Origin of the sequence: Afipia clevelandensis ATCC 49720, assembly GCF_000336555.1 — a bacterium.
GTDB lineage: Bacteria > Pseudomonadota > Alphaproteobacteria > Rhizobiales > Xanthobacteraceae > Afipia > Afipia clevelandensis.
Map to the genome: position 1 here is coordinate 3,261,848 of NZ_KB375281.1, position 111,741 is coordinate 3,373,588.

The window sequence follows — 111,741 nt, forward strand, 5'->3', positions numbered from 1 at the left end:
CGGCTCTCGGCGGCGCAGGTGCAGCTTTGGGAGGCGCGGGCGGGGCGGCTTTCGGCGGAGCCTTCGGCGCATTCGGATCGGCGGGCGCAGCTTGCGCGACCACGAATGACGGCAGCGTTTCGGCATGAGCCGGCGCTTGCGCAAGCTGAACGGCTGCGATCGCAGTCGTCGTCAGCAGAAGGAGTCGAATGTTCTTCATGAGGCCTCTGGGTGTGAAGAAAAGTAAAACAGCAGGACTGCTGTCGCCCGTCGCAACGAAGTGAATGACGATCAGTGAATAGCGGTTAGGCGGTAATGTGGCGAAGGCAAAACAGAAGGAACTATTTCGTGCTCCAGCACGAATCGGAGCTTGCAGAATGAATGCACGTTAAGACAACGCGCGCAAAGCTGTCATCATATCGACATGCCAGCATGCGCCGTTGCGCTGCACCAACGGAGCGGCAAGCGCTCTAGTCCACCGGCGGCGTGCGTGGACCGGGATCGGGAAATTCGTCCGGCTGATTGGGCGGACGTTCGCGCGGCGTGTCGGGCTCAACAGGATCGTTGAGCGGCGGCGGCACGTCCGGCCGTGGATTGCCCGGCGGGCTTTCCTGCGGCGGCTCCGCCGGATTGCCAGGTGTCGGCGGCGGAATCTCGGGCGGGTCGCGCTGCGGATCGCCCGGAAGCTGCGCGCGCATCATCGCATCGCGACCTTTTTGTTGTCGCCGATGTCGGGACGGGAGCCTGTCGCTGCCGCGACAGCCATCTTCACCGAACTGATGATCTTGCCCGGCGTGTCCCAGTATTCGGCTTGCGTCGGAACGACCTTCAGCAGGCAGATGTTCGGATCGTCCGCCGAGGACCACCACGCCTTCGCCCAAGTGGTCCAGAGCTCTTGGATCTTGGCGCGATCGGTCGAGACCGAGGCTTCGCCGGTGATCGAAACGTACTTCTGGTCGCTCACATCCGCAAAGGCGAGGCACACCGTCGGGAATTTCCGGATATCGTCGTCCTTGTGATTCCGGCGGTCGGCGAGAAAATAGAATGCGTTCTCATTGCGCGCCAGATGCGCATGCATCGGCCGCGAATGCGGGTTCTGCCCATCCCAGCTTGCCAGCATGGCGATGGAAATCTTTTCTGCGAGATCCCACACCCGCGTAACGTTGTCTGCTTCTGCCATCTTCTGCTCCTGAAATTCGGGGGACACGATTCAGCCGGAGCAACGAACGGCAGGGCGCTATGTTCCGATGTGGCGCGCAAACGCCGCGGGTTCCTTTGAGTTGACAGCAAGGCGGCTGGTCACCGAGATAGCGGAACTGAGGGAGGATTGTCCGATGCCGCTTGCCTACTGGTGCGTTCTGATCGCAGCGCTGCTGCCCTATGTGCTGGCCAAATATGCCAAGGCGGGGTCGGGGGATGACAATCATCATCCGCGTGAAGTTTTGGCGACGCTTGCCCCGCACAAGCGCCGCGCCTATGCCGCTCACCAGAATGCGCTGGAGACGTTTCCGTTCTTTGCGGTGGCCGTGATCGTCGCGCTGACCATGGGCGCACCGTTCTATGTCGTTAACCTGCTTGCGGCGCTTTACATCGCGCTGCGCATTGCGCATGCGCTGCTGTATGTTCTCGACCGGCCGGCGGCGCGGTCGCTGGCATTCGCCGCCGCGATGGCTGTCAATGTCGCGATCTTTGTGCTGCCTGTGTTCAGGTAAAAAGAAATCAGAAAGATGAATGAACTATCCCTCATTGCGAGGAGCCATCAGCGCGTTTACGCGCGTCTTTGACGCACTATCGCGACGAAATAATCCATCTCTCTTTGCTGAAGATGGATTGCTTCGCTTCGCTCGCAATGACGAAAGCTATTTCCGCACCAGCAGCGTATTGCTGCGCGTTTTGCCTGCGATGGCATAGCCGAGGCCGGTCATGTCCTTGATGCAGTCGTGCAGCCAGGCGGCGTGTTCGAGATGCTCGATGGCGACGGCGCGGGGCCAGAGCGATTCCGGCGCCTCGCGGAAGAACGGCGTCAGCACGCGGTCCTCATAGCCCTCAACGTCGATCTTCAGCGCGTCGATGTGCGTGACGCCGGCATCGCGCAGGATCGTGAGCAGACGATGCGCCGGCACCTTGAGGCCGCCGGTTTCGGAGATGTGGCTCGCACCGAGATTATGCCCGTCGGTTTCGATCATCAGTTCGCCTTCGGTGTCACCCGCGGCGGCCCGAACGAGTGTGAGGTTGGTCAGCCTCGATGCTGACGCATTGAATGCGAGCCGTGCGTTGCTCACCGGATGCGGTTCGATGGCGACGACGCGGCCGCGCTCGCCGACATGCTTCGCCAGCGACACCGCATAGGTGCCGACATTGGCGCCGACATCGACGAAGGTGCCGCCCTTTGGCGCATGCTCGCGCAGGAAATCCAGCTCCGGCAGGTTGTAATCCGGATTGAACAGCGCGCCGCGTTCGGTGCCGCTGGCCAGATGATGCAGCCGGAACGAGGCACCCTGATAGCTGGCGTCGATCGGCCCGGCGCCGCACAGATGCACAAGGCGTGACAGCCACGGCCGGAACGCGCCGCGCTTGAGACCGGAGCCGTGCGCGGCGGCGATCACCACGCGCTGCAGGGCATTGGGGGCATAGGTGCCGAAGGGCTTCTGGTCGTCGCCGGATGCATTGGTCATGGGCCTGTCATCGCGCACCTGCGCCGGCGTTTCAAGGCCGGTACGGCGGGCCAGGTGGCGTTCCGGCACCTGTGAAAGCTATTTGAGGCTTTTCAGGAACGACAGCAGATCGTTGATCTGATCGGGCTCGAGGGTGAACATCGGCATGGTGGGATGGCCGGTGTCGATGCCCTCGGCAAGCGCCTCGGCCAAGGTGTCGAGCGGATACTTCGTGTGCAGTGTCCGGAACGGCGGTGCGATCGCCAGCGGACTGGGGCCTTGCCGGTCGATGGAATGACAGCGCGCGCAATTGGCCTGTGCGAAGGAACGGCCGCGCAGCTCGGCGGGCGAGGCGGCCATCGCCGGGCTTATGGCCTGACTCGCTGTCGTCAGGATGAAAAGGGCAAGGCCTGGAATCAGGGAGATGCGCATGACCGCATCCTGCCGTTCCGCCGGCAAAAGGCGTTGACCTGCATCAACTCCAGCGCGAATCGTGCAGATGCGATTTGTCAGCGGTCCCGCAGATACTGCTCGAACGGAGAGGCCGCGTGTCCCTCCGCGCGGATCGCAGGATCGAGCGTGAACAGATCCTGCGCCCGCCCGATGCCGCGCAGCGCATAGCGCCCGGTCGACACGAAATGCCGCTTTCCCGATGCGCCGAGGCCATCGAGGAACGCCGAGGACACCAGAAACTCGCGTTCGACCGACCGGCACATGGATGCAATGCGGCTGACTTCGTTGACCGCGGGGCCGACCACGGTGAAGTCGAGCCGCTGTTCGCTGCCGATATTGCCGTAGAACACCTCGCCGACATGCAGAGCCACATAGGCGGTGGTCGTGGGGCGGTTCTCCGCCGCGCGCTGCGCGTTAAGCGCTTCGATATTTTTCCTGAAAAGGTTTTCGGCGCGCAATGCCGCGCGGCGCGCCGCACCCATATCGTCGTCGTTGAAGATGGCGAGCACGCCGTCGCCGATCAGCTTGAGCACGTCGCCGCCTTCGTCATGAATGGCGTCGATGGCCGCCCCGGCATAGGCGTTGAGAAAGGGAATGAATTCTGCGGGATCAATCGTCTCGCCGATGGCGGTCGAGCCGCGCAGGTCGGAAAACCACAGCACGGCGTTGATGCGGTCGGCCACGCCGCGCGAAATGCGTCCGCTCAACACGCGGTCGGCGGCGTCGCGGCCGAGATAGACATGGCCCAGCGTGCGGGCGATGCGGGCATGGGCGGCGGATTTCACCGCAAGCCCGAGCAGCGGCACGAGATCGCGCAACGACGCCATCGCGGCGTCGTCGAAGCCGTTATGGCGGCGCATGCACCAGATCGAATAGACGCAGTCCATCTCGCCGATGATGCCGGTGTCGCCGAAGCGATGGATGAAGGTCGCGAAATGCTTGTGGCCGTCCCCCACGAGCTTGAGTGTCATCTTGAAGCGGTCATCGTCGTGGCCGATGCGCATCTCGTTCTCGCCGGTCTGCAGCATGGCGTAGAACGGTGAGCGCTGCCAGTTTTCCGCGGCTTCCCCCTCGCTGGTCGAGCCGTATTCAAAGGCGTCGCTCTCGTTCGATTCGATGTCGCTCCAGCGGAAGCCCTGTCCCTCGAAAACCGGATGCAGCGTGTCGATGAACACGAGGCCGCGCGACAGCTCGAGCCCGGCGACCCGGCTGCGCTCGCAGAACTCGCGCACAAGTTCGGTTTCCGCGATGCCGGACAGGCCTGCGCCGGCCAGCCAGTTCATGATCTCGAGGCGTGAATTCAGGTCCATGCGGATTCATCGCGCGGGATCGGCCCCGGCGCAATATCCCGAGACACGCTATTTCGATTTCCCCGTGGCCTTCGTCCCCTCGATGAGGTTGTTGCGCAGTTTGACCACGCTTTTCTGCAGCAGCGCGAATTCCTCGGGGGTGAGCTGCGTTTCCCGCACCAGATTGAGCGGCAAGGCCTTATCACGCACGCGTCGCCCCGCCTCGGTCAGGCTGATCACCACCTTGCGCTCGTCTTTCGGATCGCGCTGCCGGCGGACGTAGCCCATGGTCTCGAGGTTTTTCAGGATCGGCGTCAGTGTGTTGGATTCCAGAAACAGTTTCTCGCCGAGACCGCTAACGGTCTGGTTGTCCTCCTCCGAGAGCGCCACGAGGGCGATGTACTGGGTATAGGTCAGCCCGAGTTCGTCCAGGATTGCCTTGTAAGCCCGCCCGTAGGCCAGATTGGCCGAATAGATCGCGAAACAGAGAAAATTTTCGAGCCGGGGAGCCCCCTTGGAGGATGATGTCGGTTTTGCCTTGGTCATGGCGGCTCCTGTCACACGGGATCGTGATTGTTCGGATCAATATATATCGCATCCGATTAAATCGGAAGGGTTGACTTCGCGGCTGAGCGGCGTAGGTAAGGCGCATTCGATCAGATCGGATACGATCTATCTAGCTGCCAAAAGGACCCGAACCATGATCACGCAGATCGAAAAGGTGCTCTACACCGCCAAGACCCATACCACCGGCGGCCGCGAAGGCGCGGCGCGCTCCTCCGACGGCCAGCTCGACATCAAGCTGTCGCCTCCGGGCTCGAACCGGCCCGGCACCAACCCCGAACAGCTCTTCGCAGCCGGCTGGTCGGCCTGCTTCGAGGGCGCGATGGGCCATGCGGCCCGCGCCATGAAGATCAAGCTGCCCGCCGACCTCGCGGTCGATGCCGAAGTCGATCTCGGCACTGCCGGCAACGAGTTCCTTCTTCAGGCCCGCCTGAACGTCAGCCTGCCCGGACTTGAGCGCGAGGTGGCCCGCGCCGTGGTGGAGGCAGCCCATCAGACTTGTCCGTACTCCAAGCTCTCGCGCGGAAATATCAACGTCGAGCTGAATCTGGTCTGAGCCGGATTGTCACATCGCGGACGTGACCTGCACGCACTGCCGGCAGGCCACGCCGCGAAGCGACGAAGACATCATCACTTGATCACTTGTTGCATGCATCGGAATACGACTCAAGGAGACCTTCCATGTCCGTTCTCATCAACGCCAACCGCCGCAACTTTCTTCAGGCCGCGGGCAGCGGCATGGCCGCGCTGGCGGCATCGCAGATTGGATTGATCCAGCCTGCATTTGCGCAGGTCGCTTCGGCATCGGCGCCGATGGGGCCGATCCGGCAAATCAATGCCGGGACATTGAGCGTCGGCTATGTTGAAGCCGGTCCCGCCAATGGCCCGGTGGTCATCCTGCTGCACGGCTGGCCCTACGACATTCACAGCTACGCCGAGGTTGCGCCGCTGCTCGTTGCAAAGGGTTATCGGGTCATCGTTCCGCATCTGCGCGGTTATGGCACCACGACATTCCTGTCCGCCGACACGCCGCGCAATGGCCAGCAGGCGGTGCTTGCGGTGGACGTTATCAATCTCATGGACGCGCTGAAAATCCAGAAGGCGCTGATCGCCGGTTATGACTGGGGCGCGCGCACCGCCAACATCGTCGCCGCGCTCTGGCCGGAGCGGGTCAAGGCGATGGTGTCCGTCAGCGGTTACCTGATCGGCAGCCGCGAGGTGAACAAGAAGCCGCTGCCGCCGAAGGCCGAACTGCTCTGGTGGTATCAATTCTACTTCACCACGGAGCGCGGCCGCCTCGGCTATCAGCAGAACACGCACGAGTTCGCGAAGCTGATCTGGCGTCAGGCGTCGCCGAAATGGAATTTCAGCGACGACACGTTCGCGCGCAGCGCGAAGTCGCTCGATAATCCCGATCATGTCGCGATCTCGATCCATAACTATCGCTGGCGGCTCGGCCTTGCGGAAGGCGAAGCGAAATACGACGATCTCGAAAAGCGGCTGGAGCAGGGGCCGGTCATCACCGTGCCGACCATCACCATCGAGGGCGATGCCAACGGGGCGCCGCATCCGGAGCCTGCATCCTATGCGAAGAAGTTTTCAGGTAAATATCAGCATCGCCTGCTCACCGGCGGCGTCGGTCATAATCCGCCGCAGGAAGTGCCGAAGGAGTTTGCGCAGGCGGTGATCGACGCGGATACGTTCTGATCGGCGGGACGTGTGAAAGCAAAAGAGCCTGCCGATGTCTCGGCAGGCTCTTTTTGTTTGAACGCCGATGCGGCGGGATCACACCTGCCGTTCGACCAGCTTCAGCTTGAGGTCGGCGATGGCTTCCGATGGGTTGAGGCCCTTCGGGCAGGCCTTGGCGCAGTTCATGATGGTGTGGCAGCGATAGAGCCGGAACGGATCCTCGAGATTGTCGAGGCGCTCGCCGGTGGCCTCGTCGCGCGAATCCTTCACCCAGCGATCGGCGGCAAGCAGCGCGGCCGGGCCGAGGAAGCGATCGGAATTCCACCAGTAGCTCGGGCATGAGGTCGAGCAGCAGGCGCAGAGAATGCACTCGTAAAGACCGTCGAGCTTGGCGCGGTCTTCCGGCGACTGCCGCCATTCTTTCTGCGGGGTCGCGGTGGTGGTGTGCAGCCACGGCTCGATGGAAGCGTACTGCGCGTAGAAGTTGGTGAGGTCGGGCACGAGGTCCTTCACCACCGGCTGATGCGGCAGCGGATTGACCTTGATCGGGCCGGCCTGGACTTCGTCCATGGCGCGGGTGCAGGCCAGCGTGTTCTGGCCGTCGATGTTCATGGCGCAGGAGCCGCAGACGCCTTCGCGGCAGGAGCGGCGGAAGGTCAGGGTCGGGTCGATGTGGTTCTTGATCCAGATCAGGCCGTCGAGAATCATCGGGCCGCAATCGGCGGTATCGACATAATAGGTGTCGATGCTCGGATTCTTCCCGTCGTCCGGATTCCAGCGATAGATTTTATACTCGCGCAGATTGTCCGCCGCGGCGCCCGCCGGCTTCGGCCATTCCTTGCCGCCGCCGATGGTGGAATTTTTTGGCAGTGTGAACTGAACCATGATCTCGAACCTTCGCTCGTTCGCTTAAGTCTGGGCGGCGATCAGTACACGCGCGCCTTGGGCGGGATGTACTCGACGTCGTTGGTCATCGTGTAGTTGTGCACCGGGCGGAAATCGATGGTGGTGTTGCCCTTGCTGTCGATCCACGCCAGCGTGTGCTTCATCCAGTTTTTGTCGTCGCGGTCCGGGAAGTCCTCGCGGGCATGGGCGCCGCGGCTTTCGGTGCGGTTCGCCGCCGAGTCCATCGTCACCACGGCCTGTGTGATCAGGTTGTCGTATTCGAGAGTCTCGATCAGGTCCGAATTCCACACCAGCGAGCGGTCGGACACGCCGATGTCGCCGATGCCGTCGTGAACCTTGTGGATCAGCTCCTGGCCTTCCTTCAGCACGTCGCCGGTGCGGAACACCGCGCAGTTGTTCTGCATCACATGCTGCATGTTCTCGCGCAGCTTCGCGGTCGGCGTGCCGCCCGAAGCGTTGCGGAAATGATCGAGGCGGCCGAGCGCGAGGTCCGCCGAGTTCGCCGGCAGGTCGGGCTGCGCGGCATTGGCGGTCAGCTTCTCGGCGCAGCGCAGCGCCGCGGCGCGGCCGAACACGACAAGGTCGATCAGCGAGTTGGAGCCAAGGCGGTTGGCGCCATGCACCGACACGCAGGCGGCTTCGCCCACCGCCATCAGGCCGGGCACCACCGCATTGTCGTCGCCGTTCTTCTTGGTGACGACTTCGCCGTGGTAGTTGGTCGGGATGCCGCCCATGTTGTAATGCACGGTCGGAATCATCGGGATCGGCTCGCGGGTCACATCGACGCCGGCGAAAATGCGCGCCGACTCCGAAATGCCCGGCAGGCGTTCGTGCAGGATCTTCGGATCGAGGTGGTCGAGATGAAGATAGATGTGATCTTTCTTCTTGCCGACGCCGCGGCCTTCGCGGATTTCGATGGTCATCGCGCGCGAGACCACGTCGCGCGAGGCGAGGTCCTTGGCAGAGGGCGCATAGCGCTCCATGAAGCGCTCGCCTTCGGAGTTGACCAGATAGCCGCCTTCGCCGCGCGCGCCTTCGGTGACAAGGCAGCCCGAACCGTAGATGCCGGTCGGATGGAACTGGACGAACTCCATGTCCTGCAGCGGCAGGCCCGCGCGCAGCACCATGCCGCCGCCGTCGCCGGTGCAGGTATGCGCTGACGTGCACGAGGCGTAGGCGCGGCCGTAGCCGCCGGTGGCGAGGATGGTCATCTGGCCGCGGAAGCGGTGGATGGTGCCATCGTCCATCTTCAGCGCGATCACGCCGCGGCAGACGCCCTGATCGTCCATGATCAGGTCGATGGCGAAGTATTCGATGAAGAATTCAGCCGAGTGGCGCAGCGCCTGGCCGTACATCGTGTGCAGCATGGCGTGACCGGTGCGGTCGGCGGCGGCGCAGGTGCGCTGGGCCTGGCCCTTGCCGTAGTCCATAGTCATGCCGCCGAACGGGCGCTGATAGATCTTGCCGTCTTCGGTGCGCGAGAACGGCACGCCCCAGTGCTCGAGTTCGTAGACGGCTTCCGGTGCGTGGCGCACCATGTACTCGATCGAGTCCTGATCGCCCAGCCAGTCCGACCCCTTCACGGTGTCGTACATGTGCCATCGCCAGTCGTCCTTGTGCATGTTGCCGAGCGAGGCGGAGATGCCGCCCTGCGCCGCCACGGTGTGGGAGCGGGTCGGGAAAACCTTGGTGATGCAGGCGGTGCGCAGGCCCGCTTCCGAGCAGCCGACCGCCGCGCGCAGGCCCGCGCCGCCGGCGCCGACCACGATCACGTCGAAGGTGTGGTCTTCAATCGGATAGGCCGCCTTCAGGTCAGCATTGCCGTTCGCGCCGGGCGCGCTCTTGCCGTTCGACGCCATCGCTTAAACTCCCGACGACAGTTTGAAAATTGCGTAGATCGAGGCGATGCCGACAGCAGCGCAGAAGAAGGTGTTGGCGATCACCGCGACCAGCTTCAGCTTCTCGTCGCTGACGTAATCTTCCAGCACCACCTGCATGCCGATCTTCATGTGCCAGACGCTGGCGATGATGAAGAGGATCATGATGATCGCGATCAGCGGCGAGCCGAGGATCGCCGCTGCGCCGGCCTGGTTGCGGCCGAGCAGCGACATGATGACGACGATCACCGGCACGATCAGCAGCACCAGCGCAATCGCAGTGACGCGCTGGCGGATAAAATCGGAGGTGCCGTGATGGGCCGCGCCGAGGCCGCGGACGCGCTTGAGCGCGGTGCGGATGGTCTTCTGGGACTCCTGCGCGCTCATCGGCCGCCTCCCACAGCAAAGGCGATGATCCAGATCAGCACCGTCGCGGCGATGCCGGCGAGCAGCGCGCCCCATGTCACCGACTCGCGTTCGGTCGGGGTGAAAGCGTAGCCCATATCCCACAGCAAATGGCGGATGCCGCTGAACAGGTGATGCATCAGCGCCCAGGTGTAACCGAACACGATGACGCGCCCGATCCAGCTCGACGTGAATCCCTGGATGTTGGCGTAGGCGCCCGGTCCGGAGGCCGTGGCGATCAGCCACCACGCCATCAGCAGCGTGCCGACATAAAGGGCGATGCCGGTGATGCGGTGGACGATGGACATCGCCATCGTCAGCGTCCAGCGATAGGTCAGAAAGGGCGAAAGCGGGCGGTCGATCCTGGGTGCCATGCGCGACTTTAATGGTTTGCGGCGTAAGAACGTGCCGACTTTTTATGCGGGATCGGGTTTATTAGAGCGCTTCTATTTACGGAGAAGGGGATACGAGCGCAACGCAGAATTCACTAAGTACTGAATCAAAACCCATTTCTTTGTCCGTCGCTTAGCCCTTCTGGCATACATGTTTTTCGTATACCAATCTCCTCGAAACCGATATCTGAAGCCGGATTCACTGCACCATCCGGACAGGAATTTGAAATGACAGCGCAACCCGCCCGCCGAGGCCCGGCATGATTGCCGGTCTCACCGTCCCGCAACTGCTTGAACTTGTTGCGCTGCTGTTGTTCACGGGCGCGCTGGCGGGGTTTCTGGCCGGGATTTTCGGGATCGGCGGCGGCGCCGTGCTGGTGCCAGTGCTGTACGAATGCTTCCGGATCGCGGGCGTGCCGCTGGAGGTGCGGATGCCGCTGTGCATCGGCACCTCCCTGGCGATCATCATCCCGACCTCGATCCGCTCATGGCAGGCCCACAACAAGCGTGGGAGTGTCGACATGGCGATCCTCAAAAAGTGGGCGCTCCCGGTGCTGATCGGGGTGATCGCCGGCAGCGTGATCGCGCGCTACGCGCCGGAGAAGCTGTTCAAATATGTGTTCGTCGGCGTTGCGTGGTCGGCGGCGGCGCGGCTTCTGTTCGGCAAGGAGCACTGGCGGCTTGGCGATGAGATGCCGCAGGGCTTCTTCATGCGCGCCTACGGTTTTTTCATCGGCCTGCTGTCGACGCTGATGGGAATCGGCGGCGGGCTGTTCTCGAATCTGCTGATGACCTTTTACGGTCGTCCGATCCATCAGGCGATCGGCACCTCCGCGGGCCTTGCGGTGCTGATCTCGATTCCCGGCGCGCTGGGTTACATCTATGCGGGCTGGCCGGCGGCGTCGCGCTTTCCGGAGGTCGCCGCGCTGCAATTGCCGTTCGCGATCGGATTCATCTCGATCATCGGCGCGCTGCTGGTGATGCCGACGAGTTTGCTGGTCGCGCCGCTCGGCGTGAAGGTCGCGCACTTCCTCACCAAGCGGAAACTCGAAATCGCGTTCGGCTGTTATCTGCTGATCGTGAGTTCGCGGTTCGTGGTGAGTCTTTTGACCGGGTATTGAGGAGGTGAAAGCCGTGGCGATGAACAGATGGATTGTGTCGGCGTACTTGTTGGCGCTCGCGGCAACGCCTGTTGCCGCCTCCGACGTGCGTCTGGAGAGCTATCGCAATCCCAAAAACGAGTCGCTGCGCAACTTCAATCAATTGTATCTGGATGGCGTGAAGGGCGGGTTGATGGCTTACAATGCGTTTGCAAAAAGCCATGGCGGTCAGTCAGCGTTCTGCATACCCGCCAATCTCGCTTTGACCGTTGAGCAGGCCGAGGAAATCATGCTGCGCCGGGCCGACAAGACGGCGGCGAAGGGAGATATGCTGGTTTCCATCCTGCTACTGGCAAGTCTGCGGGAAACGTATCCGTGTGACAAGTCAGAGCCCCGGTAAGTCCGTGCGTTTTGCGAATTTTCAGAACAAGCTGCCAGCGGGCAGCAGCGGTTATTTCCCGTAAATATCCTTGTAGCTGTCCCGCAGCACGTTCTTCTGCACCTTGCCCATGGTGTTGCGCGGCAGGTCATCCACGAACAGCACGCGCTTGGGCATCTTGAATTTCGCCAGCCGGCCGTCGAGCGCGCGCAGCACGGCGGCTTCGTCAAGCGGCGTCTTTTTGTCGCCGACCACGACCGCGGTGACGCCTTCGCCGAAATCCGCATGCGGCACGCCGATTACCGCGCTCTCGACCACTCCGGGGATGGCGTCGATCTCGTTCTCGACTTCCTTTGGATAGACATTGAAACCGCCGGAGATCACGAGGTCCTTGCCGCGGCCGATGATGTGGACATAGCCGCGCGCGTCGATCTTGCCGAGATCGCCGGTGATGAAGAAGCCGTCCTTGCGGAATTCGGACGCGGTCTTCTCCGGCATCCGCCAGTAGCCCTTGAACACATTCGGGCCCTTGACCTCGATCATGCCGATCTCGTCGCGCTTCAGTTCGTCGCCCGTTTCGGGATCGGTCACGCGCACCTCAACGCCCGGCAGCGGGAAGCCCACCGCGCCCGGAACGCGATCGCCGTCGTAAGGGTTCGAGGTGTTCATGTTGGTCTCGGTCATGCCGTAGCGCTCGAGCACGGCGTGGCCGGTGCGCGCGCTCCAGTCGCGATGCGTTTCAGCCAGCAGCGGCGCGGAGCCGGACACGAACAGGCGCATGTGGTTCGTCGAGTCTTTCGACAGGTTCGGCGACTGCAACAGCCGTGTGTAGAAGGTCGGCACCCCCATCATCACGGTGGCGCGGCTCATGAGCTTGATCATCAACTCGGGATCGAGCTTCGGCAGGAAGATCATCGCCGCGCGCGAGAACAGCGTGACATTGCTCGCCACGAACAGCCCGTGGGTGTGATAGATCGGCAGCGCGTGGATCAGCACGTCGTCCTTTGTGAACCGCCAGTAGTCGACGAGGCTTTGCGAGTTCGACGCCAGATTGTCGTGGGTCAGCATCGCGCCCTTGGAGCGGCCCGTGGTGCCCGACGTGTAGAGAATGGCGGCAAGATCGTCGCCCGCGCGCGGCACTGTGGTAAAGTCCGCGCTCGCTTTTGCTGCGGCGTCGGTGAGCGATCCCCTGCCCTCGGTGTCGAGCGTCTCCACCTTCGCGCCGGATTTGGCGGCGAGCTTGCCGATGCCGTCCGCCTTGGAGGGATCGCAGACAATCAGCGCCGGCTCGGCGTCGCCGATGAAGTAATCCAGTTCGTTGAGCGTGTAGGCGGTGTTCAGAGGCAGATAGACCGCGCCCGCGCGCACGGCGGCCAGGTACAGCACCAGCGCTTCGACGGATTTTTCGGTTTGCGCTGCAACACGGTCGCCCGGCTTGACCCCGCGCGCCACAAGCACGTTCGCAACACGCCCCGATTGCGCGATCAGATCGCCATAGCTGATCCGCGTGCCGTCGGCCTTCTCGATGGCAAGGCGGCTTGTTTCGGTCAGCCCGTCGAACAGGCGAGAAAACAGGTTGGCGTTCGCGGCGGTGTTCATGCAACATTCCATCGAAAGTCGGATTTTCTGATTTTTGAGTACACCAAAAGCAACACTCGCAGCAACGGAGACAACCGGCATGAGCAATAACAAGAAACGTGTGGCCTGGATCACAGGCGGTGGCAGCGGCATCGGCCTCGCTGGCGCCGAGGCGCTGGCAAAGGAAGGATGGACCGTGGTGATCTCGGGCCGCCGCAAGGATGTGCTCGACGAGGCGGTTGCGAGCATCACAAAGGCTGGCGGCAAGATCGAGGCCATGATGCTGGATGTCTCGAACGCGGCGGATGCCGAGAAGGTCGCCAAGGAGATTGTCGCGAAGCACGGACGCATTGATCTTCTGGTCAACAGCGCCGGCGTCAATGTGCCGAAGCGGAGCTGGGACGACATCACCACCGAAGGCTGGGACAAGCTGGTCGATATCAATCTGTCCGGCGTGATGTACTGCATGCGTGCGGTGCTGCCGGCGATGCGCGCGCAGAAGGATGGCTGCATCATCAACGTCGCTTCATGGGCAGGACGTCATGTCTCGAAGATGACCGGACCGGCCTACACCACCACCAAGCATGCGGTGCTGGCGCTGACCCATTCGTTCAACATGGATGAATTCAAGAACGGGTTGCGCGCCTGCTGTCTCTCGCCGGGTGAAGTCGCAACGCCGATCCTGAAGCTGCGTCCGGTGCCGCCATCGGCGGAAGACATGGCGAAGATGCTGCAGCCGGAAGACCTCGGGCGCACCATCGCTTTCGTCGCCAGCATGCCTGCGCATGCGTGCATCAATGAAATTCTGATTTCGCCGACGCACAACCGCAGCTTTGTGACACCGACGATGTTGTGATCTTTTACCTCTCCCCGCAAACGGGGAGAGGTAACGCGTTATGCCCGCGTCATCCGCACGTACAACATCTGTAAAAGTTTCACCCCCCGGAAAATATTTTCCCTGAAACGCCTCGTCCCGGCATCCGTAGCTCGGATAACGGCGGCGCGGTGGATCCTCCATAAGCCTGCGCTGCCGCCATGCCCGGCGGATGTCTGCCGGGAATTCCAATTCACCGGGAGTCCAAACATGTCCAAGCGTATTGCTCTGTTGTCCGCCGCCGCCATCGGCGCGCTGACCTTGACCGCCGTCGTGACCGCGCCTGTCCACGCGCAGGACAAGATGGGAAAAAGCGAAATGTCCGGCGAGAAGACCGTGATGGTTGGCGGCGCGCCAATGTATCCGTCCAAGAACATTGTTCAGAACGCGGTCAACTCGAAGGATCACACCACGCTGGTGGCAGCGGTGAAGGCCGCGGGTCTTGTCGACACGCTGTCGAGCAAGGGACCGTTCACCGTGTTCGCTCCGACCAACGCCGCGTTCGGCAAGTTGCCTGCAGGCACCGTCGACAACCTGGTGAAGCCGGAAAACAAGGCCACGCTGACCAAGATCCTCACCTATCACGTCGTGCCGGGCAAGCTGAATGCAGCCGATCTCAAGGACGGCCAGAAGCTGAAGACCGTGGAAGGCGAAGAACTGACCGTGAAGGCTTCCGGCGGCAAGGTCATGATCGTCGATGCAAAGGGCGGCTCCTCGACCGTCACCATCCCAGACGTCAATCAGTCGAATGGCGTGATTCACGTCATCGACACCGTGCTGATGCCGAAGTCGTAATCCTCCTCGTATTCTGATTTTTCAGAATGCGGCTGGCGAGCCGGGGCAACCCGGCTCGCTTTTTTTTATCGCGCATCGGCATCACGTTTGCGCGAAGCGCCGCGCTTCTGAAACCAAACTTTCGACGGGCCGTAAATGGAGCACGATTGCGCTTCGGCCTTCACAGCGAGGCAGGTCATTGCGCGTCGAAGTTTCACACCCGGCGACAACGTCGCGGGCTCACCTGTAACGGAGACGATTCATGTCCAGGAAAATTTCATCTCGGATTGCACTTCTGTCGGCGGCTGCGTTTGGTGCGCTGATGATCACGGCCACTTCTGTTGCGCCGGTTCAGGCAAAAGAGAAGACCGTGATGGTCGGCGGCGCCGCGATGTTTCCCTCCAAGAACATCGTCCAAAACGCCGTGAACTCCAAGGACCACACCACGCTGGTTGCCGCAGTGAAGGCAGCGGGCCTCGTCGATACTCTGTCGAGCCCCGGACCGTTCACCGTGTTTGCGCCGACCAATGCCGCGTTCGGCAAGCTGCCGAAGGGCACGGTTGCAACCCTCGTGAAGCCCGAGAACAAGGCGACGCTCACGAAGATCCTCACCTATCACGTCGTACCGGGCAAATTCTCCGCGGCCGACCTGACCGACGGCAAGAAGCTGACCACGGTTGAAGGCGAGCAACTGACCGTGCGGAATGTCGGTGGCAAGGTGTCGATCGTCGACGCCAAGGGCGGAACATCGCGGGTGACCATTCCCAACGTGAACCAGTCCAACGGCGTGATCCATGTCGTGAATTCGGTCCTGATGCCGGCTTCGTGATCGGCCCGCAGATCGAACGTCCCACGGGATGCGGGGCGAGTGCGAGCCGGGGCGACCCGGCTCGCATTTTTGTGATAGGGTGCGGCCGGTCACCGCCGGTCTTCGATTGCGAATTTTGGAACGAAGGGCCGTAACACGGAGGAAACTGCCTCCGTATGGTGTTGGTGACATCGTGAAACCGGAAACGCTCATGTCCAGCATCGCCGCCGATCATTCGCAGCCCGCTGCGCCTGCCGAATCCGGCAAAACAATCCAGCCGGGCTGGGTCCGCATCGTGCACTGGATCAACGCCGTGGCGATGATCCTGATGATCATGTCGGGCTGGCAGATCTACAACGCCTCACCGCTGTTCGATTTTCTGACCTTCTCGCATTCGATCACCCTCGGCGGCTGGCTCGGCGGCGCGCTGCAATGGCATTTCGCGGCCATGTGGCTGCTGATGGTCAACGGTCTTGTCTATCTCACGCTCGGACTTGTCACCGGACGGTTTCGCAGAAAGCTGCTGCCGATCTCCGCAACCGGCGTGATCGGCGACGCCAGAGCGGCGCTCACCGGGAAGCTCTCCCACGCCGATCTCTCCGTCTACAATCAGGTGCAGAAGCTGCTCTATGCCGGGATCATCGTGGTCGGGATTCTGATCGTGCTGTCGGGCCTCGCAATCTGGAAGCCGGTGCAGCTGCAATGGCTCACCGCGCTGTTCGGCGGCTACGATGTGGCGCGCTATGTTCACTTCTTCTGCATGGCCGCGATCGTTGGCTTCCTTGTGATCCATGTCGTGCTCGCGCTGCTGGTTCCGAAAAGCCTGCGCGCGATGATTATTGGAAAGTAGCCATGACCCCGAAACGTGGACATCGGTTTTCGGATCAGGTCATGCCCAAAGGAGACGCATCATGGGACGCATGCGCAAACTTCTGATTCCTGGCGTCGACAAGAACCTGCTGGTCAAGGACGCGCTGAAAGTGATGCCGGATCTGTCGCGCCGGCGCTTTATCTCGGGCGGCGCCAGCCTCGGCGCGCTGACGCTGCTGACCGGCTGCGATGTCACCGACAGTTTCTCGGCGGAATCGATGCTGACGCAGATTTCCAAGTTCAACGACGCGGTGCAGGCGAAGTTGTTCAATCCGGATACGCTGGCGCCGACGTTCCCGGAAAGCGCGATCACGCGGCCGTTTCCGTTCAATGCCTATTACGCGCTCGACGATGCGCCGACCATCGACGGCAAGGACTGGAAGCTGGAGGTCCGCGGTCTTGTCGAGAACAAGAAGTCGTGGACGCTCGATGAGCTTTACCAGTTGCCGCAGGAGAAGCAGATCACGCGGCACATTTGCGTCGAAGGCTGGAGCGCGATCGGAAGCTGGACCGGCACGCCGCTGCGCCACTTCCTGCGCCTGATCGGCGCGGACATGCGCGCGAAATATGTCTGGTTCAACTGCGCCGACATGGATGGCTACAATTCACCGCTGGACATGCCGACCGCGCTGCATCCGCAGACCCAGATGACCTTCAAATTCGGCGACGAAATCCTGCCGCGCGCTTACGGCTACCCGATGAAAATCCGGGTGCCGACCAAGCTCGGGTTCAAGAACCCGAAATACGTGGTCTCGCTGGAGGTTACCAACGACTACAAGGGCGGCTACTGGGAAGACCAGGGCTACAACTCGTTCAGCGGCAGCTAGCTTTCACCTCTCCCCGTTTTGCGGGGAAAGAATAAGCGGTCCCTCTCTTGCGTTGTCCCGGCAAGCGAAGCGCCAGCCGTGACGACTCGGACTGCCGGTTCCCGATCCATGCTTTTGACGCAGTCCTGAATCACCTCTGCCACGAAAGCAGGCAGTTGCCGTACCTGCATACTTTTGCCTCAACAATAGTCGATGCCTCACAATTGGCTGACGCAATTGTGAGCAATCTTAATCGGCGTTAACCTTCGCAAAATCAATTACTTACATGTTCCGCGACATCCGGTCGCCCTGTGCTGTTGTTGCAATGCACACCGGCACGATTCATGCTGTGTTCATCAAAGCAAAGATCTGAATCGGCCGCGTGCAGGGGGGCAATCCCGCTCGTTTTGGCTTTCGGTCATGCGAAAACGAGAAGGATGAGACATGCAAGCGCGCGCCAACGCGATTACGTCCGGGGTCACCTCGATTGCGCTCCTGTTCGGGGGAGCGGTCCTCTTGTCCGGATGTAACGACCAGAGCGTCGCTTCGGCCCAGCCGCCGGAGCCGCCCGAAGTCAGCACCGTCACCATCAAGGCCGCGCCGCAGGCCATCGTCCGCGAACTGCCCGGCCGCATCGCGCCGCTGCGCGTGGCGGACGTCCGCCCGCGCGTGTCCGGCATCATTCTGTCGCGCACCTTCGAGCAGGGCCGCGAGGTCAAGGCCGGCGAGCCGCTGTATCAGATCGACCCGAAGCCGTTTGAAGTCGAATTGCAGGCGGCGGAAGCCGCCATGGCCAAGGCCGAGGCCGCGCTGCTGCAGGCCTCGCAGCATGCTACCCGCATCGAGACGCTGACCAAGAGCAACGCCGCCTCGCAGGCTTCCAACGAAGTCGCGATCGCCAACCTGGCGCAGGCCAAGGCGGACCTTGCGGCGCGCAACGCCGACCTGTCGCGGGCGCGGCTGAATCTCGACTACGCCACCATCAAGGCGCCGATCAACGGCATCATCGGCGCCGCGCTGATGAGCGAGGGCGTGCTCGTGGTGCAGAACGAGGCGCAGGCGCTGGCCACCATCCAGCAGATCGATTCCGTTTACGCCGACTTCACCCAGTCGGTGAACGAACTTAACAAGCTGCGCCGCGATTTCGACCGCGGCGATCTCGACGCCGTGTCGCCGGATGCCGCGAAGGTGCGCCTCGTGCTCGACGACGGCTCGATCTATCCGCTCGACGGCAAGCTGTTGTTCTCCGACGCCAAGGTCGATGCCGGCACGGGTCAGGTCACCCTGCGCGGCGAATTCAAGAATCCGAAGCGCGAACTGTTGCCCGGCATGTTCGTCCGCGTCCAGATCGAGCAGGGCCGCGACCCCGACGCGATTGTCGTTCCGCCGCAGGCGATCCAGCGCAACTCGTCCGGCGCCAGCGAAGTGTTCGTGGTCAAGGACGACAACCGCATTGTCGCGCAGCCGGTCCGCACCGGCGGCCTGATCGATGGCCAGTGGCTGATCACCGACGGCCTGAAGCCCGGCCAGCGCGTGGTGGTCGAAGGGTTCCAGAAGTTCGCCGTCGGCGATGCCGTCAGGGTGAGCGAATGGCGCGTGTCCGGCGAGACCGGACGGCATCTCGACAAATCGGCGGCGGCCAGCGTCTCCGGACAATCCGAGGTGCGTTAGCGCTTCGGAGGTCATTGCGAGCGAAGCGATCCATTTCTCAAAAATGGCATGGACCGCTTCGTCGCTGCGATCCTCGCAATGACGAATCTTGTCCCTCTCCCGGTTGGATGAGGTGAAATCAACAAACGTTGAACATTTGCGGTGGCTTCGACGCCGCCTGAAAACCAGACCGAGAGAACCGATCCATGCCCGCCTTTTTTATCGACCGCCCGATTTTCGCGTGGGTGGTGGCGCTGTTTATTTGTCTGCTCGGCCTGATCGCGATTCCGTTTCTGGCGATTGCGCAATATCCGATCATCGCGCCGCCCTCGATCTCGATCTCGACCAGCTATCCCGGCTCGTCGCCGGAGGAACTTTATAATTCGACCACGCGCCTGATCGAGGAAGAGCTGAACGGCGCATCCGGCATTCTCAACTTCGAATCCACCTCCGACTCGCTCGGCCAGGTCGAAATCATCGCCAACTTCGTGCCCGGCACCGATTCCAATCTCGCGTCGGTGGAAGTGCAGAACCGCATCAAGCGCGTTGAGGCCCGCCTGCCGCGTCCGGTGATCCAGCAGGGCATTCTGGTGGAAGAAGCCTCCAGCGCGGTGCTGCAGATCATCACGCTGAAATCCACCGACGGCAGTCTCGACGAAGTCGGCCTCGGCGACTTCATGATCCGCAACGTGCTCGGCGAAATCCGCCGCATTCCCGGCGTCGGCCGCGCCACGCTGTATTCCACCGAGCGCTCGCTGCGCATCTGGATCGATCCGATCAAGTTGGTCGGCTACAATCTCACCGCCGACGACGTGACCAAGGCGATCAGCGCGCAGAACGCGCAGGTCGCCTCCGGCAGCGTCGGCGCGGAGCCGAGCCGCAAGGACCAGTCGATCTCCGCGCTGATTTTGGTGAAGGGCCAGCTCACCTCCGCCGACGAGTTCGGCGCCATCGTGCTGAAGGCCAATCCGGACGGCTCGACCGTCCGCCTGCGCGATGTGGCGCGGATCGAGATCGGCGGCATGGGCTATCAGTTCACCACCCGTCAGGACGGCAAGGCCATCGCCGGCCTCTCGGTGCTGCTGGCGCCGACCGGCAATGCGCTGGCAACGGCGAGCGCCGTGCAGGCGAAAATGGACGAACTGTCGAAGTTCTTCCCGGCCAACATCGCCTACGACATTCCCTACAACATCACGCCGGTCGTGAAGGCCTCCATCACCAAGGTGGTGCATACGCTGATCGAAGCAGTGGTGCTCGTCTTCATCGTGATGTTCCTGTTTTTGCAGAACTTCCGCTACACCCTGATCCCCACCATCGTGGTGCCGATCGCGCTGCTCGGCACCTGCGTCGCGCTCTACATGTTCGGCTACTCGATCAACATGCTGACGATGTTCGGCATGGTGCTGGCGATCGGCATTCTGGTGGACGACGCCATCGTCGTGGTCGAGAACGTCGAACGCATCATGTCGGAGGAAGGGCTGTCGCCGAAGGAGGCGACACGCAAGGCGATGTCGCAGATCACCAGCGCCATCATCGGCATCACGCTGGTGCTGATCGCGGTGTTCGTGCCGATGGCGTTCTTCCCCGGCTCCGTCGGCATCATCTATCGCCAGTTCTCGGTGACCATCGTGGCGGCGATCTCGTTCTCGGCGCTGATGGCGCTGTCGCTGACGCCGGCGCTGTGCGCCACTCTGCTCAAGCCGGTGGAGGCCGGACATGCCCACGCCAAGACCGGCGTGTTCGGCTGGTTCAACAAGCGGCTTGACCGCACGCGCGACGGCTACAGCCGCGTGGTCGGCTGGTCGATCCAGCGCACCGGTCGCCTGCTGATCCTGTACGCGGTGCTGCTCGGTGGCCTTGTGTTCGGCTTCTCGCATCTGCCCGGCGGCTTCCTGCCGGTGGACGATCAGGGCTTCATCACCGTGGACGTGCAGACTCCGCCGGAATCCTCGTTCAACCGCACCGAGGCCGCGGTGCAGAAGGTCGAGCAATATCTGGCGAAACGTTCCGGCATCGAGGACGTGACCTTCCTCACCGGCTTCAGCTTCTTAGGCCAGGGCCAGAACACCGCGCAGGCCTTCGTCACGCTGAAGGACTGGTCGGAGCGCGGCCCGAACGATTCCGCCGCCGCCATTGTCGCCGACGTCAACAATTCGCTGAAGTCGATCAAGGACGCCAAGGTGTCGGCGCTGCAGCCGCCGCCGATCGACAATCTCGGCAATTCGTCCGGCTTCTCCTTCCGCCTGCAGGATCGCGGGCAGAAGGGTTACACCGCGCTGATGCAGGCCAAGGATCAGTTGCTGGCGGAGGCCAAGCAAAGCCCGGTGCTGCAGAACGTCTACGCCGAAGGCCTGCCCGAAGCGCCGCAGGTGCAGCTCGTGATCGACCGCGAACAGGCGGCCGCGCAGGGCGTCACCTTCGCCGACATCAACAGCACCATCTCCACCAATCTCGGCTCGGCCTATGTCAACGACTTCCCCAACCGCGGGCGCATGCAGCGCGTGATCGTGCAGGCCGACAGCGTCGGCCGCATGAATGCGCAGGATATCCTGTCGTATAATGTGAAGAACGCGCGCGGAAATCTGGTGCCGCTGTCCTCGTTCGCGACCCTGAAATGGATGGTCGGCCCGACCCAGATCGTCGGCTTCAACTATTATCCGTCGGTGCGCATCTCCGGCGAGGCCAAGCCCGGCTACACGTCGGGCGACGCGATCGCGGAAATGGAGCGGCTTGCCGCGAAGCTGCCGCGCGGCTTCGGCTATGACTGGACCGGCCAGTCGCTGCAGGAAAAGCTGTCGGGCTCGCAGGCGCCGTTCCTGCTCGCGCTTTCGGCGCTGATCGTGTTCCTGTGTCTCGCCGCGCTGTACGAGAGCTGGACCATTCCGATCGCGGTGCTGATGACGGTGCCGCTCGGCATTCTCGGTGCGATGGTTGCTGCGATGTCGCGCGGCCTGTCCAACGACGTCTATTTCACGGTGGCGCTGATCACGATCATCGGCCTCGCCGCGAAGGACGCGATCCTGATCATCGAGTTCGCCAAGGATCTGCGCGCGAAAGGCACGCCGCTGATGCAGGCGACGATGGAAGCATGCCAGCTCCGCTTCCGCCCCATCCTGATGACCGGCCTTGCTTTCGTCTGCGGCGTGCTGCCGATGGTGATTGCAAACGGCGCGGGCGCCAAGAGCCAGCAGGCGCTCGGCACCACGGTGATGGGCGGCATGATCGCGGTGGTGGTTCTGGCGCTTCTGATGGTGCCGGTGTTCTTCGTCGCGGTGACGAAATTCTTCTCGAAGGCCGATCGCGATGGCGAGGCGACGCAGGACAAGCCGCTGCTCCGCGACCGGCTGCTCGGTCTGTTCCAGCGGAAAGCGCCTGCGCAGACATCGGCGTCGTAACGCGATTCCTCAGCACGTCGTCCCGGCAAGCGTAGCGCTAGCCGGGACTCATAACTCTCCGCGCGTTTTGGTTTTCTCCGGCATGCCCGGCATAAAGCCGGGCATGACGAACCCGAGTATCATCAGTGTGGCGATTTCTATGGCTTCACCGGCCGCTGGCACGCGCACAGCACCATGCCGAGGCCGAGAGTCGCGGCAGACAACACGAGTCCATATGACAGGCCGAACAGGTCGGTGACCGCGCCGGTGGCGAACGGGCCGAGCGTCTGGCCGAGGCCGAAGGTGACCGCCATGATGCCGATGCCCTTGGGCCAGGCGGCGGGCGGATAGTTCAGCCGCACGAAGGCCGTGGTCGAGGCGACCACCGACAGGAACGAGACGCCGAAGATCGCCGCCGATGCGCCGAGGGTCAGCGGCGACGTTCCCAGCAGCGCGATCAACGTGCCGAGCATGGTCGTGCCGAGCAGGGTCGCGGTGGCGATGCCGCTGGCGCCCCGCGCGAGCAGCCCGCGCCACAGCCACGGCGCGGCAAACGAGCCGAGACCGATCAAACACCAGAACAGGCTTTGCGCGATGGCGCTGCCGCCGCCGTCACGCACATAGGCGATCATGAAGGTCATGTAGGCGATGTAGCCCGCGCCGAACATGAAGTAGCCGATGAGATAGAGCGCGATGGGCCGCAGCGGAACGCTGATCGCGGCGGCTGTTGGATGGCTTGCCTGCGCCTCGACGCGGTTGAGCATCAGCACCGCGGTCATGATGGCGGACAGCAGCGCCAGCGCGCCCCAGACAATCCACCATGAGCCGGGGCCGAAGTATTGCAGCAGGAACGGCGCAGCGAGCCCAGAGACGATCAGGCCTGTTCCGGGTCCGGTATAGAACAGGCCGAGCAGCAGCGCCGATTGCGCGGGCCGCGATTGCGCCACCCATGCCGCGAGCGCGCCGCCGGCGATGAAGGTTGCGGCCGAGGCGATGCCTGCGCACAGGCGCGCCAGACTGAGCACGGCGAAGTTGCCCGACATCACGCAGACAGCCAGCGAGAGTGTGCAGGCGATCGCGCCGATCCATGTTGCTCGGAACGCCCCGACGCGGCGGATGAAGCCAGCCATCACCAGCGCGCCGGCAAGATAGCCGATGGCGTTGACCGTGTTCAGGAAGCCTGCGGCCGAATAGGACCAGCCGAGGGATTCGCGCATGTCGGGCAGCACGAGCGCATAGGCAAAGCGCGCCATGCCAAGCCCGATGGCCGGCGCCAGCGAGAGTGTCAGAACGGCCCGGACGGGATGCGCGTCACGCGCGGACGGGGCAGGGGTCACGAAAGGCTCCGGCGGAAGGCCTTCACCATGGCAGTTTCCGCTGCATTTGACCAATCGGACGCGGGCAATGGTGTCTTGCCAATTCTGCAAGGGCGTTTTAGCAAGTCCGCGCAAATTCCCACGTTTCGTCATGGCCGGGTCTGCCCCGGCCATCCACGTCTGCTACGACATTTAAGAAAGACGTGGTTGTCCGAGACACGCGCGGGCACGACGAATAACACTGATCGAGGCAATTATCATGGCATCGCACAAGCTCCTCCTTCTTCCCGGCGACGGCATCGGCACCGAAGTGATGGCGGAGGTGACGCGCGTCATCGACTGGTTCGGCAAGCGCGGGATCGCGAAATTCGAGACCGAGACCGGTCTGGTCGGTGGCTCGAGCTATGACGCGGACAAGGTTGCGATCACCGACGCCACCATGGCGCTGGCGCAGGCCGCGGATGCCGTGATCTTCGGCGCGGTCGGCGGGCCGAAATGGGCGGATGTGCCTTACGACGCGCGTCCCGAAGCGGGCCTGCTGCGCCTGCGCAAGGACATGGCGCTGTTCGCCAATCTGCGCCCGGCGATCTGCTATCCGGCGCTGGCCGATTCATCGAGCCTCAAGAAGGATGTTGTCGAAGGCCTCGACATCATGATCGTGCGCGAACTGACTGGCGGCGTGTATTTCGGCGAGCCGAAGACCATCACCGATCTCGGCAACGGCCAGAAGCGCGCGGTCGATACGCAGGTCTACGACACTTACGAGATCGAGCGCATCACGCGCGTCGCCTTCGAGCTGGCACGCAAGCGGCGCAACAAGATGACGTCGATGGAAAAGCACAACGTCATGAAGAGCGGCGTGCTCTGGAAGGAAGTCGTGACGCAGGTTCACGCGCGCGAATACAAGGATGTCGAGCTTGAGCATCAGCTCGCGGATTCCGGCGCGATGCAGCTCGTGCGCTGGCCCAAGCAGTTCGACGTCATCGTCACCGACAACCTGTTTGGCGACATTCTCTCCGACATCGCCGCGATGCTGACCGGCTCGCTCGGCATGCTGCCGTCGGCGTCACTCGGCGAGGTCGATCCCAAGACCCAGAAGCGCAAGGCGCTGTACGAGCCGGTGCATGGTTCGGCGCCGGACATTGCAGGCAAGGGTCTGGCCAATCCGGTGGCGATGCTCACATCGTTCGGCATGGCGCTGCGTTATTCCTTCGACATGTCGAAGGAAGCGGACCTCATCGACCAGGCCATCGCCGCGACCCTGGCCAAGGGCCTGCGCACCGGCGACATCAAGTCGGAAGGCTCGACCGTCGTCAGCACATCTCAGATGGGTGAGGCGATTGTGAAGGAACTGGACGCGCTGACGCAGTAAGCGCTCGCTGTCGGGGCGGAATGCGCGTGCCGCGATTCCGCCTTTTTCGGCGAAGTTTGTCACCGTTTCGTCTTATGCAAATCGGCATAAAAATGCCCGGCTCAGGCCGGGCATTTTTCGTGTCAGAGATCTGCTGAAAATCAGTACAGCGGGAACGGGAACGGCGTGCCGGTGTCCCACTGGTCGCCGAGCGGACGGCGGCTGGTGTAAAGCCGGTCGATCTGCTGGCCATAGGAGTAGCCCGGCGGATAGGCGTAGTCGGTGAACTTGCGTTCACCCGGCAAAACTTCGGTCCCCGCATCGAGCCAGGAACGGCGGGTCACATAAACGCGGGTACGGCCGCGCTGATAGACGCGGTTTTCGGCCTTGCGCGGAGGGCCGTCATAGGTCGGGTCATTGGCGACGACACGCCTCCGGGTCTGGGCATCGGCGGCAGTGGTGCCGAGCGCGACCACGGCGACCGCCGCGCCCGCCAGCAGGAGCGCCAGAACCTTTGCGCCAGAAGACTTCAAAGCCATTATATCCTCACGGGAATTCCAATTGCGTCGCACCATACCTGCTCCGAACCGGGGGCCACAAGGACTAAAGGGCCACACTCGTCCGGCAACTTCCCCGGCCGATCCGGTCCCGGCCCGCGAGCCAGCCGTTTCCGGCGATTCAGAGCCGGCGGGGCGGGCGCGCTGGCCGTGTATCGGTGGTTTGTGACACCGGCTCGGCACTGCAACGCGCCGACCGCTTCATCCGTTCCTCGAAGAATCCCTGCGCCGCGGCGGTGGGCAGCACACCCTTCAGTGTGATCTTGTCGATCATGCAGGCCAAGGTGTGGAAGTTCGGCCGGGCGCCGCTGGATTCGCAGTACCAGCCCTTGAGATAGACGGCGGTGGTCTCGAAGCGGCTGAGATAGGAGACGCACAGCTTGATCTGGCCATCGGCATTGATCCGGAAACTTGCGGCGCGGACCGGTCCGAACCGGGTCTGCAGATCGTAATAGGTGGCTGTGCCGATATAGGCCGTGCGCAGCAGCGGCCGCAGGCTGGACATCTCGTATGAGTAATCACGCACCACCGGCGTGTCCGGATTGGACGGCATGTTGACCACGAGCGTGAAGTCGGTGTCGCGGTCGTGAACCTGGCCGTATTGCAGGATCTCCTGCCAGCCTGCGTTGAAGCGCGCGGAATTCGCGCGTGGTGTCAGCCGCGCCAGTTCAGGCGCGTTGATCTGGAAAGAGGCCTTGCTGCTCACACTGGAGGGCTGGTCGAAAAAGCTCGTGACCCGCACTACCACGATGCCGATCAGCGCGAGGACGATCGTTCCCACGAAATAGAAGGAATAACGTACCGTCTTCCCGGCATAGTTGCCGACAATCGAGAGATGGTTCTGATCGAACGCCATTGCAGTATTCCTGTTACGGTCTCAATCGGAGATGAGAGCGCCGCGCAGCGGCGGCGCATCGTTGGATGCAATCCAGTTGTTCGGTGCGATCGGCACGTTGCAGGTGTCGCGTTTGAGTTCGGCGCGCGCGAACAGTTCGGCCATTTTCGGATCGTTGCCCGCCGAAAGCAGGATCAGCCGGTTCAGGGTGCAGCCGATGAAGCTGCGCTGGGCGCCGGGCGTATCGGCCTGGCAGGACCACCCGCTGATCCTGACGGCAGGCGATGTGTAGGTTCTGGCGAAGCCGAGGCAGGTCTGCCTGTCCGGCAGGGCAGCCCCGCTCAAGCGCATCAGGGCGACCGGGCCAAACTTGGTATCGACAAAGCCGGCGGGCTCGATGTCACTGAAGGGCAGTCCCATCCGGGCTGCGAGATCCGCGCCGGGCGCGGTGAACGCATCCAGCTCGCCCCCGGGGCGATAGACCTCGATTTCCGCTGTGGGGGCTTCACCGGCGGTGGCGGCCCAGCGCAGGATGTCCTTGCGGCCACCTTCGGGATGCCGGAGGATTTCATAAGCGTCTGTTCTGTCGGACAAATCCAGCTTGCTGATGGCGAAGGCCGGATGCGGGCGGCTGGCCGGAACCCAGCCCGGCTGGGTGGGGAGACCGTGATCGCCGGTAGTCGCGGCCACCGGCACCGCCGAGACCAGATCCACCGCGATTACAGCCAGCCCGGCGAGGCCGCAGAGATAGGCCAGAATACGCACCGCCACGGCGCTGCATTCGTCGGCAAAGCTGCGCAGGGCCGGATGAATCCCGGAGGTATTCGGCAAGGGCTGGTCGAGCAGGATCGGGTTCATATCTGACTCGTCGGACGTTCTGTTCCGCCTTGGAAAACGGGAACGAGCGTCCGCCGTGGTCATGACCTGCCACCACTTGACGTCACCTGCCCCCGCAGTTGCTTCTGCGTTGTATTTGGGCCGTTTTTCGCATAGAAGCGCTCCCGCTTCCCTTTCCGCAGGCTGCGGCGGCGAAGCATTTTTCTTCGGAGAGTCAACGATGGGTTACAAGGTTGCGCTAGTTGGAGCGACCGGCAATGTGGGCCGGGAAATGCTCAACATTCTGGACGAACGCAGTTTTCCGGCTGACGAGGTGGTGGCCTTGGCCTCCCGCCGCAGCCTCGGCGTCGAAGTGTCCTATGGCGACCGCACCCTGAAATGCAAAGCGCTCGAACATTACGATTTCAGCGATATCGACATCTGCCTGATGTCGGCTGGCGGAGCCGTGTCCAAGGAATGGTCGCCGAAGATCGCGGCCGCCGGCGCTGTTGTCATCGACAACTCGTCAACTTGGCGCATGGATCCGGACGTGCCGCTGATCGTACCGGAAGTGAACGCGGATGCCGTCACCGGTTTCCGCAAGAAGGGCATCATCGCCAACCCGAACTGCTCGACCGCGCAACTCGTCGTTGCGCTGAAGCCGCTGCACGATGCGGCGAAGATCAAGCGCGTCGTCGTCTCGACCTATCAGTCGGTGTCGGGCGCCGGCAAGGATGCGATGGACGAACTGTTCTCGCAGACCAAGGCCGTCTACACCAACGACGAGCTCGTCAATAACAAATTCCCGAAGCGGATCGCCTTCAACGTCATCCCGCAGATCGACGTGTTCATGGAGGACGGGTTCACCAAGGAAGAGTGGAAGATGATGGCGGAGACCAAGAAGATTCTTGATCCCAAAATCAAGCTGACCGCGACCTGCGTGCGCGTGCCGGTGTTCGTCGGCCACTCGGAAGCGGTGAACATCGAGTTCGAGAATCCGATTTCGGCTGACGAGGCACGCAACATCCTGCGCACTGCGCCGGGCTGTCTCGTGATCGACAAGCGCGAGCCGGGCGGCTACGTCACGCCGTACGAATCCGCCGGCGAGGACGCCACCTACATCAGCCGCATCCGCGAGGACGCGACGGTGGAGAACGGCCTGGTGCTGTGGTGCGTGTCGGACAACCTGCGCAAGGGCGCCGCGCTGAACGCGGTGCAGATCGCCGAATGCCTCGTTAACCGCAAGCTGCTTCAGCCGAAGCAGAAGGCGGCCTGATACGGCGGGCCGGTTCGTGATGACCCAAGAGCCAGATCACCAGCCGGCCCCCGCTTCCTACAAGCCGAATCCCGCGCTCAAACGCGCCGAACTCACCTTTGAAACATTGCTGTTCAACAGCCGCTGGCTGATGGCGCCGTTCTATCTCGGCCTCGTCATCAGCCTTGTGGTGCTGCTCTACAAGTTTGTTTTGCTGTTGGTGGAGTTCGTGCTCCATGCGCCATCCGCGAAGGAATCCGACACCATTCTTGGCGTGTTGTCGCTGATCGACGTGTCGCTGACCGGCAATCTCGTTCTGATCGTCGTGTTCTCGGGTTACGAGAATTTCGTCTCGCGGATTGATCCGCGCGGCCATCCGGACTGGCCGGAATGGATGACCAAGGTCGATTTTGCAGGCCTCAAGCAGAAGCTGCTGGCGTCGATCGTCGCGATTTCGGCGATCCAGGTGCTGAAAGCCTTCATGAACATCGACGCGACGTTCGATGCGCAGAAGCTGGCCTGGCTGGCCGGCATTCACCTCGTGTTCGTGGTCTCGACACTGCTGATCGTATGGTCAGACAAGCTCGGCGGTCATGGCAACGACGCCAAGGGCGATCACTAGCATCGCCGCCAGCCGCGACAGTCAGGACGCCAGCGAGCTTTGATAGACGCGGCTGAATTCATTGGTGGTCTGATCCACGATGGAGAGTGAGCCCTCGGCCACGCCGAAATAGGCGCCATGCAGGTGCAGCTCGCCGCTCTCGACGCGGTTCTTGACGAACGGGAACGTCATCAGGTTTTCGATGCTGCGGAGAATCGCAGCCTTCTCGATCCGGGTCACGAATTGCTGCATGGTTTCGTGGTCGCGCCGCGCGACGGTTTCGCCCGGCTTGACGAACATCGACATCCATTTACCGATAAAGTCGCCGGGGGACAGCGGCGCGGAGTCGTCGACAAAGGCGCGGATGCCGCCGCATTGTGCATGCCCCAGCACAACGATGTGTTTGATCTTCAGGACCTGGTTTGCATATTCCAGCGCGGCTGACACACCGTGGGCGTTGCCGTCGGGCTGAAACACCGGGACCAGATTGGCGACGTTGCGCACCACGAACAGTTCGCCCGGGCCGGCGTCGAAAATCACTTCCGGCGAGACGCGGGAATCGCAGCACCCAATCACCATGACTTCGGGGGACTGGCCCTTCTGCGACAGTTCCCGGTAGCGGGATTGTTCGGTCGGCAGGCGCTGGCTGACAAAGGTCTGATAGCCGGAAAGGAGTTGTTCGGGGAAAGGTGACATGGATAACCTCGCAAGGTGATGGCCGTTGGCTATCGCAGGAAAGGCTTCCGAACAAGCCTTTCGGGCGCAGAGGCAAAATGCTACTCAATCTGCTTTCCCCAACGGAAAGCCAAGCCATGATCCGTCCGCGCCGCAGTGTCCTGTTCATGCCGGGGTCGAACGCACGGGCGCTGGACAAGGCGCGGAACCTGCCCTGCGACGGCGTCATCCTCGACCTCGAAGACTCCGTTGCCCCCGATGCCAAGCCGATGGCGCGGGACCAGATAGCGCAGGCTGTCGCGGCGGGTGGCTTCGGCAAGCGCGAGATCATCATCCGCGTCAACAATCTGGAGTCGCCCTGGTGGCAGGACGATCTGGCCATGGCGGCGGCGGCCAGGCCGGGCGGCATCCTTGTGCCGAAGATTGCACGCCCCGGCGATATCAAGACGCTGGAAGAGCGTCTGCGTGCATTGAAGGCCGATCCCGGCATCGTGCTGTGGGCGATGATCGAATCCCCGCTTGGCGTGCTCTCGGCGCAGGAAATCGCCGCGACCGCGCGCGAAGGCGACCGCCGGCTCGGCGGATTCGTGATGGGGCCGAATGACATCGCGCGCGAAACGCGGATGCGCATGCTGCCGGGGCGCACGGCGATGCTGCCGCTGTTCACACATTGCATCGTCGCCGCGCGGGCGGCGGGGATCGAAATTCTCGATGGTCCCTATAACGACATCGCCGACGTCGCCGGGTTTGCCAAGGAATGCGCGCAGGGCCGCGACATGGGCTTCGACGGCAAGACGCTGATTCATCCGGGACAGATTGATGCGGCGAACGCGGCCTATACGCCGCCGGCGGACGAGATCGCCCGTGCCCGCAAGATCATGGGCGTGTTCGATCTTCCGGAAAACGCCAGCAAGGGCGTGGTGCAGCTCGACGGGCAGATGGTCGAGCGGCTGCATGTCGAAATGGCCAAGCGCACCATTGCGATTGCCGATGCGATTGCGGCGCTGAAGGCGGGATGAAGTTAGAAATTTACGCTGGATTTTTCACTCGGTCGTCCCCGCGAAGGCGGGGACCCATAGCCACCGGCCTTGCCATTTGGTGCGGGGGTCGGCACATCATTCCATAAACTGAATCCAGGGAGTGTGGATCCCCGCCTTCGCGGGGACGACACAGTCTGGTTGGCAGCGACAGTTTCAAATAGCGAGTAGCGAACGAGCCGTTACAGCCACGGACGCTCGGCTTGTTCCTTCGCCTCGAACACGTCGATCGACTTGCCCTTCTGCATGGTGAGGCCGATGTCGTCGAGGCCGTTCAGCATGCAGTGCTTGCGGAAGGGGTCGATCTCGAACTTGATCGTGCCGCCGTCGGGGCCGCGGATTTCCTGGCTCTCCAGATCAATGGTCAGCGTGGCGTTGGAGCCGCGGTCGGCGTCGTCGAACAGCTTGTCGAGTTCTTCGTGGCTGACACGGATCGGCAGAATGCCGTTCTTGAAACAGTTGTTGTAGAAAATGTCGCCGAACGAGGTCGAGATGATGCAGCGGATGCCGAAGTCGCCGAGCGCCCACGGTGCATGCTCGCGGCTCGAGCCGCAGCCGAAATTGTCACCGGCGACCAGAATCTTGGCCTTGCGATAGGACGGCTTGTTGAGGACGAAATCCGGATTCTCGCTGCCGTCGTCCTTGTAGCGCTGTTCGGAAAACAGTCCCTTGCCGAGGCCGGTGCGCTTGATGGTCTTGAGATACTGCTTCGGGATGATCATGTCGGTGTCGACATTGATGATCTTCAGCGGCGCGGCGACGCCCTCGAGGGTCGTAAACTTGTCCATGATGTTCCCGTGAACCGGCTACAGTTTGAGGTGTTCTAAATATATCATCAGTGCCGTCAAGGCTATGCGCTGAGGGAGGACACATCATGAACGCCATGCGCCGATTGCTGTCCGCGGGGCTGGCTTTGGCGGCCGGTGGCGCGGTTTTGGCGGCGCCCGGCGAGGCCCGCGCCGGGATGTGGTGCATCCGCGACGTCGGCAGTGACAGGCCGGTCTGCGTGTTTCCCACCGCGCGGGATTGCACGTCGGCGGCGGTGATCCGTGGCGGCATCTGCGAACGCGAGCCGCTGGCGCCCCGCAAGCCCGAACCCCGTGTCAGGTAACGCTGGCCTCGATGGCCTCCATGTCGTCGTCGGACAGGCCGAAATGGTGCCCGATCTCATGCACGAGGACATGGGTGATGATGTGGCCCAGCGTCTCGTCGTGCTCGGCCCAGTAGTCGAGGATCGGGCGCCGGTAGAGCCAGACCATGTTCGGCATCGGCGCGATGTCGCCGCTCGACTGGAACGGCAGGCCGACGCCCTGAAACAGCCCGAGCAGATCGAACTCGCTTTCCGCCTTCAGTTCCTCAAGCACCTCGTCGGTGGGGAAATCGTCGATCTGGATGATGACGCCTGCGCACAGGTCGCGGAAATGCTTTGGCAGCCGCGCGAAGGCCTCATGCGCGATGACTTCGATCTCGGCGAGGGTGGGGGATTTCGCGGTGGGCCACATCCGGCCTGTTTAGAGGGCCGGATCGCCTCCGTCGAGGCGGTTGACGCGCGGGCCTCAATCGGAGACGTTGCCGGTCATCGAGCGACACGACAAACGGACAGCGCATGACGATGCGGGCAGGAGCTTTTACGATTCTCACGGGCCTTGTTGCGAGCCTGGCCGTTCTGGCTGCGCCGCATGCCGCGCAGGCCGAGTCCGCAAGTCATCAGTCCTCGGGCCAACCGACCACCCGACACGGGCTGACCGCCGAGGAATTCTCCGCGCAAAGCCGCGAGGTGCTTCGCCGCTCCCCGCGCCGGATCCGCATCTATCGCGGCTCGACCTATCCGGGCCCGAATTCCAAGCGCGTCTGCAACGCGCATTACGAACAGGAATACCGCCCCAGCGGGACGGTGATCGTGCCGCGCATGAACTGCTACTGGAGCGGCTAGCGGGCGCACGCCGTGTCATGGTGCGCTTGCGGTCTCCGATTGAGGATCGCGTTCATCAACATGAATATCGGAGGCGCGGGCGGTATTGATTGCCGCAGCCGCGATGCCGCGGTTGTGACCGGAATCGGTCCAATCCGCACGTCATGATCTTGCTGCAAATCCTCGGTCATCTTTATTCTGCGCAACGGCTGTGAAGGCCTTGCTCGTATCGTCTTCGTTAAGGCTAACGACGAACGGGTGAACGGAAGCCCGGGATGCGCGTTATCTTCAACGTGTCGAGCCACGATCGGAGGAGAACTGCAATGAGAAAGTTTGTGGGAGCCGCGGCGGTCGCTGCCGCTCTTTCATTGGCCGGCTGGATATCGCTTGCGCCCGCGAGCGCAGCGTCGCCCGATGCAACAGTTTCGCGTGAGGCACGTCCGGCGCACGCCCAGCCGACCGATGTCAGCGCGCGCCGCCGTCACTACCGGCGTTATGGCTATTACCATGGCCCGCGCCATTACAGGCGCTACGGCTACTACTATGGGCCTCGCTACTATCGGCCGTATTACCGGCCCTACTATCGTCCTTACCGTCCGTATTACGGCTATGGATACGGCTATCCCTATTACCGCTCGTACTACCGGCCCGCGTACTACCGGCCCTATCCGTACTATGGATACGGCTATGGCGGTCCGCGCTTCTACGGCCCGGGCTTCAGCTTTGGTTTCGGCTGGTAACGGTCACACGATTGCAAAAACAAAACAGGCGTTCTTTCGAGCGCCTGTTTTTTGTTTGATCGCTATCGAGCGTGTGTCGGTCAGTTCGAGCGCCACTCGCGAATGTCGACAAAGTGTCCGGCAATTGCTGCCGCTGCGGCCATCGCCGGCGACACCAGATGGGTGCGGCCCTTGAAGCCCTGACGGCCTTCAAAGTTGCGGTTCGAGGTCGAGGCGCAGCGCTCTTCCGGCGACAGCTTGTCGGGGTTCATCGCAAGGCACATCGAGCAGCCCGGCTCGCGCCACTCAAATCCGGCCTTGATGAAAATCTTGTCGAGGCCCTCTGCCTCGGCCTGCTCCTTCACAAGACCCGAACCCGGCACGATCATCGCGTTGACGTTGGCATTGACGTGATGACCTGCGACGACCTTCGCAGCGGCGCGCAGGTCCTCGATGCGGCCGTTGGTGCAGGAGCCGATGAAGATGCGGTCGAGCTTGATGTCGGTGATTTTGGTGCCGGCCTTGAGTCCCATGTAAGCCAGTGCGCGCTCCTTCGACAGGCGCTTGGCTTCGTCCGCGATCTTCTCCGGGTCCGGCACGACGCCGGTGATGGAGATCACGTCCTCAGGCGAAGTGCCCCAGGTGACGATCGGCGGCAGCTTGGCGGCGTCGAGACGTATCTCGTGATCGAAGTGCGCGCCCTCATCGGTGCGCAGCGTGTCCCAGTAACGCATGCCTGAGTCCCATGCCGCACCCGTCGGCGCCATCGGGCGGCCCTTGAGGAATTCATAGGCCTTCTCGTCTGGCGCGATCAGGCCGGCGCGCGCGCCGCCCTCGATCGACATGTTGCAGACCGTCATGCGGCCTTCCATCGACAGGGAGCGGATTGCATCGCCGGCGTATTCGAGCACGTAGCCGGTGCCGCCCGCAGTGCCGATCTCGCCGATGATGGCCAGAATGATATCCTTCGCCGTCACGCCGTCCGGCAATTTGCCGTCGACGGTGGCGCGCATGTTCTTCGCCTTCTTCTGGATCAGCGTTTGCGTCGCGAGCACATGCTCGACCTCGGACGTGCCGATGCCATGCGCCAGCGCGCCGAACGCGCCGTGCGTCGAGGTGTGGCTGTCGCCGCAAACGATGGTGGTGCCCGGCAGCGTGAAGCCCTGCTCGGGCCCAATCACATGCACAATGCCCTGACGCTTGTCGTATTCGTTGAAATACTCGACGCCGAACTCACGCGCGTTTTCGGCGAGCGTTGCGATCTGCTCGGCGCTCTCCGGATCAGGATTGGGCTTGGAGCGGTCGGTGGTCGGCACGTTGTGATCGACGACGGCGAGCGTCTTCTTCGGCGCGCGGACCTTGCGGCCGGAGGTGCGCAGTCCCTCGAAAGCCTGCGGCGAAGTGACTTCATGGACAAGATGGCGGTCAATATAGAGCAGGCAGGTGCCGTCGGGTTGCTCGTCCACCAGATGATCGTTCCAGATCTTGTCGTACAGAGTCGTCGCTTTGGCCATGTTCTTCGTCCGATTTACCTGCCCGGAGGGGTGTTTGGGGCCTTTGGCCACCACAGGCGGCCTTTTTACTCGCTTAACTTTCAAGGGGAAAGTATCCTGAGCACATAATAGCCCGCTCAGGATCGCACAATGACTGCACGCCCGCCGGTTGCGCCGTATCTGACCGTTTCGCCTGCCGCCGGTGCGATAGCCTTCTACACCGCCGCCTTCGACGCCAAGCAAAAGGCGCTGATGCCCGCCCTCGACGGGCTGCGTATCCTGCACTGTGAACTCGAGATCAATGGCGGCGCGCTGTTTCTCTCCGATGCGTTTCCGGAATTCGGCACGGCGCGTCCGCCGCTGCCCGGGGAGATGGTCACCATGTCCGTCAGCCTCGAATTCGCCAACGGCGAGCAGGTCGACGAGATATTCTCGCGCGCGACCAAACTCGGCGCCAAGGGCGAAGTCACACCGACCTATTCGTTCTGGGGCACGCGCACGGCGATCGTGCGCGATCCGTTCGGCCACCGCTGGATCATGAACGGGCCGGTGGCGCAGCCGAAATAGCGCCCAAGAAAAAAGCGCGGATGAACCGCGCTTTCTCCGAATTTCAGCCGTGTATCGCGCGATTACTCGCCTGAAGCGGCCTTCAGCGTTTCTTTTTCGCGGTTGTCCTGCTTCTCGACGATGCGCGCCGACTTGCCGCGCAGACCGCGCAGATAATACAGCTTGGCGCGACGCACCTTGCCGCGGCGCACGAGTTTGATCGAGTCGATCATCGGCGAGTAGATCGGGAACACGCGCTCCACGCCTTCGCCGTAGGAAATCTTGCGGACGGTGAAGCTCTCATGGATGCCGCCGCCGTTGCGGCCGATGCAGACGCCTTCATAGGCCTGCACGCGCGAACGCTCGCCTTCGACAACCTTCACGTTGACGATCACGGTGTCGCCCGGTCCGAAATCCGGAATGGTCTTACCGGCAGACAGTTTCTCGAGCTGCTCCTTGTCGAGCTCCTGAATGATGTTCATCGCAAAACTCCATCGGCGGCGCGCCCGGAAGGGGCTGCGCGGAAATTCGTATCCAGCATCTGGGCGGATTGGGCGGTCGTATACGCCAAAGCCGTCCGGTTGTCACCCTTTTGTCGTGTCTTTTCGCGGGTCCGAAACGATGTTTTGGCCAATTTTCGCGGCCCAGAGATCCGGCCGCCGCGCCCGGGTCAAGGCCTCGGCCTCCGCACGCCGCCAGGCCGCGATCCTGGCATGGTCGCCGGACACCAGCACATCGGGGATGGTCCGGCCCTCAAAGTCCTGCGGACGGGTATATTGGGGGTATTCTAGTAGTCCATCCGAGAAACTCTCGTCAGCCCCGGAACTTAGCTTCCCCATGACCCCCGGCAGAAGGCGTACGCAGGCGTCCATCAGGGCCAGGGCGGCGATTTCCCCGCCCGACAGGACATAATCCCCCACGGACACTTCCTCGAGCCCGCGGGCCTCGATAACCCGCTGGTCGACGCCTTCGAACCGTCCGCAGACGATCAGGGGACCGGGACCCTCGGCGAGTTCCATGACCCGCGGCTGGGTCAGCGGAGCGCCACGGGGGCTCATCAGCAGGCGCGGGCGCTCGGGGGCGACATTGGCGGCGTCGATGGCTGCCGCGAGCACGTCGGCGCGCAGCACCATGCCGGGGCCGCCGCCCGCCGGGGTGTCGTCGACGCTGCGGTGTTTGTCGGTGGCGGCGTTGCGGATGTCGCGCGCCTCTAGCGACCACACGCCGGATGTGAGTGCACGTCCCGCAAGGCTGATGCCGAGCGGACCTGGAAACATCTCCGGAAACAGCGTGAGCACGGTGGCGCGCCACATGGTCGGGTATCCCGGTTCAGCTATCGGCGTCTTTCGGAGAATCGCCGTCGATCTCTTGCGGCCTGACGATCACGACATGGCCGCCCGAAAGATCGACCGTCGGTACGACCTCGTTCGTAAACGGCAGCAACAATGTCGCGCCCTGCAACGGTGCGATTTCGATAATGTCGCCCGCGCCGAAATTATGGATCGCGAGCACCTTGCCGATCTCGGCGCCCGCGGGGTCGAGCGCGCGCAGCCCGATCAGGTCGGCGTGGTAGTATTCGCCGTCTTCGGTCTCGGGCAACTTGTCGCGATCAATGTAGAGTTCTAGGCCGTTGATCCGCTCGGCATCTTCGCGGGTCGCAATGCCCTTGATGACCGCGACCAGATGATCCTTGGCGATCCGGGCGCGTACCACTTCAAACTGGCGCGCGCCATCCTTGGTCGAGAGCGGTCCGTAGTCGATCACCGACATCGGATCTTCGGTGAATGGCCACAGCCTCACCTCGCCGCGCACACCGTGCGCGGCGCCGACTTTCGCAACGCAGATGCGCGCCGCTTGGGTCATTCAGGCATTAAGCCTTGGCTGCCTCGGCAGCGGCGGCCTTGCGCTCCTTGCGCGGCACGGCCTTCTCCGGATTGTTGCGCGCTTCGCGCTTCTTGACGCCGGCGGCGTCGAGGAAACGCATCACGCGGTCCGACGGCTGCGCGCCCTTGGCGAGCCAGGCCTTCACCTTCTCCATGTCGAGCTTGAGGCGCAGCTCGTTGTCCTTCGGCAGCAGAGGGTTGAAGTAGCCGAGGCGCTCGATGAAGCGGCCATCGCGCGGAAAGCGCGAGTCGGCGACGACGACGTGATAGACCGGGCGCTTCTTGGTGCCTGCGCGCGCGAGGCGGATAACGACTGACATGTATTTCTCCGTTGGTGTGTTTGAATGTCGTGAAAACTGTTTCGGCTATTTCTTCTTGCCGATCCCCGGAAATCCGCCGAGTCCTGGTTTCCCAAGTCCCGGCAGGGTTGGTTTTCCAAGCCCCGGGAGGCCAGTTCCTGGAAGATTTGGAAAATCTTTCGGCAGCGATGGTGCACCCTGCGGAATTCCGCCGGGCATCTTCGCCGCGAGTTCTTTCATGGCTTCGGCCGACGGCATACCGCTGCCACCAAAGCCCATCGCCTGCGCCATGCCCGCGAGCGGGCCGCGCTGTTTGCCCTGAGCCATGGTCTTCATCATGTCGGCCATGTTCCGGTGCATCTTGAGCAGCTTGTTGAGTTCTTCGACCTTGAGGCCTGCGCCTGCGGCAATGCGCTTCTTGCGGCTGGCCTTGAGAACGTCGGGGTTCTTGCGCTCTTCGCGCGTCATGGAATCGATCAGCGCGACCTGACGCTTGACCACCTTGTCGTCGAGATTGGCTGCGGCGATCTGGTTCTTCATCTTGGCGATGCCGGGCATCATGCCGAGCAGGCCGCCAAGGCCGCCCATGTTCTGCATCTGCTGGAGCTGATCACGCAGATCGACAAGATCGAACTTGCCCTTGCGCATCTTCTCGGCGACGCGCGCGGCCTTTTCGGCGTCGATATGCGCGGCGGCCTTTTCGACCAGGGAGACGACGTCGCCCATGCCGAGAATGCGGCCCGCGATACGCGAGGGATAGAAATCTTCCAGCGCATCGGTTTTTTCGCCGGTGCCGATCAGCTTGATCGGCTTGCCGGTGACGGCGCGCATCGAGAGCGCGGCGCCGCCGCGGCCGTCGCCGTCGACACGGGTGAGGGCGATACCGGTGAGGCCGACGCGCTGATCGAAGGCGCGCGCCAGATTGACCGCGTCCTGACCGGTCAGCGAGTCGGCGACCAGCAGGATTTCGTGCGGTTTCGCAGCAGCTTTCACCTCCGCCGCTTCCGTCATCATCTCTTCGTCGAGGGTGGTGCGGCCCGCGGTGTCGAGCAGCACGATGTCATAGCCGCCGAGCTTGCCGGCCTGCAGCGCGCGCTGCGCGATCTGTACGGGCTGCTGGCCTGCGACAATGGGCAGCGTCTCGATGGAGAGATCGCGGCCGAGCACCGCGAGCTGTTCCTGCGCGGCCGGACGATAGACGTCGAGCGACGCCATCAGAACTTTCTTCTTGTCGCGCTGGGTGAAGCGGCGCGCCAGCTTCGCGGTGGTGGTGGTCTTGCCGGAGCCCTGCAGGCCGACCATCATGATCGCGACAGGCGCGGGCGCATTGAGGTCGATGAGCTGATCTTCTGAGCCGAGTGTCGCGACCAGTTCGTCGTGAACGATCTTCACGACCATCTGGCCCGGCGTCACCGACTTGACCACGGTGGCGCCGATCGCCTGCTCGCGCACCCTGTCGGTGAACGAGCGCACCACTTCGAGCGCGACATCGGCCTCAAGCAGGGCGCGGCGGATTTCGCGCATGGCGGCATCGACATCGGCTTCGGACAGCGCGCCGCGCCCCGTCAGGCGGTCGAGGATGCCTCCAAGTCGTTCCGACAGATTGTCGAACATCGCGGCCTTACCTGTTGCTCCCGAAGGAGATGAAATTCCAAACACGACTGCGCCCGAGGGCGCATAGCGCTGTCGGGCGTTGACCTCCGGCATCGGGTGCCGGGCGGCGGGTCGAAAAGAAACTCTTTCCGAGAAGTGCCGGGGTTAAACCCTTCCAGGCCCGAAAAGTCAAGAAAGGACGGAAAAACGCTGATTCCGGGGCGGGTTGCGCCGGAGGCCGGAGGAACCTAACTGATGCCCACAGGCCGTTTTGGCCGATTGAGGCCCATGAAAGTCACCCGACGCCGCCTTTTTGGTCTGATTGCCGGCGCTGCCGCCACCGTGGGCCTGCCATCTGTCTGGATTTCCCGCATGAAAACCTATGCCGGCCCGCCGTCCGATCATTTCGACGGAACCTATTTTTTTGACCCGGACGGGTCACCGCCCAAGAAGCTCTGGGAGGTGCTGCGCTGGCAGATGACCAAGCAGGCCGCTAAATGGCCGGAATGGGTGCCATCGCCCTATGCCGATACGCCGCCGCCGCAGGTCAACGGCAACAAGGTGCGGTTTTGCTATGTCGGCCACGCAAGCTGGCTGATCCAGACGGCGGGCCTCAACATCCTGGTCGATCCGGTGTGGTCGGAGCGCGCCTCGCCTGTGGCGTTCGCGGGCCCGAAGCGCGTCAACGATCCCGGCATTGCCTTCGACAAACTGCCGGCGATCGACGTGGTGCTGGTTTCGCACGGGCATTACGACCATCTCGACGCGCGGACGCTGTCCCGGCTCGCTGCAAAATTCTCGCCCCGCGTGATTACGCCGCTCGGCAACGATGTGACGATGATGTCGAACGACGCGGCCATTCGCGCCGAAGGTTTCGACTGGCATCATCGTGTCGAGATCGGCAATGGCGTTGCTGTCACACTCGTGCCGACGCGGCACTGGACCGCGCGCGGCCTGTTCGACCGCAACAAGGCGCTGTGGGCCAGCTTTGTGTTGGAGACGCCAGCCGGAAAGCTCTATCTCGTCGGCGATTCCGGCTATGGCACCGGCGTCCACTTTCGCCGGGTCCGCGAAGCGCATGGGCCGATTCGCGCGGCGATCCTGCCCATCGGCGCCTACGAGCCCCGCTGGTTCATGCGCGACCAGCACATGAACCCGGAAGACGCGGTGAAGGCGCTGGCCGATTGCGGAGCGGAAATGGCACTGGCGCATCATCACGGCACGTTTCAACTCACCGACGAAGCCATCGACGCGCCGGTCAACGATCTGGCAACGGCTCTGGACGCGGCGGGCGTTGCGCGCGAAAAATTCCTCGCGCTCAAGCCCGGTCAGGTGGTCGAGATTTAGAAAGTTACTTCTGCTTCAACTCGTACGACACGCTGACGGAGACACGCAGCGTTTCTTCGCCCTGTGCCACCGGCGCGGATGCAGCCATGGCCCCCGCCATCTTGCGATAGGGCACCGGCCCGGGCGCCGTTTCTTCCGAAATGCTGACCGGTGCGCCGAGCGTGATGTTGGCGGCCTTCGCATAGATTTCCGCCTTGCGCCGCGCATCGGCCATGGCTTCGGCGCGCGCGTCGTCGAGCAGCTTCGAGGCCTTCGACACGGCGAAGCTGATGCCGCTGATCTCGTTAGCGCCTGCGCCCACCAGCACGTCGATGGTATCCGCGACCTTGGTGATGTCGCGAATGGTGACGGTGACGCGGTTGCTGGCGCGGTAACCGGTGATCTGGAACGGCGCGTTGGGATTTCGTCCCGGCACACTCTGCGGCGACAGCGACAGGCGCGAGGTCTGGATATCCTTCTCGGCGAGGCCGGAATTCTTCAGCGCCTGCAGGACACCCGCCATCGCCTTGTTGTTGGCTTCGGAAGCCTCCCGCGCGGTCTTGGCCTCGGTGGTCACGCCGCTGTCGATCTGCGCCACATCGGGCGGAACGGAGATCGATGCTTCGCCGGTCACGGACACGGTCGGCTGCAAGGTTTGTGCGGACGCGGTTGAAGCCATGGCGGCAATCATGATCGCTGCAAGAGCGGTGCGGGCGCGCATTGATGAAACTCCAAATTCTGTCGTGTGGGCTTGAGCAGTTATTCTACTTGAGAGGCACGAACACGTTGATGACGAGCTTGTCCTCCGTCGTGGTCAGCGGATCGGTGACATACTCTTCGATGAACGTATCCTTGGCTTCCTGCTTCTTCTCGTCGAGGTGGTTTGTGATCGCTTCATAGGTGTTGTCCATGTTGTCATATGAGCCGCGATGGACGAACTTCAGGGTCGGACCTTCGGGCGATGTGCCGATGGTCATTCCGCGCGCGAGGTTTTTCGGCTCCTGATCGACGGGAATTTCGGCCTGATAGGTGAAGCCGGCGTCGTCGGTCGAGGTGTAGACGATCAGGGACGATCCCGCAGGCTTGATGCCCTGCTTGTCGAGGAAGCCGGACAGGGCTTTCAGCGATCCCACCAGTGTCTCGAAGGCATTGTCCCAGGTCGCGCTGCCCTTGAGGATCAAGACCTTCTTCGCGGTCAGGGTCTGCTCCTCGCCGAACGGATCGGCGGTCTGCACATTCGGGGACGCTGGCGGCGCGGCGGGTGCGGGCGCAGCGGGGGTCTCAGCCGCAGAAGCAGGCGGTGGCACGGGAGCCTGTGCCGCCGGTGGCGTCGCCGGAGTTTCCGGAGTGACTGGCGCCGCGGTTGAGGCCGGAGGTGCGGGTGTTGCCGGTGTTGCAGGAGGCGGAGACGCGGCAGGCGGGGTCTGAACCGGCGTTGTGCCGGGGCCGGTATTCGACCCCATGGGCATTTTGAACCAGACCGCGGCCGCGATGACCAGCGCCATGGCGACAAGGACGGCAACGCGGCTATTACTCATTCGGTGGGTCTCCGGAGGCGGGCGCGGGGGATATTTCAGCAAACGCAAGCTACCACGAACGCCGCGAACTTGGACCACCGGCATGCGGTCCAAACGCGGCAATCGCGAGGCAGCGGCGCTCTGGTCAAGTGGCTTTGCATTCGCCATATAGCAGGGATCATGAGCACGCTCGCCAACCATAGCTTCGCCAAGATGAACGGAATCGGAAACGAGATCGTCGTTCTCGACCTGCGCGATTCGGCCGCAACCGTCACGCCTGGCGAGGCGCGCGCGATTGCCGCGCCGGCGGGCGTCCCGTACGACCAGTTGATGGTGCTGCATCCGCCGCGGGTGCAGGGCACCAGCGCCTTCATCCAGATTTACAACAATGACGGCTCCGAAGCTGCGGCCTGCGGCAACGGGATGCGCTGCGTGGCGCGGCAGGTGTTCGAGGAAACCGGCAAGAGCGCGCTGACCTTTGAGACGCGGGCCGGTCTTTTGAACTGCTGGCAGGGGCCCTCGCCCGGGCTTTATACCGTCGACATGGGCGCGCCGAAGTTCGGCTGGAAGGACATCCCGCTGGCGGAGGAATTCCGCGACACCCGCTACATCGAATTGCAGATCGGGCCAATCGACGCGCCGATCCTGCATTCGCCGTCGGTCGTCAGCATGGGCAACCCGCACGCGATTTTCTGGGTCGACGATATCCACGCCTACGATCTCGAGAAGTTCGGGCCGCTGCTGGAGAATCACCCGATCTTCCCCGAGCGCGCCAACATCACGCTCGCCCATGTGGTGGATCGCGAGCACATCGTCATGCGTACCTGGGAGCGCGGCGCGGGCCTCACCAGGGCCTGCGGTTCGGCGGCCTGCGCCACCGCTGTGGCAGCGGCGCGGCTGAAGCGGACCGAGCGCACCGTGCACATGACGCTGCCCGGCGGCGATCTCACCATCGAATGGCGCGCCGAGGACGATCATGTCCTGATGACCGGCCCGGCCGCGTTCGAGTTTGAAGGCCGTTTCGATCCGGCGCTGTTCAATCACGTGGCCTGACATGGCCGTCGATGTCATCACCTTCGGTTGCCGGCTGAACAGCTTCGAGTCGGACGTGATCCGGCGCGAGGCGGAGGGCGCCGGACTTCAGGACACCATCGTCGTCAACACCTGTGCCGTCACCAACGAAGCCGTGGCGCAGGCGCGTCAGACCATCCGCAAGCTGCGCCGGGAGCGGCCCGGCGCACGCATTGTGGTCACCGGCTGCGCGGCGCAGACCCAGACCGACATGTTTGCGCAGATGAGCGAAGTCGATCGCGTGCTCGGCAACGACGACAAGATGCGCAGCGATGCATGGCGCAGCACCCGCCTCGCTTTTGATGATGCCGGCGAGAAAATTTCCGTCTCGGATATCATGGCTGTCACCGAGATGGCGCCGCATCTCGCCGCGGGTTTCCAGAGCGGGCTGCCGCGTGTGTTCGTGCAGGTGCAGAACGGCTGCGATCATCGCTGCACCTTCTGCATCATCCCCTATGGCCGGGGCAATTCGCGCTCGGTGGCGATGGGTGCCGTGGTCGATCAGGTGCGTGCGCTGACCGAAGCCGGCCATGCCGAGATCGTGCTGACCGGCGTCGATCTCACAAGCTACGGCGGCGATTTGCCTGGCGCGCCGACGCTGGGAATGCTGACAAAGCAAATTCTCAAGCATGTGCCCGAGCTGAGACGCTTGCGGATTTCTTCGATTGATTCGATCGAGGCGGATCGCGATTTACTCGATGTCATCGCGACCGATGAGCGGCTGATGCCGCATCTGCATCTGTCGCTGCAGGCGGGCGACGACATGATTCTCAAGCGTATGAAGCGGCGGCATTCGCGCGCCGATGCCATTGCGTTCTGCAACCAGGTGCGGCGGCTGCGGCCGGATATCGCATTCGGCGCCGATATCATCGCGGGATTCCCGACCGAAACCGAGGACATGTTCGCGCGCTCGCAGGCTCTCGTCGACGACTGCGATCTGACATTCCTGCATGTGTTCCCGTATTCCGCGCGCCCCGGCACGCCCGCTGCACGGATGCCGCAGGTCGATGGCCGCGTCATCAAGGATCGCGCGCGGCGGTTGCGTGCAAACGGTCAGGCCGCGCTGCAAAGGCGGCTGTCGTCGGATGCGGGAACGACGCGGAGCGTGCTGATCGAAAGCGCGACGCAGGGACGCACCGAACATTTTGTTCCGGTTGCTGTCGCGGGCGGCATTCCTGGTGCCGTGCATGCTTTGCAAATGACCGGCCATGATGGTGAGCGCTTGCTCACATAAGAATGCCTGTCAGCGGACGTTTTTCTGTTGTCTTCAATTTGCATCGCAGTTGATGTAATGAGGTAAGCATGTCTCAAGGCTGCATTCGCAAAAGCGCGGGATAACTTTCCTGCCAGCCGCCTTCGTGGTTTCTGCAAGACCAAATTCGGCCCGAGGAGAAAATTTCATGTCGCTCGATTCCGATGTGATCGTTGATCGCCGCCGCATTCGCCGCAAGTTGACCTTCTGGCGTGTGGTTGCCGCGCTGGGTGTGATCGCCGCCGTTGTTGCGGTCGGCGTGCTAGCATCGCCGTCAGCGCGCACCGCCATTACGGGATCGAACGCGATTGCGCGGGTGAAGATCGACGGCCTGATCCGGAGCGATCAGGCCCGGGTCGAGGCGCTGGAGCGGCTTGAAAAGTCCTCGGCTGCCGCCGTGATCGTTCACATCAATTCACCGGGCGGCACGACGGCGGGCTCCGAGCAGCTCTTCGACGCGCTCACGCGCCTCAAGGCCAAGAAGCCGATGGTGGTTGTGGTCGAAGGTCTCGCCGCATCGGGCGGATATATCGCGGCGCTGGCGTCGGACCAGATCATCGCGCAGCAGACATCGCTGGTGGGTTCGATCGGTGTGCTGTTCCAGATTCCGAACGTGTCCGACCTGCTCAAGACTGTCGGCGTCAAGGTCGAGGAAGTCAAATCATCGCCGCTTAAGGCCGCGCCGAACGGCTATGAGCCCACCAGTCCCGAGGCACGCGCCGCGCTCGACTCGCTGGTGAAGGATTCCTATGCCTGGTTTCGCGGGCTGGTGAAGGATCGCCGCGGCATGGACGACGCGACATTGCAGACCGTGGCGGATGGCCGGGTCTTCACAGGCCGTCAGGCGGTGGGCCTCAAGCTGATCGACCAGTTGGGTGACGAGAAAACCGCCGTGGCGTGGCTTGTCGCGCAAAAGAAGGTCGGTGCCGACACGCCGGTGCGGGATTTCAAGCTCGCTCCGCGCTTCGGGGACATGACCTTCCTGCGGGCAAGCGCGTCTGTCGCGCTCGATGCGATCGGTCTGGGAGCGCTTGCAAGGCAGATCGAAAGGTCCGGCGTCACGCAGGCGGTCGACCGGCTGGGATTGGATGGCATGCTCGCGCTCTGGCAACCGTCGCCTGCAAATTGAGCACGATGAATCCGGTTTCAGCGGTGCTTCACCGCATTGCGGTGAAGCGACCAACAATGGATTCCGGCGTTTGTCACGCGAATTAGCCTTGTCTCACGAGGAATTAGCGACTTGACAGTTCAAGGCTTTTTCAAGGAAATGTTAGTCGCACGTCACGGGCCCAGCACTCAATGATCAAATCCGAACTCGTTCAGCGCATCGCCGAGCATAACCCGCATCTCTATCAGCGGGACGTCGAGAACATCGTGAACGCCATTCTCGACGAAATCGTTGCAGCGCTCGCACGCGGGGATCGCGTGGAACTCCGCGGTTTTGGCGCGTTTTCGGTGAAGCACCGGCCAGCGCGCGCGGGCCGCAATCCGCGCACCGGCGAGCACGTTCCCGTCGAGCAGAAGAGCGTGCCGTTCTTCAAGACGGGTAAGGAAATGCGCGAGCGGCTGAATCGCGAAGATGGCGCGGATACCGCAGCCGCGACCTGATCCGGCCGCTGTCGCCATTCCAGCCGTGCTGTGGATTTGCCGCGCGCTTTGTGAAGCAGACAGCAACCGGGCCATCGCCTTCGCAATGAAAACAGGTCGCGAGGACGCACCATGCTCCGCAAGATTTTCAACGCCCTGGTGATCCTGCCGCTGGCGATCCTGTTCGTGGTCTTCGCGGTTGCGAACCGCCATATCGTGACCCTGTCGTTCGACCCGTTCAATTCCAGCGATCCGGCGCTCGGGGTCTCGCTGCCGCTGTTTGTGGTCATCATCGCGGTCGCCATGTTCGGCGTGGTCGCCGGCGGCGTGGCCACCTGGTTCGGCCAGCGCCACTGGCGCCGCGCGGCCCGCCAGCAGGAGGCGGATGCGCGTCATGCCCGCGCCGAGCTGGCCGAATTGCGTGAGCAGACCCGGCTCGCCGCACGGCCCGAGGGGCAGGTTCCGGCGCTGATGCCCGGCCTGACCCCGCAATATCCGGCCATCGGGCGAGACAAGCACGGCGCGGCGTTGTAGAACCCGCCCCGTCACCCCAAACCCACGGCCTGAGACGCAAGCGCCGGCCCGTGGCGGAGCACGCCAGAGACGATGTCGTTCGCAGTCAAAATTTGCGGCCTGTCCACGCGCGAGACCCTCGAGGTCGCGCTGGATGCGGGTGCCGACATGGTGGGCTTCGTGTTCTTCGAGGCCTCGCCCCGCCATGTGTCGCTGGGCGCTGCCCGCGACCTCGGACGGCAGGTGAAGGGCCGCGCGCTGAAAGTGGCGCTGACGGTCAATGCCGATGACGCCACGCTGGAAAATTGCATCGAGGCACTGCAGCCGGGATTGCTGCAGCTTCATGGCGACGAGAGCGTGGCGCGGATACGCGACATCAGGCAGAAGTTCGGCTTGCCGGTGATGAAGGCGCTGCCGGTCGCGACCGCGGACGATCTGACGGGTCTTCCGGGATATGCCGCCGTCGCCGACCGCATCCTGTTCGATGCACGCGCGCCGAAGGATGCGACCCGCCCCGGCGGCCTCGGTGTGCCGTTCGACTGGCATCTGCTTGAGAACATCAGGCTGACGATCCCCTTTATGGTGGGCGGCGGACTGAATCCCGGCAATGTCGCCGAGGCGATCCGCGTCACCCGCACCGGCGGCGTCGATGTCTCGTCCGGAGTCGAGAGCGCGCCGGGCGTGAAAGATCCCGACATGATCCGCGCTTTCATTCGCGCCGCGCGCGAGGCCGACGATGCGATGACCCCTTCCAAGATTGCGAGCAGCGTATGAACTTGCCCCTCCCCAATTCCTTCCGGTCCGGCCCCGACGAGCGCGGGCATTTCGGCATCTTCGGCGGACGTTATGTCGCCGAAACCCTGATGCCGCTGATCCTCGATCTGGAAAAGGCGTATGCCGACGCCAAGGCCGATCCGGCGTTTCAGAAGGAGATGAACGGCTACCTGAAGGATTATGTCGGCCGGCCGTCGCCACTGTATTTCGCCGAACGCCTTACGGAGCATCTCGGCGGCGCGAAGATTTATTTCAAGCGCGAAGAGCTGAATCACACCGGCTCGCACAAGGTGAACAATGTGCTCGGCCAGATCATGGTCGCGCGGCGCATGGGCAAAAAGCGCATCATCGCGGAAACCGGCGCAGGCCAGCATGGCGTCGCCACCGCGACGCTGTGCGCGCGCTTCGGCCTTGAATGCATCGTCTATATGGGCGCGGTCGACGTCGAGCGGCAGCAGCCGAACGTGATCCGCATGGAAATGTTAGGTGCGAAGGTTGTGCCGGTGCAGTCCGGTTCGCGCACGCTGAAGGACGCGATGAACGATGCCTTGAGAGATTGGGTCACCAATGTCGCCGACACGTTCTATTGCATTGGCACCGTCGCAGGGCCGCATCCTTATCCGATGATGGTGCGCGATTTCCAGTCGATCATCGGCACCGAGACGCGCGTGCAGATGATGGAGGCCGAAGGCCGCCTGCCGGATTCGCTGGTTGCCTGTATTGGCGGCGGCTCCAACGCGATGGGACTGTTCCATCCGTTCCTCGATGATCCGAGCGTTGAGATTTTCGGCGTCGAAGCCGCAGGCCACGGCCTCACCAATCTGCATGCGGCATCGATTGCCGGCGGACGGCCCGGCGTGCTGCATGGCAATCGCACGTATCTGCTGATGGACGACGACGGCCAGATCCAGGACGCGCATTCGATTTCGGCGGGTCTCGATTATCCCGGCATCGGCCCCGAACATTCCTGGCTGCACGAAACCGGCCGCGTGACCTATCTCTCGGCGACCGACGAGGAGGCGCTGGCCGCATTCCAGTTGCTGTCGCGGCTTGAAGGCATCATTCCCGCGCTGGAGCCGGCGCATGCCATCGCCAAGGTGCTGGAGCTCGCGCCAAAGCGGCCGAAGGATCATCTGATGGTGGTCAATCTCTCGGGCCGCGGCGACAAGGACGTGCCTCAGGTCGGCGATATTCTGAAGGACAAAAAGAAGTGACCACGCGCATCGACACACGTTTCGCTGAACTCAAGCAGGAAGGCCGCGCGGCGTTCGTCACCTTCGTGATGTGCGGCGACCCGGATCTCGCCACCTCGCTCGAGATCATCAAGGCGCTGCCGCAGGCGGGCGCGGACATCATTGAGCTGGGCATGCCGTTCACCGATCCGATGGCGGACGGCCCCGCGGTTCAGGCCGCGGGCTTGCGTGCGCTGAAGGCCGGCACCACGCTGAAGAAGACATTGCAGGTGGTGCGCGATTTTCGCGCGGGCGATAACGCCACGCCGATCGTGCTGATGGGTTATTACAATCCGATCTACATCTACGGCGTCGACAAGTTCCTCGCCGATGCGAAGGCTGCTGGCGTCGACGGCCTGATCATCGTCGATCTGCCGCCGGAAGAAGATACCGAGCTTTGCATTCCGGCGATGAGGGCCGGATTGAACTTCATCCGCCTCGCGACACCGACCACCGATGACAAGCGCCTGCCTGCCGTGCTCGCGAACACATCGGGCTTTGTCTATTACGTCTCGATCACCGGCATCACCGGCTCTGCAAGCGCCGATACCGCGCAGGTGGCGGAGGCGGTGGCACGGATCAAGCGCCATACCGGATTGCCGGTCTGCGTCGGCTTCGGCATCCGCACCCCGGAGGCCGCGCGCGGCATCGCACAGGCGGCGAACGGCGCCGTCGTCGGCTCCGCGCTGATTGATGTGCTCCGCGCATCGCTCGACTCCGAAGGCCGTGCCACGGCAAAGACGGTTCCCGCGGTGGCCGATCTTGCATCGGCACTGGCGCAAGGCGTTCGCGGCGCGAAACAGGCGGCGGAATAGCCTCCAGTCAACAGCGATATTTGGGCGAAGCCGGGTTGCCCGGCTCGGTCCAGACGTCCATATATTCTTTCCACCGAGGCGGAGCCCGTCATGAACTGGTTGACCAACGTTGTCCGGCCGAAGATTCGCAGCATTCTCAAGCGCGAAACGCCGGAGAATCTCTGGATCAAGTGTCCGGATTCCGGGCAGCTCGTGTTCTACAAGGATGTCGAGCAGAACCAGTTCGTCATTCCCGGCTCGAACTATCACATGCGCATGGGCGCGACCGCGCGACTCAAGTCGATCTTCGACAACGAAACCTGGTACGACGTCGCGCTGCCCGAAGTGACCGCCGATCCGCTGAAATTCCGCGACGAGCGCAAATATGTCGACCGCATCAGGGATGCACGGGCCAAGACCGGCATGAACGATGCCGTGAAGGTCGGCTACGGCAAGCTCGAAGGCAACCCCGTCGTGGTCGCGGTGCAGGACTTCGATTTCATGGGCGGTTCGCTCGGCATGGCGGCAGGTGAAGCCGTGGTGAAGGGCCTTGAACTTGCGGTCGAGAAGAAGTCGCCTTTCATCATTTTTGCAGCGTCCGGTGGCGCGCGGATGCAGGAGGGCATTCTCTCGCTGATGCAGATGCCGCGCACGACCGTGGCGATCCAGATGCTGCGCGAAGTGCAGCAGCCTTACATCGTGGTGCTGACCAATCCGACCACCGGCGGCGTCACCGCATCGTATGCGATGCTGGGCGATGTGCAGATCGCCGAGCCCGGCGCGCTGATCGGTTTTGCCGGCGCGCGCGTGATCGAACAGACCATCCGTGAAAAGCTGCCGGAAGGCTTCCAGCGTGCCGAGTATCTGAAGGAACACGGCATGGTGGACATGGTCGTGCATCGCCATGATTTGCGTTCGACGCTGGCGCGGCTTTGCCGGTTGCTGACCAAGGCGCCGGCCGCGGAAGGTTTCACCGCTGCCGCGGCGCCGTTGCCGCCCGACACGCCCGCGGTCGCGTCTCCGGCGTGATGTCACCAGCGGCACAACCGTCCCAAAATCCGTCGACGTCCTACGACGACATTCTGGCGCGTCTCGCTTCGTTGCATCCCAAGCGGATCGATCTCACGCTGGATCGGATGTGGCGCATCCTCGAGCGGCTGGATCATCCGGAGCGCCGCATTCCGCCGGTCATTCACGTTGCCGGGACCAACGGCAAGGGTTCGACAGTGGCGTTCCTCCGCGCCATTCTGGAGGCGGCGGGCCTGCGCGTTCACACCTATACCTCGCCGCATCTGGTGCGTTTCAACGAACGCTTTCGTCTCGGCAAGGTCGGCGGCGGCATACTGGTAAGCGATGCGCAGTTGCGCGATGCGCTCGATCATTGCGAGCGCGTCAACGATGGCGAGCCGATCACGATTTTCGAGATCGAGACGGCTGCGGCGTTTCATCTGTTCGCCGAGCATCCGGCGGATATCGTGTTGCTGGAGGTCGGTCTTGGCGGGCGGCTGGACGCAACCAATGTGATCGAAGCGCCGGTCGCGAGCGTGATCACCTCGATCGGCATGGATCACATCGAGTTTCTCGGCGATACGCTGGCGAAGATCGCGGCGGAGAAGGCGGGCATCATCAAGAAAGGCGTGCCGGTGGTCTGCGCCGCGCAGCCGCCGGAGGCGGACGCTGCTATCGAACAGGCGGCGAAGCGCCTGCGTGCCCCGCTGCACGCCGCGACCCAGGACTGGCATGTCAATGTCGAGCGCGGGCGGCTGGTTTACTCTGACGAGCGCGGCCTGCTCGATCTCTCAGCGCCGCGCCTGTTCGGTCGTCATCAGTTCGACAATGCCGGACTTGCAATTGCAGCGCTGCGCGCCATCGGTTCCCTGAAGCTGGAGCCATCCGCTTTCGAGCAGGGCATTGCGCGGGCCGAATGGCCTGCGCGGATGCAGCGGCTGACGTCGGGTGTGCTGGTTGCCTCGGCGCCACGCGATGCCGAAATCTGGCTCGATGGCGGGCATAATCCGGACGGCGGCCGCGTGATTGCCGCCGCGCTTGGTGATCTGGAAGAGCGTGTATCGCGTCCGCTGGTGGTGATTGCGGGCATGATGGGCAATAAGGATGCCGTCGGCTTTCTCGCCAATTTCGCCGGGCTGACTCGGCATATCATCGCGGTGAAGATTCCAGATCAGGACAATGCCATGGAGCCGGACGTGCTGGCAGATGCCGCGCGCCAACTCGGCATGCGGGTGGAGATCGCGGCAAGTGTCGAGGCCGCGCTCAACTCGGTGGCCCGGCTCGCCTATGAGGTGCCGCCGCGCATTCTCGTCACCGGCTCGCTTTATCTCGCCGGGCATGTGCTGGCGGAGAACGGCACGCCGCCGCAATAACCGGAAAGCCCAGAATGCGCTTCGCTGCCATCGCGGATGTCCACGGCAACTTCCTCGCTCTTGAGGCCGTCCTCGCCGATATCCGCGCGCAAGGGGTCGACAGCATTGTCAATCTTGGCGACATGGCGAGCGGCCCGCTCGACGGGCGGCGCACCATGGACAGGCTGATGGCGCTGGATGCCATTCATGTCCTGGGAAATCACGATCGCTATCTGATCGAGAAAAAGCCGGAGGATATGGGGTCGTGGGATCGCCCCGTTCACGCACAACTCGATGCCCGGCATCTCGACTGGCTGCGCGCTGTTCCGTCGACGCGCGTCTTCGAGGATGAAGTCTATCTCTGCCACGCGACGCCATCCGATGACGAAACCTACTGGCTCGAAATCGTCCGGCCCGACGGCGCGGTTGGCATGGCGGCCATCGCTGATATCGAGAAGGCCGCGGCAGGCATTCCCCAGTCGCTGGTCCTGTGCGGGCATACGCATATCGCGCGGGCGGTGCGGCTTCGCGACGGGCGCATGATTGTCAATCCCGGCAGCGTGGGCTCGCCGGGCTATCGCGACATCGTGCCGTTCCGCCATAGCATGGAGGCGGGCTCACCCGATGCGCGCTATGCCATTCTCGAGCAGCGGAGCGGAGAGTGGCATGTGACGTTCCGCCATGTGCCTTACGATCACGAGTCGATGGCAGCGCTGGCGCGGCAGAACGGTCACCCCGATCTGGCGCATGCGCTGGCCACCGGCTGGATCCGGTAGCGCCGGCGCAAACAAAAACGGCCTGCTTGCGCAGGCCGCTTGTCAAATCTCAAACTGAAAAACGATCAGACCGCAGCCGTGATCCACTGCTGCAGCTTGGCTTTCGGCGCTGCGCCGACCTGGCGGGAAGCCATTTCGCCGCCCTTGAAGATCATCAGGGTCGGAATCGACATCACGCCATATTTCGAGGCCGTCTTCGGGCTCTCGTCGACATTCAGCTTCACGATCTTGACCTTGTCGCCCATGGCGCCGGCGATTTCGTCGAGAGCAGGCGCGATCATGCGGCACGGGCCGCACCATTCCGCCCAGAAATCCACCACGACCGGCCCGTTCGCGTTCAGCACTTCCTTGTCGAAATCGGCGTCAGAAACCTTACCCACACTCATGTTGTTTTGCCTCGTTGGATGGAAGGCGCATCGCTCTTGGGAGAATCGCGCGCCGGAAACGTAGGAAGAACCTAGGAATGCACCCCTGTCCGGTCAAGGCCGGTCACCGGGACGTGTTCCCTTGCCGGGCCATCGGATCCGAGCGGAAAAATTCGCCAATTCAAGGGATTAACCCCGCTTTGGCGGCGGCTGAAGGCCGGTCGGGGCCTCAGGACACCAGCGATTGCAGCTCTGCGTCCAGCGCGGAGGCCGGGATTTCCATCAGCGCAGCCGTTTCTGTCCACAGGAGCAGGCAGCGCACATCGTGGCCCGGATAGAGCCGCCGCAGCACATCGCGATAGAGCGCAAGCTGGCGCACATAGGCCTGCGGCGCATCGGCGACCGCGGCGGGCGGCGCATGATTGGTTTTGTAGTCGACAATCAGCACCTCGTTCGGCGTCACCACCAGCCGGTCGATCTGACCCGACACCAGCGCGGGCGGGCGTCCGGCCCGTGGCACACGTCCCGCAACCGAAACCTCCGCGCGGCTGCCTTGCCCGAACACCGGTGCGAAGGCGGGCGTCTCGATCAGCGCGATGACTTGCCGCGCCAGTGCGATGCATTCCTCTTCGGAGAACAGCGGTTCGGCGTTGCGCCGCAGGAAATCGAGCGCAGCCTTCTCGCGCCGCTCGCCTGCGACATCGGGGAGCGATTGCAGCAGCCGATGGATCAGCGTTCCGCGCTTAAGGGCGCGCTTGCGCGCGGCGCGCGTTTCGTCGGTGATAATGCGATGGCCTTCGCCTTCGCCCGGCGATGAGTCCGACGGCCGCAGCAGGATGTCGGCGGGGCCTTCCTTCGGCGCAGGTGTCCTGAGCCAGCCGGGGAATTGTTGGAGGGCCAGCATCTCCTGAACCGGCGCAGCACTTTCTCCTTGCGGTTCGACGTCCTGCGGGCGCGCGTAGCGCTTCACGGGGCCGAAGCCCGTTGCGATGATCTCGCATTGCAATCCTGATTCCGGGTCTGCGAGCCCTTTCTGGATGAGGTCGTACCAGGAGAGCTTGCGCACCGCGCGCATGTTGCCGGGAAGCACGCCGCCGACAATCAGGCGATCGGCGGCGCGTGTCATCGCGACGTATAGCAGCCGGCGATACTCATCTTCGGTATCGTTCTTCATCGCGTCGCGGGCCGTCGCGACCATGGGCAGATCGAACGCCTTCTTGCCGGCCCAGAGCACAATGGCCGGTGCATGTGGCGCGGCATTTCCCTGCGCCTGCAGGCGAATGAGATTCGTCCGCTGGGTGTCGGCCGGCGAGGTTGTCGTATCGACAACGAATACAACCGGCGCTTCAAGGCCCTTTGAGCCGTGTACCGTCATCACGCGGACTTCGTCGCGCGCGATTTCCATGTCGCGCTTGACCTCGGTATCGGCCGCGCGCAGCCATGCCATGAAGCCTTGAAGGGAGGCCGGCCCTTTGCGCTCGTAAGTCAGCGCCAGTTCGAGAAATTCGTCGAGCGCGTCATCGGCCTCCGGCCCGAGCCGCGCGAGAATACGTGCGCGTCCGCGGTCAGCGCCCAGCAGCCAGGCGTAGAAGGAGAACGGCGTTTCCTGTGCGAACCGTTGTTCGTATCGCTTCAGCCGGTCCAGCGCAGTTGCGATTTTTTCGTCGGTTGCGGCATGCGCCGCGAGCGCATCGCGGAGCGATCCCGCGCGGTCAGGCGCGAGCGAGAGCAGGTGGTCATCGTCGAGACCGAACAGCGGACTCTTCAGTGCGACCGCCAGCGCAAGATCGTCGCGCGGCAGCAGCAGCGCATCAGCGAGATTCATCAGGTCGATGACCGCAATGTGTTCGGTCAGCTTGAGGCGGTCAGCGCCTGCAACAGGAATGCCGGCATGCTTCAGCGCCTGGATGATCGCGTCGAACGCGCGGCCCCGGCGCCGCACCAGCACCAGCAAATCGCCGTAGCGTAGCGGGCGGCGTTTGTCGCGGGGGCCGGTCAAGGTGCGCGCGGCAATCAGCGATCGAATTTCCGTCTGTACTCGCCGGGCCAGGCGCACTTCGGGACTTGTCTCCGCGATGTGGTCGAATGCCGCGCTCCAGCCCTCGATATCCTCTTGTGTATCGGGAACTTCAATCTCCCACAGGTCGATCTGGGCCGGGGCCGCATCCTGCAGCGCCATGTGCGGCGGCATGCCGTCGAGATCGGTCGTGACACTCTTGTAGATTCCGGAGTCTTTGAAGGTGCTGGTGACGGCCTGCAGCACGCCTTCACCGGAGCGGAACGAATAGGTGAACGACACTGGATCGAAACGCAGCCCGGCAGCTTCGAACCGTTCCTTGATATCCCGTCGGCGATGATCGAATTCGCGTGGCATGGCGCCCTGAAACGAGAAGATCGACTGCTTCTCGTCGCCGACCGCGAATATCGTTCGCTTGACGCCGTCACGCGCGCCCGCGCCGGTGGTGAATTCCGCCGTCAAGCAGTCGATGATGTCCCATTGCCGCGGGCTGGTGTCCTGCGCCTCGTCGATCAGGACGTGATCGATGCCGCGATCGAGCTTGAAATGCACCCAGCCGGACGACACGCTGGTCAACATTTCGTAAGTCTTGTCAATCAGGTCATCGTAATCGAGCAGGCCGCGTTCCTGTTTCTCGCGACGATAGTTGTTGGCTGCGGCAGTCGCGATCACGAACAGGGCAAGCGCCCGGTCGCGCGCCCGGGTGGCGCGAAGCCGGGCGATTAGCGGCGCAACGCGGTCGCGCTCGTTCCTTGCCAGCGTCATCAGAGCGGGAAAATCGTCCCTGAGACCCTTGCTGAGAAGGTAGCGGTCTTCCTTGGCGGCGCCGTCGTCCTTCAAGAAGAACTCGGCATAGTCGTCGACTGCGTCCGGCCAGCCGCTCTGCATTGCTGCGGACAAGCGCGCGGCCTGGGCGTTGTCGATGTTGTTTCCCGTTTCCATCAGGCGTGCGATGAGCGCTCCGCAATCTTCTAGCGAGAGAGAATGGCGTGAAATCTCCGCAACAAGCGCGTCAGAGGCGTCGGCCTCACCGATCCCGAGTGCTTGCGAAAGGGCGGCATGCGCTCGCTCCCGCGTTTTGACGGTATCGGACCATTTGACGAAATGATCGCGGCTCAGGCAGGCCTCGCGCACCACGTCCTTGAAGGTCACGTCGGCGGCGGCGGACATGGCGATATTCAACGCCCAGCCCGCATCGCTCTCGGGTGATTGAGCCGCTTCGAGGAGCACCGCCAGGTTGGCGCGCTCCATCATCTCGTTCTGATCGCGGTCATCAAGCACCGAGAATCGCGCAGGCACATTTGCTTCGAATGGAAATTGCTGCAGCAGTCGGGTGCAGAGCGCGTGAATGGTCTGCACCTTTAGTCCGCCGGGTGTCTCAAGCGCACTCGCAAACAGCTTTCGTGCCCGCAGGCGCGTCTGCGCTGTCGCCGCCGGTGCGCCGACAGCGCGGATTGCCTCATCCAGCTCGCGCTCAGGCAGTGTCACCCAGCGACCCAGCGTCTCGAACACGCGCTGCGCCATGTTGGCGGCCGCCGCCTTCGTGAAGGTAATGCAGAGAATTCTCTCGGGGGGCACGCCGTTCAGCAACAGCCGTATGACACGATTGACCAGAACATGCGTCTTGCCGGATCCGGCATTGGCGGCGACGAAAGCGGAGACATCCGGATTCGATGCTCGCGCCTGAGCATCGCGCACGGCATCGGGGATGTTCTTGCGCGGAGAACTCATTCCTCGTCCTCTCCGGTTCCGCCTGCGGACCACTCCTTGATGCGGGCAAGATCGTCGTACTTGCCGTAGCGGTTCTCCCACATCGGGAGAACGACCGAGAGATAAGGTGTCTCCCCTCGGTCGAACTTGCGGATCAGGCCCTCCAGTTTTTGAAATGCTTCATCAGCGGCCTGATCGGGCAACTGCGGCGGATCGCTTCTATTGACCTTCAGTTCAAGTACCGTTGCCTTGCCGGGCGGATTGTTGCCGCTAAGCCGGACATAAACGAGTTCATCAACGGAAGAGGCCGCGGGAATGGCAGCAAAGCCGCCGCGCCGGAGGATCGCCGCTTCCAGAGTGAGTTGCGGCGAGAGGCCAAGGCGGACCTGTTTGGCGCTGGGCGGCTGGCCGGTCTTGTAGTCAAGGATCGCGTAGCCGCCGCCGAGGCGCTTCTCAATGCGGTCGGCGCGCGCCGAGAGGCTGAAGGCGCGTCCATTGCCCAGGGGGATCGAAATCTCGCCGCGAATTTCGGCGTCGACGCGCGCAACATCCACCCGCCGCCTTGCTTCCCATCCTGCGAACCAGTCGGCGATGCGCAGAAATCGCGGCCACCACAAGGCGCGCGCCTCCGGGCGCTCCATCAGCGGCGCAAAATGCGTGGCGCCGATTTCGCGCAGGGCGCTGGCGACATCGCCGGGCAGGGCATCCGCGAACCGCGTGGTGAATTCGCCGAGCGCCTCGTGAATGGCCGATCCCCGGTCCGCCGCCGTCAACGGCATGTCGACGGGATCGAGCGGCGTCAGCCGCAAAATGCGTTTTGCGTAGATCGTGTAGGGATCGCGAAGCCAGTCCTCGATTTCGGTCACTGACATGACCAGAGGACGAAGCCCGACATCCGGCTTCGGCTCCGGCCGCGCGACCGGCGCGACACTCGACGGGCGATCGAGTTCATCGGCATAACGGACATAGGTATCGCCGCGCGCTTTGATGTCCGCCCAGAGTTCCTTTCCCACGACGGCTTCCATACGGTGCAGAAAGCGCGAGGCCACCGCAGGGGCGCCGCCGACCTTCGCCGCGCGTGAGAGGATGACTTCTTTCGTGCCGAGCAACTGCGCAAAGTCGTGCGCGGACAGGCCGATGCGCCGTTCCGGCAGATCGAGGCCGAGCTGGTGGCGCATCGGGCGGCTCAACCACGGATCGACCCGGGGCGCCGGCGGCCAGACGCCTTCCACAAGCCCGCCGAGGATCACGCGGTTGCATTCGGTCAGGCGCGCTTCGAGCGGGCCATAGATGCGAAGCGAGGCCGCCGATTGCGGACGGCGCACGATGCGATCGCCGAACGCGGTCTGGAACACCTCGGGATAATCGCCGAGTGTGAGCGTCAGGCCGCTCGGTGGCGGCTTGCGGTCCTCAGCCGAGGATTCTCCGGTCTGGAACAGGTCATCGAACGCTTTCGACAGCGCGCCGCCATCGGAATCCTCAAATGCGCGAAGAACACCCTTGTCATCCGCGCTCAGATTCCGCAGCACCTCGTGATGGCACGCGGCAAACGCCATCAGGTCATGCGGTTTTCCGGGCCGCAAGTCTTCCAGCGGTTTGAGTGCGGTTGTCAGACCGGCGATGAGGGCGCCCACGCCATCTAGCACAATGTCATCGAGCTGCGCGCGCGGCTCGGAATAGTGGATCGTGGATGGCTCCCTGCGCCGGAGCTTTCCGAGTTCGTCGCGGAAGCGCGCAAAGTCACGCGCAAGGCCTTCGCTGCCGGGCGCCGGGCGCGGTCCGCGCATCAGGGCAAGTTCGAGGTCGCCAATGGCTTTGGTCAAAGCGCCTTGTGCACGGCCCAGCCGGAACAGCGGATGCTTGAGGAGCGCCAGCAGCACCGGCGGCGCCAGTTCGTCCGCAACAGCCTGTGCCGTTAGCCGCGCAAAGATGCCGGCCGGGGTGTCCATCAGGGAATCGCCGCCGGAGTCGTCGAAGGCGAGATTCCATCGGCCCAGTGAAGCCATGACGCGGCGTGCGAGCGCACGATCCGGCGTGACCAGCGCCGCCGTGAGATTCCGTTCACGCGCCTCGCGCATGGCCGTGGCGATGGCGAGCGCTTCCATCTCGGGATTGGCGGCTTCGATCAGGGTAAGGTTTTCGGTGGCGGAGGCGATGCGCTGCGTGATCGCCTTGTCGGAGAGTTGCGTATGCCATTTTTCGCTCGACGTCGCGGGGCGCATTGTCTCGGACATCAGCACCTCGCGGCCATAGGAAGCCGGTGCGGCGAGTTGTTCGACATCACGCCGCTTGATGCCCAATCTCTCCAGCAAGCCATGAAGCGCAAATTGCGGATGGCTCCAGGCGGCGGGTGTCGCGACAAGATCCCCGGCAGCGACCGTGCCGCCGATCTGGTCCCAAGCCGCTTGATCGAGATCGTTGTCGAGGCCGGGCAACACCACAGCGCCCTGAGGCAACTGCGCAATCGCATGCAGGAATTTTGCGGTGGCGGGCATCGAGCCGGTCGAGCCTGCCGCGATCACCGGGCCTTTCTGGTTGGCCTTGAGCCGGCTCGCTTCCATTGCGATCAGGAGGTCGCGCCGGGCCGCCGGTTCGATGCGGTCGATCTGCGCCAGATGCTCCGGCCAGGTTTCCTTCGCGATTTTCAGGAAGGCCAGCGTGTGCTGCCAGTAGATGTCGAGCTCGTCCGGCACGATGGTGTCCAGCGCATCCCAGCCGACCCCGCGTGTGACCATGTCGTCCATTAGCCGCGCAAGGTCGCCCGCCAGCGCAAGCGTCGATGCGGGGCTTCCGACCACAAGAGACGCGGGCTGCCGTTTGGCCCAGGCGGCAACCAGCCGCGCCAGTGTCAGTCTTCGCGCGAGGTCATCCAGTTTCGGCGGCAGCAGGGATGCCTCGGAGCCGCCGAGTTGGCCATCGTCGGAGAATTCCAGTTCATCCTCGTCGACGCTGCCGAGTGCGACAATGCGCGGAAGGACCACGGCATCGCTTTGCAACACGTCGAGGAACACCTCGCGCGCCAGCCGGCCCGCGCGCCGGGTCGGCAGATAGAGCGTGGCGTCGGCCAGCCGTTCAGGATTTGCGCGCGCGTCGAATCCTGCGACCAGCCTGCCATCGACAAGCGCCGAAATCACCGTGTGAAGGAACGGTGCAGAGGATGGGACATTGAAAACGTGCATGCAGGATCCGATTCGGGATCGGCATCATGGCACGGGCGGATTGGGGGAGGGAGTCTTTACGCCACGCTGGCGAGCAGGGCTTCTTCCGCGGCCCCGACCGCATCCGGCGTGCCGACATGCATCCAGGTGCCGTCGAGCCGCAATCCGAACAGACGTTCCTGCTCGTTGGCGGCGTCGAACATTTTCGTCAGGGAGAATTCGCCGGCCGGCGCATTGCTGAAAACCGCGGGCGAGATGATCGCCGCGCCGGCATAGACGAACGGCACCACCTGATGCTCCTTGCGCTTGCGCAAGGCGCCGTCGGTCAGCATCGCATAGTCACCCGCGCCGGAATAGCCGATGCTGTTCGCCGTCGGCGCCATCAGCAGCAGGATGTCCATTCGCGCCGGATCGAAGGCGTCGGCAAGACGCAGCAGATTGGGATGAACGCTGTCGATCCACATCGTGTCCGCGTTGAGGTGATAGAACGGCGCGTCGCCGAGCAGCGGCAGGGCTTTCACCACTCCGCCACCGGTGCCGAGCACCATGTCGCGTTCGTCGGAGATAATGACGCGCGGGGAGGTGCGGTCCTTGACGTGCTGGATGATCTGATCGGGAAGATAATGCACATTCACCACGGCGGTGGTGACGTTGGCCTCGGCGAGCCGGTCGAGGACGTGATCGAGCAGCGGCTTGCCTGCGACCGGCACCATGGGCTTCGGCATCTTGTCGGTCAGCGGCCGCATGCGCGTGCCGAGGCCGGCGGCGAGAACCATGGCGGAAGCGGGATGGACGGGCATTTATGTCTGTCTCAACGGCGGTCGGCGGCGCGCCGAGGCGCGTTCGCGGCAACTCATGAGTGCCGAGTATAGCATCCGAATCGGCGCGGCGCGCCGTGCGGATCAGGCTGTAATGACACTTTGTGACGGCGGTGCGACTTCGGGGCCGGCTGCGGTCCGATGGCGCGCCGTCAGACTTCGATCATCTGCGAGCCGCTGGGGCGGCGGGCGGATTTCTTCTTCTCAGGCTTGAGGAAGCCTGCACCGATCTGTTCGCCATTGACCCAGGAAAGTTCGCAGCGGCGATAGGCAAGACCGGTCGACGACAGCAGCAGAAAAAATTCCTTCAGATTCAGGCCCTCGACCGATCCTTCCACGGTGAGCTTCGCGCCGGTCTCGGAAATATCCTCGACCAGGCAGTTCCGGCGCCATGTTCCGTCGATCCCCATCAGGTGAGCCGCAAAACCACGCTCGAAAACCACGCGATCGCCTGCACGCCGTTCGGCCATAAACCCGTACTCCGCTCGAGGGTGCTGTGATCCGCGAGGCCGGAGCCGCGCGGCACAGTCGTCGGAACCCAAAATACGGGCGCGCTGGCTAACAACCGGTAAAAACAACCGGTCAAATGGCGGCTTCGGTTCAGGCCGCGGGGGGCGGGACGTGGGTCATGCACCACTCGCGGAAAATTTCCAGCGAGGGATGTGCGAGCGCCCGGTTCAGGTAGGTCCAGACCCGGGGCTGGTGCCGCAGATATTGCGGCTTTCCGTCGCGCCGGTTGAGGCGGGCGAAGGTGCCGAGCAGCCGCGTGTTCCGCTGCGCCGACATGATCGCGTATTGCCGGGCGAAGGCTGCGGTATCGAAGGCGGGATCTGCCGTTTTGCGCAGTTTCACATAGCGGGTGAGCATCGTGAGCTCGACGCTTTCGGGAACGTCGATCCGGGCATCCTGCAGCAGCGAGACCAGGTCGTAGGCGGCAGGCCCCATCACCGCGTCCTGAAAATCGAGCAGGCCGACGCGCTGAATGTCCTTCCGATGCGCCAGCCAGATCAGGTTCGGCGAATGAAAATCGCGCAGCGTCCAGGTCTTCGATGCATCCGCGAGTTTGGCGAACAGGTCGCTCCAGATCAGCAGGAAATCCGCCTGCATGTTGCTGGTCAGCGTCACGCCCTTGTCGGGCAGATACCATTCCGGCATCAGCCCGACCTCGATCATCATGGCGTTGTCGTCGAACGGCGGCACGGTGTAATCGCGATGCGGCGCGAACGGCAGCACGTCCGGCAATTGTTCTTGATGGAGTTCCGCCAGCATGTCCACCGCCGCCTGATAGCGCTCGGCGATCGGCTTCGGCGGATCGCCGGTGATGAAGGTGTCGCGGCCAAAATCCTCGGTAATGAGAAAACCTTCATCGAGGTCGGCATGATGTATCGCGGGCGCCGAATAGCCGCGCTCGCGCAGGCCGTTGGCAATCGCGACGAACGGTCTGACGTCTTCCGCGAGATGGACTGCCTCGCTGTAGGATTTTCCGTCATAGAGCGCCGGTCCATCGGGACGGCGCGGCGAGTTCATCAGGATGGTGGTCTGATCGTTCTTCGTCAGCCGTGCGTAGGAGCGCGTCGATGCGTCGCCCGGCATGCGTTGACGCTTCGCATCGAGGGTACCCGACAACTCGAGAAAGCGGCGCAGCGCCGCGAGCCGTTCGACCTTGGCTTTGAGTTTGCCGTAGCCGGTGATCTCGGCCGCGCGCGCGCCGGTGCCGAGCGACGGGCGATGACTGAGCGCGATGTCGATGCGGTCCGGCGGCAACATGTCAGGTGCGCGTTCCGGCCATTCGATCAGCGCCACGGTGCCGTCCGGCAGCGGTGACAGCCCAATCTCTTCCAGCTCGTCCGGATCGGCGATCCGATAGAGATCGGCATGCAGCAGCGGGAACGACGGCAGGTCGTAGGTCTGCGCCAGCGTAAAGGTCGGGCTTGGCACTTCCAGGTCGTCATCCTGCGCGAGATAGCGGATCAACGCGCGGGCGGCGGCGGTCTTGCCCGCTCCGAGATCGCCGGACAGGGTGATGACATCGCCTGCACTGAGCAGCAGTGCGAGATCGGCCATCAGATGACCGGTGGCGGCCTCGTTGGCCAGCGCCGTGTGGAATGTCGCGGGATCGCTCATTCAGCGGCGTTGCGGAAGGTCTGGTCGGCGGGGAATTCGCATGTCACCGTCGTGCCCTTGCCGACGACGGAGTCGACATAGACCTTGCCGCCGTGCAGTTCGACGAAGGAGCGCACCAGCGACAGGCCGAGACCCGCGCCGCGATGGCGCGACCCGTTGGCATGGCTCTCGAACCAGTCGAACACCTTGTCCTTGACCTCTTCCGGAATGCCGGGGCCGGTGTCGGATACGGAAAACACGACGCTGGCATTGCTGCGGCGGGCGCGGAGCACGACGGTGCTGTTCGGCGGCGAGAAGCCGACCGCATTCGCCAGAAGATTGTAGAGGACCTGTACGATGCGGCGTTCGTCGGCGACGAAATCGCCAATGGCGGGATCAATCTGGACGTCGAGCCGGATGTTCTCGCGGGCAAGACGGTCCTGAATGCCGGCGGTCGCCTCCTCGACGGTCTTGCGCAAATCGACCGGTCCGAGATTGAGCTTCATCGCGCCCGCATCAATGGTGGCGAGATCGAGGATGTTGTTGCTGATGGCGAGCAGCGCGTCGGTCGAGGTGGTGATGTAGCTGAGATACTCGCTTTGCTTCGCGGTCATCGGCCCGGTGGACGGATCGCCGAGGAAATGCGCGAAGCCGATGATCGAGGTCAGCGGCGCGCGCAACTCGTAGGACATGTGATGCACGAAGTCGATCTTCATCTGATCGGCGGTTTCGAGCGCTTCGTTGCGCTCGCGCAAGGCGCGCTCGACATTCACGGTATCGGTGACATCCTGGAAGGTCAGCATGGTCGCGCCGTCGGGCAGCGGCATGGTGGTGCAGTCCAGGACGCTGCCGTCCTTGCGTTCGAGCCGCAGCGGGACCGGGGAGCGATTGTCGATGCCGGTGATGGCGCCGCGCAGGGTCTGCCATGTGGTGTCGTCGTCGAACAGTGGACGGCACCATTGCTCGATGGCTTCGACATGCGGCTGCTGCGCCAGTTGTTCGGTTGAAAGTTTCCACATCCGCGCGAACGGCGGATTGAACAATTGGGCGCGGCCGTTGCTGCCGAACACGGCGACGGCTTCGGCGAGGTTGTCGAGCGTCTCGCGCTGGACGCGGATCAGGCCGTCATTCTGCCGTGCGAGCTTGAGGCTTTCGGTGACGTCGTCGAAGAGGTAGGTGACGCCGCCTTCCGGATTGGGCGTGGTGACGACACTAAGCGCGCGTCCGTCCGGAAGGTACCAGGTGTCTTTCGCAGGCTCGATGGCGCGGTAGGCTTCGAACAGCTTGTTCTTCCAGGCGCGGAAATCGGTCTGTTCGGGAATCTTGCGGGCGACGCGCAGCCGGTCCAGCACACTCGAATCGTCGGGATTGTCATCGAGGAAGGCGCGGTCGAGATCCCACAGACGGCGATAGGAATCGTTGTAGAAGGTCAGCCGCCGCGCCGCGTCGAACACCGCTACGCCGGAGGACAATTGATCCAGCATACGGCGATGAGCGTCCGCCATCCGCTCCAGCGCCGCGCGCAAATTGGCTGGCTCGGTCGCATCGACGGCGATTCCGGCGCTGCCGCCCGTCACATTCAGCGCGCAGATATCCAGAATGCGGCGCTGGCCGCCGGTGACGACAGGAACGCGGGCCTGAAAAGCATTGGTCTCGGCGAGCGCCTTCGCCATGCTTGCACGATCCTCGTGATCCAGCAGTTCGAGGTTGCGTTCGATGGCGTCGGCGACCGAGCGCGCGTCGGTGGCCTGCGCATAGGCGGCGTTGGCGAAGCTGAGGACGCCGTTGCTGCGGCGGGCCCACACCGGCAGCGGCACCGCCTCGGCAAATGCCCGCAGCGCGCCGGTTTCTTCCATCAAGTGATTGTGCCGGATGTTCAGTGCGGCAAGCTCCATCCGCACGCCGGACAATTCGCGAATCCGCACAATGGCTTGTCCGCCGATGGCGCGTCCCATTGCTTCGATGGTGCGGCCATTGGCGGTGGACAGGTTGAGTTGAAAGCCTTCTCCCGCCTCGCGCAAATTGTCGATGGCATGGTCCATCGTCAGCGCCTGCTCCGGAAGCAGCCAGCTTCCGAAGGCAAGTATCCGCTGCGGATTGAACGGGTCGGCGCCCTGCGGCATCAGCATCGCCACATCGCCGCTGATGTCCGGCCGCTCGTCGCCCGCGGCCCATGAAATCAGCACCTGCGGTTCCGCAAACAGCAAGGCGCGGAAGCGGTCCGCTTCCAGTTGCAGGGCCTGGTTGTCCGCCAGGAGGCGCGCTTCCGTGCGCGCGGCGCGCAGCCGCGTCCGCATCAGCAGGATGGCGGCAACCACCGAAAAGCCGAGAACAGCCGCGGCCACACTCAGCGCCGCAACCTCTTGCCGGTCGATTTGGGACAGGATGGTGAGCGCGTGGCCGACGAAATCATCGCGCGCGAAAGCGGGTGCGATGCCGGTCAAGGCCGCCGCACCAAGGCCAACCGCGCCTGCGCGCACAATCGAAGTGCACGACAGCAAGGTCCGCCGCATCCCCTCGATCACGCCTGACATGATCTATCCCAACTGCCGCACACGAATCGAACGACAATATCCTCAACAGGACTCGCCGGGTAAGAGTCCAGACCGTGAACGTGAATCGCGCCGCGAAATAATGACCGCGTGAGCGATGGTGCGGTGCGATTCGCAGCTCGATCAGCGTCCGGTGGAACCAAATCCGCCGCTGCCGCGATCGGTCGACGACAGCGATGTCACTGCCACAAGATTAGCCTGCGTCACGGCGGCGATGACAAGCTGGGCGATGCGCTCGCCGCGCCGGATCGTGAAGGGTTCGTCGCCGTGATTGATCAAAAGCACCGAAACTTCGCCGCGATAATCGGCATCCACCGTGCCCGGAGAATTCAGCACGGTGATCCCGTGCTTGAGTGCCAGTCCCGAGCGGGGCCGCACCTGCGCTTCGAAGCCCGGAGGCACCGCGATCATCAGCCCGGTCGGGATCAATGCCCGTTGTCGCGGCTGCATGATTACCGGCGTCTCTTCTGGAACTGCGGCCAGAAGATCGAGGCCAGCGGCATGGGCGGTCTGATAGGCCGGAAGGGCGAGGCCTTCGGCATGGGGCAGGCGCTGGATCTCGACAGTAATGGCGGAAGTCATTTGGATGCTTGTCCCAAGAATTGATCTTTCGGCATGATCTTTGTGCGAAAACCGGTTCCGACTTTTCGGAATCATCCCACCGTTGCAGCGATCTTCGCGACAAGCGCGTCAGCGACCTCCTCTTTCGTCATCACCGGCCAGGAATCAATAGCGACATCAGCCGCCACGTTGGCTTTATCCAGCGTCAGGACATGGACGGTATTGCGGTCGCCGCCCATCACGCCGGAGGCAGGGGAGACATCGTTGGCGACGATCCAGTCGCAGCCTTTCCGTTTGAGTTTCGAGGTCGCGTTCTCGATCAGGTGCTGGGTTTCGGCGGCAAAGCCGATCACCAGAGGCGGGCGATTCTGCTTCAGGTTCGAGACCGTGGCGAGAATGTCGGGATTTTCCACGAGTTGAAGCGGCGGCATGCCCGAGGACGTTTTCTTGATCTTCTGCTCGCCCGCATTGGCGACGCGCCAGTCGGCCACGGCCGCGGCGAAGATCGCGATATCGGCGGGCAACTGCGCCTCCACCTGCGTGAGCATATCGCGCGCCGATTCCACGCGAATGACGCGAACCCCTACGGGATCGTCGAGATCGACGGGACCTGAGACAAGCGTCACGTCTGCACCGGCATGCGCAGCAGAGGCTGCGATGGCAAAGCCCTGTTTGCCTGACGAGCGATTGGCGATGTAGCGTACCGGATCAATCGGCTCGTGGGTCGGGCCGGCGGTGATGAGAATCTTCTTTCCTGCGAGCGGGCCGGTAGCGGGCGGGCGCAGAATGGCGTCGGCGGCAGCGGCGATTTCCAAAGGCTCCGACATCCGGCCGACGCCGGCTTCATTGGCCTCGGCCATCTCGCCGGAATTCGGGCCGATGAAGGTCACGCCATCACGCGCGAGCTGCGCGACATTGCGTTTGGTCGCGGCGTTGGCCCACATCAGCGGATTCATCGCAGGCGCAACCAGTATCGGCCGATTGGTGGCGAGCAGGATCGCGGTGGCCAGATCGTCGGCATGGCCCTGCGCCATTTTCGCCATCAGATCGGCGGTCGCGGGCGCGACCACGATCAGGTCGGTGTCGCGGGCAAGGCGGATATGTCCGGCGTCGAATTCGCTCTGGGCATCGAACAGGTCGGTGTAGCAGCGCTCATCCGCCAGCGCGCCCGCCGTCAACGGGGTGACGAACTGCTGTGCTCCGCGGGTCATGACGCAGCGGACATGGATGCCGCGATCTTTCAGGCGGCGGATCAGGTCGAGCGCCTTGTAGGCCGCGATGCCGCCGCCGATGATCAGGGTGACGCGCGGCTTGTCTGTCGCAGGATGCGCGCGCTGCGGTCTGGCGGTTGATTTCACTTCGGGAACTTTTGGCGCTGTCCCGCCCACCGATCCTTCGGTCGCCTCACGCAGGATCATCCGCACCTCGTCCTCGACCGAACGCCCGGCCCGGGCCGCGCGCAGCCGGAGGCTGGCCTTGAGGTCTTCATCGAGCTTGCGGACGGTCAGACTGGCCATGGCGGGTCCCCTGAACTGATCGGGGGATGTTATCAAATGATATCATTGCAATCAAATCATGACTGCAATGCCATCACTGGCGGATAGTCCAGAGAATTCCGAGGAATGTCAGGGCGATGACCCAAAGAGCAAGGGTCTGCCAGCGGTTGCGTTTGGCCTCGGCCTTTCCGATGGCCTCGACCGTTTCGGGCGATAGCACCAGCCCGTCCCGGGTCATGGCGTCGAACTGGTTGAGGACCGCGACTGAGCGGGCGGCGATGGTCGGCAGTCCCGCCAGCACCTTTCCGAGGTCGCCTGCGCCATGGACCACGCCTTCGATCTGGCCGACCGGGCCGAGGTTGCGCGCGATCCATTCGCGCACCACGGGATCGGCGGTGGTCCAGATGTCGAGCTTGGGATCAAAGCCGCGCGCCACGCCTTCGACCACCACCATGGTTTTCTGCAGCATGATCAGTTCGGGCCGGGTGCGCATGTCGAACAGGCCGGTGACTTCCAGCAGCAGCGACAGCAGCTTCGCCATCGAGATTTCATCGGCGGCGCGGTTGTGAATCGGCTCGCCGATGGCGCGGATCGCCTGCGCGAAATTCTCGACCGAATGATGCGCGGGCACATAACCCGCCTCGAAATGCACTTCGGCGACACGGCGATAATCGCGGGTGATGAAGCCGAGCAGGATTTCGGCGAGGAAGCGGCGCTCCTTCGGGCCGAGCCGCCCCATGATGCCGAAGTCCACCGCGACGAGGCGTCCGCTATCATCGACGAACAGATTGCCCGGATGCATGTCGGCGTGGAAGAAGCCGTCGCGCAGCGCATGGCGCAGGAAATTCTGGATCACCTTGCGCCCGAGATCTGGCAGGTCGATCTGCGCGGCTTCGAGCTTGGCGCGATCGTTCAGCGCGATGCCGTCGATCCATTCCATCGTCAGCACATGATGACTGGTGCGGTCCCAGTCCACCGTCGGCACCCGGAAATCCGGATCGTCGCGGGTATTCTCCGCCATCTCGGAGAGGGCTGCCGCCTCGAGCCGCAGATCCATTTCCATCGCAACCGAACGCGCCAGCGTGTCGACAATCTCGATTGGGCGCAGCCGCCGCGCTTCGGCGGAGACGGCTTCCATCTGGCGTGCGGCGAACATGAAGTCGCCAAGATCGCGGCGGAATCGTCCGCCGACATTGGGCCGCAGCACTTTGACGGCGACAGTCTTGCGGACGCCATCCTTCTCGATTTCCGCGCGATGCACCTGTGCGATAGATGCCGCCGCAACCGGCTCGCCAAAGCTGGCAAAGACCTGTGCCACAGGCTTGCCGAAAGCATCAGCGACGACGGCTTCCGCCTGCGCCTGCGGGAATGGAGGCAGGCGGTCCTGCAGATTCTCAAGATCGCGAGCCATTGCGACGCCGACCACATCGGGCCGCGTGGCAAGGAACTGTCCGAGCTTGACATATGTCGGACCGAGCCGCGTCAGCGCGCGCGAGAGCTTTCCGCTGGACGCCGCGCCGCGCCGCTCGATCAGCCGCGCCATGCGAACCGCGAACTGTGCCTGCGGCGGCATGGCGGACGGATCGGCGAAACCGAACACGCCTTCGCGCGCGAACACATAGCCGGCGCGCGCCAGTCTCAGAATGTGAGTGATCGCAGAAATCACAAGCGCCAGCCTGAATGAAGCGCGACAATGCCGCCGGACATGATGTCGTATTTGACGCGGGAGAATCCTGCCGCGCGGATCATGTCCGCAAAAGCATTCGGTTTCGGAAACCGCCGGATCGATTCGACAAGATACCGATAGGACTCGGCGTCGCCGGTCACCGCTCGCCCGAGCTGCGGAATCACATTGAACGAGAACAGGTCGTAGATTTTATCAAGGCCGGGGACATCGACCGATGAGAATTCCAGACAGAGGAATCGCGAGCCGGGCTTGAGCACGCGATATGCTTCACTCAAGGCGAGCGGAATGCGCGGTACGTTGCGGATGCCGAACGCGATGGTGTAGGCGTCGAAGCTCCTGTCGGGGAAGGCGAGGGCTTCGGCGTTGCCTTCGACGAACGAGACCTGATGATCGAGATGCTGTGCCTCCGCGCGCTCGCGGCCGACAGCCAGCATTTCGGTATTGATGTCGCAGACGGTGGCCTGAAATCCGTGGCCCGCCGCCTTGGCCGCACGGAAGGAAATATCGCCGGTGCCGCCCGCGACATCGAGCAGGGCGAAGGGCACATCCGAGCGCGGCGGATTGAGCGCGGTGATCATCGCCTCTTTCCAGAGCCGGTGCATGCCGCCGGACATCAGGTCGTTCATCAGGTCATAGCGCTTCGCCACGCTGTGAAACACCTCGTTCACCAGCGTCTGTTTCTCGCCAAGCTCCACATCGCGGAAGCCGAAATGTGTCGTTCCGTCAGGCCGTTCCATACTCTGTCTGTCCAAGCGGCTTGTTGCGGCGGGACCATAGCCTGCCGCGCGCCAGCGCGCTACATACGTTGGCGTCATGCGCGGCCCGAGGCTTGACCGCAAGGTTAATATGCCGGGTCCTGCTATTTGATAATGGGTATCGGATGCCTGAACTCCCCGAGGTTGAAACCGTCCGCCGCGGCCTGCAGCCGGTCATGGAGGGGCAGCGGATCGCGCGCGTCGAGACGCGCCGCGACGGCCTGCGGTTTCCGTTCCAGAAGGATTTCGTATCCCGGCTGGAGGGCCACGTCGTGGCGGGGCTGGGCCGCCGCGCCAAATACCTGATGGCCGACATGGACAGCGGCGACGTGCTGTTGATGCATTTGGGCATGTCCGGTTCATTCCGTGTGATGCTTCCGGAAGGCGAAAGCACGCCGGGCGATTTTCACTATCCGCGCAGCGAAAACCGCACTCACGATCATGTGGTGTTTCACATGGTCTCGGGCGCGGTGATCTCGTTCAACGATCCGCGCCGTTTCGGCTACATGAAGATTATTCCGCGGGCGGAAATCGAAGCCGAGCCGTTGCTGCGCGGTCTCGGTCCCGAGCCGCTGGGTAACGAATTCGATGCCGCGATGCTGGCGCACGCCTGCGCGGGCAAGAAGACATCGCTGAAGGCAGCGTTGCTCGATCAGCGCGTTGTTGCGGGCCTCGGCAACATCTATGTCTGCGAAGCGCTGTTCCGCTCGCATCTGTCGCCCAAGCGGCAGGCTTCCACGCTCGCCGACCGCAAGGATGCGCCGACCGATCATGCCAAGCGTCTGGTCAACTCGATTCACACGGTGCTGAACGCCGCGATCAAGGCCGGCGGCTCGTCGCTGCGCGATCATCGACAGACCGACGGCGAGCTTGGCTATTTCCAGCATTCGTTTCTGGTCTATGACCGCGAGGGGGAGCCCTGCAAAACGCCGAAGTGCAAGGGCATGGTGAGGCGGTTCACACAAAACGGGCGTTCCACCTTCTGGTGCCCGGTCTGTCAGAAGTGAAACTCAACATCTCATGTTGTCATGCGCGGGCTTGACCCGCGCATCCATCAAAAGAGAATTTTTGAAAAGATGGATTACCGGGTCAAGCCCGGCAATGACGGATTATAAATTCGCCTGCGCCCGCGTTACTTCCGCACGCAGATCAGCCGCAGCACCGACGCCTTTGCATCGGACGGGCCTGACAAGATCGTCAGGCCTTTGGCTTTCAGGAAATCGCGCACCGCATCGGCTGGCACAAGCAGCGCCTGTGCGGGCAGCGGCGTCCCGGCGGACCCCGCCACCACAGCAGGCTTGAGCCGTGCCAGACCGGCGAACTTGCCATCGCCGTCGATAGCCGCTGCGCCGGAGAACCCGGGCGCGGGTTCAGGCGAGAGCGATGCCTCCGCGCCTGCGTGCGTTGCAGTCGCGGCAACAGACGTCACCGTGCTGCGCCCGCCCTGGCTTTGCGGATCGGCAATGCCGGTGAGCGTGACACCCGGCTTTGTTGCGCCGCTGCCAGCCATGGCCAGCGGCTTCAGTCCGCTCGCGCCGTAAATGCGCAACAGCGCGAGTTCGCGCGCCTCGTCATCGGCGACGCGGGTGGCGTTGCCATGGCCCGGGACGGCAATGGTCATGCAGCCTTCGGTCATCTGGCGGTCTGCGAGGATGGCGCCGTCGGCGCTGACGACGATGCCCGTTGCGTACTCCACCTTCTTGCGCGGCGGCGGCCCGGCCTGCGCCACGCCGCCGGGAAATGGATTGTAGGCGCTCGACATCGCCACCGTGACCGGGGTCATGGTGCCTTCGGTGGCCTGATCGTAAAGGATCGTGAGGGTGCGGACCTCATCGCCGCGTGTCTGGCCGCGGATGTAGAATTTCTTCAGGCCCTGCATGCCCGAGAGCACAAAGAAATCCGGCTTCACCACGCTGTAATCGACCTTGCGCGCGTTCAGCTTTCTCTCTTTCGCCGCCATGGTGGTTGTAGTCGCATTGGCTTCCTTGCGCCGCAGGAATTCGATCTGGATCGTGCCGGTGGCGGACGACCATTTGGTGCCGTTCACATCGCTGATCACCTGCGGCACCAGCTTCGACGGCAGGCCGACACGCGCGCCGCTGGTGGCGTCTGTCATGATCTTCCAGCCGACATTGTCCTGCAGTTTCTTTGCGTCGGCGCTCAGGGTGCTCCGTTCCTGCGCGTTCAGGACGCCGGTCTGCTTGGCGCCGTGATCTTTCTGAAAGGCCTTGATCGCCGCCACCATCCGTTCGCTGGCCTCGCCGTTGATCGCACCGTTGTAGAGGCTGATCCAGGCGAGATCGGACTGGATGGCAAGACGTTCGGCCTGCTCCATCGCTTTGGCGGTGTCGACCGGCGTTTGCACGGCCGGACGGATAGGCACTGTCGTCACCGGCTTGGGACTGACATGCGCCGGAGCCGGCCTGGGTTTCTGTTTGGCGGGCGTCTGGGCGCGCGCGGCGCCGGGCAGGGCGGCCATGGTTGCGGCGACCGAGGCTGCGGCGATCACAACGAGCGGCAATTTCATGAATGGTCTCGTAGCTGGGAACAGGCGCGATCAAGCATAGAGCATGATGCCGAAAAGGGGATACCGGTTTTCGGGCAGGATCACGCTCCGGTATGGTATGTCTGCGGCTGCGGCGCAGCGGTTCATCCCGGCCTGAGATAAAGTGGAACGAAGCCGATTCTGAATCGGCGCGCGAATGGAAACGACAACAGGCATGCTGACAACCGAAGAACTGGAGCGCTACGCGCGCCATATCGTGCTGCGCGAGGTCGGCGGTCCCGGTCAGGCTGCGCTGAAGGCGGCTCGCGTGCTGGTGATCGGCGCCGGTGGCCTCGGCGCGCCGGTGCTGATGTATCTCGCCGCCGCCGGCGTCGGAACGCTCGGCGTGGTCGATGACGACACGGTGTCGCTGTCCAACCTGCAGCGCCAGATCATCCATGCGACGCCCGATGTGGGACGTCCGAAGGTCGAGAGCGCGGCGGACAGGATTCGCGCGCTCAACCCGCATGTCATGCTGCGCACCCATGCAGTGCGCCTCAATGCGGCCAATGCTCTCGACATTCTCGGCGACTACGATGTGGTAGTCGACGGCTCCGACAATTTCTCCACGCGCTATCTGGTGTCGGACGCCTGCTATCTGGCGAAGAAGACGCTGGTTGCAGGCGCGCTCGGCGTGTTCGATGCGTCGCTGACCACGATCCGCGCGTATGACAGGGACGCGAACGGCAATCTCAACCCGACCTATCGCTGCCTGTTTCCGGAAGCGCCGCCGCCCGGCACCACGCCGACCTGCGAGGAAGCGGGCGTGCTCGGTGCGCTCGCCGGTGTGCTCGGGTCGATGATGGCGCTGGAAGCGATCCGCGAAATCGTCGGGTTCGGTGAAGGTCTTGTCGGTCGTCTGGTGATGATCGACGCACGCGCGATGCGGTTCGAGACGTTGCGCTATGCGCGCGATCCGTCAAACCCGCTCAATGGCGATTCGCCGGCGATCACGGATTTGAGCGGGCACAGGTAGGCGGTCACTTCTCCACGGCGTCATTGCGAGCGAAGCAAAGCAACCCAATGATTTGGATGGCTTCGTCGCTTCGCTCTACGCCACCCCCGGCAGCACGCGGTCCGGCGGCTTATGGCCGTCGAGGAAGGTGCGGATGTTGATCATCACCTTCTCGCCCATCTCGACACGGCCTTCGATGGTGGCGGAGCCCATATGCGGCAGCAGCACCACCTTGCCGGCCTTGGCGAGGCGCACGAGTTTCGGATTCACCGCAGGCTCTTTCTCGTAGACGTCGAGCGCTGCGCCGGCGATCTCGCCATCCTCGATCAGCTTGGTGAGCGTAGCCTCGTCGATGATTTCGCCGCGCGCGGTGTTGATGATGTAGGCATCCTTGCGGATCAGCTTCAGCCGCCGCGCCGAGAGCAGATGGAATGTCGCCGGCGTATGCGGGCAGTTCACCGAGATGAAATCCATCCGCGCCAGCATCTGATCGAGACTGTCCCAATAGGTTGCGCCCAACTCTTCCTCGATCTGCGGGGCGACCGGGCGGCGGTTGTGATAGTGAATCTGCAATCCGAAGGCATGTGCGCGGCGCGCCAGCGCCTGTCCGATACGGCCCATGCCGATAATGCCGAGGCGTTTGCCGCCGAGGCGATGGCCCAGCATCCAGGTCGGCGACCAGCCCGGCCAGTCCTTGCCCTCGGGAAGGATCGATGCGCCCTCGATCAGGCGGCGCGGCACCGCCAGCAGCAGCGCCATGGTCATGTCGGCGGTGTCTTCGGTCAGAACCTTCGGTGTGTTGGTGACCATGATGCCGCGCGCAAGTGCCGCAGCCACGTCGATGTTGTCGACGCCGTTGCCGAAGTTCGCGATCAGCTTGAGGCGGACATCGGGCTGACCCAGAATTTCGGCGGTGATCTGGTCAGAAACGGTCGGAACCAGAATGTCGGCGGAGCGGACGGCTTCGGCGAGCTGGGCCGGGGTCATGGGGGTGTCGTCGAGATTGAGCCGGGTATCGAAAAGCTCGCGCATGCGCGTTTCGGTGCTGTCAGGCAGCTTTCGCGTGACCACCACCAGAGGCTTTTTCTTACCCGCAACCATTCTCCAGAGGCCCCTCGATGTTGAGCGGATTCACCGTTCCGGACGCTTTGATCCGGCCGTTCAGTCGACATTAACCGGCCTGTCCGAAGGTAGGCATTCGTCGCCGGTCCGGTGAGCTTTTCGCAGCTTTTCAGGTGCTTGGCCCGTGGACTCTCTCTAGCAGAAGGCCGGGCCAAGACAAGAACCCAGGGCTTTTAGCCGTCGAGGTTCCTGAACGCGCGGGTATCCCGGACGGGGGAGCGGTGTGGGGCCGCGCAAGGGAATTTGTGATGGGTTTTGTTCGGAATTTCGCCTCGAAGAGTGCCTTGGGCTGCGCGATCTGGGCGGCGGCATGCGGGGCAGGCCTTGCCGCCAACGCGCCCGGCACGGCAAGCGGCCTGCCGGTGCCGCGATACGTCAGCCTCAAGTCCGACCACGTCAATGTCCGCGCTGGTCCCACCAAGGACCAGGATGTGACATGGATCTACACCCGCTCCGGGCTGCCGGTGGAAATCACAGCGGAGTTCGAGAACTGGCGGCGGGTCCGCGATTCCGAAGGCGCGGAGGGGTGGGTTTACCACTCGCTGCTGTCGGGCCGGCGCACGGCCGTCGTCACCATGAAGAAGAAGGACGATCTCGCGCCGATCTACGACCGCGCCGATGCAACCAGCGGAGTAGCGGCGAAACTGCAGGCCGGCGTTGTCGCGACGGTGAAGCGTTGCAACGAGGGCTGGTGCCGCATCGCCGGAAACGGCTTCGACGGCTGGATCGAGCAGCAGCGGCTGTGGGGCGTCTACGCCGATGAGAAGGTGAACTGAAGGTCTGGCGCCTTCACCGCGACTTCACAGACACAAATGAAAATGGCCGGGATGACCCGGCCATTTCATTGGAAAACTTGGTTTGGCGAAAAGCCGCTCAACGCTTCTTGCGCAGGCGCACGACCATGTCGACGCGGGCGATCTCGTAGCCTTCCGGAACCTGCGGCATCTTCTGCAGCATCAGGTGCTGATCGGGAATATCGACCAACTCATGGCTGCCTTCCATATAGAAGTGGTGGTGGGCGCTGGTATTGGTGTCGAAATAGGTCTTGGTGCCGTCGACGCTGACCTGACGCAGCAGGCCGGCTTCGGTGAGCTGGTTCAGCGTATTGTAAACGGTGGCGAGTGACACCGGCACCTTGGCGTGGGTCGCTTCCTCGTACAGCATTTCTGCGGTCAGATGGCGGCCGCCCTTGCCGAACAGCAGCCAGCCCAGCGCCATGCGCTGACGGGTCGGACGCAGGCCCACCGACTGCAACATTTCGTTGACGTCATGCCACGGACATCCGGTGAGCGCGGGCGCATGACCGTGGTGGCCGTGCGGGTCCTCGTGCTTGGTCTCGGCGATCACAACGTCATCCATCAGGTCACTCATACGCATGGGGCAGCGCACATCTGCCCGCCAAAAGGGTTTGTTGCCCTGAAGTATAGGAAAGGATGCAGTTACATGCAAGTTTTTCGCAACTGGAAGCCTTTGAAACCGGTTAAAAATGGCCCCGAATCGGGCGGTTAGGACCACTTTGACCCCCGGTTCGCCTATGTTAGAGGTCCGGCAATGCTGCCGCAGGACCGGCATGCCAAAACCAAGGGACCGCAATGAAAGACCGCCAGAACGGCTACACCTACGAAGAGCTTCTGGCCTGTGGCCGGGGGGAGCTGTTCGGACCGGGCAACGCCCAGTTGCCCCTGCCGCCCATGCTGATGTTCGACCGGATTACCGACATCAACGACAATGGCGGCGAGTATGGCAAGGGTCTCGTGCGCGCCGAACTGGATGTGAAATCGGACCTCTGGTTCTTCGGATGCCACTTCAAGGGGGATCCCGTGATGCCGGGCTGTCTGGGTCTCGACGCGCTGTGGCAAATGGTCGGCTTTTTTCTCGGCTGGTCCGGCGGGCCGGGGCGGGGCCGCGCACTGGGATTGAGCGAACTCAAGTTCACCGGTCAGGTTCTGCCGAACGTCACCAAGGTCGTGTACACTATCGACGTGAAGCGCGTGATGCGCTCCAAGCTCTGGCTGGGCATCGCAGACGGAACGCTGTCGGCCGATGATGAGATCATCTATCGCGCCAAGGATCTGAAAGTCGGCTTATTCCAGCAGGACGCCCCATTGCAGCCGGGAACGTGATGCAGGGTTGGTGAGCTCACGAGACTGAGCTTCGGAATTGCCGGATACAATCCCGGCGCGGGCAGGCGAAGGCGCTGATTTCAAGAGCGCAGCAACTAAGGGCGAGGAAACATGAGGCGGGTTGTGGTCACGGGGATGGGCATCGTCTCTTCCATCGGAAACAACACTCAGGAAGTGCTTGCGAGCCTCTACGATGCCAAGCCGGGCATCACCCATTCGGAAGACTATGCCAAGCTCGGTTTCCGCTCGCAGGTGTTCGGCCGGCCGACGCTGAATCCCGCCGATGTGGTCGATCGCCGCGCGATGCGTTTTCTCGGCGAGGGCGCGGCGTGGAATCACGTCGCGATGGAGCAGGCGATCCGCGACTCGGGGCTGGAAGAATCCGACATCGTCAATCCGCGCACCGGCATCATCATGGGTTCGGGCGGTCCCTCCGCGCGCGCCATCGTGGATGCCGCCGACATCACCCGCACCAAGGGACCGAAGCGGGTCGGTCCGTTCGCTGTACCCAAAGCGATGTCGTCCACCGCCTCCGCAACGCTCGCGACCTGGTTCAAGATCAAGGGCGTGAACTATTCGATTTCTTCGGCCTGCGCCACGTCCAATCACTGCATCGGCAATGCCTACGAGACCATCCAGGTCGGCAAGCAGGACATTATCTTCGCAGGCGGCTGCGAGGATCTGGACTGGACCATGTCGGTGCTGTTCGACGCCATGGGCGCGATGTCGTCGAAATACAACGACACCCCGGCCACGGCCTCGCGCGCGTACGACGTCAACCGCGACGGTTTTGTCATTGCCGGCGGCGCGGGCGTTCTGGTGCTTGAGGAGCTTGAACACGCCAAGGCCCGCGGCGCGCGGATTTACGGCGAGATCGTCGGCTATGGCGCGACCTCGGACGGTTATGACATGGTGGCGCCGTCGGGCGAGGGCGCCGAGCGCTGCATGCGCATGGCGATGTCCACCGTCAATACCAAGATCGATTACATCAATCCGCATGCGACATCGACGCCTGCGGGCGACCCGCCGGAAATCGGCGCGATTCGCGCTGTGTTCGGTGCAGGCGACAGGTGCCCGCCGATCGCGGCGACCAAGTCGCTGACCGGGCATTCGTTGGGTGCAACCGGCGTGCAGGAAGCGATCTACTCGCTGCTGATGATGAACAATGGTTTCATCTGCGAGAGCGCGAATATCCAGGAACTCGATCCGGCCTTCGCGGACATGCCGATCGTGCGCAAGCGCATCGACAACGCCAAAATCAGTACGGTGCTCTCGAACTCCTTCGGCTTCGGCGGCACCAACGCGACGCTGGTGTTCAAGCACGTCGATGCCTGATGTCATCCGTCTCCTCTCGCTGGCTCGGCGCGCCCGCGTAAGGCGCGCAGAGACATTTCAACAGTTTGAATTGGATTTTGCATGATTATCGAACCGCGTGTGCGAGGATTCATCTGCACCACGGCGCATCCTGCCGGCTGCGCTGCGAACGTCCGTGAGCAAATCGACTACGTTCTCAAGCAGGGCGCTCTCGCTGAGAGTCCCAAGCGTGTCGCCGTGCTGGGATGTTCGACAGGTTATGGCCTTGCGAGCCGCATCGTTGCGACGTTCGCCGGCGCCGCCGACACCATCGGTGTGTCGCTCGAGCGCGAGCCCACCGCGACGAGGACCGGCAGCGCGGGCTGGTACAACAACCGCGCCTTCGAGATCGAGGCGCGGAAGATCGGCCGCTCCCCGGTGACCCTCGAGGGCGATGCGTTCTCCGACGAGCTGAAGAAAGATTTCATCGCGCAGGTGCGCGAGAAGTTCGGCCAACTGGATCTGCTGGTTTACAGCATGGCTGCGCCGGTCCGCACCGATCCGGTGACCGGCAAGACCTATCGTTCGGCCATCAAGCCGCTTGGCGAGCGCGTCGAGATCAAGACGCTCAACACAGAGACGGGCGAAGTCTACGAGACCGGGCTGATGCCTGCGACCGAGGACGAGGCGGCTGCGACGGTCGCCGTGATGGGTGGCGATGACTGGAAGCGATGGATCGATCAGCTCGCGGATGCGGGTGTGCTGGCACCGGGCTTCCAGACGCTCAATTACACGTATATCGGCAGCGAACTGACCTGGCCGATTTACTGGAAGGGCACGCTGGGCCGCGCCAAGGTCGATCTCGACCAGAAGGCGGAGGCGATCCGCAAGCGCCTTGGACCGGATGCCGCGCGCGTTGTGGCCCTGAAAGCCGTGGTCACGCAGGCCAGCTCCGCAATTCCGGTGGTGCCGCTTTACGGCACGGTGCTGTTCAAGGTCATGAAACAGCTCGGGCTTCATGAAGGATGCATCGAGCAGATCGACCGCCTGTTCCGGACGCGCCTCGGCAAGAACACCGAACTCGACGATGAGCAGCGTATCCGGGTCGACGACTGGGAGCTGTCGCCGAAGGTTCAGGCCGAGGTGTCGCGCCGCTGGCCGCTGCTGTCGACGGAGACGATGGGCGAACTGGCGGACCTGGAAGAATACCGCAGCCAGTTCCTGCGGCTGTTCGGATTCGGCATCAAGGGCGTCGATTACGCCAAGGATGTCGATCCGCGCGTTGTGCCGGAATAAGCCCGATCATCCCATCGCAAGCGCTTGCGCGCGCTCAAACGCCGGGCGCGCGGCGCAGCGGTCGAGATAACGATCGAACGCCGGACGCGACGGCACCATCTTGAACGAGCGCACCGCGAAGTTCAGTCCCGATCCGATGGCGATGTCTGCGGCGGAGAATTTCTCGCCGAGAATCCACGGGCCTTCTTCCAGCGCAGCTTCCAGCACATCGAACACGCGCTGCGCATCGCCCCAACCGGCGGCGACCGGGTTCAATTCCATCTTGGTGGCGATCTGCGCGATGGCGGGCTCGATGCAGCCCGGCGCGAAGAACAGCCAGTAGAGATATTTGGCGCGATGCTCATCGCCGAGCGGCGGCGCGAGCCCGGCCTCCGGATAGCGCTCGGCCACGTAAGCGCAGATCGCGGCGGCTTCGGCCAGCGTTGAATCGCCGTCCGCAAGGGCAGGAACCTTGCCCATCGGATTGACCGCGAGGAATTCCAGCGTGCGCTGTGAGCCCTTGTGGATGTCGATCAGCACACGCTCATAGGGCACGCCGGTTTCTTCCATCAGCCATAGCGCGGTGAACGACCGCGTGCGCGGCGACCAGTAGAGCTTCATCATGGGCGTGCCTCCGGAAGGACGGTTTGCCCTTTGTGCGAAGATTCGAGGTATGGCGCAAGCAAATCCGGCCCAAGCAAATCTGGCGCAAAAGAAAACCCCGCGACAATGTCGCGGGGCTTGTTGATGCAGTGATGTCAGGCCAACTGTTCGGCGGCCTCTGGCGCGGATCAGGATTTGACGTCGAAACGGTCGGCGTTCATCACCTTGACCCAGGCCGCCGCGAAGTCCTTGACGAACTTCTCCTTCGCATCCCTCGAGCCATAGACTTCGGCAAAGGCGCGGAGCTGCGAGTGCGAGCCGAAAATCAGGTCGGCGCGCGTCGCGGTCCACTTCAGGGCCTTGGTCTTGCGGTCCTTGCCTTCGTACAGGTTGTCGCCGGCGGGCGACCACTCCGTGCCCATGTCGAGCAGATTGACGAAAAAGTCGTTGGTCAGCGTGCCGACCTTCCTGGTGAAGACGCCATGCTTGGAGCCGTTGGCATTCGCTCCGAGGACACGCAGGCCGCCGATGAGGACGGTCATTTCCGGTCCGGTCAGCCGCAGCAAGGCCGCACGATCCACCAGGGCCTCTTCGACCTTCATGAACTGCGTCTTCTTGCTGTTGACGTAGTTGCGGAAGGCATCGGCGCGCGGCTCGAGCGGAGCGAAAGAGTCGACATCGGTCTGAGCCTGTGACGCATCCGCGCGGCCGCTGGTGAACGGCACCTTCACGTTAACCCCGGCAGCCTTCGCCGCTTTCTCGATCGCAGCCGATCCGCCGAGAACGATCAGGTCGGCGAGCGAGACCTTGCCCTTGAACGACTGCTGGATCGCCTCGAGCTTCTTGAGCACCTTGGCGAGTTCAGGGGGATTATTGACGTCCCAGTCCTTCTGCGGGCTGAGGCGAATACGCGCGCCGTTGGCGCCGCCACGCTTGTCGGAGCCGCGGAACGTGGAGGCCGAAGCCCATGCCGTCGAGACAAGCTGCTGAACCGTCAGGCCGCTTGCAAGGATCTGGGCCTTGAGGGTCGCAACCTCCTTGTCGGTCAGCTTCTTGCCGGCCGGGACGGGATCCTGCCAGATCAGCACTTCCTTCGGCACAAGCGGGCCGAGATAGCGCGCGCGCGGACCCATGTCACGGTGCGTGAGCTTGAACCACGCACGCGCAAAGGCGTCGGCAAACTCCTTCGGGTTCTCGTAGAAGCGCCGCGAGATTTTCTCGTAGGCCGGATCGAAGCGCAGCGCGAGGTCGGTGGTCAGCATCGTCGGGCGATGCTTCTTCGACTTGTCGAAGGCGTCGGGCACATCGGCCGCTGCATCCTTCGCCACCCATTGCTTGGCACCGGCCGGGCTCTTCGTCAGTTCGTATTCGTGCTCGAACAGATTCTTGAAGAAGAGGTTGCTCCACTTCGTCGGCGTCTGCGTCCAGGTGACTTCCGGACCGCCGGTGATGGCGTGCATGCCAATGCCGGTTTCATACTTGCTCTTCCAGCCGAGGCCCTGGTCTTCAAGCGCGCCTGCTTCCGGCTCGGGGCCGACAAGCGACGGATCGCCCGCGCCGTGGGTCTTGCCGAAGGAATGGCCGCCCGCGATCAGCGCAACGGTTTCCTCATCGTTCATCGCCATGCGGAAGAAGGTTTCGCGGATATCCTTCGCTGCCGCGACCGGATCAGGATTGCCGTTCGGGCCTTCCGGATTGACGTAGATCAGGCCCATCTGCACCGCGCCCAGCGGTTCGGAGAGCTGGCGCTCACCGCTATAGCGTTCGTCGCCGAGCCACGTGCCTTCGGGACCCCAATAGAGTTCTTCCGGCTCCCACACATCGGCGCGACCGCCGGCGAAGCCAAAGGTCTTGAAGCCCATCGATTCCAGCGCGGCGTTGCCGGCGAGGACCATGAGATCGGCCCAGGAGATTTTTTTGCCGTACTTCTGCTTGATCGGCCACAGCAGGCGGCGGGCCTTGTCGAGATTGGCGTTGTCAGGCCACGAGTTGAGCGGCGCGAAACGCTGCTGGCCCTGACCGGCGCCGCCACGGCCGTCGGTGATGCGGTAAGTGCCAGCGCTGTGCCAGGCCAAGCGGATCATCAGGCCGCCGTAGTGTCCGAAATCGGCCGGCCACCATTCCTGCGAATCCGTCATCAGGGCCTTGAGGTCCTTCATGACGGCTTTGAGGTCGAGCGTCTTGAATTCCCTGGCGTAGTCGAAGCCCTTGTCCATCGGATCGGACAGGTTGGAATTGCGGTGAAGCATTTCGATGCTGAGGGCTTCCGGCCACCAGTCTCGGTTCGAGCGTCCTGCGCTGCCGCCCGAGAAAGGGCACTTGCCCGAACCCTTGTCGTCCGTCTTTGCGTCCATGGTGTCGTCTCCGCTTATTCTGATTGCTGGTTAGCGTGTTCCGGTGCGGTGCCCGTCATGAATGCGGCCAAGACCCGATGATCGGGATCACGGATGCCGTGCTGAAATGGCTGTCGCTGGCGCGACGGACGGGTGTCACCTTGAGAACTGTACGGGCCGACTTTGGAAGAATTCCAACATCAGGTCCAGTCGGTTTTTCTTTGTGCTGCGATCAATTATTCTGATGGCGTGAAGCAGACATCCTCACATCGCAGCCAAACCTGACAGGCAAATAAAAAGGCGGCCCGAAGGCCGCCCTTGTTGCCGTCCGCAACTTGTCAAATCGTCAGCGTTCCTGCCTTCGCGGCGGCGTAACGCTCGGAAATCTTCGCCCAGTTCACGGTGTTCCACCACGCCTTGAGATAGTCCGGCCGGCGGTTCTGGTAGTTCAGATAATAGGCGTGCTCCCAGACATCGTTGCCCATCAGCACGCGCTTGCCATCCATGATTGGCGAATCCTGATTGGGGCGGGTTTCGATCGCGAGCTTGCCGTCCTTGCTGACGGTGACGAACACCCAGCCCGAGCCGAATTGACGTCCGCCCGCGGCATTGAAGTCGGCCTGGAATTTCTCGAGACCGCCGAGGTCCTTGTCGATGGCAGCGAGAACTTCGCCCTCCGGCTTGCCGCCGTTCGGCCCCATGATCTGCCAGAACATCGTGTGGTTGGCGTGGCCGCCGAGATTGTTGCGCACCGTGAATTTGATCGAGTCATCAAGCGCATTGATGTTGCCGAGAATGTTCTCGATCGGCGTCGTGCCAAGCTGCGGATGGGTTTTCGCGACATTGTTCATGTTGGCGACATAGGCGGCGTGATGCTTGTCGTGATGAATTTCCATCGTCTTGGCGTCGATATGCGGCTCGAGCGAATTGGCTGCGTAGGTGAGGGGCGGCAATGTGAAGGGGCCGCTCGCAGCCGGTGCGGCCGCCTGCGCAAAGACCATGCGCGGCGCGGCGGCCGATGCTGCTACGCCAGCAATGGCGGTCATGAGATGACGTCGGGATATCGATGACATGAAAGTCTCCCTGATGTGAAGGCGCGCTTGCTGATCCGGAGCGGACGCGCCGGGCCCGTGCAGAATTACGCCGCGCCCTTGATCGAGTTTTGCATGGGGTCAACGAAAAGGGGCGGCAAAATGCCGCCCCTTTGTGATCGTCACACGCGAATGTGACAACGTTTACTCCGCTGCGGGCGCGTTCTCGGTCTTCTGCTTGGCTTCGAGGTCTTCGCCGGTGGCCTGATCGACGGCCTTCATCGACAGGCGAACCTTGCCGCGATCGTCGAGGCCGAGCAGCTTGACCTTGACCTTGTCGCCTTCCTTGACGACGTCGGAGGTCTTCTGCACGCGGTTGGCAGCGAGCTGGCTGATGTGAACCAGGCCGTCCTTCGGGCCGAAGAAGTTCACGAATGCGCCGAACTCCATCACCTTGACCACGGTGCCATCATAGATCTGGCCGACTTCCGGATCGGACGTGATCGACTTGATCCACTTGATCGCCGCGCGGATCGATTCGCCGTTGGCGGAGGCGACCTTCACGGTGCCGTCGTCCTCGATGTTGACCTTGGCGCCGGTCTTTTCGACGATCTCGCGGATCACCTTGCCGCCGGTGCCGATCACGTCGCGGATCTTGTCGGTCGGGATCTGCAGCACCTCGATGCGCGGCGCATGCTCGCCGAGTTCGGCGCGGGCGTTGGTGAGCGCCTTCGCCATTTCGCCGAGGATGTGGATACGGCCGTCCTTCGCCTGCGCGAGGGCCTGCTTCATGATCGCTTCGGTGATGCCGGCGATCTTGATGTCCATCTGCAGCGAGGTGATGCCGGTTTCGGTGCCGGCCACCTTGAAGTCCATGTCGCCGAGATGATCCTCGTCGCCGAGAATGTCGGACAGCACGGCGAAACGATCGCCCTCAAGGATGAGGCCCATCGCGATGCCCGCGGTCGGACGCTTCAGCGGAACGCCCGCATCCATCAGCGCCAGCGATGCGCCGCAGACCGAAGCCATCGACGACGAGCCGTTCGACTCGGTGATCTCCGAGACGACGCGCAGGGTGTAGGGGAATTCGTGATGCGCCGGCAGAACCGGATGGATCGCACGCCAGGCGAGCTTGCCGTGACCGATCTCGCGGCGCTTGGTGCCGCCGAGGCGGCCGGTTTCGCCGACCGAGAAGGGAGGGAAGTTGTAATGGAGCAGGAAGCGCTCCTTGTACGTTCCCGACAGCGAGTCGATGTACTGCTCGTCTTCGCCGGTGCCGAGCGTGGTCACCACCAGCGCCTGGGTTTCACCGCGGGTGAACAGCGCCGAACCGTGAGCGCGCGGCAGCACGCCGACTTCGGCGATGATCGGGCGGACCGTGCTCAGGTCACGGCCATCGATGCGCTTGCCGGTGTCGAGAATGTTCCAGCGTACGATCTTGGCTTCGACTTCCTTGAACACGTCGAGGACGCGCAGCTTTTCGTAGCGCTCTTCGACGCCGTCCTTGAAGAAATGCTCAAGCAGCTTCTGCTTGACCGCGCCAACGGCGGCGTAGCGCTCCTGCTTGACCGGAATGCTGTAGGCCTTGCGCAGGTCCTGCTCGACGATGCCGAGGATTTCCTTCTCCAGCGCTTCGTTGACGGTCGCAACCAGCTCGCGCGGCTCCTTGGCGGCCTTCTCGGCGAGTTCGATGATCGCCTTGATGACCGGCTGGAAGTGTTTGTGGCCGAACATCACGGCGCCGAGCATCACGTCTTCCGGCAGTTCCTTGGCTTCCGATTCCACCATCAGAACGGCGGTGGCGGTGCCGGCGACGACGAGATCGAGGTTGGTGTCGTTCATCTCGTCGAGCGTCGGATTGAGAACGAACTCGTCGTTGACGAAGCCGACGCGGGCTGCGCCGATCGGGCCCATGAAGGGCACGCCGGAAATCGTCAACGCGGCGGACGAGGCAACCAGCGCCAGAATGTCCGGATCGTTCTCCATGTCATGCGACAGCACCGTCACAATGACCTGGGTTTCGTTGCGCCAGCCATCGGCGAACAGCGGGCGGATCGGGCGGTCGATCAGGCGGGAAACCAGCGTTTCCTTTTCGGTCGGACGGCCTTCGCGCTTGAAGTAGCCGCCTGGGATGCGGCCTGCCGCGTAGGTCTTTTCCTGATAGTCGACAGTGAGGGGGAGGAAATCGACGCCGTCGCGCGGCGACTTGGCGGCGACCACGGTGGCGAGCACGATGGTTTCGCCATAGGTCGCCATGACGGCGCCGTCGGCCTGACGCGCGATCTTGCCGGTTTCGAGTTTGAGTGGACGTCCACCCCAGTCGATCTCAACCGAGTGTTTGGTAAACATTGTCATTGTCTTTCATGGGTTCACGAAAGAACGGACGCCTGAAACACAAAAACCATGCGCAAGATTGCGGGACGCTGCGTGCGCGCGAGCGCGTCAGAGTCCTGCGATCCTGCCATGGTTCTTGAATTTAGAATGGCGTCCATCCTTCCGATGGTACGGGCCTCTTACCCGTTTACGCCCAGCCGCCGGATTGCTGCTGGACACGCCGCGCGGACATTCGGAAGGTCCGCGCGCTGGTCGAAGCATGACCGACCGGGTCATGCGAAAACGCGCGCAAGGATGCGCGCGCCTGGTTCCGTCAGCGACGGATGTTGTGCTTTTCGAGGAGCGCCTTGTAACGCGCCTCGTCCTTCTTCTTCACGTAGTCGAGAAGCGAACGGCGCGTGGACACCAGCTTCAGAAGGCCACGGCGGGAATGGTTATCCTTGCTGTGGGTCTTGAAGTGCTCGGTGAGGTTGGCGATGCGTTCCGACAGGATCGCGACCTGGACCTCAGGCGAGCCGGTATCACCGGCCTTGGTTGCATTCGTCTTGATGACTTCCGCTTTGCGTTCTGCGGCAATCGACATCGTCAAACACCTTCTTTGTGAACAGGACTGGCAGTCAGTCCGGTCAGGTTGAACACGCGCTTGGGGATGAGTTCGCCATTGCCAATCTCGGCGAGGGCCAGAAGCCTTCCTCCGACAGTGACATAGACTGTGCCGTTTGAAATTGGCGCATCCCGTCCGCGCAACAAAACCGCTTGGCCCCTGTGGAGCTTTGCGGCATCCGCCCGTGTGACGGCCAGTGCCGGGATGTCGTCCAGCGCGGTCTCAACGGGCAAAAGCGCGTCGGCGAGGCTGCCCTCGCCAGACGCGGCTCTATCGCACAAAGCCTCCAAATCTGCCAGCGGAATCATGTCGTCTTCGGTGAAAGGGCCGCAAATCGTGCGCCGGAGGGCGCAAATATGGCCATAACACCCCAGAATCCGGCCCATATCGCGGGCCAGCGCCCGGACATAGGTGCCCTTGCCGCATTCGGCTTCGAACACCGAGCGTTCGGTACCTTGTTGTTCCACAAGGGTTAATTCGTGAATCTCCACCGGCCGGGGCTGTAGCGGGACCACCTCGCCGTCGCGGGCCATGTCATAGGCCCGCTCGCCCTGAATTTTGATCGCCGAATACTGTGGCGGGATCTGCAGGACGGTGCCGGTGAACTGGGGCAGCAGCGCGCGGATCGCCTCCTCGCTGGGGCGATCGGGGCTGGTCCGGGTGACTTGGCCCTCGGTGTCGTCGGTGTCGCGTTCCTCGCCCCAGCACACCGTGAAGCGGTAGCGCTTGCGGCCATCCATCACGAACGGAACGGTCTTGGTGGCTTCGCCGAGCGCTATGGGCAATCCGCCGGAGGCGAGCGGATCGAGGGTGCCGGCATGGCCGGCGCGCTTGGCATTGAACAGGCGCTTGAGCACGGCGACGGCGTGGGTCGAGGTCATGCCGATCGGCTTGTCGAGAATCACCCAGCCATGAACGTCGCGGCGGTCGCGCTTCTGCTGGTTGCCCTGCTGTCGCTGCTTGCCGCCCTGCTGCTGGCGCGGATCGTTATGGCGCGCGCGCTCAGGAGAAAAATTATTTTCGGCAGGCGTGTTCGAATCGGCGGTTTGCGGCGCGATCACGCTGTCTGGAGTGGTCACATTCATCAGTCCTGGTCCGAATCTGTCTTGAGGTCTTTTTGAACCGCGGGTGTTCTCAGTAATTTCTCGATCCGTTCTGCTTCGTCGAATCGTTCGTCAACGCGGAAGCGAAGATCAGGCGCAAATTTTAAGTTAACGCGATGCGCGACTTCGCCGCGGAGAAACTTCTTGTTGCGGTCGAGCGCGGCGATCACGTCGTCGATGCCGCGTCCGCCGAGCGGCATCACGTAGACCGTTGCGAGCTTGAGATCTGGGGACATCCGCACTTCGGGCACGGTGATGATGTGACCTTCGAGTGCGGGATCGTGCACGCTGCCCTGTGACAGCAGGTCGGAGATGGCATGGCGCACAAGCTCGCCGACGCGCAATTGCCGCTGCGACGCGCCGGAGGCGGAGCCTTGTGACTTGCCGCGTTGTTGGCGGGGCATGGAACAGTCCTGAAAAATCAGACGTCATGGCGGAGACTCTCTCCGCCATGAACATCATTGCTGTGAAACGTAATGAAGACGCGGATGTCCGCGATTCACGCGGTCATGACGTCCCGTATTAATTCAACGCGCCCGTAAGACTTGGACTTACAGGGAGCGCTGAATGGTCTCTACGCGGTAGCATTCGATTACGTCGCCAACGCGCATATCCTGGTAGTTCTCGAAGGCCATGCCGCATTCCTGACCGGACTGGACTTCCTTCACTTCGTCCTTGAAGCGCTTCAGGGTCGACAGCTTGCCTTCGTGCACGACGACGTTGTCGCGGATCAGGCGGACATTGGCGCCGCGTTCCACGGTGCCGTCGGTGACACGGCAGCCTGCGATCTTGCCGACCTTCGAAATGTTGAACACTTCGAGGATCTGCGCATTGCCCAGCATGGACTCGCGCAGCGTCGGCGCGAGCAGGCCGGACATCGCCTTCTTCACGTCGTCCACGAGATCGTAGATGATGTTGTAGTAGCGAATTTCGATGCCGTTGCGCTTGGCGAGCGCCGCCGCTTCCTTGTTGGCGCGAACGCTGAAGCCGATGATGGCGGCGCCAAAACCTTCCGCCAGCGTCACGTCGGATTCGGAGATGCCGCCGACGCCTGCGTGCAGAATGCGGGCTGCGACTTCGTCGGTGCCGAGCTTTTCGAGCGATCCCAGGATCGCTTCCAGCGAGCCCTGCACGTCGGCCTTCACGACCAGCGGGAAGTCCTTGCGGCCCGTGGTCTTGAGCTGGCTCATCATCTGCTCGAGCGAGCCGCGCATGCCGGCGCTGCTGGCTGCGGATTTCTCGCGCTTCTGGTGGGCACGATAATCGGTGACCTGACGGGCGCGGGCTTCGTTCTCGACCACTGCGAGGCGGTCGCCGGCTTCCGGCGGGCCATTGAAGCCGAGCACTTCGACCGGCACCGAGGGGCCGGCTTCCTGAACGGTCTCGCCCTGATCGTTGATCAGCGCGCGGACGCGGCCCATTTCGGCGCCGGCCACGATGATGTCGCCGACCTTGAGCGTGCCGCGCTGAACCAGCACGGTCGCCACGGGGCCGCGGCCGCGATCGAGCTTGGCTTCGATCACGGTGCCTTCGGCCGGACGGTCCGGATTGGTCTTGAGTTCGAGCAGATCGGCCTGCAGCGCGATCATTTCGAGCAGCTTGTCGAGATTGGTCTTGTTCTTCGCGGAGACTTCCACATCGACGACGTCGCCGCCGAAGGATTCGACCTGAACCTCGTGCTGCAGCAGTTCGGTGCGCACACGCTCGGGCTTGGCGTCCGGCTTGTCGATCTTGTTGATCGCGACAATCATCGGAACCTTGGCCGCCTTGGCGTGATTGATCGCTTCAATCGTCTGCGGCATCACGCCGTCATCGGCTGCGACAACGAGGATGACGATGTCGGTGACCTTGGCGCCGCGGGCGCGCATCGCGGTGAACGCGGCGTGGCCCGGCGTATCGATAAAGGTGATTTTCTTGCCGCTATCCGGCGAGGTGACCTGATAGGCGCCGATGTGCTGGGTAATGCCGCCGGCTTCACCCGAGACGACATTGGCCTGACGGAGCGCGTCGAGCAGCGAGGTCTTGCCGTGGTCGACGTGACCCATGACGGTGACAACCGGCGGACGCGGCGTCGTATCGGACGCATGATCCTCAGCGACGTCGAACAGGCCTTCTTCCACGTCGCTTGCGGCAACGCGCTTGACGGTGTGGCCGAGTTCTTCGGCAATGAGCTGCGCGGTGTCGGCGTCGATCACGTCGGTGATCTTGTGCATCGCGCCCTGCTTCATCAGCAGGCGGATGATGTCGACGGCGCGCTCGGCCATGCGGTTGGCGAGTTCCTGAATCGTGATCGCTTCAGGGATCGTCACTTCGCGAATGAGCTTTTCCTTCGGCTCGTTCGAGGCGTGGCCTTTCAGGCGCTGGGTGCGGCGGCGGAACGAGGCGATCGAGCGCTCGCGCACATCGTCGGCATTGAGCGCGGTCGAAATGGTGAGACGGCCGCGCTGTTTTGCCGGGCCGGGCTTCGCAGCCGGCTTCGGTGCAATGACCGGACGCGCGGGACCGCCGCCCGGACGGCGCACCATGCGCGGGGCTTCGTCATCGTCGGAGCCGTCGGCCGCGACCGCCGCCGGACGTGCCGGGACAATCGGCGCCTTCGCAGGCGCTGCCGCGGCAGCCTTCGCGGCGGCTTCGCGCTTGTTGGCTTCGCGCTCGGCGCGGGCCTTGGCTTCTTCCTCGGCGCGATGACGTTCTTCCTCGGCCTTCTTGCGGGCTTCGGCGGCTTCGCGCTCCTGCTGTTCCTTGAATTCCTTGGTGTTGCGGCGGGCGGCTTCCGCTTCCGCGGCGCGGCGCTCTTCCTCTTCGCGAATGCGCGCATCGGCAAGCGCGCTGGCGCGGGCGCTCTGTTCGTCTTCGGTCAGGGTCTGCAGCACGACGCCGGACTTGCGCGCGACGGGGCGCGGCGGCTCGGCCGGGCGGGGTGCGGGTTTCGGCGCGGCAACAGGGGCCGGCGCGGCTTCCGGCGCGGGGTCACCCGCAAGGCGGCGCTTGGTTTTCTTCTCGACCACCACCTGCTTGGTGCGGCCGTGACTGAAACTCTGGCGCACCACGCCGGTCTCTGTGCGCGGCTTCAGCGACAGAGTTTTCGTACCGACGCTCAGAGGCTTGTCGCCAGGATTCTTCGTATCAGCCATTCAACAGTCCCAATCTCGTTCGTTTGCTCGCACGCCGTGTCAGACGGCCGTGCCCTGGTTATTCTGGTCATTCCCGCCATTGTGGCCGCCATCCGTCCCCCGAAACCGGGTGAGTGTCTGGCAACGTGCGAGGAAGGTCTTGCTGGCCGGGCCCGCGAGCAGGGCAGCATGTACCACATTTGCCCGCCCAAGTGCCAAATCCAATTCATCGGTGGTCAGGACGCCGACCACGGGAAAATCGCCCGATTCCGGGCTATTTTCCCGCCTCATGGCGGCCAGTTTGCCGTTCAGCTTGCGAATTCCGTCCAAAGCGCCGTCAGCGGCATGGATCAGGGCCACGGCCTGCCGGGTCTCGATCGCGCCCTCGACCTTGGAAAACCCCGAAACCACCTGCCCGGCCTTGGCGGCCATGGCGAGGGCTTCGGAAATGCCCCGGACCATCAGACGTTCGACGTCGTCAGCCAGGGTTTTCGGCACCTGAACCTCGCGCTTGAAACTGCGCGCGAACACATTGCGCCGGGCCGCTTCCGCGACTTTCTCGCGCGAGAGCGACACCCACAGGCCACGTCCCGGAAGTTTTCGCTTCAGGTCGGCAACGATCTCTCCGGTCGGGGAGAGAACGAAGCGGATCAGGTCATCAACGCCCGCGACCTGCCGTGTGACCGCGCACATCCGCTCGGTCCCGGACTTTGTCCGGGGACCGTGATCGAGATCGGCGTGATCAGCGATGGCGAGCATGCGCGGGTCATTTCCTTCAACTCTTGCGGAACATGGTGATGTCCGAAAATCGCTTCATGAGTTTCGGCCTTGTTACGCGGGATTCTCTTCAGAGGCTTCCGCCTCTTCCGACGGCTTGGCGAGGTCGGCTTCGGTGATCCAGCCGGCGACAACGCGCGCCTGCATGATCAGGGCTTCGGCGTCCTCGCGCGACATCTCGTTCGCATCAAGGATGCCCGCGTGCTTGACGGTTTCGCCATCCTTGCGTTCGGTCCAGCCGATCAGGTCGTCGGTGGCCAGATCCGCAAGATCCTCGACCGTCTTGACGTTGTTCTCGCCGAACTTCACCAGCATTTTTGCGGTCACGCCGGGCACCGTCTTCAATTCGTCTTCCACGCCCAGTTCCTTCCGCTTGGCTTCCAGCTCGGCATCGAGCTGTTCGAGATATTCGCGCGCGCGGCTCTGCAATTCGGCAGCGGTTTCCTCGTCGAAGCCCTCGATGCTGGTCAGTTCGCGCGGATCGACCAGAGCGAGGTCTTCCACCGAGCCGAAACCTTCGGAGGCGAGCAACTGGCCGACCACTTCGTCGACGTTGAGGGCTTCCATGAACACGCGGGTGGAATTCTCGAAGTCGGCCTGACGGCGCTCCGATTCTTCCTGCTCGGTGAGGATGTCGATGTCCCAGCCGGTAAGCTGCGAGGCGAGGCGCACGTTCTGGCCGCGGCGTCCGATCGCAAGAGACAGTTGGGTATCCGGAACGACAACTTCAATGCGTTCGCGGTCTTCGTCGATCACGACCTTGGCGACTTCCGCCGGCGCCAGCGCGTTGACCACGAAGGTCGCGATGTCCGGAGACCACGGAATAATGTCGATCTTCTCGCCCTGCAGTTCGTTCACCACGGCCTGCACGCGCGAGCCGCGCATGCCGACGCAGGCGCCGACCGGATCGACCGACGAGTCGCGGGAGATAACACCAATTTTCGCGCGCGAGCCCGGATCGCGGGCCACCGCCTTGATTTCCACGATGCCGTCGTAGATTTCCGGCACTTCCTGCGCAAACAGCTTGGCCATGAACTGCGGATGGGTGCGCGAGAGGAAAATCTGCGGGCCGCGGGTTTCGCGGCGGACGTCGAAGATGTACGAGCGCACGCGGTCGCCGTTGCGGAACACTTCGCGCGGCAGCATTTCGTCACGGCGCACGATGGCTTCGCCGCGTCCGAGATCGACGATCACGCTGCCATATTCGACGCGCTTGACCACGCCGTTGACGATCTCGCCGATGCGGTCCTTGAATTCCTGATACTGCCGGTCGCGCTCGGCTTCGCGCACCTTCTGCACGATCACCTGCTTGGCGCTCTGCGCGGCGATGCGGCCGTATTCCAGCGGCGGCAGCGTGTCGGCAATGGTGTCGCCGATCTGTGCGCCGGGATTGGCCTTCTGCGCGTCCTTCAGCGAAATCTGGTTGGACGAGTTCTCGACCTGCTCGACCACCAGCATGTGGCGTGCAAGCTGCAACTGGCCGGTTTTCGGATGAATCTGGGCGTGCACATCGGTTTCGGAGCCATAACGGGCGCGGGCAGCTTTCGCGATGGCGTCCTCCATCGCGGCGATCACGATTCCGCGGTCGATCGACTTTTCACGCGCGACGGCATCGGCGATCTGCAGCAGTTCGAGTTTGTTGGCGCTGACAGCGGCCATGGCTCAGTCTCCTTCGTGGTGGTCCGTGAGGCCTGCGCGCTTTTTCTTTTCAGCGGCGAGGCGATGTTCCTTGGTGTTCTGCGGTACGGGCTTCTTCGTCTTGCTTTTCGGCTTCGGCTGGAAGCCCTTCTTCAGATCGCGCTTTTCACGTGCAAGGCGCGCATGCGCCGGAGGTTCCGGAATCGCGCCCGATTGTTCGAGCTGCTCGCGCTCGGCGTCACGGCCGCGGCGCATGGATTCGGCAATCAGTGCGTTGGTCAGGACCAGATTGGCGCTGGCAATGTCTTCGATGGGAAGCAGAACGTCGGCTTCCTGCGCCCCTTTATATTCCTTGGAATCGTCACGTACGATGCGGACGCTATTGCCTTCCAGCCCCTGAATGGTTCCGCGGAAACGCTTGCGGCCATCGTGAGCCGTGGCCATCTCGATTTTCACGAGATGACCGACATAGCGCTCGAAGTCGGTGCGGCGGACCAGCGGCCGGTCGATGCCCGGCGATGAAATTTCCAGCCGGTAGGCACGCTGGATCGGATCGGCGATGTCCATCACGGGCGACAGCGCCTTCGAGATCGCCTCGCAATCCTCGATCTGCATGGTGCCGTCGGGCCGTTCCGCCATGATCTGCACGGTGCAGCCGGCTTCGCCGGAAACCTTGATGCGGACCAGCCGGTAGCCCATGCCCTGCAACACCGGCGCAGCGACCGCCGCCACACGCGCGCCGGCGCCCGGCTCGATCACCAGGCGCGGTTCGTCAAGCAGGTCGGCATCAACGGTGACGTCGGTCGGTTCGGTCATGTGCGGGTCGAGAATGCTCTTGGTCCTTGCTGCCGCGTCATGCGGCTGGCGTCAGGTAATAAAAAAGAGCGGGTCCCCGGGGGCCCCACTCTCCTACGTGCGCGTATGAGAATTTATCAGTTGCGGCGGATATAGACGTTTTCGGCCTGTGCGGCAAGGGCTTCCGGGTCAGGCGGCCCGCCGGTGGAACCTGCCCGACCGGCGCCAGCGGCTGATTTTCCGCCAAATCGCTCCATTTTGCACACCTCCACGTAACCTTGTCGGCCGGCATACCCCATTCGGGGGATACGGCCGTTGCGGCTAACCGTTAATTCACCCGGCGGGGCCTACAGTCCGCCCGCGTCCCGGGCGGAGCGGCCACAGCGAGGGTGGAACCGCCGTACCGGTGCGCGAACGAGATTTCTATGGCCGCTGCGCTTTCGCTGATTCCCGAACTCGATGACATCGTCAAGAATGGCTCCGCGGAGAAGCGGGCAGAGGCGATCGAGCGAATCTCCAGCCTCTTTCTGCAGGGGGCTGCGCATTTCGAGACCAAACATGTCGCGCTGTTCGACGACATTCTGGTTGGCCTCGTCCCCGCCACCGAAATCGAGACGCGAGCGGAACTCGCCGAACGCCTGTCAAAACTCGATAACGCGCCGCCGACGCTGGTGAAGCAACTCGCGCGCGAAGCCGAAATCAGGATCGCGGGGCCAATCCTCAGCCGCTCGCCGCTGCTGGACGATCCCACCCTTGTCGATATCGCGCGCGGCCGGGGGCAGGAACATCTCGCCGCGATTTCGGGGCGTAAGACGCTGTCGCCGGCGGTGACCGATGTGATCGTCCGCCGTGGTGACCGTGATGTCGTGCGCAATGTCGCCGCCAATGCCGGCGCGCAGTTTTCCGAATTTGGCTATTCAGGACTGGTCAAGCGCGCGACCGACGACGGCATGCTGGCGCTGACCGTCGGACAGCGCGAAGATCTTCCCGCAGCGACGCTGAAGCAGTTGCTTGCCAAATCGGTCGATGTGGTGCGCCGCCGTCTGTTCGACATGGCCAAGCCGAAACAGAAGGCCGCGATCAATCAGGCGATGATCGAACTGTCGGGCGCGCCGAAATCGCAGCCGCAGGCGCGCGACTTCGAGCCGGCGCAACGCGCCATCCTGGCGCTGCATCATGCCGGCAATCTCGATCAGGCGGCGTTGCTCGATTTCGCCCGGCAGCACAAGTATGAGGAGGCCGTGGCCGCGCTCGCCGCGATGACGGGCATGCGGCTCAACGTCGTCAACCAGCTCATGCTGGGGGATCGTTACGATCCGGTCCTGCTGCTTGGAAAGTCGATCGGACTGGAATGGGCGACCGTGCGCGCGCTGCTCGTGCTGCGGCTTGGCCCCGGCAAGGTGCCGTCCGGTCCCGATATCGAAGAAGCGCGGATCAACTACGAGCGGCTGTCGCCGGCGACCGCGCAACGTGTGCTGACGTTCTGGCGTCTGCGCGACAAGGCCTAGGCGTTCGTTCGCTTGAAAATCAGATAAGCGGCCTTGCGTCCCTCGCGCTCGGCTTTGCGGCCGTAGCGCGTCATCGTGTAGTGCGGCCAGGGCTTGCGCCAGTCATCGGCCCGCTCCGCTATCCATGCAAAGTCTTTCGATCGCTGCATGTGCATCAGCGTCCATGAACAGTAGTCGTCGATATCGCTGACAAAACGGAATTCGCCTGCGGGATCGAGCACGCGCGAGATCTGCGCGATGGTAGCGTCCTGCACGAAGCGGCGCTTCCAGTGCCGCCGCTTCGGCCACGGATCGGGATGAATGAGATCAATGCGTTTGAAACTTCCGGCGCGCGCCCAGCCCAGAAGCTCGGCGGCGTCACCCGCGAACAGGCGGATGTTGGTGATGTTGTTCGCCTCTATCAGCGACAGGATCTTCGCCATGCCGTTGATGTAGGGCTCGCAGCCGATAAAGCCGGTCTGCGGATGCGCGAGCGCCTCGGCGACAAGATGCTCGCCGCCGCCGAAGCCGATCTCCAGCCGCATGTCATCGACCGGTGCATCGAACAGCGATGCAGGAGCGGAGGCGTCCGCCGTCGCAAGATCAAGGGTGAGCCGGGGCAGCAGATGCTCCATCAGATCGGTCTGATGGTTGCGGAGCTTGTGTCCCTTGCGCCGTCCGAAGAACGAACCGTGGCTGTGCCCTGCAGCCTGCGAAGATGACGCGATGCCGTCCGCTGACTTCGTCATCTGCCGGTCCTGGCCGTTCATCATCGTGAATGGAAAATCTTGAATAGCTCCGGCTCGCGCTGCGCCACGTGTGTTCGTTCAACGCACGAGCATGAGTTCAGGTCGGGTCGGATTGCTCGCGTGCGGCCATCTGCTCGACAAGCTCCACGATGCTGCGGCGGAGCCGGGCATCGGTGATCCGCGTGAAAGCCCGGGTCAGCGCCAGGCCTTCGGATGTGGCAAGAAAATCCGAGACGTAGGCGGGCGACTGCGCTTCGCTCAGTCCCGCCAGGGCGTTCGGGCCAGCAGGGCCGCCCTCGAACAAGAACGAAACCGGGACCTGAAGAATATCCGAAATCTGCTGCAGGCGGCTTGCACCGATGCGGTTGGTGCCCTTCTCGTATTTCTGGACCTGCTGGAATGTCAGGCCGAGCGCTTCGCCGAGCTTTTCCTGGCTCATGCCCAGCATGATGCGGCGCATGCGAACACGGCTGCCGACATACTTGTCGATTGGATTTGGGGCCTTGGGCGTCATCTCAAACTCCGCGCCGTCAGCCTGCCGGGCACAAATACCCAAGGCGAGACGGCGGTTTATTCGGCATACGCTGCCGCATGCGGGATCGTCAAATGCTAGTCATACACGTGCTGAAGATTTTAGGTTACGGCGACATTCTGACGCCGGGTTCCATGAACCGGCGCGCGGCGGGCCACTAGATACGGTGTTTCAGGCCTTCGGTTTCACGCGGCGGCGAAGAACGATCAGGACCGACAAGGCTACCGCCAGCGCTGCGGGAATATCCCGAACCCTTGAAAAAATCGTTGGTGCTGTCGGCCTCGGCAATGGTGAATCGAGGACGCCTTCCCTGCCAAGCTCCAGATGCGCAATGATGCGTCCGACCGGATCAATGACCGCGGAAATGCCGGTGTTCGCAGAACGGACGAGCGGCAGCCCTTCTTCAACCGCGCGCAAGCGCGCCTGCTGGAGATGCTGGTAGGGGCCGGTGGAAATTCCGAACCAGCCATCGTTGGTCAGGTTGACGATCCAGCCGGGACGATCCGCGCCGGGAACGATGGCGCCCGGAAAGATCGCCTCATAGCAGATCAGCGGCAGCATGCGCGGCGCATTCGGAATGTTCATCGTGCGCCGCCGGTCGCCGGGAATGAATCCGCCGCGCACTTTCGTGATCTGCACGAAGCCGAGTTTCTCCATCGCCGACTGAAACGGCAGATATTCTCCGAACGGCACGAGATGCAGCTTGTCGTAGACCGACAGGATCGTCCCGTCATGGTCGATCACATAGATCGAATTGTAGGCGCGCGTGATCTGCGTTCCCGCGGGCTGATCGGGCGGCCGAATGGCGCCGGTGACCAGAACCGTTCCCTGCGGCAGCAGATTGGCGATCTGCGCCATGGCGTCGGCTTCGCGCGAAAGGAAAAACGGAAAAGCGGATTCGGGCCAGATGAGTATCGTGGCGTCGCGGATGCCGCTCGACTGCGGTCCGGTCGCGCGATCCGACAGCGACAGATACTTTTCCATCACCATCTGCTTGGCGGAATAGTTGAACTTCACGTCCTGCTGCAGGTTCGGCTGCATCAGCCGCAGCTTCACGCCCGCCACGAGTTGCGTCGGATGCGTGGTCAGCCGGAACGCGCCGTAGAGAGCCATCGCGGCGAGAACGAGAAGAGAGAGTGCGGGCGCCATCCATGGGCGGCGCGTCACGGCGCGATCATCCGCGAGAGCCGCAGGACTTGCGAACACCGCAAGCGCGACGAAGGTCAGACCCCAGAGGCCCACCAGCGAAGCCGTCTGCGCCAGCGCAAGCGGTTCGGTCAGCGCGTAACCGAAGGCGTTCCATGGAAAGCCGGTGAGGATGTGCCCGCGCAACCATTCGCTGAAGGTCAGCGCGCTGGCGAAACTGAGAATCCGTAAGGCGCCGGGCACCCAGATCAATCGGGCAAGCGCGAAGCCAAGCGCCATGAACAGCGCGAGACCTGCCGGCAATCCCATCACCGCGAAGGGCAGCAGCCACGCAAATGTCTCGGCATCGACAAGGAATGCGTAGCCGATCCAGTAAAGCCCCGCGGTGAAATAGCCGAAGCCGAACCACCAGCCACTCAGCGCCGCCGCCGGAATGCCGCCGAGGCGTCCGGCGCCAGCGCCGTCGATCAGCCAGACCATCACAGGAATGGTCAGAAAGAGAATCGGCCAGGCGTTGAACGGCGCCATCGCCAGCGCCGACAGCGCACCCGCGATCCATGCGAGCGCCGCGCGCTTCCAGCCCCACGAGAGAATGATCGAGGCGATGAGCGCGCGGAACGAATTCATCGGCTGCCGGTGCTGTCGCTGGATGAGGCGGGATTGGCGGGATCGATGCCTTGTGCCTGAGCCGCGTCGGCGGCGGCTTCGCGGCGGCGCAATTCGCGATGACGCAGGTTGGAGCGGTCCTTGTGCGTGCCGATGCGCACGCGCTTGACGCGGCGCGGATCGGCGTCGAGGACTTCGATTTCAAAGTCGCCCGGGCCGGAAATGATTTCACCGCGCACCGGCAGGCGGCCGACCTGTGTCACCAGATAGCCGCCGAGCGTGTCGACATCCTCGCCGGCCTCGCCGGTGTCGAAATCTTCGCCCACCACGGACTGCACGTCCTCGAGGCTGGCACGGGCATCGGCGATGAACGATCCATCGGACTGCCTGACCACGGATGGCGCCTCGTCGCCGTCATGTTCGTCGTCGATCTCGCCTACCACCTGTTCGACAATGTCTTCGATCGAGACAAGGCCGTCAGTGCCGCCGTATTCGTCCACCACCAGTGCCAGATGGATGCGTGTCGCCTGCATCTGCGCCAGAAGGTCGATGGCAGGCATCGACGGCGGAACGTAGATCAGCTTGCGCATGATGTCGGCATCCGCCAGCTTCATCCGCAGGTCCACCGAGCGCAGATCGAGGCCGGCAGGAAACGGCTTCTTGCGTTTGGCGTTGACCTCGTCGTCGACCTTCGCCTTCGAGGTCATGAAGGCGAGCAGATCGCGGATGTGAACGAAGCCTTCGGGATCGTCGAGCGTGTCGTTGTAGACCACGAGGCGGGAATGGGCCGCGCTCTCGAACAGGCTCATCAGTTCGCCGAGCGAGATGTCGCGCTTTACCGCGACAATGTCGCCGCGCGGCACCATCACGTCGGCGATGCGCCGCTCGTGCAGGCCGAGGATGTTGCGCAGCATGGTGCGCTCGACCGTGGTAAAACTGGTCTCGTCCGGCGTGGTGGCATCGAGCACCACCTGAAGGTCGGCGCGCGCCGACCCCGCTTTCCATCCGAACAGCGCGCGCAGCGCGCGCATCAGCCAGAGTTCGGAGGAGGGGCGCAGCACCTCGCCCTGCTGCACGGGCACCGGCAGATTGCCCGGCCGTTGCGGGCCAGGACGTTCGGTGTCGGATTTGGCAGCGAGAGGTTCGGGCACTTAGTTCACCTGGTCGTCGTGCGCGTAAGGATCGGGAATTCCGAGTTGCGCCAGAATATCGCGTTCGAGGCCTTCCATGATCTCGGCGTCATCGTCGGTTTCATGATCGTAGCCTATCAGATGCAGGAAGCCGTGTACGGCCAGATGGCTGAGATGATGCTCGAACGGCTTGTGCTCGCTGTCGGCCTCCTTGCGCGTCGTCTCGTAGGCGATCGCGATATCGCCGAGCATGCGCGGCGCGTCGTCATCGGCGGGCGTGCGCTCCGGCTGCAGCGCAGGGAAGGACAGCACGTTGGTCGGCTTGTCGATGCCGCGCCAGTTGTTGTTGAGGGTGCGAATGCCCGCATCGTCGGTCAGCATGACGGCGACCTCGGCGTCCGCCGTATCGGCATCGACCATGGCGGCCGCGGCCTCGATGGCGCGATGAACGATCGTCTCCGCGCTGCTTTCGCCGGCCCAGCAGTCGGCCGTGACTAGCACTTCGGTTGCGGGAAGATTGGCGGGTGTCATGGCGGCAATCGCGCGTTCAGGATTTGCCTGCATCGGGTTTCTTGGGCGTGCCTTCGTAAGCGGCGACAATGCGCGCCACGAGTTCGTGGCGAATCACGTCCTGCCCGGTGAAGCGCACCTGCGTGATGCCTTCGACGCCGTCGAGCAGCTTTGCAGCTTCCGCCAGCCCCGACGGCTGGCCGTTGGGCAGATCGACCTGGCTCGGATCGCCGGTGATGATCATCCGGCTGTTTTCGCCAAGGCGGGTCAGAAACATTTTCATCTGCATCGACGTGGTGTTCTGCGCTTCATCGAGGATGATCGCGGCATTCGTCAGCGTTCGGCCACGCATGAAGGCGAGCGGCGCGATTTCGATCTCGCCGCTCTGCAGGCCGCGCTCGACCACGCGGGAGTCCATCAGGTCGTACAGCGCATCGTAGATCGGCCGCAGATAGGGATCGACCTTCTCGCGCATGTCGCCCGGCAAGAATCCGAGCCGCTCGCCGGCCTCGACAGCGGGACGCGACAGGATGATGCGATCGACTTCCTTGCGCTCGAACAACTGGCAGGCCTGCGCCACCGCAAGCCATGTCTTGCCGGTGCCGGCCGGGCCGATGCCGAACACGAGTTCGTGGCGCTTCAGTGCGCGGATGTAGGAATCCTGCGCGGCGGTGCGCGCGCGCACCGGACGCTTGCGCAGGTTGATTTCCTCGAATTGCGACTTCGCGGCCTTGGGATCGAATTCGAACAGCGAGCCTTGCGCGATCACGGCGCGGATCGCGCCTTCGACATCGCCCTGGGCGATATCCTGGCTGCGGATCGCCTGTTCGTAGAGCATTTCCAGCACGCGGCGTGCGGCGTCGCAGCCGTCGCGAGATCCGGCGATGGTGATGTGGTTGCCGCGGGAGTCAGCGACCACGCCGAGACGCCGCTCGATCAGCGCGAGATTCTGTCCATAGGGGCCGACCAGCGCGGAGGCTGCGCCGTTGTCGTCGAAGGCGACGACGATCTGGGCTTCGTGCGGAGTATGAACGTCAGCCTTGCGGCCAGGTGCGAGTGTCGGCGAATCCGATGCGCTTTTTGGCAAGGGTTCAGGCTCCGGTGGTCATGACGGGCTGGGAACGCGGCGAGGCAAGGGGCACGGGACCGGCCAGTCGGCCGATCAGGCTGTAGCGCTCGAGGCTGTCGATGGCGACAGGCAGCACCTGCCCGATAATGTCGGGGGAAGCCATGACATGCGCCGGCTGGAGATAGGCGGTGCGGCCGACGATCTGACCCGGATTGCGCGCGGCGCGTTCAAACAGCACGTCGACCGTCTCGCCGATGGCTGCCGCATTGAATGCGGCCTGCTGGCTGTCGATCAACTCCTGAAGCCGCGCCAATCGCTCGTCCATCACCGTGGCCGCAACCATCTCCTGCATGTCCGCGGCCGGCGTGCCGGGCCGCGGCGAATACTTGAACGAATAGGCGCCAGCGTAGCTGATTTGGCGGACCAGCGCGAGGGTCGCCGAAAAATCTTCCTCGGTTTCACCCGGAAAACCGACGATAAAATCCGATGAAAATGCAATGTCTTCACGCACCTTGCGGAACCGGTCCACGGTGCGGGCGTAATCGGCGGCGGTGTGCTTGCGGTTCATCGCCTCGAGAATGCGGTCGGAGCCGGACTGCACCGGCAGATGCACGAACGGCATCACGGCGGGGATGTCGCGATGGGCTTCGATCAGCGCATCGTCGACATCGCGCGGATGGCTGGTTGAATAACGCAGCCGGAGAATGCCGGGAATATCGGCAAGGCGATGAAGCAAGCGGCCGAGCGACCACGGCTCGCCGTTTTCGCCTTCGCCATGGAAAGCGTTGACGTTCTGTCCGATCAGGGTGATCTCGCGCACGCCATTGTCGGCGAGGCGCTTCACATCGTCGATGATGCGTGCGACCGGACGCGACACTTCCATGCCGCGGGTGTAAGGCACCACGCAGAAGGTGCAGAACTTGTCGCAGCCTTCCTGCACGGTGACGAAAGATGAAATGCCGCGCGCACGGATCATCGCGGGCTTCGGATCGGGCAAGGCCGCGAATTTATCCTCGACAGGAAATTCGGTCTCGATGGCGCGGCCATCGCTGCGCGCTTTCGCCAGCAGTTGCGGCAGGTGATGATAGCTTTGCGGGCCGACCACGATATCAACCACGGGGGCGCGCTGGATGATCTCGCTGCCCTCGGCCTGCGCGACACAGCCCGCCACAGCGATCCGCATCTCGCGACCATTGCGGGCGGCATCATCTTTTGCTGCTCGCAGCCGTCCAAGCTCCGAATAGACTTTTTCCGAAGCCTTCTCGCGGATGTGACAGGTGTTCAGGATGACAAGGTCGGCGTCCTCGGCATTGGCCGTCTCGACGTATCCTTCAGGCGTCAGCGTATCCACCATGCGCTGTGCATCGTAGACATTCATCTGACAGCCGTATGACTTGATGTGCAGCTTGCGCGGCGTGGTCATTCAGATCCTGACAGGCGGCAGTTCGGGCCGCTTTCCGGCGTTTCAGATATAGGGAAAGGGCCGCGAAATCCAGCGACCGGGCCACGGCAGGATTGCTGAAAAACCAGCTAAATGGCTGTTATTTCATCCCGATTGAGCATTTGCGCGGCCAGGGCGGGCAGTTTGCGCATATCGTCGATGACGATTGTGGCTCCGGCGGCGCGCAACCGGTTCCCGTCGCCGGGGCGGCAATGGCTGCCGCCGGTAAATCCGATCACAGTCATTCCGGCGGCGAACGCGCCGGTCACGCCCGGCACAGAGTCCTCAATCACGAGGCATCGCGCGGGCGGCGTGTTCATCTGAGCGGCGGCGAACAGGAACAGGTCTGGCGCAGGCTTGCCGTGCGCGACCTGCATCGCCGAAAAAAGATGCGGATCGAAGTGGCCGATCAGTCCTGTGGTGCTAAGGCTTGAGCGAATGCGCGTCGGCGTGCCCGATGAGGCCACGCAGATTTCTTGCGATAATTTGCCGAGCGTCTCGGCGATATGCGGAACGGGCGCAAGTTTCTCGCCGAACACGCGGTCGATGGTCGCACGCAATTGCGCGGTGTAGGTGTCGGGCAGAACGCGGCCGAGTTCGCCTTCGACCTCAAGCCGCGCCTCGCGCGCCGAGCGTCCGAGAAAACGTTCATGCACCTGCGCGGCGGTGATGGTGTAACCGTATTCGGTCAGCACGTCGGCATGAACGACGCAGGCGAGCGCCTCGCTGTCAACCAGCACGCCGTCGCAATCGAAGATAATGAGATCGTAGGGGGGCGGCGTGCTCAAGTCTTGTCGTCGTCCCGGGTCTTCTCGTCCAGCGGGACGCAATACAGCTCAAGCCGGTGATCGACCAGCTTGTAGCCGAGCTTGCGCGCGATCTCGGTCTGCAGCTTTTCGATTTCCTCGGAGGTGAATTCGATCACCTTGCCATCGCGCAGATTGATGAGGTGGTCGTGATGGCTCTCCGGCACCTGCTCGTAGCGGGCGCGGCCTTCGCGAAAATCATGACGCTCGATGATGCCGGCGTCCTCGAACAGCTTCACGGTGCGATAGACCGTCGAGATGGAAATCTTGTCGTCGACCGCGATGCAGCGCCGGTAAAGTTCCTCGACATCGGGATGATCCATGGCTTCGGCCAGGACGCGCGCAATCACCCGGCGCTGTTCGGTCATGCGCATGCCGGCGGCAGCGCAGCGCTTCTCGATATCCGTATGCTTGCCCGGAGGCATGGATTTGAGGGCGGTCATGATTATTCCCGGTGGATGGAGACGTGTTTTGCCACCGTAGCGAGCTTACGACAAGTCTCGTCGCATGACGACGGCGTTCAATTCGGTGCCGCCGGCATCCTTGTAATACCGGTCGCGGCGGCCGACCACGCGAAATCCGGCGCGTTCATACAGCGCGCGGGCGGGGCGATTATTTTCTTCAACTTCGAGGAACACGGTTTTCAGGCCATGCCCGGCGAGATGTCCGAGATGGGTGCGCAAGAGTTCGCGCGAGAATCCGTGGCCGCGATGTTTCTGCGCCACGGCGACAGAGAGGATTTCAGCCTCGTCCGCAGCCGTGCGCGAAACGATGAAGCCGATCGTTGCGCCACCCATCCGCAGCCGGTGCGCCAGCGCGTTGCGTTCGATCAGGATCTGCTCGAACTCCTCGGTGCTCCAGCCGCGATGAAACGCCGCGCGGTGCAGTTGCGACAGCCGTGGCGCGTCGCGCAGGTTTGCAGGCTCGACCGCCGTCTCGGGCCGCTTGAACAGATGCGGGAAGAACCTGCCAAGAAACGAGGTGAGATGCGCCATGATGGTCAACGCATATCCGGCACAACGAAGCCGGGCTTCGGCTTGGCATCGGGCGGCCGGAGATAGAACGGCTTGGCGGGTGCGGAGTCCGGGTCGGTTGCGGCGCCGAGCCAGGCGACCCATGCGATATCCGGGCCGGGCTTCGGATCGACCAGCGCCGGTGCGGGGACATTGGACGGCCAGCGATCAGCGAGGAGACGGGCGGCATTGCCGACCATGCGCAGCGCGCCGAAACGGGCGGCGGCGAATGTATCCTCGATGGGAATAATCGCCGGCCGCATCAGCACGGCGCCATTGCCCGCGACAGCCTGAAAATAAACATGGTCGTGGCGGGCGTCGATGGCGGCCACGATCGGCTGTTCCTGTTGCTCCGCGACCAGCGGCGCGGCATAGACCGACAGCGTGGTGAGGCCGGCCACGGGCTTGCCCGCGGCAAGGCCGATGCCGCGCGCCGCAGAAATGCCGACGCGCAGACCGGTGAAACTGCCGGGGCCGGTGGTCACGGCGATGCGGTCGAGATCGAGATAGCTGCGGCCGGAGGCTTTCATGACGCGCGCGATCAGCGGCATCAGCGCTTCGGCGTGGCCGCGCTTCATCTCCAGCGTTTCCTGCGCGATCATGGTCTGCGCGCCGGCGTCGAGGACGGCGGCTGCGCAGTAATCCAGCGCGGTGTCGATGGCCAGAACGATCATGTGAGTGATCTAGCACCGATGGCGGCACCGGCGGAATGCCCAATGGCTCAGATTCATTCGTATTCGATGCTCAAAAATGAAATGGCCGGGACAAGCCCGGCCATGACGAAGTCTGTCAAACGGCAGTTTGGATGTTGCTTACATCGGCCGGACTTCGACCACGTCCGGAATGAAGTGCTTCAAAAGGTTCTGGATGCCGTGCTTGAGCGTCGCGGTGGACGACGGGCAGCCGGCGCAGGAGCCCTTCATGTCGAGATAGACAATGCCTTCCTTGAAGCCGCGGAAGGTGATGTCGCCGCCATCACCGGCCACGGCCGGGCGAATGCGGGTTTCGAGGAGATCCTTGATCACCGCGACGGTCTCGGTGTCGGCCTCGTCAAAGAACTCTTCGGCATGGGGCGCATCGCCATCGGCCACCTGTCCATCGGCGAGCAGCGGCGCGCCGGACATGTAGTGCTCCATGATGACGCCGAGAATCGCCGGCTTGAGATGCTGCCAGTCGCTGTCGTCCTTGGTGACGGTGACGAAGTCCGAGCCATAGAAGACGCCGGTCACGCCCGGCACCGCGAACAGTCGCTCGGCCAGCGGCGAGCGGGCGGCGCTGTCGCGGTCGGTGAATTCCATGGTGCCGGTGTCGAGCACGCTGCGGCCCGGAATGAACTTCAGGGTGGCGGGATTGGGGGTGGCTTCGGTCTGGATAAACATCTGAAATCTCCGGCGCATCGCCGGTTCAAGGCCGGCGCGAACGGGGTGGGTGAAGGTGTCCTATAGCACAGATGGCGGCTGGAACAGCCCGATCAAGGGCGCATGGCGGGGGTTCCTGCTCGCCGTCCCGGCATTCACCGGGGCGACTCAAGGTCTGTTTCTTACGACAGCGCGTCCAGATCGATGTCACTGAGATTGCCCGGCACCACGGTGATCGGGATCGGGAAGGTCCCGGCGGATTTCGCCAGCATGGTGATGATCGGCCCTGGTCCTTCCGCGCCAGCGCTCGCGGCCAGAACGAGCATCGCGATGTCCACGTCCTTGTCGATGACGTCGAGGATTTGCTCGCCGGGATTGCCTTCGCGGATCACGCGCTCCGGCGTAATCGCCGCGATGCCGTTGGCGCGGCCCGAGGCGCGATCGAGCGCCGCATTGGCGATCTCCTCGGCCTCCTCCCGCATGATGTCCGCGACACCGAGCCATTGCTGGTTGCGGTCTTCGGTCTCGATTACACGCAGCATCACCACGCCGCCGCCGACGCGCACCGCCCAGCGGCTTGCGTAATAGACCGCGCGATCGCCTTCCGCGCTGTCGTCAACCACGACCAGACATTTCGGCTTATGGCCCTGCTCGTAACTTCGCCGCTGATTGCTCATACATGTCCCCCGCGCGTATTCCGCAAAAGTGGGCGCCGGTTTTGCGAACAGAATACGCACAACTTGCTGAACCAGCATCATGCTGCCACGCGCGAGGCCGCGCCGACAAGGCGAGAAGAGACTTGACGGAACTCGATTCGGTTGAGGCGGCGGTAATTAGCGTGTCATTCAAGGTTCGTCATGACCGGGCTTGTTCCGGCCATCCACGCCTTCTTTTGCCGTCAAGACGTGGATGCCCGGGACAAGCCCGGGCATGACGATGAACGCTGAGGCCTACTTCTTGCGGATGAAGCCGACGATGTCCTTCACCGCGTTCATGGTTTCGGCGGCAATGACGCGGGCGCGGTCCGCGCCGTCGGCCAGCACCGCATCCACGTAAGCCGCATCCTGCGTCAGCTTTTTCATCTCGGCGCCGATCGGACCCAGCTTGGCGACCGCAAGGTCGACCAGCGTCGACTTGAAGCCGGAAAACTGTCCGCCGCCGAATTCACGCAGCACATCGCCGCGCGACTGGCCCGACAACGCCGCATAGATGCCGACCAGATTGTCGGCTTCGGGACGGCTCTTGAGGCCATCCTCTTCGCTCGGCAATGGCTCCGGATCGGTCTTTGCCTTGCGGATTTTCTGGGCGATGCCGTCGGCGTCGTCGGTGAGATTAATGCGCGAATAATCGGACGGGTCCGACTTCGACATTTTCTTGGTGCCGTCGCGCAGCGACATCACCCGCGTCGCCGGGCCGGTGATCAGCGGCTCCGGCTGCGGGAAAAACTTCTCCCCGAAGTTGTGTGCGCGGATCGAATCCGAGAAGTCGTTGTTGAATTTCTGCGCAATGTCGCGCGCCAGTTCGAGATGCTGCTTCTGATCCTCGCCGACCGGCACATGGGTCGCGCGGTAGACCAGAATGTCCGCCGCCATCAGGTTCGGATAGGCGTAGAGACCGACGGATGCGTTCTCGCGGTCCTTGCCGGCCTTCTCCTTGAACTGGGTCATGCGGTTCAGCCAGCCGAGGCGGGCGACGCAGTTGAACACCCAGGCAAGTTCAGCGTGTTCGGAGACCTGGCTCTGGTTGAACACGATGTGCTTCTTCGGGTCGATCCCGGCTGCGATGAACGCAGCGGTGACCTCGCGGATGTTGCGGGTGAGTTCAGCCGGGTCCTGCCAGACGGTGATGGCGTGCAGGTCCACAACGCAGTAGATGCAGTTGTGGGTGTTCTGGAGTTTCACGAAGTTGACGATGGCGCCGAGATAGTTGCCGAGGTGCAGATTGCCCGTCGGCTGGACGCCCGAAAAAACCAGTTCTTTTGCAGCCATTGTGATCGTTCCCGCGCTGCCCTTGGGCAGCCGTGTTTTGATGGGCGTCTTTACCTGTGCATGCGCTAGTCGCGCAAGCGCCCATCGCGCAGATTGCTGATCGCTTCGCCCCAGTTGAGCACGCCGAACAGGTCCAGCAGCAGGCCGTAGAATGAGACGCCGGCCGCCACGAGACCGCCGAGAATGGTGATCTGGGCGGCGAAGCCGGCGGTCGCCGCCACCGGCGCCACAAAGGATTCGGCGAGAAAAAGCATCGCGCCCATGATGGCGGCGCAGAGCGCGATCCGCGGCAGCCGCCGCCGCGCGGTGGTGTCGATCGAGAAGCCGAAGGTGGTGCTCCCGCGCCAGGTTAGGATGGCGGCGCAGAACCAGGCGCCGAGCGAGATGCTGGCGGCAACGCCGCTGGCGCCATAGGGGCGGCCAAACAGCAGGCCGCAGATGACAGCGACGGCGACGCCCGAGATCGTCGCCACCAGCGGCGTTTTTGTGTCCTCACGGGCGAAGAAGGCTGGCGCCAGCACCTTGACCAGAACGTGCGCCGGCAGGCCGAGCGCGAGAATGGACAGTGCGCGCGCGGTGGCGGCGGTGTCCGCCGCGGTGAATGCGCCATGCTCGAACAGCACCCGGATGATCGGCTCGCTCAGGAGGATCAGGCCGAGCGCCGCGGGCAGCACGAGGGCGGTGGCGAGTTCTGCGCCGCGCGATTCCGCCTGCATCAGGGCGTCTTGGTCGTTGCTCCGGATGGCGCGGGTGAGTTCAGGGACCAGCACCGTGCCCATCGCTACGCCGACCATGCCGAGCGGCAGTTCGATCAGGCGGTTGGCGAAGTAAAGCCACGAGACCGCCGCGGGCGAACTCGACGCGATGATGGCGCCGCCGACGATCAGGAACTGCGGACCGGCATTGGCGACCATGCCGGGAATGCCCTTGCGCAGGAAGCCGCGGATCTGCGGATCGAACGAAACCCGGATCGGCGTGGCGATGCCGTCGCGCCACGGTCTGCGCTGGATCAGGATCAGCATCTGCAAGCAACCGGCGACACCGACCGCCCCGGCAATAATCGTTGCCGAGAACAGCGGATCGTGACGCCAGATCAGCAATGTGACCAGCACAACGATCATGGTGAGGTTGAACAGCACCGGCGAGAACGCAGTGAGCATGAAACGATGCTCCGCGTTGAGCACGCCCATCATTACAATCGACGGGCCGACGAACGCGAAATAGGGCATCATCAGACGTGCATCGGTAATCGCTAACTGTAATGTCTCCTGGCCCACGAAGCCCGGCGCGAGCAGAGAAATCACCAGCGGCATCAGCGCGGTCAGAAACAGCGCGATCACAATCAGAATGAGGCTGACGGCGCCAAGCGCGCGGCCGGCAAAAGCTGCGGCGGCGGCCGCTCCGTCGATTTCTCGCACGCGCAGATAATGCGGCACCAGTGCCGCGTTCAGCGCGCCCTCGGTGAAAGAGCGGCGCGTGACATTGATGAACTGGAACGCGACCAGAAATGCATCCGCGATGGGACCCGCACCGAGCAGCGCGGCGATCAGGGCGTCGCGCATGAATCCCAGCGTGCGCGAGGCCAGCGTTCCGGTCGAAACGGTCAGGATGTGGCGGATCATCGAACTATTCTGCGGATCACATGCTTGCTGGCGGACATATTGTCGTGATAGGTCGCCGGATCGTTTGGCGGCCTGTTCAAGGCCCTTATTCCACTGTCCTGAAATACCAGCTTTTGCCGGTTTCGCTTATCCTCAACAGGAATATCATTAATGACCGCAGCAACATACGACGTTCTCGGGATCGGCAATGCCATCGTCGACATTCTGGCGAGGACCGAGGACAAGTTCCTGACCGAGCAGGGCATGGCCAAAGGATCCATGGCGTTGATCGACGAGGCGCGGGCGGCTGCGATCTATGACGCCATGGGACCGGCGACGGAGATTTCCGGCGGATCGGCTGCGAATACCATTGCGGGCGTCGCGAACCTCGGTGCGCGCGCGGCCTTTGTCGGCAAGGTGCGTAACGACCAACTCGGCAATGTGTTCAGTCATGACATTCGCGCCGCGAAGGTGGCGTTCGAGACGCAGGCAGCTTCGGACGGCCCCGCCACCGCGCGCTGTTATGTGCTGGTGTCGCCGGACGGCGAGCGCACCATGAACACCTATCTCGGTGCCGCGCAGGATCTGTCGCCCGCCGATATCGACCCGGCGCAGATCGCGGCCTCCTCGATCATTTACCTTGAAGGCTATCTGTGGGACCCGGCCAACGCGAAGGAGGCCTTCCTCAAGGCCTCGAAGATCGCGCATGAGAACAGGCGCAGCGTGGCGCTGACCCTGTCGGATGCCTTCTGCGTCGGCCGCTATCGCGACGAGTTTCTCAATCTCATCCGCGGCAAAACGGTCGATCTGGTCTTCGCCAACGAAGCCGAGCTGACCTCGCTCTATCAGACCGGGGACTTTGACAAGGCGCTGGCGCAGTTGCGCAGCGATGCAACGCTTGCGGTCGTAACCCGCAGCGAAAAGGGCTGCGTTGTGGTGGCGAAGGACAAGGTGACGCCGGTTCCGGCGTCTCCGGTGAAACAGGTGGTGGACACCACCGGCGCGGGCGATCTGTTCGCCGCCGGGTTCCTGTTCGGCGTCGTTCGCGGTTTGAGCCATGAGCAGTGCGGACAGTTCGGGGCGCTTGCCGCCGCCGAGGTGATCCAGCATATCGGCGCGCGGCCCGAGGCTTCGCTCAAGGCGTTGGCGCAGCAGGCCGGCTTGCCGGTCTGATCGTTCACGATTGGGTGACCCGACGTTAACCGCGTTTTTCCTTGAACCGTCCGGTTGCCGCATCCATATGCGAAAAATCGCGCCGTGCGGGAACCAATCGGCCGTGGTGGATGTTGAAGCTGCTCCGAAGGAGCATCTGTCGAAGATGTATATGAGTAACGCGCGATGCGCGGGGGAAGGGTGTCATGATTTCGACCTGGAGCGAGTGGAAGCGTTATCCGAAGGCCGCCCGGGGCGAGACGCTGGAAGCGCCGATCGGTCCCGGAATTTTTGAGGTGAGGCACGCGTCGTCCGGCGCGCTGTTCGCATTTGAGGCCGCGGACAACATCGCCCAAGCGCTGTCGTCGATCACCGCAGGTCCGAAATCCTTCGCCTCATGGTTCGGCAAGCGCGATTCCGTGACGACGCCCGATCTGGAATACCGGACATTTTCAACTTCGACTCGCGAAGAAGCCAAGGTCGCGGCGGAGCGAATGCTCGGGCGCCGTGAGGCGTTCATGAGCCACGTCGCCTGATCGGCATTTGCTGAAAAGTATTTCTATCGGCGCAGCGCGCCGATCATGCGGCTGGCAAAGGCCAGCCGTTCGGCCATCACCGACATGAAATAGGTCAGCAGCTTCTGGCCAAGCTGCGGATTGCTTGCGGTGATCGCGTTGAAGGCGTCGGCGCGCAGCACATAGAGGACGCTATCGGCTTCTGCCTGGATCGTGGCGCTGCGTGGCTGGCGCGCCACAAGTCCCATCTCTCCCACCGTCGTTCTGTTGCCAAGGCTGCGCACCCGCGTTGGCCGCCCGTCGCCTGTGTCGACCGTCACGCCGACGCGCCCGTTGAGAATGAACAGCATGGAGTCGGCGGCTTCGCCGGCGCGGGCGATGATGTCGAACGCCTTGACCTCGATGTGCTCACAATGTCTGGCGAGTTCGGTGGCTTCCTGCTCGCTGCCGAGAATGGCGCTGAACCAGCCATGAAGGTCGTCGTCGTCCTGTTCGCGCGCGCTGTAACGGGCGATGATGTCGTTTTCGCACCATTCCAGCGCATGATCGAGTTCGGGCATCACCAGAATATCGCTGGACAGGAATTCACCCGATCGCAGCATCTTTTCCGTGGCGCGCGGCAGGTTGACGAGGACGAGTTTCACGCCGCCGTCGATCGCCGAGCGTTTGATCTGCGCGAAGCTGTAGGCCGCGGATGAATCAATGCCGGTCACGAGCTTGAAGTCGAAGACGAGATACCTGCATTCCGGGTGGCGCGTGAGCAGCGCCCGGACATGCTGATAAAGCCGGTTGGCGGAGCCGAAGAACAGATAGCTCTGCAGGTTGAGACCGTGGATTTCCCTGCCATGCGCGGTGAGCAGCGCGAGATCGTGCCGTGAACGGTCGAGCGAGCTGCGATACTCCGTTCCATTGAAGCCGAACTTGATAGCGCTGATGCGGGACGCGCTCAGGGCAAACGTTGCGCAGCCGATCACGATGCCGATCAGTACGCCGGCGATGAAGCCCCACTTCACGATGATAAAAATGATCGCCAGCAGCGACAGGTATTCGGTGGTGGAAAGCCGGCGTCGCGATTCGATGATCCAGCGGTTGAGCTGGTCGCTGCCGAGATAGATCAGGAGGCCGCCGAGAATGAATTTCGGCATGTAGCCCAGCAGCGCCGGGTCCGCCACGAGCATCAGCCCGGCAATGACCGCAACGGTCATTCCCGAGACGCGGGTCCTTGCGCCGCCGCCCGCATTGAGCAGGGAGCGGCTGAGGG

General features: G+C 63.2%; 109 protein-coding genes (1 of these 109 running past the window's edge). 41 read left to right on the top strand and 68 right to left on the bottom strand.

What is annotated here, in order from left to right:
• From HMPREF9696_RS21900 to HMPREF9696_RS15620, 3 genes are all read right to left on the bottom strand, one after another.
• Nucleotides 1-199, bottom strand: a 199-nt coding sequence (locus HMPREF9696_RS21900; protein WP_002714001.1) for a hypothetical protein, incomplete at its 3' end; no start/stop codon positions are given.
• Between the two features lie 250 nt (nt 200-449).
• Nucleotides 450-680, bottom strand: coding sequence for a hypothetical protein (locus HMPREF9696_RS15615; RefSeq protein ID WP_002714002.1), 231 nt, complete (start codon nt 678-680; stop codon nt 450-452).
• Nucleotides 677-1,159: a pyridoxamine 5'-phosphate oxidase family protein gene (locus tag HMPREF9696_RS15620; protein WP_002714003.1), complete on the bottom strand. Its 483-nt coding sequence runs from the start codon at nt 1,157-1,159 to the stop codon at nt 677-679. The genes HMPREF9696_RS15615 and HMPREF9696_RS15620 overlap by 4 nt, the downstream gene beginning before the upstream one ends.
• 154 nt (nt 1,160-1,313) lie before the next feature.
• Here HMPREF9696_RS15620 and HMPREF9696_RS15625 point away from each other — a divergent pair, with 154 nt between their 5' ends.
• The gene (locus HMPREF9696_RS15625) at nt 1,314-1,691 is read left to right on the top strand and encodes an MAPEG family protein (RefSeq protein WP_002714004.1); all 378 of its coding nucleotides are present in this window, start codon (nt 1,314-1,316) and stop codon (nt 1,689-1,691) included.
• Between the two features lie 147 nt (nt 1,692-1,838).
• Here the strand turns inward: HMPREF9696_RS15625 and HMPREF9696_RS15630 are convergent, their stop codons facing one another.
• From HMPREF9696_RS15630 to HMPREF9696_RS15645, 4 genes are all read right to left on the bottom strand, one after another.
• On the bottom strand, nt 1,839-2,654 hold the full coding sequence (locus tag HMPREF9696_RS15630) for an FkbM family methyltransferase (RefSeq protein ID WP_002714005.1): 816 nt from the start codon (nt 2,652-2,654) through the stop codon (nt 1,839-1,841).
• A 78-nt stretch (nt 2,655-2,732) separates the two neighbouring features.
• Nucleotides 2,733-3,065: a c-type cytochrome gene (locus HMPREF9696_RS15635; protein WP_002714006.1), complete on the bottom strand. Its 333-nt coding sequence runs from the start codon at nt 3,063-3,065 to the stop codon at nt 2,733-2,735.
• A 77-nt stretch (nt 3,066-3,142) separates the two neighbouring features.
• Complete coding sequence (locus HMPREF9696_RS15640) at nt 3,143-4,396, bottom strand: adenylate/guanylate cyclase domain-containing protein (protein ID WP_002714007.1); 1,254 nt, start codon at nt 4,394-4,396, stop codon at nt 3,143-3,145.
• 48 nt (nt 4,397-4,444) lie between these two features.
• The gene (locus HMPREF9696_RS15645; RefSeq protein ID WP_002714008.1) at nt 4,445-4,921 is read right to left on the bottom strand and encodes a MarR family winged helix-turn-helix transcriptional regulator; all 477 of its coding nucleotides are present in this window, start codon (nt 4,919-4,921) and stop codon (nt 4,445-4,447) included.
• 154 nt (nt 4,922-5,075) lie between these two features.
• Between HMPREF9696_RS15645 and HMPREF9696_RS15650 the strand changes: the two genes are divergently transcribed.
• Both HMPREF9696_RS15650 and HMPREF9696_RS15655 read left to right on the top strand, forming a co-directional pair.
• Complete coding sequence (locus HMPREF9696_RS15650) at nt 5,076-5,495, top strand: organic hydroperoxide resistance protein (protein WP_002714009.1); 420 nt, start codon at nt 5,076-5,078, stop codon at nt 5,493-5,495.
• 125 nt (nt 5,496-5,620) lie between these two features.
• Nucleotides 5,621-6,646, top strand: coding sequence for an alpha/beta fold hydrolase (locus tag HMPREF9696_RS15655; RefSeq protein ID WP_002714010.1), 1,026 nt, complete (start codon nt 5,621-5,623; stop codon nt 6,644-6,646).
• Nucleotides 6,647-6,724: 78 nt separating this feature from the next.
• Here the strand turns inward: HMPREF9696_RS15655 and HMPREF9696_RS15660 are convergent, their stop codons facing one another.
• From HMPREF9696_RS15660 to sdhC, 4 genes are read right to left on the bottom strand one after another with little or no spacing between them, the layout of a single operon-like run.
• A complete protein-coding gene (locus tag HMPREF9696_RS15660) occupies nt 6,725-7,513 on the bottom strand; it encodes a succinate dehydrogenase iron-sulfur subunit (protein ID WP_002714011.1) in 789 nt (262 codons plus the stop codon).
• A 41-nt stretch (nt 7,514-7,554) separates the two neighbouring features.
• Nucleotides 7,555-9,393, bottom strand: a complete 1,839-nt coding sequence (sdhA, locus tag HMPREF9696_RS15665) for a succinate dehydrogenase flavoprotein subunit (RefSeq protein ID WP_002714012.1) — start codon at nt 9,391-9,393, stop codon at nt 7,555-7,557.
• A gap of 3 nt (nt 9,394-9,396) precedes the next feature.
• Nucleotides 9,397-9,798: a succinate dehydrogenase, hydrophobic membrane anchor protein gene (gene sdhD / locus HMPREF9696_RS15670; RefSeq protein ID WP_002714013.1), complete on the bottom strand. Its 402-nt coding sequence runs from the start codon at nt 9,796-9,798 to the stop codon at nt 9,397-9,399.
• Nucleotides 9,795-10,190 (bottom strand): succinate dehydrogenase, cytochrome b556 subunit, encoded by a 396-nt coding sequence (gene sdhC, locus HMPREF9696_RS15675; protein ID WP_002714014.1) that lies wholly within the window; start codon nt 10,188-10,190, stop codon nt 9,795-9,797. The genes sdhD and sdhC overlap by 4 nt, the downstream gene beginning before the upstream one ends.
• Before the next feature lie 278 nt (nt 10,191-10,468).
• On the opposite strand from sdhC, the gene HMPREF9696_RS15680 reads away from it, so the two are divergent.
• Both HMPREF9696_RS15680 and HMPREF9696_RS15685 read left to right on the top strand, forming a co-directional pair.
• Entirely contained in the window at nt 10,469-11,329 is an 861-nt protein-coding gene (locus tag HMPREF9696_RS15680) for a sulfite exporter TauE/SafE family protein (protein WP_002714015.1), read from the top strand.
• A gap of 19 nt (nt 11,330-11,348) precedes the next feature.
• Nucleotides 11,349-11,708 carry a Rap1a/Tai family immunity protein gene (locus tag HMPREF9696_RS15685; protein WP_040301520.1) on the top strand — a complete coding sequence of 120 codons (360 nt, stop codon included), beginning with the start codon at nt 11,349-11,351 and terminating at the stop codon, nt 11,706-11,708.
• A 51-nt stretch (nt 11,709-11,759) separates the two neighbouring features.
• Here HMPREF9696_RS15685 and HMPREF9696_RS15690 read toward each other — a convergent pair whose 3' ends face one another.
• The gene (locus HMPREF9696_RS15690; RefSeq protein ID WP_002714017.1) at nt 11,760-13,286 is read right to left on the bottom strand and encodes a malonate--CoA ligase; all 1,527 of its coding nucleotides are present in this window, start codon (nt 13,284-13,286) and stop codon (nt 11,760-11,762) included.
• Nucleotides 13,287-13,365: 79 nt separating this feature from the next.
• On the opposite strand from HMPREF9696_RS15690, the gene HMPREF9696_RS15695 reads away from it, so the two are divergent.
• From HMPREF9696_RS15695 to HMPREF9696_RS15725, 7 genes are all read left to right on the top strand, one after another.
• A complete protein-coding gene (locus HMPREF9696_RS15695; RefSeq protein WP_002714018.1) occupies nt 13,366-14,121 on the top strand; it encodes an SDR family oxidoreductase in 756 nt (251 codons plus the stop codon).
• Between the two features lie 228 nt (nt 14,122-14,349).
• The gene (locus tag HMPREF9696_RS15700; RefSeq protein WP_002714019.1) at nt 14,350-14,934 is read left to right on the top strand and encodes a fasciclin domain-containing protein; all 585 of its coding nucleotides are present in this window, start codon (nt 14,350-14,352) and stop codon (nt 14,932-14,934) included.
• Between the two features lie 253 nt (nt 14,935-15,187).
• On the top strand, nt 15,188-15,742 hold the full coding sequence (locus HMPREF9696_RS15705) for a fasciclin domain-containing protein (protein WP_040302098.1): 555 nt from the start codon (nt 15,188-15,190) through the stop codon (nt 15,740-15,742).
• A 190-nt stretch (nt 15,743-15,932) separates the two neighbouring features.
• Nucleotides 15,933-16,571 (top strand): cytochrome b/b6 domain-containing protein, encoded by a 639-nt coding sequence (locus HMPREF9696_RS15710; protein WP_002714021.1) that lies wholly within the window; start codon nt 15,933-15,935, stop codon nt 16,569-16,571.
• A 61-nt stretch (nt 16,572-16,632) separates the two neighbouring features.
• Complete coding sequence (locus HMPREF9696_RS15715; RefSeq protein ID WP_002714022.1) at nt 16,633-17,418, top strand: molybdopterin-dependent oxidoreductase; 786 nt, start codon at nt 16,633-16,635, stop codon at nt 17,416-17,418.
• 423 nt (nt 17,419-17,841) lie between these two features.
• Complete coding sequence (locus tag HMPREF9696_RS15720) at nt 17,842-19,068, top strand: efflux RND transporter periplasmic adaptor subunit (protein ID WP_002714023.1); 1,227 nt, start codon at nt 17,842-17,844, stop codon at nt 19,066-19,068.
• Nucleotides 19,069-19,253: 185 nt separating this feature from the next.
• Nucleotides 19,254-22,442, top strand: a complete 3,189-nt coding sequence (locus HMPREF9696_RS15725; RefSeq protein WP_002714024.1) for an efflux RND transporter permease subunit — start codon at nt 19,254-19,256, stop codon at nt 22,440-22,442.
• A 137-nt stretch (nt 22,443-22,579) separates the two neighbouring features.
• Here HMPREF9696_RS15725 and HMPREF9696_RS15730 read toward each other — a convergent pair whose 3' ends face one another.
• Nucleotides 22,580-23,758: a YbfB/YjiJ family MFS transporter gene (locus tag HMPREF9696_RS15730; RefSeq protein ID WP_002714025.1), complete on the bottom strand. Its 1,179-nt coding sequence runs from the start codon at nt 23,756-23,758 to the stop codon at nt 22,580-22,582.
• 238 nt (nt 23,759-23,996) lie between these two features.
• Here HMPREF9696_RS15730 and leuB point away from each other — a divergent pair, with 238 nt between their 5' ends.
• Complete coding sequence (gene leuB, locus HMPREF9696_RS15735) at nt 23,997-25,109, top strand: 3-isopropylmalate dehydrogenase (protein WP_002714026.1); 1,113 nt, start codon at nt 23,997-23,999, stop codon at nt 25,107-25,109.
• 140 nt (nt 25,110-25,249) lie between these two features.
• On the opposite strand, the gene HMPREF9696_RS15740 is transcribed toward leuB, so the two are convergent.
• From HMPREF9696_RS15740 to HMPREF9696_RS15750, 3 genes are all read right to left on the bottom strand, one after another.
• Nucleotides 25,250-25,627: a hypothetical protein gene (locus tag HMPREF9696_RS15740; protein ID WP_002714027.1), complete on the bottom strand. Its 378-nt coding sequence runs from the start codon at nt 25,625-25,627 to the stop codon at nt 25,250-25,252.
• Between the two features lie 139 nt (nt 25,628-25,766).
• Nucleotides 25,767-26,501: a hypothetical protein gene (locus HMPREF9696_RS15745; RefSeq protein WP_002714028.1), complete on the bottom strand. Its 735-nt coding sequence runs from the start codon at nt 26,499-26,501 to the stop codon at nt 25,767-25,769.
• Between the two features lie 21 nt (nt 26,502-26,522).
• Nucleotides 26,523-27,338, bottom strand: a complete 816-nt coding sequence (locus HMPREF9696_RS15750) for a hypothetical protein (RefSeq protein WP_002714029.1) — start codon at nt 27,336-27,338, stop codon at nt 26,523-26,525.
• 199 nt (nt 27,339-27,537) lie between these two features.
• On the opposite strand from HMPREF9696_RS15750, the gene HMPREF9696_RS15755 reads away from it, so the two are divergent.
• Together HMPREF9696_RS15755 and HMPREF9696_RS15760 are read left to right on the top strand one after the other, a co-directional pair.
• Nucleotides 27,538-28,572 carry an aspartate-semialdehyde dehydrogenase gene (locus HMPREF9696_RS15755; RefSeq protein ID WP_002714030.1) on the top strand — a complete coding sequence of 345 codons (1,035 nt, stop codon included), beginning with the start codon at nt 27,538-27,540 and terminating at the stop codon, nt 28,570-28,572.
• Between the two features lie 19 nt (nt 28,573-28,591).
• Nucleotides 28,592-29,173, top strand: a complete 582-nt coding sequence (locus HMPREF9696_RS15760) for a TIGR00645 family protein (protein ID WP_002714031.1) — start codon at nt 28,592-28,594, stop codon at nt 29,171-29,173.
• A gap of 21 nt (nt 29,174-29,194) precedes the next feature.
• Here the strand turns inward: HMPREF9696_RS15760 and HMPREF9696_RS15765 are convergent, their stop codons facing one another.
• Nucleotides 29,195-29,848 (bottom strand): carbonic anhydrase, encoded by a 654-nt coding sequence (locus HMPREF9696_RS15765; RefSeq protein ID WP_002714032.1) that lies wholly within the window; start codon nt 29,846-29,848, stop codon nt 29,195-29,197.
• Between the two features lie 116 nt (nt 29,849-29,964).
• Here HMPREF9696_RS15765 and HMPREF9696_RS15770 point away from each other — a divergent pair, with 116 nt between their 5' ends.
• Nucleotides 29,965-30,846, top strand: coding sequence for an HpcH/HpaI aldolase/citrate lyase family protein (locus tag HMPREF9696_RS15770; protein WP_002714033.1), 882 nt, complete (start codon nt 29,965-29,967; stop codon nt 30,844-30,846).
• A gap of 200 nt (nt 30,847-31,046) precedes the next feature.
• Here HMPREF9696_RS15770 and leuD read toward each other — a convergent pair whose 3' ends face one another.
• Nucleotides 31,047-31,652, bottom strand: coding sequence for a 3-isopropylmalate dehydratase small subunit (gene leuD, locus HMPREF9696_RS15775; RefSeq protein WP_002714034.1), 606 nt, complete (start codon nt 31,650-31,652; stop codon nt 31,047-31,049).
• 86 nt (nt 31,653-31,738) lie between these two features.
• Between leuD and HMPREF9696_RS15780 the strand changes: the two genes are divergently transcribed.
• Nucleotides 31,739-31,975: a DUF3551 domain-containing protein gene (locus HMPREF9696_RS15780; RefSeq protein WP_002714035.1), complete on the top strand. Its 237-nt coding sequence runs from the start codon at nt 31,739-31,741 to the stop codon at nt 31,973-31,975.
• Here the strand turns inward: HMPREF9696_RS15780 and HMPREF9696_RS15785 are convergent.
• On the bottom strand, nt 31,968-32,366 hold the full coding sequence (locus HMPREF9696_RS15785) for a metallopeptidase family protein (RefSeq protein WP_002714036.1): 399 nt from the start codon (nt 32,364-32,366) through the stop codon (nt 31,968-31,970). The two genes, HMPREF9696_RS15780 and HMPREF9696_RS15785, sit on opposite strands and share 8 nt — an antisense overlap.
• 104 nt (nt 32,367-32,470) lie before the next feature.
• On the opposite strand from HMPREF9696_RS15785, the gene HMPREF9696_RS15790 reads away from it, so the two are divergent.
• Nucleotides 32,471-32,797, top strand: coding sequence for a hypothetical protein (locus tag HMPREF9696_RS15790; protein ID WP_002714037.1), 327 nt, complete (start codon nt 32,471-32,473; stop codon nt 32,795-32,797).
• 302 nt (nt 32,798-33,099) lie between these two features.
• Nucleotides 33,100-33,516, top strand: a complete 417-nt coding sequence (locus HMPREF9696_RS15795; RefSeq protein WP_002714038.1) for a hypothetical protein — start codon at nt 33,100-33,102, stop codon at nt 33,514-33,516.
• Between the two features lie 80 nt (nt 33,517-33,596).
• Here the strand turns inward: HMPREF9696_RS15795 and leuC are convergent, their stop codons facing one another.
• Complete coding sequence (leuC, locus tag HMPREF9696_RS15800) at nt 33,597-35,009, bottom strand: 3-isopropylmalate dehydratase large subunit (RefSeq protein WP_002714039.1); 1,413 nt, start codon at nt 35,007-35,009, stop codon at nt 33,597-33,599.
• Nucleotides 35,010-35,138: 129 nt separating this feature from the next.
• Between leuC and HMPREF9696_RS15805 the strand changes: the two genes are divergently transcribed.
• The gene (locus HMPREF9696_RS15805) at nt 35,139-35,555 is read left to right on the top strand and encodes a VOC family protein (RefSeq protein ID WP_002714040.1); all 417 of its coding nucleotides are present in this window, start codon (nt 35,139-35,141) and stop codon (nt 35,553-35,555) included.
• Between the two features lie 62 nt (nt 35,556-35,617).
• Here the strand turns inward: HMPREF9696_RS15805 and rplS are convergent, their stop codons facing one another.
• The 5 genes from rplS to ffh form a co-directional block, all read right to left on the bottom strand.
• A complete protein-coding gene (gene rplS, locus HMPREF9696_RS15810) occupies nt 35,618-36,016 on the bottom strand; it encodes a 50S ribosomal protein L19 (protein WP_002714041.1) in 399 nt (132 codons plus the stop codon).
• A 102-nt stretch (nt 36,017-36,118) separates the two neighbouring features.
• On the bottom strand, nt 36,119-36,847 hold the full coding sequence (trmD, locus tag HMPREF9696_RS15815; protein WP_002714042.1) for a tRNA (guanosine(37)-N1)-methyltransferase TrmD: 729 nt from the start codon (nt 36,845-36,847) through the stop codon (nt 36,119-36,121).
• 16 nt (nt 36,848-36,863) lie between these two features.
• Nucleotides 36,864-37,397, bottom strand: a complete 534-nt coding sequence (gene rimM, locus HMPREF9696_RS15820) for a ribosome maturation factor RimM (RefSeq protein ID WP_002714043.1) — start codon at nt 37,395-37,397, stop codon at nt 36,864-36,866.
• Between the two features lie 7 nt (nt 37,398-37,404).
• The gene (gene rpsP, locus HMPREF9696_RS15825) at nt 37,405-37,737 is read right to left on the bottom strand and encodes a 30S ribosomal protein S16 (protein WP_002714044.1); all 333 of its coding nucleotides are present in this window, start codon (nt 37,735-37,737) and stop codon (nt 37,405-37,407) included.
• 45 nt (nt 37,738-37,782) lie between these two features.
• Nucleotides 37,783-39,330 carry a signal recognition particle protein gene (ffh, locus tag HMPREF9696_RS15830; protein ID WP_002714045.1) on the bottom strand — a complete coding sequence of 516 codons (1,548 nt, stop codon included), beginning with the start codon at nt 39,328-39,330 and terminating at the stop codon, nt 37,783-37,785.
• 267 nt (nt 39,331-39,597) lie between these two features.
• On the opposite strand from ffh, the gene HMPREF9696_RS15835 reads away from it, so the two are divergent.
• Nucleotides 39,598-40,656: an MBL fold metallo-hydrolase gene (locus HMPREF9696_RS15835; protein WP_174309455.1), complete on the top strand. Its 1,059-nt coding sequence runs from the start codon at nt 39,598-39,600 to the stop codon at nt 40,654-40,656.
• 4 nt (nt 40,657-40,660) lie between these two features.
• Here HMPREF9696_RS15835 and HMPREF9696_RS15840 read toward each other — a convergent pair whose 3' ends face one another.
• Nucleotides 40,661-41,356 (bottom strand): SIMPL domain-containing protein, encoded by a 696-nt coding sequence (locus HMPREF9696_RS15840; protein WP_002714047.1) that lies wholly within the window; start codon nt 41,354-41,356, stop codon nt 40,661-40,663.
• 43 nt (nt 41,357-41,399) lie between these two features.
• Nucleotides 41,400-42,173, bottom strand: a complete 774-nt coding sequence (locus HMPREF9696_RS21345) for a GyrI-like domain-containing protein (RefSeq protein WP_002714048.1) — start codon at nt 42,171-42,173, stop codon at nt 41,400-41,402.
• 159 nt (nt 42,174-42,332) lie between these two features.
• Between HMPREF9696_RS21345 and dapF the strand changes: the two genes are divergently transcribed.
• The 11 genes from dapF (at nt 42,333) to HMPREF9696_RS15900 (ending at nt 52,511) form a co-directional block, all read left to right on the top strand.
• Nucleotides 42,333-43,205 (top strand): diaminopimelate epimerase, encoded by an 873-nt coding sequence (gene dapF / locus HMPREF9696_RS15850; protein WP_002714049.1) that lies wholly within the window; start codon nt 42,333-42,335, stop codon nt 43,203-43,205.
• Nucleotide 43,206: 1 nt separating this feature from the next.
• Nucleotides 43,207-44,457: a tRNA (N(6)-L-threonylcarbamoyladenosine(37)-C(2))-methylthiotransferase MtaB gene (gene mtaB, locus HMPREF9696_RS15855; RefSeq protein WP_002714050.1), complete on the top strand. Its 1,251-nt coding sequence runs from the start codon at nt 43,207-43,209 to the stop codon at nt 44,455-44,457.
• Nucleotides 44,458-44,623: 166 nt separating this feature from the next.
• Complete coding sequence (gene sppA / locus HMPREF9696_RS15860; protein ID WP_002714051.1) at nt 44,624-45,604, top strand: signal peptide peptidase SppA; 981 nt, start codon at nt 44,624-44,626, stop codon at nt 45,602-45,604.
• Between the two features lie 170 nt (nt 45,605-45,774).
• A complete protein-coding gene (locus tag HMPREF9696_RS15865) occupies nt 45,775-46,083 on the top strand; it encodes an integration host factor subunit beta (protein WP_002714052.1) in 309 nt (102 codons plus the stop codon).
• A gap of 111 nt (nt 46,084-46,194) precedes the next feature.
• Nucleotides 46,195-46,596, top strand: coding sequence for a LapA family protein (locus tag HMPREF9696_RS15870; protein WP_002714053.1), 402 nt, complete (start codon nt 46,195-46,197; stop codon nt 46,594-46,596).
• A gap of 72 nt (nt 46,597-46,668) precedes the next feature.
• The gene (locus HMPREF9696_RS15875) at nt 46,669-47,349 is read left to right on the top strand and encodes a phosphoribosylanthranilate isomerase (protein ID WP_002714054.1); all 681 of its coding nucleotides are present in this window, start codon (nt 46,669-46,671) and stop codon (nt 47,347-47,349) included.
• A complete protein-coding gene (gene trpB / locus HMPREF9696_RS15880; RefSeq protein WP_002714055.1) occupies nt 47,346-48,563 on the top strand; it encodes a tryptophan synthase subunit beta in 1,218 nt (405 codons plus the stop codon). Before HMPREF9696_RS15875 ends, trpB begins: the two co-directional genes overlap by 4 nt.
• Nucleotides 48,560-49,396, top strand: a complete 837-nt coding sequence (gene trpA / locus HMPREF9696_RS15885; RefSeq protein ID WP_002714056.1) for a tryptophan synthase subunit alpha — start codon at nt 48,560-48,562, stop codon at nt 49,394-49,396. Before trpB ends, trpA begins: the two co-directional genes overlap by 4 nt.
• 90 nt (nt 49,397-49,486) lie before the next feature.
• On the top strand, nt 49,487-50,404 hold the full coding sequence (accD, locus tag HMPREF9696_RS15890) for an acetyl-CoA carboxylase, carboxyltransferase subunit beta (protein ID WP_002714057.1): 918 nt from the start codon (nt 49,487-49,489) through the stop codon (nt 50,402-50,404).
• Nucleotides 50,404-51,756, top strand: coding sequence for a bifunctional folylpolyglutamate synthase/dihydrofolate synthase (locus HMPREF9696_RS15895; protein WP_002714058.1), 1,353 nt, complete (start codon nt 50,404-50,406; stop codon nt 51,754-51,756). The genes accD and HMPREF9696_RS15895 overlap by 1 nt, the downstream gene beginning before the upstream one ends.
• Before the next feature lie 14 nt (nt 51,757-51,770).
• Nucleotides 51,771-52,511, top strand: a complete 741-nt coding sequence (locus HMPREF9696_RS15900) for a metallophosphoesterase family protein (RefSeq protein ID WP_002714059.1) — start codon at nt 51,771-51,773, stop codon at nt 52,509-52,511.
• Nucleotides 52,512-52,576: 65 nt separating this feature from the next.
• Here HMPREF9696_RS15900 and trxA read toward each other — a convergent pair whose 3' ends face one another.
• The 11 genes from trxA to ubiE form a co-directional block, all read right to left on the bottom strand.
• On the bottom strand, nt 52,577-52,897 hold the full coding sequence (gene trxA / locus HMPREF9696_RS15905; RefSeq protein WP_002714060.1) for a thioredoxin: 321 nt from the start codon (nt 52,895-52,897) through the stop codon (nt 52,577-52,579).
• A gap of 208 nt (nt 52,898-53,105) precedes the next feature.
• A complete protein-coding gene (addA, locus tag HMPREF9696_RS15910) occupies nt 53,106-56,624 on the bottom strand; it encodes a double-strand break repair helicase AddA (protein WP_002714061.1) in 3,519 nt (1,172 codons plus the stop codon).
• Entirely contained in the window at nt 56,621-59,782 is a 3,162-nt protein-coding gene (gene addB / locus HMPREF9696_RS15915; RefSeq protein ID WP_002714062.1) for a double-strand break repair protein AddB, read from the bottom strand. Before addB ends, addA begins: the two co-directional genes overlap by 4 nt.
• A gap of 56 nt (nt 59,783-59,838) precedes the next feature.
• Nucleotides 59,839-60,561 carry a nucleotidyltransferase family protein gene (locus HMPREF9696_RS15920; RefSeq protein ID WP_002714063.1) on the bottom strand — a complete coding sequence of 241 codons (723 nt, stop codon included), beginning with the start codon at nt 60,559-60,561 and terminating at the stop codon, nt 59,839-59,841.
• Between the two features lie 170 nt (nt 60,562-60,731).
• On the bottom strand, nt 60,732-61,049 hold the full coding sequence (locus HMPREF9696_RS15925) for a hypothetical protein (RefSeq protein WP_002714064.1): 318 nt from the start codon (nt 61,047-61,049) through the stop codon (nt 60,732-60,734).
• Between the two features lie 130 nt (nt 61,050-61,179).
• Entirely contained in the window at nt 61,180-62,703 is a 1,524-nt protein-coding gene (locus tag HMPREF9696_RS15930) for a bifunctional tRNA (adenosine(37)-N6)-threonylcarbamoyltransferase complex ATPase subunit type 1 TsaE/phosphotransferase (protein ID WP_002714065.1), read from the bottom strand.
• The gene (locus HMPREF9696_RS15935) at nt 62,700-65,216 is read right to left on the bottom strand and encodes a PAS domain-containing sensor histidine kinase (protein ID WP_002714066.1); all 2,517 of its coding nucleotides are present in this window, start codon (nt 65,214-65,216) and stop codon (nt 62,700-62,702) included. Before HMPREF9696_RS15935 ends, HMPREF9696_RS15930 begins: the two co-directional genes overlap by 4 nt.
• A gap of 141 nt (nt 65,217-65,357) precedes the next feature.
• Nucleotides 65,358-65,816: a dUTP diphosphatase gene (gene dut, locus HMPREF9696_RS15940; RefSeq protein ID WP_002714067.1), complete on the bottom strand. Its 459-nt coding sequence runs from the start codon at nt 65,814-65,816 to the stop codon at nt 65,358-65,360.
• Nucleotides 65,817-65,887: 71 nt separating this feature from the next.
• Complete coding sequence (gene coaBC / locus HMPREF9696_RS15945) at nt 65,888-67,312, bottom strand: bifunctional phosphopantothenoylcysteine decarboxylase/phosphopantothenate--cysteine ligase CoaBC (RefSeq protein WP_002714068.1); 1,425 nt, start codon at nt 67,310-67,312, stop codon at nt 65,888-65,890.
• 73 nt (nt 67,313-67,385) lie between these two features.
• Nucleotides 67,386-68,957 carry a 2-polyprenylphenol 6-hydroxylase gene (gene ubiB / locus HMPREF9696_RS15950; protein ID WP_002714069.1) on the bottom strand — a complete coding sequence of 524 codons (1,572 nt, stop codon included), beginning with the start codon at nt 68,955-68,957 and terminating at the stop codon, nt 67,386-67,388.
• Nucleotides 68,954-69,715: a bifunctional demethylmenaquinone methyltransferase/2-methoxy-6-polyprenyl-1,4-benzoquinol methylase UbiE gene (gene ubiE, locus HMPREF9696_RS15955; RefSeq protein WP_002714070.1), complete on the bottom strand. Its 762-nt coding sequence runs from the start codon at nt 69,713-69,715 to the stop codon at nt 68,954-68,956. Before ubiE ends, ubiB begins: the two co-directional genes overlap by 4 nt.
• 143 nt (nt 69,716-69,858) lie before the next feature.
• Between ubiE and mutM the strand changes: the two genes are divergently transcribed.
• On the top strand, nt 69,859-70,740 hold the full coding sequence (gene mutM, locus HMPREF9696_RS15960; protein WP_002714071.1) for a bifunctional DNA-formamidopyrimidine glycosylase/DNA-(apurinic or apyrimidinic site) lyase: 882 nt from the start codon (nt 69,859-69,861) through the stop codon (nt 70,738-70,740).
• 125 nt (nt 70,741-70,865) lie between these two features.
• Here mutM and HMPREF9696_RS15965 read toward each other — a convergent pair whose 3' ends face one another.
• A complete protein-coding gene (locus HMPREF9696_RS15965; RefSeq protein WP_002714072.1) occupies nt 70,866-72,260 on the bottom strand; it encodes a serine protease in 1,395 nt (464 codons plus the stop codon).
• A gap of 193 nt (nt 72,261-72,453) precedes the next feature.
• Here HMPREF9696_RS15965 and HMPREF9696_RS15970 point away from each other — a divergent pair, with 193 nt between their 5' ends.
• A complete protein-coding gene (locus HMPREF9696_RS15970; protein ID WP_002714073.1) occupies nt 72,454-73,254 on the top strand; it encodes a HesA/MoeB/ThiF family protein in 801 nt (266 codons plus the stop codon).
• Between the two features lie 75 nt (nt 73,255-73,329).
• Here the strand turns inward: HMPREF9696_RS15970 and HMPREF9696_RS15975 are convergent, their stop codons facing one another.
• Complete coding sequence (locus HMPREF9696_RS15975) at nt 73,330-74,334, bottom strand: 2-hydroxyacid dehydrogenase (RefSeq protein ID WP_002714074.1); 1,005 nt, start codon at nt 74,332-74,334, stop codon at nt 73,330-73,332.
• Between the two features lie 269 nt (nt 74,335-74,603).
• Between HMPREF9696_RS15975 and HMPREF9696_RS15980 the strand changes: the two genes are divergently transcribed.
• Nucleotides 74,604-75,131: an SH3 domain-containing protein gene (locus HMPREF9696_RS15980; protein WP_002714075.1), complete on the top strand. Its 528-nt coding sequence runs from the start codon at nt 74,604-74,606 to the stop codon at nt 75,129-75,131.
• A gap of 97 nt (nt 75,132-75,228) precedes the next feature.
• On the opposite strand, the gene irrA is transcribed toward HMPREF9696_RS15980, so the two are convergent.
• A complete protein-coding gene (irrA, locus tag HMPREF9696_RS15985; protein ID WP_002714076.1) occupies nt 75,229-75,714 on the bottom strand; it encodes an iron response transcriptional regulator IrrA in 486 nt (161 codons plus the stop codon).
• 233 nt (nt 75,715-75,947) lie between these two features.
• On the opposite strand from irrA, the gene fabA reads away from it, so the two are divergent.
• From fabA to fabV, 3 genes are all read left to right on the top strand, one after another.
• A complete protein-coding gene (fabA, locus tag HMPREF9696_RS15990; RefSeq protein WP_002714077.1) occupies nt 75,948-76,478 on the top strand; it encodes a 3-hydroxyacyl-[acyl-carrier-protein] dehydratase FabA in 531 nt (176 codons plus the stop codon).
• Between the two features lie 111 nt (nt 76,479-76,589).
• A complete protein-coding gene (gene fabB / locus HMPREF9696_RS15995) occupies nt 76,590-77,813 on the top strand; it encodes a beta-ketoacyl-ACP synthase I (protein WP_002714078.1) in 1,224 nt (407 codons plus the stop codon).
• A gap of 81 nt (nt 77,814-77,894) precedes the next feature.
• Nucleotides 77,895-79,067, top strand: a complete 1,173-nt coding sequence (fabV, locus tag HMPREF9696_RS16000; RefSeq protein WP_002714079.1) for an enoyl-ACP reductase FabV — start codon at nt 77,895-77,897, stop codon at nt 79,065-79,067.
• A gap of 6 nt (nt 79,068-79,073) precedes the next feature.
• Here fabV and HMPREF9696_RS16005 read toward each other — a convergent pair whose 3' ends face one another.
• The 11 genes from HMPREF9696_RS16005 to rimP form a co-directional block, all read right to left on the bottom strand.
• Entirely contained in the window at nt 79,074-79,670 is a 597-nt protein-coding gene (locus HMPREF9696_RS16005; RefSeq protein ID WP_002714080.1) for a glutathione S-transferase family protein, read from the bottom strand.
• A gap of 167 nt (nt 79,671-79,837) precedes the next feature.
• On the bottom strand, nt 79,838-82,003 hold the full coding sequence (katG, locus tag HMPREF9696_RS16010; RefSeq protein ID WP_002714081.1) for a catalase/peroxidase HPI: 2,166 nt from the start codon (nt 82,001-82,003) through the stop codon (nt 79,838-79,840).
• A 317-nt stretch (nt 82,004-82,320) separates the two neighbouring features.
• A complete protein-coding gene (locus tag HMPREF9696_RS16015) occupies nt 82,321-83,055 on the bottom strand; it encodes a superoxide dismutase (protein WP_002714082.1) in 735 nt (244 codons plus the stop codon).
• A gap of 162 nt (nt 83,056-83,217) precedes the next feature.
• A complete protein-coding gene (gene pnp / locus HMPREF9696_RS16020; RefSeq protein ID WP_002714083.1) occupies nt 83,218-85,362 on the bottom strand; it encodes a polyribonucleotide nucleotidyltransferase in 2,145 nt (714 codons plus the stop codon).
• A gap of 298 nt (nt 85,363-85,660) precedes the next feature.
• Nucleotides 85,661-85,930 (bottom strand): 30S ribosomal protein S15, encoded by a 270-nt coding sequence (gene rpsO, locus HMPREF9696_RS16025; RefSeq protein WP_002714084.1) that lies wholly within the window; start codon nt 85,928-85,930, stop codon nt 85,661-85,663.
• Nucleotides 85,931-85,932: 2 nt separating this feature from the next.
• Complete coding sequence (truB, locus tag HMPREF9696_RS16030) at nt 85,933-87,036, bottom strand: tRNA pseudouridine(55) synthase TruB (RefSeq protein ID WP_002714085.1); 1,104 nt, start codon at nt 87,034-87,036, stop codon at nt 85,933-85,935.
• Nucleotides 87,036-87,458 (bottom strand): 30S ribosome-binding factor RbfA, encoded by a 423-nt coding sequence (gene rbfA, locus HMPREF9696_RS16035; protein WP_002714086.1) that lies wholly within the window; start codon nt 87,456-87,458, stop codon nt 87,036-87,038. Before rbfA ends, truB begins: the two co-directional genes overlap by 1 nt.
• A gap of 147 nt (nt 87,459-87,605) precedes the next feature.
• Nucleotides 87,606-90,188 (bottom strand): translation initiation factor IF-2, encoded by a 2,583-nt coding sequence (gene infB / locus HMPREF9696_RS16040; RefSeq protein WP_002714087.1) that lies wholly within the window; start codon nt 90,186-90,188, stop codon nt 87,606-87,608.
• Nucleotides 90,189-90,227: 39 nt separating this feature from the next.
• Nucleotides 90,228-90,926 (bottom strand): RNA-binding protein, encoded by a 699-nt coding sequence (locus HMPREF9696_RS16045; protein WP_002714088.1) that lies wholly within the window; start codon nt 90,924-90,926, stop codon nt 90,228-90,230.
• Nucleotides 90,927-90,998: 72 nt separating this feature from the next.
• Nucleotides 90,999-92,603, bottom strand: coding sequence for a transcription termination factor NusA (gene nusA / locus HMPREF9696_RS16050; RefSeq protein WP_002714089.1), 1,605 nt, complete (start codon nt 92,601-92,603; stop codon nt 90,999-91,001).
• 3 nt (nt 92,604-92,606) lie between these two features.
• Nucleotides 92,607-93,398 (bottom strand): ribosome maturation factor RimP, encoded by a 792-nt coding sequence (gene rimP, locus HMPREF9696_RS16055; RefSeq protein ID WP_002714090.1) that lies wholly within the window; start codon nt 93,396-93,398, stop codon nt 92,607-92,609.
• 404 nt (nt 93,399-93,802) lie between these two features.
• Here rimP and HMPREF9696_RS16060 point away from each other — a divergent pair, with 404 nt between their 5' ends.
• Nucleotides 93,803-94,885: a DUF2336 domain-containing protein gene (locus HMPREF9696_RS16060; protein WP_002714091.1), complete on the top strand. Its 1,083-nt coding sequence runs from the start codon at nt 93,803-93,805 to the stop codon at nt 94,883-94,885.
• Here HMPREF9696_RS16060 and HMPREF9696_RS16065 read toward each other — a convergent pair.
• From HMPREF9696_RS16065 to murJ, 15 genes are all read right to left on the bottom strand, one after another.
• Nucleotides 94,882-95,613 (bottom strand): tRNA (guanine(46)-N(7))-methyltransferase TrmB, encoded by a 732-nt coding sequence (locus HMPREF9696_RS16065; protein ID WP_002714092.1) that lies wholly within the window; start codon nt 95,611-95,613, stop codon nt 94,882-94,884. The genes HMPREF9696_RS16060 and HMPREF9696_RS16065 overlap by 4 nt on opposite strands.
• 97 nt (nt 95,614-95,710) lie before the next feature.
• A complete protein-coding gene (locus tag HMPREF9696_RS16070; protein WP_002714093.1) occupies nt 95,711-96,127 on the bottom strand; it encodes a helix-turn-helix domain-containing protein in 417 nt (138 codons plus the stop codon).
• Between the two features lie 189 nt (nt 96,128-96,316).
• Entirely contained in the window at nt 96,317-97,918 is a 1,602-nt protein-coding gene (gene lnt / locus HMPREF9696_RS16075; RefSeq protein WP_002714094.1) for an apolipoprotein N-acyltransferase, read from the bottom strand.
• Nucleotides 97,915-99,048 (bottom strand): hemolysin family protein, encoded by a 1,134-nt coding sequence (locus tag HMPREF9696_RS16080; RefSeq protein ID WP_002714095.1) that lies wholly within the window; start codon nt 99,046-99,048, stop codon nt 97,915-97,917. The genes lnt and HMPREF9696_RS16080 overlap by 4 nt, the downstream gene beginning before the upstream one ends.
• On the bottom strand, nt 99,049-99,558 hold the full coding sequence (ybeY, locus tag HMPREF9696_RS16085) for an rRNA maturation RNase YbeY (RefSeq protein ID WP_157133534.1): 510 nt from the start codon (nt 99,556-99,558) through the stop codon (nt 99,049-99,051). It lies immediately after the preceding gene.
• A 16-nt stretch (nt 99,559-99,574) separates the two neighbouring features.
• Nucleotides 99,575-100,624 carry a PhoH family protein gene (locus tag HMPREF9696_RS16090; RefSeq protein ID WP_002714097.1) on the bottom strand — a complete coding sequence of 350 codons (1,050 nt, stop codon included), beginning with the start codon at nt 100,622-100,624 and terminating at the stop codon, nt 99,575-99,577.
• Nucleotides 100,625-100,628: 4 nt separating this feature from the next.
• Nucleotides 100,629-102,029, bottom strand: coding sequence for a tRNA (N6-isopentenyl adenosine(37)-C2)-methylthiotransferase MiaB (gene miaB, locus HMPREF9696_RS16095; protein WP_002714098.1), 1,401 nt, complete (start codon nt 102,027-102,029; stop codon nt 100,629-100,631).
• Nucleotides 102,030-102,136: 107 nt separating this feature from the next.
• Nucleotides 102,137-102,835, bottom strand: coding sequence for an HAD family hydrolase (locus HMPREF9696_RS16100; RefSeq protein ID WP_002714099.1), 699 nt, complete (start codon nt 102,833-102,835; stop codon nt 102,137-102,139).
• A complete protein-coding gene (locus HMPREF9696_RS16105; RefSeq protein ID WP_002714100.1) occupies nt 102,832-103,296 on the bottom strand; it encodes a Fur family transcriptional regulator in 465 nt (154 codons plus the stop codon). The genes HMPREF9696_RS16100 and HMPREF9696_RS16105 overlap by 4 nt, the downstream gene beginning before the upstream one ends.
• Before the next feature lie 45 nt (nt 103,297-103,341).
• Entirely contained in the window at nt 103,342-103,848 is a 507-nt protein-coding gene (gene rimI / locus HMPREF9696_RS16110; RefSeq protein ID WP_002714101.1) for a ribosomal protein S18-alanine N-acetyltransferase, read from the bottom strand.
• A 5-nt stretch (nt 103,849-103,853) separates the two neighbouring features.
• Nucleotides 103,854-104,540, bottom strand: a complete 687-nt coding sequence (tsaB, locus tag HMPREF9696_RS16115; protein WP_002714102.1) for a tRNA (adenosine(37)-N6)-threonylcarbamoyltransferase complex dimerization subunit type 1 TsaB — start codon at nt 104,538-104,540, stop codon at nt 103,854-103,856.
• A gap of 138 nt (nt 104,541-104,678) precedes the next feature.
• A complete protein-coding gene (locus tag HMPREF9696_RS16120) occupies nt 104,679-105,245 on the bottom strand; it encodes a NifU family protein (protein ID WP_002714103.1) in 567 nt (188 codons plus the stop codon).
• A 161-nt stretch (nt 105,246-105,406) separates the two neighbouring features.
• Nucleotides 105,407-105,901, bottom strand: coding sequence for a universal stress protein (locus tag HMPREF9696_RS16125; protein ID WP_002714104.1), 495 nt, complete (start codon nt 105,899-105,901; stop codon nt 105,407-105,409).
• Between the two features lie 273 nt (nt 105,902-106,174).
• Nucleotides 106,175-107,212: a tryptophan--tRNA ligase gene (gene trpS, locus HMPREF9696_RS16130; protein WP_002714105.1), complete on the bottom strand. Its 1,038-nt coding sequence runs from the start codon at nt 107,210-107,212 to the stop codon at nt 106,175-106,177.
• 65 nt (nt 107,213-107,277) lie between these two features.
• Complete coding sequence (gene murJ, locus HMPREF9696_RS16135) at nt 107,278-108,834, bottom strand: murein biosynthesis integral membrane protein MurJ (protein WP_002714106.1); 1,557 nt, start codon at nt 108,832-108,834, stop codon at nt 107,278-107,280.
• A 150-nt stretch (nt 108,835-108,984) separates the two neighbouring features.
• Here murJ and HMPREF9696_RS16140 point away from each other — a divergent pair, with 150 nt between their 5' ends.
• Complete coding sequence (locus tag HMPREF9696_RS16140; RefSeq protein ID WP_002714107.1) at nt 108,985-109,986, top strand: adenosine kinase; 1,002 nt, start codon at nt 108,985-108,987, stop codon at nt 109,984-109,986.
• Between the two features lie 185 nt (nt 109,987-110,171).
• Entirely contained in the window at nt 110,172-110,501 is a 330-nt protein-coding gene (locus HMPREF9696_RS16145) for a hypothetical protein (RefSeq protein ID WP_002714108.1), read from the top strand.
• A 23-nt stretch (nt 110,502-110,524) separates the two neighbouring features.
• Here the strand turns inward: HMPREF9696_RS16145 and HMPREF9696_RS16150 are convergent, their stop codons facing one another.
• Nucleotides 110,525-111,741: the 3' portion of an SLC26A/SulP transporter family protein gene (locus tag HMPREF9696_RS16150; RefSeq protein ID WP_002714109.1), read on the bottom strand. Its footprint extends 1,009 nt past the window's final position; the window shows 1,217 of its 2,226 coding nt (coding positions 1,010-2,226); its start codon lies beyond the right edge, outside the window; the stop codon is at nt 110,525-110,527.

Excerpts from the sequence above, each read along its gene's own strand:
- trxA (WP_002714060.1), bottom strand. The coding sequence starts at position 52,897 with ATGAGTGTGGGTAAGGTTTCTGACGCCGATTTCGACAAGGAAGTGCTG.
- rimP (WP_002714090.1), bottom strand. The coding sequence starts at position 93,398 with ATGACCGAACCGACCGACGTCACCGTTGATGCCGACCTGCTTGACGAA.
- rpsP (WP_002714044.1), bottom strand. The coding sequence starts at position 37,737 with ATGTCAGTCGTTATCCGCCTCGCGCGCGCAGGCACCAAGAAGCGCCCG.
- HMPREF9696_RS15795 (WP_002714038.1), top strand. The coding sequence starts at position 33,100 with ATGAGAAAGTTTGTGGGAGCCGCGGCGGTCGCTGCCGCTCTTTCATTG.
- HMPREF9696_RS15755 (WP_002714030.1), top strand. The coding sequence starts at position 27,538 with ATGGGTTACAAGGTTGCGCTAGTTGGAGCGACCGGCAATGTGGGCCGG.
- sppA (WP_002714051.1), top strand. The coding sequence starts at position 44,624 with ATGTCGCTCGATTCCGATGTGATCGTTGATCGCCGCCGCATTCGCCGC.
- HMPREF9696_RS15900 (WP_002714059.1), top strand. The coding sequence starts at position 51,771 with ATGCGCTTCGCTGCCATCGCGGATGTCCACGGCAACTTCCTCGCTCTT.
- trpB (WP_002714055.1), top strand. The coding sequence starts at position 47,346 with ATGAACTTGCCCCTCCCCAATTCCTTCCGGTCCGGCCCCGACGAGCGC.
- HMPREF9696_RS15975 (WP_002714074.1), bottom strand. The coding sequence starts at position 74,334 with ATGGTTGCGGGTAAGAAAAAGCCTCTGGTGGTGGTCACGCGAAAGCTG.
- HMPREF9696_RS15625 (WP_002714004.1), top strand. The coding sequence starts at position 1,314 with ATGCCGCTTGCCTACTGGTGCGTTCTGATCGCAGCGCTGCTGCCCTAT.
- HMPREF9696_RS15770 (WP_002714033.1), top strand. The coding sequence starts at position 29,965 with ATGATCCGTCCGCGCCGCAGTGTCCTGTTCATGCCGGGGTCGAACGCA.
- katG (WP_002714081.1), bottom strand. The coding sequence starts at position 82,003 with ATGGACGCAAAGACGGACGACAAGGGTTCGGGCAAGTGCCCTTTCTCG.
- HMPREF9696_RS16065 (WP_002714092.1), bottom strand. The coding sequence starts at position 95,613 with ATGACGAAGTCAGCGGACGGCATCGCGTCATCTTCGCAGGCTGCAGGG.
- HMPREF9696_RS15740 (WP_002714027.1), bottom strand. The coding sequence starts at position 25,627 with ATGGCTTTGAAGTCTTCTGGCGCAAAGGTTCTGGCGCTCCTGCTGGCG.
- HMPREF9696_RS16045 (WP_002714088.1), bottom strand. The coding sequence starts at position 90,926 with ATGCTCGCCATCGCTGATCACGCCGATCTCGATCACGGTCCCCGGACA.
- ffh (WP_002714045.1), bottom strand. The coding sequence starts at position 39,330 with ATGTTCGACAATCTGTCGGAACGACTTGGAGGCATCCTCGACCGCCTG.
- infB (WP_002714087.1), bottom strand. The coding sequence starts at position 90,188 with ATGGCTGATACGAAGAATCCTGGCGACAAGCCTCTGAGCGTCGGTACG.
- HMPREF9696_RS15690 (WP_002714017.1), bottom strand. The coding sequence starts at position 13,286 with ATGAACACCGCCGCGAACGCCAACCTGTTTTCTCGCCTGTTCGACGGG.
- HMPREF9696_RS15870 (WP_002714053.1), top strand. The coding sequence starts at position 46,195 with ATGCTCCGCAAGATTTTCAACGCCCTGGTGATCCTGCCGCTGGCGATC.
- pnp (WP_002714083.1), bottom strand. The coding sequence starts at position 85,362 with ATGTTTACCAAACACTCGGTTGAGATCGACTGGGGTGGACGTCCACTC.
- leuB (WP_002714026.1), top strand. The coding sequence starts at position 23,997 with ATGGCATCGCACAAGCTCCTCCTTCTTCCCGGCGACGGCATCGGCACC.
- HMPREF9696_RS15700 (WP_002714019.1), top strand. The coding sequence starts at position 14,350 with ATGTCCAAGCGTATTGCTCTGTTGTCCGCCGCCGCCATCGGCGCGCTG.
- HMPREF9696_RS16005 (WP_002714080.1), bottom strand. The coding sequence starts at position 79,670 with ATGATGAAGCTCTACTGGTCGCCGCGCACGCGGTCGTTCACCGCGCTA.
- fabB (WP_002714078.1), top strand. The coding sequence starts at position 76,590 with ATGAGGCGGGTTGTGGTCACGGGGATGGGCATCGTCTCTTCCATCGGA.
- HMPREF9696_RS15695 (WP_002714018.1), top strand. The coding sequence starts at position 13,366 with ATGAGCAATAACAAGAAACGTGTGGCCTGGATCACAGGCGGTGGCAGC.
- HMPREF9696_RS15865 (WP_002714052.1), top strand. The coding sequence starts at position 45,775 with ATGATCAAATCCGAACTCGTTCAGCGCATCGCCGAGCATAACCCGCAT.
- HMPREF9696_RS15750 (WP_002714029.1), bottom strand. The coding sequence starts at position 27,338 with ATGAACCCGATCCTGCTCGACCAGCCCTTGCCGAATACCTCCGGGATT.
- dut (WP_002714067.1), bottom strand. The coding sequence starts at position 65,816 with ATGACTTCCGCCATTACTGTCGAGATCCAGCGCCTGCCCCATGCCGAA.
- HMPREF9696_RS15965 (WP_002714072.1), bottom strand. The coding sequence starts at position 72,260 with ATGAAATTGCCGCTCGTTGTGATCGCCGCAGCCTCGGTCGCCGCAACC.
- HMPREF9696_RS15645 (WP_002714008.1), bottom strand. The coding sequence starts at position 4,921 with ATGACCAAGGCAAAACCGACATCATCCTCCAAGGGGGCTCCCCGGCTC.
- sdhD (WP_002714013.1), bottom strand. The coding sequence starts at position 9,798 with ATGAGCGCGCAGGAGTCCCAGAAGACCATCCGCACCGCGCTCAAGCGC.
- HMPREF9696_RS15790 (WP_002714037.1), top strand. The coding sequence starts at position 32,471 with ATGACGATGCGGGCAGGAGCTTTTACGATTCTCACGGGCCTTGTTGCG.
- HMPREF9696_RS15630 (WP_002714005.1), bottom strand. The coding sequence starts at position 2,654 with ATGACCAATGCATCCGGCGACGACCAGAAGCCCTTCGGCACCTATGCC.
- miaB (WP_002714098.1), bottom strand. The coding sequence starts at position 102,029 with ATGACCACGCCGCGCAAGCTGCACATCAAGTCATACGGCTGTCAGATG.
- addB (WP_002714062.1), bottom strand. The coding sequence starts at position 59,782 with ATGCACGTTTTCAATGTCCCATCCTCTGCACCGTTCCTTCACACGGTG.
- ybeY (WP_157133534.1), bottom strand. The coding sequence starts at position 99,558 with ATGACACCCGCCAATCTTCCCGCAACCGAAGTGCTAGTCACGGCCGAC.
- HMPREF9696_RS15980 (WP_002714075.1), top strand. The coding sequence starts at position 74,604 with ATGGGTTTTGTTCGGAATTTCGCCTCGAAGAGTGCCTTGGGCTGCGCG.
- nusA (WP_002714089.1), bottom strand. The coding sequence starts at position 92,603 with ATGGCCGCTGTCAGCGCCAACAAACTCGAACTGCTGCAGATCGCCGAT.
- fabV (WP_002714079.1), top strand. The coding sequence starts at position 77,895 with ATGATTATCGAACCGCGTGTGCGAGGATTCATCTGCACCACGGCGCAT.
- HMPREF9696_RS15640 (WP_002714007.1), bottom strand. The coding sequence starts at position 4,396 with ATGGACCTGAATTCACGCCTCGAGATCATGAACTGGCTGGCCGGCGCA.
- HMPREF9696_RS15920 (WP_002714063.1), bottom strand. The coding sequence starts at position 60,561 with ATGCCCGTCCATCCCGCTTCCGCCATGGTTCTCGCCGCCGGCCTCGGC.
- irrA (WP_002714076.1), bottom strand. The coding sequence starts at position 75,714 with ATGGATGACGTTGTGATCGCCGAGACCAAGCACGAGGACCCGCACGGC.
- HMPREF9696_RS15760 (WP_002714031.1), top strand. The coding sequence starts at position 28,592 with ATGACCCAAGAGCCAGATCACCAGCCGGCCCCCGCTTCCTACAAGCCG.
- HMPREF9696_RS15680 (WP_002714015.1), top strand. The coding sequence starts at position 10,469 with ATGATTGCCGGTCTCACCGTCCCGCAACTGCTTGAACTTGTTGCGCTG.
- HMPREF9696_RS15875 (WP_002714054.1), top strand. The coding sequence starts at position 46,669 with ATGTCGTTCGCAGTCAAAATTTGCGGCCTGTCCACGCGCGAGACCCTC.
- HMPREF9696_RS15720 (WP_002714023.1), top strand. The coding sequence starts at position 17,842 with ATGCAAGCGCGCGCCAACGCGATTACGTCCGGGGTCACCTCGATTGCG.
- HMPREF9696_RS15615 (WP_002714002.1), bottom strand. The coding sequence starts at position 680 with ATGATGCGCGCGCAGCTTCCGGGCGATCCGCAGCGCGACCCGCCCGAG.
- HMPREF9696_RS15685 (WP_040301520.1), top strand. The coding sequence starts at position 11,349 with ATGAACAGATGGATTGTGTCGGCGTACTTGTTGGCGCTCGCGGCAACG.
- coaBC (WP_002714068.1), bottom strand. The coding sequence starts at position 67,312 with ATGGCCAGTCTGACCGTCCGCAAGCTCGATGAAGACCTCAAGGCCAGC.
- sdhA (WP_002714012.1), bottom strand. The coding sequence starts at position 9,393 with ATGGCGTCGAACGGCAAGAGCGCGCCCGGCGCGAACGGCAATGCTGAC.
- trmD (WP_002714042.1), bottom strand. The coding sequence starts at position 36,847 with ATGTGGCGCGCCACCGTGCTCACGCTGTTTCCGGAGATGTTTCCAGGT.
- HMPREF9696_RS15970 (WP_002714073.1), top strand. The coding sequence starts at position 72,454 with ATGCTGACAACCGAAGAACTGGAGCGCTACGCGCGCCATATCGTGCTG.
- HMPREF9696_RS16140 (WP_002714107.1), top strand. The coding sequence starts at position 108,985 with ATGACCGCAGCAACATACGACGTTCTCGGGATCGGCAATGCCATCGTC.
- HMPREF9696_RS15620 (WP_002714003.1), bottom strand. The coding sequence starts at position 1,159 with ATGGCAGAAGCAGACAACGTTACGCGGGTGTGGGATCTCGCAGAAAAG.
- HMPREF9696_RS16060 (WP_002714091.1), top strand. The coding sequence starts at position 93,803 with ATGGCCGCTGCGCTTTCGCTGATTCCCGAACTCGATGACATCGTCAAG.
- HMPREF9696_RS15835 (WP_174309455.1), top strand. The coding sequence starts at position 39,598 with ATGAAAGTCACCCGACGCCGCCTTTTTGGTCTGATTGCCGGCGCTGCC.
- HMPREF9696_RS15785 (WP_002714036.1), bottom strand. The coding sequence starts at position 32,366 with ATGTGGCCCACCGCGAAATCCCCCACCCTCGCCGAGATCGAAGTCATC.
- ubiE (WP_002714070.1), bottom strand. The coding sequence starts at position 69,715 with ATGGAACGGCCTGACGGAACGACACATTTCGGCTTCCGCGATGTGGAG.
- HMPREF9696_RS21345 (WP_002714048.1), bottom strand. The coding sequence starts at position 42,173 with ATGAGTAATAGCCGCGTTGCCGTCCTTGTCGCCATGGCGCTGGTCATC.
- HMPREF9696_RS15765 (WP_002714032.1), bottom strand. The coding sequence starts at position 29,848 with ATGTCACCTTTCCCCGAACAACTCCTTTCCGGCTATCAGACCTTTGTC.
- HMPREF9696_RS16105 (WP_002714100.1), bottom strand. The coding sequence starts at position 103,296 with ATGACCGCCCTCAAATCCATGCCTCCGGGCAAGCATACGGATATCGAG.
- HMPREF9696_RS15745 (WP_002714028.1), bottom strand. The coding sequence starts at position 26,501 with ATGGCGTTCGATCAGAACCATCTCTCGATTGTCGGCAACTATGCCGGG.
- sdhC (WP_002714014.1), bottom strand. The coding sequence starts at position 10,190 with ATGGCACCCAGGATCGACCGCCCGCTTTCGCCCTTTCTGACCTATCGC.
- leuD (WP_002714034.1), bottom strand. The coding sequence starts at position 31,652 with ATGGACAAGTTTACGACCCTCGAGGGCGTCGCCGCGCCGCTGAAGATC.
- HMPREF9696_RS15925 (WP_002714064.1), bottom strand. The coding sequence starts at position 61,049 with ATGGCCGAACGGCGTGCAGGCGATCGCGTGGTTTTCGAGCGTGGTTTT.
- HMPREF9696_RS15935 (WP_002714066.1), bottom strand. The coding sequence starts at position 65,216 with ATGTCAGGCGTGATCGAGGGGATGCGGCGGACCTTGCTGTCGTGCACT.
- addA (WP_002714061.1), bottom strand. The coding sequence starts at position 56,624 with ATGAGTTCTCCGCGCAAGAACATCCCCGATGCCGTGCGCGATGCTCAG.
- rimM (WP_002714043.1), bottom strand. The coding sequence starts at position 37,397 with ATGACCCAAGCGGCGCGCATCTGCGTTGCGAAAGTCGGCGCCGCGCAC.
- rbfA (WP_002714086.1), bottom strand. The coding sequence starts at position 87,458 with ATGCCCCGCCAACAACGCGGCAAGTCACAAGGCTCCGCCTCCGGCGCG.
- HMPREF9696_RS15710 (WP_002714021.1), top strand. The coding sequence starts at position 15,933 with ATGTCCAGCATCGCCGCCGATCATTCGCAGCCCGCTGCGCCTGCCGAA.
- fabA (WP_002714077.1), top strand. The coding sequence starts at position 75,948 with ATGAAAGACCGCCAGAACGGCTACACCTACGAAGAGCTTCTGGCCTGT.
- dapF (WP_002714049.1), top strand. The coding sequence starts at position 42,333 with ATGAGCACGCTCGCCAACCATAGCTTCGCCAAGATGAACGGAATCGGA.
- HMPREF9696_RS15780 (WP_002714035.1), top strand. The coding sequence starts at position 31,739 with ATGAACGCCATGCGCCGATTGCTGTCCGCGGGGCTGGCTTTGGCGGCC.
- HMPREF9696_RS15635 (WP_002714006.1), bottom strand. The coding sequence starts at position 3,065 with ATGCGCATCTCCCTGATTCCAGGCCTTGCCCTTTTCATCCTGACGACA.
- HMPREF9696_RS15805 (WP_002714040.1), top strand. The coding sequence starts at position 35,139 with ATGACTGCACGCCCGCCGGTTGCGCCGTATCTGACCGTTTCGCCTGCC.
- HMPREF9696_RS16070 (WP_002714093.1), bottom strand. The coding sequence starts at position 96,127 with ATGACGCCCAAGGCCCCAAATCCAATCGACAAGTATGTCGGCAGCCGT.
- HMPREF9696_RS15840 (WP_002714047.1), bottom strand. The coding sequence starts at position 41,356 with ATGCGCGCCCGCACCGCTCTTGCAGCGATCATGATTGCCGCCATGGCT.
- HMPREF9696_RS15650 (WP_002714009.1), top strand. The coding sequence starts at position 5,076 with ATGATCACGCAGATCGAAAAGGTGCTCTACACCGCCAAGACCCATACC.
- accD (WP_002714057.1), top strand. The coding sequence starts at position 49,487 with ATGAACTGGTTGACCAACGTTGTCCGGCCGAAGATTCGCAGCATTCTC.
- HMPREF9696_RS15655 (WP_002714010.1), top strand. The coding sequence starts at position 5,621 with ATGTCCGTTCTCATCAACGCCAACCGCCGCAACTTTCTTCAGGCCGCG.
- HMPREF9696_RS16145 (WP_002714108.1), top strand. The coding sequence starts at position 110,172 with ATGATTTCGACCTGGAGCGAGTGGAAGCGTTATCCGAAGGCCGCCCGG.
- lnt (WP_002714094.1), bottom strand. The coding sequence starts at position 97,918 with ATGAATTCGTTCCGCGCGCTCATCGCCTCGATCATTCTCTCGTGGGGC.
- HMPREF9696_RS16125 (WP_002714104.1), bottom strand. The coding sequence starts at position 105,901 with ATGAGCAATCAGCGGCGAAGTTACGAGCAGGGCCATAAGCCGAAATGT.
- leuC (WP_002714039.1), bottom strand. The coding sequence starts at position 35,009 with ATGGCCAAAGCGACGACTCTGTACGACAAGATCTGGAACGATCATCTG.
- rplS (WP_002714041.1), bottom strand. The coding sequence starts at position 36,016 with ATGAACATCATTCAGGAGCTCGACAAGGAGCAGCTCGAGAAACTGTCT.
- HMPREF9696_RS15930 (WP_002714065.1), bottom strand. The coding sequence starts at position 62,703 with ATGAGCGATCCCGCGACATTCCACACGGCGCTGGCCAACGAGGCCGCC.
- mtaB (WP_002714050.1), top strand. The coding sequence starts at position 43,207 with ATGGCCGTCGATGTCATCACCTTCGGTTGCCGGCTGAACAGCTTCGAG.
- trpS (WP_002714105.1), bottom strand. The coding sequence starts at position 107,212 with ATGGCTGCAAAAGAACTGGTTTTTTCGGGCGTCCAGCCGACGGGCAAT.
- HMPREF9696_RS15660 (WP_002714011.1), bottom strand. The coding sequence starts at position 7,513 with ATGGTTCAGTTCACACTGCCAAAAAATTCCACCATCGGCGGCGGCAAG.
- truB (WP_002714085.1), bottom strand. The coding sequence starts at position 87,036 with ATGAATGTGACCACTCCAGACAGCGTGATCGCGCCGCAAACCGCCGAT.
- HMPREF9696_RS16015 (WP_002714082.1), bottom strand. The coding sequence starts at position 83,055 with ATGTCATCGATATCCCGACGTCATCTCATGACCGCCATTGCTGGCGTA.
- murJ (WP_002714106.1), bottom strand. The coding sequence starts at position 108,834 with ATGATCCGCCACATCCTGACCGTTTCGACCGGAACGCTGGCCTCGCGC.
- HMPREF9696_RS16120 (WP_002714103.1), bottom strand. The coding sequence starts at position 105,245 with ATGTTTATCCAGACCGAAGCCACCCCCAATCCCGCCACCCTGAAGTTC.
- tsaB (WP_002714102.1), bottom strand. The coding sequence starts at position 104,540 with ATGATCGTTCTGGCCATCGACACCGCGCTGGATTACTGCGCAGCCGCC.
- rimI (WP_002714101.1), bottom strand. The coding sequence starts at position 103,848 with ATGGCGCATCTCACCTCGTTTCTTGGCAGGTTCTTCCCGCATCTGTTC.
- HMPREF9696_RS15725 (WP_002714024.1), top strand. The coding sequence starts at position 19,254 with ATGCCCGCCTTTTTTATCGACCGCCCGATTTTCGCGTGGGTGGTGGCG.
- rpsO (WP_002714084.1), bottom strand. The coding sequence starts at position 85,930 with ATGTCGATTGCCGCAGAACGCAAAGCGGAAGTCATCAAGACGAATGCA.
- HMPREF9696_RS15715 (WP_002714022.1), top strand. The coding sequence starts at position 16,633 with ATGGGACGCATGCGCAAACTTCTGATTCCTGGCGTCGACAAGAACCTG.
- mutM (WP_002714071.1), top strand. The coding sequence starts at position 69,859 with ATGCCTGAACTCCCCGAGGTTGAAACCGTCCGCCGCGGCCTGCAGCCG.
- HMPREF9696_RS15895 (WP_002714058.1), top strand. The coding sequence starts at position 50,404 with ATGTCACCAGCGGCACAACCGTCCCAAAATCCGTCGACGTCCTACGAC.